The sequence below is a fragment of the Xylanibacter ruminicola Ga6B6 genome, from assembly GCF_000687715.1.
GTDB lineage: Bacteria > Bacteroidota > Bacteroidia > Bacteroidales > Bacteroidaceae > Prevotella > Prevotella ruminicola_B.
This window is the reverse complement of the sequence record NZ_JHXD01000004.1, coordinates 1-115,343: the sequence shown is the minus strand read 5'-3', so window position 1 is coordinate 115,343 and position 115,343 is coordinate 1. Positions and strand designations below refer to the sequence as shown.

The window sequence follows — 115,343 nt, the reverse complement described above, 5'->3', positions numbered from 1 at the left end:
CTGGGAAGGTGGTGATAGAGGACAACGTACTGATTGGCCCCGAAGTTAAGATTGCAACGGTGGATCACGATCTCTATGATCGTCACAACCTGTTTCATTTCGGACAGGTGACCATCAAAGAGAATGCATGGATCTGTATCGGAGCCATCATCTGTCCAGGCGTAACCATCGGTAGGAATGCCGTCATTGCCGCTGGTGCTGTCGTCACAAAGGATGTACCTGACAATGTGGTCGTCGGCGGTAATCCTGCCCGAATCATCAAAAAGATTAATCCCACACAAACTGGACTTTAATAAATCATAAATCCCAAGGCAAAATAACATTGCCTTGGGATTTTTTGTGTACATTTGTAACAAAAAAAAATATATGATTAGAAGAGCTGAAATAAAAGACATATCTGGTATCATCAGTTTGCTGCATCAGGTAAACATGGTGCACCATGTGTTGCGCCCCGACTTGTTTAAGCCTTATACCACCAAGTATAACGAGCAGGAGCTGGAGGCCTTGATGGGTGATGATAGCAAACCTATCTTTGTTTTTGAAGATGGGGGAGTGTTAGGTCATGCTTTTTGCATGATAACCGAAGTAAAGGGCGACAAGTTGCTGCAGGACATCAAAACACTGTATATTGATGACATCTGTGTAGATGAAAATGCACGCGGCCAGCATGTGGGCAAGGCTTTGTACGAATACGTGCGCGATTACGCCGCATCGATTGGTTGTAACAACATCACCCTGAATGTATGGGATGGCAACGATGCCGCATTATCCTTCTACAAAAACATGGGTATGAAAGTACAGAAAACAACCATGGAAATTGTGCTTTGAAAAAGCGTGTAATGATAAAAAATGTTAGAAGATACAATGGATCGTAGTCAAGAAATCATCCGTACCAGTTGGATAGGTATTATAGCCAACGTGCTGTTGGCAGGCTTCAAGGCCGCTGTAGGAATACTGGCCAGTAGTGTAGCTATTGTGATGGATGCCGTGAACAATCTGAGCGATGCACTGTCGAGTGTTATCACCATCGTAGGCACCAAGCTCTCGCAGCGTCCTGCCGACAGAAAGCATCCCTTTGGTTTTGGCCGCATCGAGTATTTCAGCGCCATCATCATTGCCGTTATTGTTCTGTCGGCAGGTATCACCTCGCTCATCGAGTCGGTGAAGAAAATCTTCGACCCTAAGGAGCCAGAATACACTACGACGACACTGGTGGTTATTGTGGTGGCCATTGTGGTAAAGCTTATCCTCGGCCAGTATGTGAAGAAGAAGGGCGAACAACTGAAGAGCGATGCGCTGATTGCCTCTGGCTCTGATGCGCTGTTCGATGCCGTTATCACGCTGGCAACGCTTATCTCGGCTGGTGTTATGCTACTGTGGGGCGTGTCGCTCGATGGTATTCTGGGTGCACTAATATCGGTTGTGATTATCAAGGCTGGTATCGAGATGCTGGCTTCGCCTGTAAACGAACTGCTGGGAACGAGCATCTCGGAAGACTTTGCCAAACAGATACAGAAGGAGGTCGCAGACTTCGAGGGTGTTCATGGTGTATTCGACCTGATACTACACAACTACGGTCCAGACGTAAAGATAGGTTCGCTGCACATCAACGTTTATGATACGATGACAGCCCACGAGATTCACGGACTGACACGACGGATTTCCACACAGATGTATGTGAAGCATGGTATTATCATGACCGTTGGCGTATATGCCATCGCTACGGGCGATAACAAGCGGGCCGAGTTGCAGGCAACGGTGACACAGACCCTTGCAGCCCACAAGAACATCGTACAGGTGCACGGCTTCTACTATTCAGAGAAAAGGAAGTATCTTTCAGTAGATGTTGTGCCTGATATCTCCGTCCACGACGAGGCTGCCTTTATCAGTCAGCTTACCGCTGAACTTCAGCCGTTAGTTCCCGACCAGCAAGTGGTTGTCGTAGTGGATCATAATTATAGCGAATGACAATGAAAAAAAGTCTCATTATATTGACATCGTTGCTGGCCTTGCAGACGCAGGCACAGACACCTCACGACTGGGAGAATCCAGCCGTATTGGGCATCAATAAACTGCCGTATCACGCTACGCTACAGTTGCCGTCGAAATGGAAAGAGTGTAAGGAAATAGTGAGCCTTGACGGGCAATGGCTGTTCCATTGGAGCAGGAATCCGGAGGAACGTCCAGCTGATTTCTATCGCGAAGACTACGATGTGAGCAAGTGGGACAAGATAACTGTGCCTGGCAACTGGCAGTTGCAGGGCTACGGCACACCTATTTATATAAACATCAACTATCCGTTTATGCGTAACCGTCCCAGCGTGACTACCGAGCCACCGAAGGACTGGACGGCCTACGAGAATCGCAATCCAGTAGGTTCGTATGTAACGTTTGTAGATGTAACCAAGGAGATGCTCTCTGAGAACCTCATCCTACACTTCGGCGGTGTCCACTCTGCCATGTATCTGTGGGTTAATGGACAGCGGGTAGGGTATAGTCAGAACTCGATGTCGCCAGCGGAGTTTGACGTGACAAAATACATGCGGGCAGGTAGAAACAAGATTGCCGTAGAGGTGTATCGCTGGTGTGACGGAAGCTACCTTGAAGATCAGGACATGTGGCGCCTCTCTGGTATCTTCCGTGAGGTGCAGCTGTGGGTTCGTCCGTTGGTACATATCGCCGACTACCATGTGACGGCCGTACCAAATGCCGACTACTCACAAGCGACAGTGACTGCAGAGATATCTATATGCAACACAGGCAAGAAGAATACTACGGTTTGTCCGGTAATGATTATCGACAAACAGTCCCCCGATATGGCAGAAATGCAAGTCAATGCAGGCGACACCATTAATTGTACATTCTACTATACGCTCGATAACCCACGTCTATGGTCGGCCGAGAAACCTAATCTCTACCCCTTCAGCGTGGAACTTGAGGACGCTGAGGGTAACACCATCGAGCACTTCGACTATCATTTTGGTGTGAAGAAGGTTGAGGTAATCGGTGAGGTTTTTAAAATCAATGGCAAGAACGTGAAACTGCGTGGTGTGAATCGTCATGATCATCACCCAAAGACAGGTCGCTATGTTGATGATGCCACCTATGAGCAGGACATCCGACTGATGAAACAGGCCAACGTTAATTTCCTGCGTACATCGCATTATCCTGACCGCGAATACCTATATGAACTCTGCGACCGATGGGGTATCTACGTGATGGACGAAGCAAACCACGAAACCCATGGTTACGGTTATGCCAACAGCGAGATGGGCAAAGACCTGGCATGGCAGAAGGCACATGTAGACCGCGCTGAATCGCTGGTTAAGCGCGACTTTAATCACCCCTGCGTCATATTGTGGAGCTTAGGCAACGAAGGTGCTGTTGGGCCTAACATCGAGGCTATGTATAATAAAGTGCTCGAGCTTGACAACACCCGTCCGCCATTCTACGACAGCGACCGCAGATACAGTTGTATATGGGACGACAGCTACCTGTACCCCGACGACCTGAAAAAGAATGCCGAGGAAGTGAAAGACAAGCCATTTATGATGCGTGAATATGCCCACGCCATGGGAAACTCAATGGGAAACCTGAAGGAGTATTGGGATGTGATATATGCCGATAGTAGCATTTGTGGCGCTGCCATCTGGGACTGGGTTGACCAAGGATTGCTGAAAGATGGCAAGTACCTATATGGTGGTGACTTTGGCGACCAGCCTAACGACGGACCATTCTGTATAAACGGTCTGATAGCTCCCGACCGCAAGCCTCACCCACATTATTACGAGGTTCAGTATGTTTATCAACCACTGAAATTTGAATGGCAAAACGAGACCTATAGTGTCATTAATCGTGATTATTTCACTCATCCAGATGAGTATGACATCAGTTGTAGTGATGTTGTGTATGGCACTGAAACATTGAGGAATATTGAGGCACGGCTCCGTGAAGACAAACCCTGGGCTAAGAAAGGATTCGCAGTGGCACGCCAGCAGTTTGTGCTTCAGCAATGGGAATTCCCCACAACGTTAGAGGGCAAACCTGCATTAATAAAGAAAACTCCTCAAGGGCTGAAGGCTTATTTCAAGCGTGGAGTTGTAACCATTGATGGAACCGGTGCATTAAGTAGTTGGATAGTAGATGGGAAGGAGATGCTGAAAGCACCGCTGGAGCCTTACTTCTGGAAACCAGAAAACGACAATCAGCACGCAGCTCACTTTGCAGAGCGAGTAGCCGTCTGGCAAGATGCTGCCCAGATGCGCAAAATGAAGTCGCTACGAACTGAGGCAGGAGGGACATGCGTAAAAGTGATAGCCGAGATGCAGCTACCAGTAGGAGCCGATCTGATACTTACTTACTCTATCAATGACGATGGTAAGATAATGGTAGATATGGATTACAAGCCCAAAGCCAATAACATACCACTGATACCTAAGTTTGGAATGAGGATGCGTGTGCCAGCCGATTTCAATGCTATCACCTATTATGGTCGTGGACCGTGGGAGAACTATCCTGATCGTAAGCAATCTGCTTTTATCGGTTATTACAAGATGCCGCTAAGCGAATTCGAAACAGAGTATATTCATCCACAGGATAATGGCAACCGCTGCGATGTACGCTTCTTTAAGATAGCCAATAATCAGAGAACCATCAACATTCAGGGTTGTCAACCGCTTTGTATCCGCGCATGGGACTATGGTGAGGAAGACTTGGAAGGAGTACGCCATCCTGACGAAATTAACCGTGGACGTTTTGTTAATCTCAACATCGACCTCAACATCCACGGCGTTGGTGGTGCTGACACATGGGGCAAGCGTACGCTACCACCATATACCATTGATGGCAACCGTTCCTACCACTATGCATTTATGATGGATTTTGGTACAAATTAAAAACAAATTGCAAAATATTCGAAAGCGGCATTAAATTAATTGTTGTATCTTTGCCGCCATGAAGAAATTACCTTGCAGGGGTTGCCCACCGCAATAGAATTCGAAGGAATATCTTTCGTCACAACGCTGCCAGCACCGATAGTAACATTATCGCCGATGGTCACACCAGGCAGGATGGTAACGCTACCACCAATCCACACATTATTGCCAATGGTGACTGGTTCTGCCCACTCTCTACGGCTGTTGCGCTCTACGGGGTCAGTACTATGGCAAGCCGTGTAGATGCTGACATTCGGGCCTATAAAGCAGTCATCGCCGATGGTGACTGGGGCTTCGTCGAGCACGGTGAAGTTGAAGTTGGCAAAGAAGCGTTTGCCTACGCTGATCTGCTTGCCGTAGTCGCAGTAGAAGGGCTGGTTAATCAGAATATTGTCATCAGCGATGTGTCCCAAGAGACCTTTCAGGATCTCCCTTGCTTTCTCCTTCTCTGACGGACGAAGCAAATTATAGTCATGGATTATCTCCTTCACTTCCGTCAGCTCTTCTATCAGCTGCGGGTCAACGGCGGAATAAATCTCACCCGCCAGCATCTTTTCTTTTTCTGTCATAGACTATTCTCCTAATTTGGTATGTTTTAGACCTATTTCTATCATTCTTCTTAAAGTATTGTAAACTTGGGTGCAAAGATACGAATAATAAAGCAAAAATGAGTACCTTTGCAAAAAAAATGAAGTAATGGAGAATTTTGAAGAGCAATTGAGAAAAGACCTGCATCAGTTCCTGCTGAGCATGAAGGAGATGGATGAACGGATGCCAGAGTGTCCTGACGTAGAAGAGAAATGGGAAGAGATAGCTAAGGCATATATCCCTGACGGCATCCGCGAGTTTCAGGACTTCCCTTCGGCCTCGCTCGGCTGGATGATGTATATCGGCATGGCCGTGGCGAAGATGTGGGACACGGAATGGGAAATCTACTCTAAGATCGAAGACCTCTACGCCTATATGCGCGACAAGCGGGGCTACGATGCGATGGACGAATACATCCGCGAGGAGGTGCTGATGTTGCAGGGTGTGGACTACACTGTTTTGGAGAAGGTGACTGGTAAATGTGCCTCACGGGTCTATAATGCCCTGATGCACCAACGGCTCGAACCTGGCACGAAGGAGGCTTTCAACGGCTATGTGGCCTGCCTGCATCAGCTCTATTTGATGGGAGCCGCGATGCAGTTGAAGCGTATGGGGTATCACATGACGAAGATGAACTGATTATGCAGTGGACTGTATTATCAGATAACAGGTCGTGCAATCCTGCACTTGAAACAGAGCATGGGCTGTCTATCCTGTTGGCAACGGAGCGGCACAATATCCTGCTTGATACTGGAGCAAGTGATTTGTTTATCCGAAATGCAGAGTTGCTGGGTGTAAATCTTAGTGATGTGGATTATGTTTTCATTTCTCACGGACATAGCGACCATGCTGGCGGCTTACGATACTTTTTAGAGCATAATCTACAGGCCCAAGTTATTGTCTCACCAGATGCCATGAGCGGTCTGTTCTTTTCCAAACGAGGAAATCTGCACAGCATTACTACGGAATGGCCGGAGATAGGTAATGACAGACTCATCTTGATAGACCAAACCAGTGAGATAACAGGAGGCATCCATGTAATAGCCCACATTCCACAGAATCATCCGATGCCTAAGGGGAATCAGAACCTTTTCGTTAAGCCAAATGAACAGAATGAAGTTTGCTTCAATTCTGTCATGGCGAGAAAAGGTCGGATAAAATCCAATCTCTATGTGCAGGATGCTGACGGAAACTATATCCACGACGATTTCCGTCACGAGTTGGCCCTATATGTTGATGGTCTGCTATTCACAGGTTGCGCTCATAGCGGACTGGAGAACATTTTGGCTGCCTGTCCTTGGCCTGTTCATTCTGTTGTAGGCGGTTTCCACTTGCTTGATGGACTGCAATCGGATGAAGAACTGGCAGCTTTGGCTAAACGGTTGAAGGCCAACTTTCCTGAAACGCTGTTCTATACCAGCCATTGCACAGGTGACAACGTGTTTGAGGTTATGAAGGGCGTGATGGGAGAACAACTACAGTCCTTCAGATGTGGAACTACAATAGATAATAGCAGATTCCGTAATTCTGGTAATTCTTTCCAAGATTTGGGTAGTGCCTGTTCCACAGAATCGTCGTACCTTTGCCGACGAAATTCAAAACGTAATGAAAATGAAGAATATTGCATTGATTTTGATGTCGCTTCTGATGGTGTGCTGCACAAAGGACGACGAGGTGAAGGCGCAGACTATGACACAGAAAATGTATATCACTATCGACGGACAGACACAGGCTGTGACGCTCGTCGACAATCAAGCAACAAAGACGCTTGTCGAGAAATTGCAGCAGGCTCCCGTCACCGTGACGCTGAACAGCAGCGGAGGCTTTGAGATTTGGGGAGCGCTGGGTTTCTCGCTGCCCACAAGCAACGAGCAGATTAACGCGCAACCGGGTGACGTCATCCTGTACAACGGTTCAAATATCTGCATCTTCTACGGCACGAACTCGTGGAGCTACACCCGTTTGGGGAAGATCGACGGCCTGTCGGAAAGCGAACTTCGCACGTTCCTCAAGGCTGGCGAGAGCAACATCACCGTTACGCTGTCGCTTAGCAATACAACGGGAATCAGCAATGTCCGCTCCAATGCAGAAAGCGGAGCGTACTATTCGCTGAATGGACAGCGGGTAGATAAGCCAAATAAAGGATTATTCATTAAAAACGGAAAGAAGATAGTATTATGAAAAAGGTATTTGCCGCAATGCTGATGGGCTTGATGCTCACGGCTTGCACGAACAAACAAACTACAAACGAAGATATGAATACGACATTACAGTTAACTCAGGATTGGGACAAGGTGTTCCCTCAGAGCGACAAGGTGGATCACAAAAAGGTCACGTTCAAGAACCGCTACGGCATCGAATTGGCTGCCGACATGTACACGCCGAAAGGCGCAACGGGCAAGTTGGCTGCGCTGGCTGTCACGGGACCATTCGGAGCTGTGAAGGAGCAGACGAGCGGTCTCTATGCCCAACACATGGCCGAGCGAGGTTTCCTGACTATCGCTTTCGATCCCTCGTTCACTGGCGAGAGCGGTGGTGAGCCGCGACGTATGGCCTCGCCTGACATCAACACAGAGGATTTCCTCGCTGCCGTCGATTTCCTGAGCAATCAGGAGAATGTGGATGCTGAACGCATTGGCATTATCGGCATCTGTGGTTTTGGCGGCATGGCCATAAATGCCGCCGCCATCGACCCGCGTATCAAGGCTACCGTCGCATCGACGATGTACGACATGAGCAAGGTGAACGTGGAGGGCTACTTCAAGAGCGAGGACACCCAGGCTCAGCGCATGGAAAAGCGCAAGGCCATCGCCCAGCAGCGCACCGAGGACTTCAAGAGCGGTACTTACAAACGTGCAGGTGGTGTGGTTGATCCGCTACCCGAGGATGCACCGCAGTTCGTGAAGGACTACTACGATTATTACAAGACCCCACGTGGCTACCACGAGCGCAGCGGCAACTCCACTGACGGCTGGAACGTCATCGGCTGTCAGTCGTTCCTCAACCAGCCCCTGTTGGCCTGGGCGCATGAGATTGAGTCGCCCGTGCTGCTCATTCACGGCGAGAAGGCCCACAGCCGCTACTTCTCTGAATATGCCTTTGAAAAGATGACGGGCAAGCATGTTGAGGGTCAGAGCGCAGTCAACGGAAACAAGGAACTGATGATTATCCCCGATGCTGTCCACACCGACCTTTACGACGACAAGAACGGGAAGATTCCTTACGACAAAATAGAGGCGTTTTTCAAGGCAAATCTGAAGTAATATGGCAGAAAGAATCATTCAGATAGACAGCGTTGATGCGTACAACAAACTGTACGGATGGGAGACGCTGCACCCGCTGGTAACGGTGGTGAACCACACCAATCCGATGGCCAGCGACCTGAACCACTCGCGGCTGAACTATGGTCTGTATGCGCTGTTCCTGAAACAGGGCGATGGCTGCTCGATACGCTATGGACGCGAGAAGTACGATTATCAGGAGGGCACCGTGGTGAGTTTCAAGCCCGGACAGGTGCTCGAGGTGGAATGGGACGAGAGCCGACCCATGCCGCCCTCACGCGGACTGCTGTTCCACCCTGACCTGCTCTTCGGCACGCAACTAGCCCGCCGCATCAACGACTATACGTTCTTCGACTACGACCAGCGCGAGGCCCTGCACCTCTCGGAGCGCGAGCAGCGTATGGTGGTGGAATTGTTTGATAGGATAGAGGAGGAGTTGCAGCATCCCATCGACCGCCACTCGCAGACGCTCATCACCGATGCCATCGGCCTGCTGCTGGACTACTGCATGCGCTACTACGATCGCCAGTTCATCACGCGCCACAAAGTGAACAGCGACATCCTCACCGCTTTCCACCAACAACTGCGCGAGTACTTCGTCAGCGGTCATCCCGAGCGAAATGGTCTGCCCTCGGTAGCCTACTTCGCCGACAAGGCCTGCCTGTCACCCAATTACTTTGGCGACTTGATTAGCAAGGAGAGCGGCACTACCGCCCAGCGTCACATTCAGGATGCCGTCATTGAGCGTTCGAAGCAACTGCTCGTAGAAACCCGTCTGCCCGTCAGTGAAATCGCCTATCAGCTCGGCTTCGAATATCCACAGCACTTCTCACGCCTCTTTAAGTCGCGCACAGGTATGACACCAAATGAATACAGATTAACAGCATAAAAACAATCAAAAGAATATAGACATGTTAGGTAACTTTTTTTACTACAATCCCACCAAGTTATATTTTGGTGATGAGTCTTTGAACTTCCTCAAGGACGAACTGAAGAATTACGGTCCAGTGGTGCTGTTGAACTATGGCAGCGGCAGTGTGAAGCGTAATGGTATCTACGATCAGGTGGTGGACATCCTGAAGGAGGCAGGCAAGACCATCGTGGAGAACCCGGGTGTGATGACCAATCCTACGCTGGAGAAACTGAACGAGGGCGTAAAAATTGCCCGTGAGAATGAGGTGGATTTGATTCTGGCTCTGGGTGGTGGCAGCGTATGCGACTACTCGAAGGCGGTAGCGGCATCGGTATATTACGAGGGCAACTACTGGGAGAAATTCTGGTTGAAGCAGGAACAACCTGCTGCTGATCAGAAGCTGTTGCCCGTTGCTTGCATCCTGACGATGGCAGGAACAGGCTCGGAGATGAATGCCGGCACAGTGATTACCGACGCAGAGCACACGTTCAAGGTGGGCCACGTGTTCGACAGTCGCCTGATGCCGAAGTTCTCTATTCTGAATCCAAAGTTCACGATGACTGTGCCCGAGAATCAGATGAAGGCGGGCATCTACGACATCATGAATCATATCATGGAGCAGTACTTCTCTGATTTTGATGACAATACAAGCGATTACCTCTCGGAAGGCTTGATGCGCTCAGTCATCACCAGCAGTCGTATTGCCGTGAAGAATCCACAGGACTACGAGGCTCGTTCGAACATCATGTGGACTGCCACATGGGCGCTAAACACCCTCATCGGGCTGGGCAAGAAGGAGGACTGGATGGTACACATGATTGGTCACAGCGTGGGAGCCTGGACACATGCCCCTCACGGCTATGCATTGGCCTCCGTCTCGATGGCATATTATCGCAGGGCAATGGAAAACGGACTGCCAAAGTTTGCCCGTTTTGCGCACAACGTTTGGGACATCCCCACGGAAGGAAAGACTGAACGCGAACTGGCCGAAGCTGGTCTTGAATCCCTAAAGAACTGGATGCTGGAGATTGGATTGCCACTCACCATCAGCGAGTTGGGAGCTACCAATGAGATGATTTCTGGCATTACCGAAACCACCGTTGTCTATCCTGCAGGCTATCTGAATCTTACAAAAGAAGATATTACGAAGATACTAGAGGAGAGCATGTAATCTATAATGGCGCGTGTTGCACGCCTCAAATTATCATAAATCCCAAGGCATTTCTACCATGCTTTGGGATTTTTTTCGTATCTTTGCAACCAAATTATTAAAAATCTATGATAAGTAAAGATATACGCGAACAGATAATAGCTTTGGTGCATAAAGAGGTGGTGCCTGCTATCGGGTGTACCGAGCCGATGGCGGTGGCCCTGTGTACGGCAAAGGCTAAAGAGCAGTTAGGCTGTAAACCAGAAAAGATTGTGGCCCTGCTGAGTGCCAATATCCTAAAGAATGCCATGGGTGTAGGTATTCCAGGCACAGGTATGATAGGACTTCCCATTGCCATTGCCCTGGGTGCGCTCATAGGCAAGAGCGAATACCAGTTGGAGGTGCTGAAGGACCTTACTCCTGAGGCACTTGAAGAGGGCAAACAATATATCACGGAGGATAGAATTGACATCCGGTTAAAGGATGGCAAGTGCGACAAACTGTACATTGAGATTATTGCTTCAGCAGGCGAACGACAGGAAACAGCTATCATCGCTGGCAGTCATACCCATTTTGTTTCGGGTGATGCCAGTTACGCCAGGACTGCGGCGAGCGATGAAGATGACGAGATAGCACTGAACATGCGACTGGTGTACGACTTTGCAACTACCGCTCCTTTGGACGAGATACGTTTTATTGAGGAAGCACGCACCTACAACATGAATGCTGCCCGCGAGGCGCTGAAGGGCAACCACGGTCATAATCTGGGTAAGACCATCGATCGTCCGCTGGCCAAAGGCATCTTCGGTAACAGCATCTATTCGCACATTATTTCGCGAACGGCTTCGGCTTGTGATGCCCGTATGGGTGGCGCCATGATCCCCGTGATGTCGAACTCAGGATCGGGTAATCAGGGCATCTGTGCCACAAACCCCGTATGTGTGTATGCCAAAGAAAACGAGAACACGGAGGAAGAACTGCTGCGTGCCCTGATGCTCAGTCACTTAACGGCTATCTATATCAAGCAGAGTCTTGGAAAATTGTCGGCACTCTGTGGTTGTGTGGTAGCTTCGATAGGTTCCAGCTGTGGTATTACCTACCTGATGGGAGGTAACTACGAGCGTATCTGCTATGCGGTAAAGAATATGATTGCCAACCTGACGGGTATGATTTGCGACGGAGCCAAACCATCGTGTTCGCTGAAGATTACAAGTGGCGTTAGCACGGCCTTGCTATCTGCACTGCTCGCTATGGAAGGAAAATGCGTGTCGCAGGACGAAGGCATTGTGGATGATGATGTTGACAAAAGCATTCACAATCTTACCAGCATTGGTGCCGAGGCCATGTGTAAAACCGATGATATGGTTTTGAACATCATGACCTCGAAAAAGCATTGATTATCCCATTAAAAGAAGTGTTATTTGATAGTCAGCTTGGCAGTGGGCAGATTACTTTTGATGCTTACTGTTGCCTTGCCTTTATTCTTGCTGCTGCGTACAACGAGCAGGGCGCGACCCTTCCAGGTGGTTACACGGGGTGAAGTCTTAGGCTCGCGGTCTTGCAGATTGGCTGTAGCAAAGGCCATCAGGCAGCCTTGTCCCTGAACGATAGCCTCGCAAGGGATGGCGGCATCAGGACAAACACGGCCTTGGGCATCAACCACCTCGACGGTGATGAAAACAAGATCCTGACCATCAGCCTTGAATGTTGGTTTGTCGGCAGTGAGGCGCAGCTGAGCAGGCTCACCGGCCGTGCTCAGCGTAACGCTCTTACCTCCTGCCTCGGCACGCAGAGTTCCTGCCTCGTAAGGCACACTGAACACGGCCTTGAATTCTGTGCTGAGATCAACTTTCTTTTTACCTATCTGTTTACCGTTTAAATACAATGTTACCTCGGGATTCTTGGTGTAAACCTCTACTTCAACGGGCTTGCCTTCCCAGCCTTGCCAATTCCAACTCTCCCAAGTGGGCCATACACTCCATGATGTCATATTAATCTTGCCACGATAGCCATCGGGCTCGCGTACTGCCATATATAGATTCTTTGTGTTAGTCCAAAGCATCTCGCGATAATGACTGATGGGTTTGCGCCAGCCAGTGATATCCACATCGCCACAATAGGCACCATGCCACTCGGGCACACCACCCTCGCGCCAAGATTCGCCAGGCGTCTCGCCATCGTAATAGTAGCGACCAATACCCGACTCGCCAAGGTAGTCAAGGCCAGTCCACACCATATCACCAATGACGTATGGATAGTCGTGAACAATTTTCCAGTTTCTGAAAGCATCACGCGGATAGCTCTCCGTTTGCCACATCACGCGTTTAGGATTGCGCTGATGATCGCTGGCGTGCTTGAATATCATATAGTTATAACCACCGATATCGAGCACATCAAAGTGCGGATCGTAGATTTCCCAATCTCTGTCCCAAGCGCACAGAGCCTCAGTCACAGGGCGAGTGGTATCGTATTTAAGTATTTCATTCTTCAACATCTTTGCAGTATGCACCACGCGGATGTCCTTGCGCTCGATGACCTCGTTGCCGATACTCCAACTGATGATGCTGGGGTGATTGCGGTCGCGCACTACCATAGCACGGATATCCTCCTGATAGCACGAGTCGATCAGCGTAGAGTAGTCGTAGGGCTTCTTAGCTGTGCGCCATCCGTCGAAAGCCTCGCCGATGACCAGCATACCGATAGAGTCGCAGGCATCGAGGAAGGCGCGTGTGGTGGGATTGTGCGAGGTGCGGATGAGATTGAAACCAGCATCCTTCATCTGGCGCACCTTTCGGATTTCGGCAGCGTCGAATGCCATCGCACCCAGCACGCCATCGTCGTGATGCACACAGGCACCATTGATGAGCAGAGGCTTGCCATTGAGCAAGAAGCCCTTCTCGGCAGAATACTCAATGGTACGGATGCCATATGTAACGGGTAATACATCGCCCTCAGCCTCGATGGTAGTATGGTACAGATAAGGATCATCAGGCGACCACAGGTGAGGATTCTCCACATGCAGCGTCTTCGTAATCGGTTTACGAGAACCATCCTTCATCACTAGCTCGGCTTTGATATTTACGGTGTGGATATCGGGTGTAGTAACGTACAGGCTCTCTTCGTCGATGTACTGATTTCCTTTTGTCAGAAGCCACACATGGCGGTAGATTCCTGATCCGGTATACCATCGACAGTTGGGCAGCTCGGAGTTATCTACCTTTACAAGCACCTCGTTCAGGCGCTTATCTTTATACAGGTATGGTGTAATATCGACTGTGAACGGCGTATAACCATAGGCATGCTGACCGGCTTTCTGTCCGTTGATAAATACCTCGGCCTTCTGATACACGCCCTCAAAGTGCAGTTTTACTATTTCGCCCTTGGGTGTGGCAAACATCTTGCGATATTCGCCCTTGCCACCAGGATACCAACCGCCATCGGTACCATTGGTAGCTTCAGCTGTTGGGTCGGAGGCATACGATATGGCCCAGTCGTGAGGCAGATCTACACTGATGGTCTTACCTGCGTGGGTAAACTTCCATCCATTGTCGAATAACTGCTTGGTTCCAGCTGTGGCGCTTATGAAGGCCGCCAGCATCATGGTGCATAAATAGAAACGTTTCATATGAGAGATTGTAACATTCATAATGATTAATTTTTGGCTGCAAAGTAACTAAAAAATCTGTTTCATTCCAAATTTCTTCTATATTTTCTCTAAATAAAACGTATTAATGCCTATATTTTCTACCATGATATCGTTATAATCCTATTACACCACTGGCTGCCGTTTCGTTATCACCCTGCCAGTGCAGTAAAATACAATTGGCTTAATACCCAGGATTTTGAGTAAGACTTTGGTTTAATGCCCGTACATCGGCTGGGATGGGAAATACCTCGGTGTGGCCATCCGACTCATTGATAGCATCAGGTCCTTCGTAAAGCGACCCATAACGATGGAAGCGGATTAAGTCGGGGCGGCGCCAACCTTCCCAAGCTAATTCCAACAAGCGCTCGTCGAGGATGTTATCCAGAGTGCATTCCCGAGTTGTAGCACCGGCTCGTTTCCTCACAGCATTATAGTCGGCACTGCCATCCTTTCCCAATCGCACATTACATTCGGCACGCATCAGCAGCACATCGGCATAGCGGAAAAGTACGATGTCGTTGTCGACCAGTTTGCCATCCTTGATGGCATTCTTGTCGAACTGGTATTTAAACATACGGGCGCCTGCAGTCTCTACGTATGGTGAACCACTGAGGTCAAGTTGTATCTTGTCGGGTTCGTACGTCAGTGGGTTCCCTGTCCGGTCGGTTACATGTTCTCCTTCTGGGCCATATACATTTGAGTAATGGTAGCAGTCGATGAAACGTGGATCAAGGTCGTCGGGATATCCAAACACCTGTAGTGTTTTAAGCGTGGCGCAAGCACCATTTTCGCCATTGTAACCGTAGGCTGCTGCATGACGGTAGTGCAACGATCGGATGATGTTCTGCTGCTGATTTGAGAAGAGATTCTTGTTCATGGGGATGGTGAAGATGTTCTCCTTTGAATTCTGATTGTAAACCTGGAAGTTAGAGCTATAAACAGGTTCGAGACTGTAACCCAGGAAATCCAGTTCGTTGCAGTAGCTGATGCAATCGTTCCATCGGGGCACACCTGTATATACCTCCGCCTGCAGCATCAGCTTAGCCAGAATGAAGAATGCCACGGGTTGGGTAATACGCCCGTAGTAGTCGCCCTCGTGGGTGCTGTTTTTGTCGGGAAGAAAGTTGAGAACGCTGAGGAGTTCATCTTCGCAGAAGTTGAACACAACGGCGCGCTGCTCGCGCTTCACCTCGTTCATCGAAACGCTGCTGTTGGTAACTAAAGGCACATCGCCAAAGAGATCGATGAGATACCAGTAATACATGGCACGTAACGCTCTCACCTCGGCTGTCCAGGCACGATGATTATCTTCGCCTGCCAGAGTTTTGTAGGTGTCGAGTGTCTCGAGCGATCTGTTGCAAAGGGTGATAACCTTATAGAGATATATCCATGAATTCTTCATCAAATCGTGACCAGCTGTCCACGAGTGCTTATACATGGCTTGCCACAGACCACCATCGTACCAGTCGCCACCACGTTGGGGAATCATGGCCTCGTCGCTGCCAAAGGTCTGCAAATCGTAGATACCTCGACAGGTGCCTTGCAGTCCCTGTCCATCTTCGTATCCGCCTATGTAATTATATAAGGTGGCAACGGTATTGAGATACAAGTTCTCCTTGGATGTGTAGGCCTCACTCTCGGGTAACTCGCTGCTTGGTGTTTCGTTGAGCGAGCACGACGTAAAGGCAAGTGCGATGATGATGCAGAGGGTTATATATTTTTTCATTTTATAAAATCAATTCTCAGAACTGAATGCTAAGTGCGAGTGAATAGGTGCGGTAGGGCGGTATAGTGCGCTTGTCGTCGACACCGAGTGTAGGATCTACTACCGATGAGTTGATGATAGGTGTAAGACCTGAATAAGAGGTGATGGTGGCGAGATTGTTTACAGAACAGGCCACGCGCATTTTGCTGATGTAGCGGGAGCGGTTGGGAACATTCCAACCCAACGTGACATAGTCGATGTTTACATAGTCGCCGGGTTCCAACCAGTAGTCGCTGATGTGCTGGTCCTGAATATTCATCTCGGGTGCTCCCTGCATCACGTTGTAGTTGGGTAGCGAAGCCATATTCATGTAGGCCAGCGCCGTACCGTTGTATATCTTGTGACCAAAGGCGCCGTTTACTTGCATGGTGATGTCGAACTGCTTGTAACGGAAGGCAAAGTTTGAACCCATCAACGCCTTGGGGGTTGCCTGTCCACAGATGTATGACTCTGATGTCAGGTCGTAACGCTTCGAACCGTCATCTGCTATCGTAAAGCCTTTGCAGTGAGGCAGATAGAACACGCCTAACGGCTGACCTACAATCTGGAAGCACACACCACTGGCCCCATGATAGCCGGCTCCATATAGATCGCTGATGCCCTGCACGTCGGGCGCTGTAATGTATTGTCCCTGATAGTATCCGTTGAGGGTTACAAGCTTGTTGCGTTCAAAGGTCCAGTTCATGTTGATGTTCAGCTCGATATCTTGTTTCTGCAACGGTGTGATACCAAAGCCTATCTCCAGACCGTGGTTACGCATTCTGCCGAGGTTGGCTAACAGATGGTCGTAAGTGAAAGGTGGTACGGGTACGGTGTAGTTGTAGAGCATGTCGGTGGTACGCGAGGTATAGAAATCGGCTGTTAGCACAATCCTATGATCCCAGAAGGCCATGTCCACACCTACGTTGAAGGTGCGCTTGATTTCCCACTTCAGGTCGGGATTGGCATTGCGAATGATACCTAAGGTAGTGGTAGGCATACCACCCACGCTCACTACGCCGTTGGGGCGAATGAGCTGTTGCGACAGGAAGGCATCGATACCACCAAGATTACCACTCTTCCCATAGCCTACACGCAGGTTGAGTTTCGGGATAATTCGCTTGAGCGGCGCCATCCAAGGCTCTTTAGAAACGTTCCAGGCGGCACTGACAGAGGGGAAGAAACCCCAACGATTGTTTTCGCCCACTTTTGAGGAGCCATCGATACGCGTGCTGAGGTTAAGTGTGTAGCGATCGTTGTAAGTATATTGTGCCTTAGCCAGATACGATGTTATGCTCGAGCTATAGTTATAAGAGTTGGTACCTTCCCAAGGGCGGATAGATCCAGCAGATAGGTTGTCGTAACCGAAGGCATTTGTGTTGAAGTTCGACGAGGTGGCATAGAATCCTTTAATCCTTTCCCGGCTTCCCTCTACCAGTGCCAGCAGCTCCAACTGGTGGCGCATGGCTATACGTCTGTTCCAACTCAGAGCTATATTACCTAACAGTTCTATGCGTTTTTTGTCGCCTTGATAGGCCTCGCCATGACTCCACACGTAGGTGGGATAATAGTGGGCGTTGCCAAAGTCGGAATAGGAGTAGCTACCGAAAAGGCCCAAGGTGAGACCGTAACCCAAGTTGATGGTTGCCTTGGCGTGTACATTCACGTGGGCATCGTCTTCATCCTCCTTCATGGTGAGCAGGGCATAAGGATTATTAATCCACCAGGCCTCGGTTACGTCGTCGTAACCACCAGAGGCATTGGTTCCAGCTGGGATGGTGGGATTGAAGGTGGCTGCCGAATAGAATAGTTTTTGTTTGGAAGGGATAACATTATTGTTCTGCAACGAACCTAATACGCCGAGATCAACTGTCAGATGGTTGTCGAAAGCCTTCTGATGCAAGTCGAGCTTGGCTATGTAGTTACGCAGATTGTAGTTCTTAACGGTAGTCTTTTGGTCGGTCATACCAATTGAGGCACGATAGTTGGCCGTTTCCGAACCACCACCAAAGGCCAAGTGGTGAGTCTGTACAAGGCCCGTACGGATAGGGGCTTTGGTAAAATCGGTATCAGCGCCTTTATCGAGTATGCTCATACCCAAATTGCTGGCTGCCTGTCGGAACTGACTGGCGTTGAGCATGTGTAGATTCTTGTAGGTGCTCTCTAAACCAACGCTACCGTCGTAGGCTATATGGAACTGTTCAGCTGTACCTTTGCGCGTTACCACCTGTATCACACCGGCAGCACCGCGGCTACCATATTGTGATGTCTCGGATGCGTCCTTCAGAATAGTAAAACTTTCGATGTCGGCAGGATAGATGGTGCTCAGTGTGATGATGTCGGATTGTACACCGTCGATCACCACCAACGGGTCGTTGCCACCTGTGAGTGATGTGGTACCACGTACTCGTACTGCCGACAGCATGGCCTCGTGATTACCCCCAGACTGCACCTGCACACCTGCGGCCTGCCCGCTGAGAGCATCGAGCGAGTTGGTTATCATACCTTTGTTCATGCGTTCCTGCGTTACCGTACTCGTGGCTCCCGTCACTGACGTAGAGTCGCGTAACGTCTGTGCTGTCAGAGGTACTGTCAGTGTCAGTAATAAAGCAGTTTGAATAATCTTTTTCATCGTTCCATTGTACATATCTGTGGCAAATGTACGAAAAAAAAAGTAAAAAAGTTACTTTGTAGCAGTTTTTTTCGTACTTTTGCAGCCGATATATGAAACTAGCGAATAAACGACATATGGCCGCATGGATGCTATTGGCAGTTTTTGTGCCAATACTGCTGCTGTCGTCTATTCACATTCATGAAACTGGCAATACAACAACTACCGAGTGTAACGACTGCGTGCACCATAGTTGTCATGGTCACCTTTCGTCGGTGGCCTCGTGGGATCACGACTGCGTGCTGTGCCAGTTCCTGACGCTGACTATGTTGGCAGCCGCTGTGATGGCTGTTACGTTATATGTTCATGTATGTATTAAGAGTTATGCCCAGCCTTTGTGCGGTTTTCGCACCTACAGCTGTGGCAACATAGTAACTCGAGGTCCTCCAACACTCTAATTACCTCAGATTATTTACATACATATATATAACATATAATTAATTAGATAACAGAATGAAAGCAAGATATATCATTCTGCCATTGTTGTGCGTATGCATGGCAGTGGCAGCTCAGGATAATAGTAAACATCACCATATAGAAGATTCAACAGATGTGTTTTTCCGTCATCTGAACTTAAACGAAGTAACAGTAACAGGCGTAACGGGCGATACGAATCTGAAACACGCCACAGCACCCGTGAGCATTGTTACACCACAGATACTAAAGGCAACGGCCTCTACCAATATCATTGATGCCATCGCCCATCAGCCTGGTGTGAGTCAGCTCACTACCGGTGGTAGCATCTCGAAGCCCATCATCCGCGGACTGGGCTATAACCGCGTGGTGGTGATGAGCGAAGGTGTACGCCAGGAAGGACAGCAGTGGGGCGACGAGCATGGCGTTGAGGTAGATGGCAGCAGCGTGGGCAGTGTTGAGATACTGAAAGGTCCTGCCTCGCTGATGTACGGCTCGGATGCCATGGCAGGTGTGGTTATCCTGCACGCTCAACCAACACTGGCCGAGGGTGAGCTGAAAGGTAATATCAGTACCGAATACCAAACCAACAATGGTCTTTTTAATTACTCGTTGCAAATGGCAGGCAACCAGAAGGGGGTTGTGTGGGATGCCCGCTATAGCGATAAAATGGCACATGCCTATAAGAATAAATACGACGGCTATGTGCCTGGCTCGCAGTTCCGCGAAAGAGCAGGACGACTGATGCTGGGCCTGAACAAAGGGTGGGGACACTCGCGTTTGACGTGGACTGCCTATCACTTAACGCCAGGCATCGTAGAAGGAGAGCGTGATGCTGAAACCGGTGAACTAGACCATGAAGATGGTTGGACCGGACATCAGTACTCGAAAACACTCCCATTCCAGCAGGTAAAGCACTACAAGGTGGTATGGGACAACTCGTTGAACCTCTCATCGGGCTATCTCAAGGCCATCATCGGTTACCAGCAGAACCGTCGACAGGAGTTCGAGGAAGAGATGGATGAATACGAACTGTATTTTAAGTTGCACACGCTGACATACGATTTGCGCTACGTTACCAACGAGTTTAACGGTTGGAAACTGTCGACTGGTATCGGTGGTATGTATCAGAAGTCGGGTAACGAGGGCGAAGAGTATCTGATTCCTGACTACCGACTGTTCGACTTCGGTTTCTATGCCACTGCCACCAAGAGTCTTGGCGACAACTGGACACTGAACGGTGGATTGCGTTACGATCATCGCCGGTTGCACGGTTACGAGCTGATGGAGGATGGTGACGTTCGTTTCGCCAACTTCAGTCGCCATTTCAACGGCGTAACAGGTAGCATCGGTGCCGTATGCAACATCAATGAGCACTTTAACCTGCGCCTGAATCTGGCTCGCGGTTTCCGTATACCTAACATGAGCGAACTGGCTTCAAACGGTGTACACGAGGGTTCTTTGCGCTACGAGATTGGGAACCAGGATCTGAAGGCCGAATACAGTATGCAGGCCGACCTGGGATTGGAGTTTACTTCGCAATATGTATCGGCACAGCTGTCACTTTTTGCCAATCGCATCGACAATTACATTTTTACCCACCGACTGGCCGATGAGATAGAGGAAGGCTACCTGACTTACGCCTACACCCAGGGCGATGCCCGATTGTTAGGCTTCGAGGCGGGCGTGGACTTACATCCTGTACACAGCGTGCATTTCTCGAACACTTTTTCGTTTGTTGATGCACAGCAGATGCATGCCGAACCGGGTACGAAGTATCTGCCCTTTACGCCGGCACCTAAATGGGCCTCGGAACTGAAGTGGGAGCTGTTCCATCACTCGCATACCACGGTAAATCATCACCATACTACCGATGCAGCCCACCGTTCGGTACTGAATAACCTCTATATAGCCGCTGGTCTCGACTGTTATCTGAAGCAGTCGCATATCTTTAGCGCCGACGATACAGAAACAGCGACACCCGGTTATGCGCTACTCAATCTCTCGGCAGGAACCGATATTCAGGTAAAAGGTAAGAAAATAGCAGAGTTCTACATTACCGCCGATAACCTGCTGAACAAGGCCTATCAGAACCACCTGAGCCGTTTGAAGTATGCCGAAGAAAACGTGGTTACCGGCCGTCGAGGCGTATATAACATGGGCCGCAACATCACCTTCAAGTTGGTAGTGCCCATCTCTCTATAAATTATAATAATCTCTAAATCCCAAGGCATTTTGTAATGCTTTGGGATTTTTTTTCGTATATTTGTGACAAATTTACTATCACTAAACAAATACTATTATGAGTAAAGTCCTGATTTTACAAGGCTCTCCAAGAGCTAATGGAAACACCGCATGGATGGCGGAAGAGTACAAGAAGGCTGCCGAGGCAGCAGGTCATGAGGTGACACTGGTGAATGTAGCCAAAATGAAGATTGCAGGCTGCTTGGCTTGCGAGTACTGTCATACGAAGGGCAACGGCACCTGTATCCAGAAGGACGACATGCAGGAACTCTGCCCCATGATGAACGAGGCCGAGGTACTGGTGCTGGCTGCCCCCATCTACTACTTTACAATCTGCGCACAGATTCAGGCTTCCATCCAACGTATGTACTGCGTGAACAAACCCGCCAAGGTGAAGAAGATGGCGCTGCTGATGTCGTCATACTCGCCTGGTGTATATGATGGTGCTACAGCCGAGTTCCGTGATATATGCAACTATTGGAAAGCAGAGAACATGGGCTTTGTATCTGCTAAGATTGATGAGCAGAAGACAGAGGAAACAAAACAGAAGGTTCTGGCTCTTGCTGCGAAAATATAAACAATACCTACTTCTGATTAACCAGCTTTTGTAAGGTTTTGCAGGCGTGCAATACTTAAAACACTCGATTTTAGGTATTGTACACCTTTTATAATTGTCTTACCTTTGCAGCCGAAAAAGATTTTGTTAGTTATTAGTTATAAAATAAGGAGTAAAATATGAAAATTGAAAAGATTCATGCGAGAGAGATTCTCGATTCAAGAGGTAATCCAACAGTAGAGGTAGAAGTAACACTCGAGAATGGAGTCATGGGCCGTGCCGCTGTGCCATCAGGAGCATCGACTGGCGAGAACGAAGCCCTTGAACTGCGCGATGGCGACAAAGAACGCTATCTGGGTAAGGGTGTATTGAAGGCCGTTGACAATGTAAACAAAGTGATTGCACCTGAGCTGAAGGGCGACTGTGTGCTGGAACAGCGTGCCATCGACTATAAGATGCTGGCTCTCGACGGAACTCCTACCAAGTCGAAACTGGGTGCCAATGCCATTCTCGGTGTATCGTTAGCTTGTGCTCAAGCTGCAGCTAAGGCACTGAATATACCTCTTTATAGATATATAGGCGGCTGCAATGCATACACCTTACCTGTGCCTATGATGAATATTGTAAATGGTGGTGCACACTCTGCAGCCCCTATCGCTTACCAGGAGTTTATGATCCGTCCTGTAGGTGCCAGCAATGAGCGCGAGGCCATCCGTATGGGTGCCGAAGTATTCCATAACCTGGCCAAGCTGCTCAAGGCACGTGGTCTTTCTACAGCCGTAGGTGATGAGGGCGGCTATGCGCCTAACTTCGACGGTATCGAGGATGCACTCGACACCATTGTAGAGGCTATCAAGAAAGCTGGTTATGAGCCTGGTAAGGATGTAAAGATTGCAATGGACTGTGCTGCATCTGAGTTTGCTACCTGCGAGAATGGACAGTGGTTCTACGACTACCGTCAGCTTAAGAATGGTGCGAAGAAGGATCCTAACGGCAAGAAGCTCTCAGCCGATGAGCAGATTGCTTATCTGGAGCAGCTCATTACTAAGTATCCTATCGACTCTATCGAAGACGGACTGGACGAGAACGACTGGGATAACTGGGTAAAACTGACCGAGAAGATTGGCGACCGCTGCCAGCTGGTAGGCGACGACCTGTTTGTGACCAATACCAAGTTCCTTGAGAAGGGTATCAAGATGGGCGCTGCTAACTCGATATTGATTAAAGTGAACCAGATTGGTTCGTTGACAGAGACCTTGGAGGCTATTGAAATGGCGCACCGACACGGCTACACCACAGTGACCTCTCACCGCTCGGGTGAAACAGAGGACACCACGATTGCCGACATCGCAGTAGCCACAAACTCTGGACAAATCAAGACTGGTTCACTTTCTCGTACCGACCGTATGGCCAAGTACAATCAGTTGATACGTATCGAGGAAGAGCTTGGCAGCACAGCTGCATACGGCTACCAGCGACTGAAATAAACGCATTAACTTTTTGAGTAAATCATTTATAATAAAACAACTTAAAAATGCAGATAAGCTGTGAAGCTTGTCTGCATTATTCTAAAAAGATTGTATTCTAATAATAATCAAACATAACAATTATGGTAAAATCAAACATCAACTATTTCGGCATCATCGGTTGTGCCATTGTTTATTCAGCAACATGTTTCGCTAGCGCCTTTATCGGATTTGTTAACCCTTGGTGCTGGATTGTAGTTTTCCCTGTTCTTGCAGCAGTTCTTGGTGCACCTTCTTATCTGTGGGCAGTGTCGAGATGGCAGCGGTTCGGAGTAGCCACGCTGTTTTCGTCAGTATTAGCAGCACTCCTGTTGTCGATGGGCGAGATAAATCTTACCCAGACAGCTTTGATGGTTATTATACTTACCCTCGTAGTAGCCTATATGGGAATCTCGACTTTTAGTCGTTTACGTATAGTCCGCGACAGATGGACTTGATTTGATAAGTAAATTATTACCAAAAAACGCTAATATTTTTGGGCCTTTCAGGAATTATGTTTATATTTGCATCGGATAAGATTATTTAAAAATGCTATTTTATGAAACTGTTATCAACTATCATACTTGCATTAAGCAGCCTGAATGGCTTGGCACAGAATAATGCCAACGATAATACGATGCCTTTTGTGTATCGCGGGCATATTTATCTGCAGACTACCATTAACGATAATTTGCGTGTAAATACGCTGTTTGATACAGGCGCAGCTAACATCTTTGGTATCGACAGTGTGGCGCTTGCACAATCAACCTGGCATCCACAGAAAGTAGGTAAGGCAAGAGCTGGTGGTGCCGCAGGATCAACTATGGTAAGAGTGATAGCCGATGGCACCAAGGTACAGATGGGTAATGTTGTGCAGCAATATCAGATAGTGCCGATATTTAAGTTGCGTGACGTTGTAAATCGTCATGTGGATGGTATCTGGGGCATCAAGGATATCTCAAAATATCCGCTCGAAATCAACTTCGAAAAGCAGTATCTTAAACAGTACACTAACACGGCGCCCCATACCGAGGGCTTTATGCAGTTACCCATTAAATACGAGAATAACAGGATTATGCTGCAGGCTGAGGTGCAGTTGGGCGGCAAGAAGATACGTGGCTGGTACTTGATGGATACGGGTAGCGGCAGTTCTGTAACCTTTACATCGAGGGCTATGACCGAATTCACTCTTGATAAGATTGAGGGCAAACGCTACTTGGCGGATATGACTCAGCCGGGTATTGGCGATAAGGCGATGGAGACGTCGGTTGAGATGATGAGCGACCATATATTAATAGGTTGCGACACCATCCGTTATACAGATATCAGCTATGTACAAGATGGGGTAGGGGCTATGGGCGACAGACCTTATCTGGGTATTATCGGTAATGATGTGTGGGATAGGTTTAACATCATTATCGATGCCAAGAAACAGATGCTTTATCTTCGCCGACATAAAGCCGATGAACCCATCGGTAAGAGATATGGTTATGGCTGGCGTAACCGCACAGATATCTGTCGTGGTTGGGTGGTGTTTTATATGAACCGTTCGAGCGAGGCCCACGAGGCTGGTGTGGAGATAGGCGACACGATTACCACCATTAATGGTCGCGATGTGAGGGATTACACCTGGGATGAGGAGGAAGCCCTACGCAAGGCACCCCACCACGAACTTAATCTCGTGACGACACAAGGCCAGAAAAAACATGTGATACTTGAAGCAAAAGAATATTGGTAAAAATATCTTCTAATTTATACGATTATGGTACTTTCAACAACTCCAACAATCGAAGGTCACACTATCCGTGAGTATAAGGGTATAGTGACAGGTGAAACAATCATCGGTGCAAACATGTTTAAGGACCTGTTTGCTGGTATTCGTGATATCGTAGGTGGTCGTGCCGGCAGCTATGAGAAAGTGCTGCGCGAGGCCAAGGACGAGGCTATGCGCGAGATGATGGAACGCGCACAGATGTTAGGTGCTAACGCTATTGTAGGCATCGACCTTGATTACGAGACCATCGGTGCTAACGGCTCAATGCTGATGGTAGCCGCCAGCGGCACTGCAGTTGTGCTATAGCTATAACTACCTTAGTTTAGTTAAACATATCGTGAGCGATATTTGGTTAATTCTTATTAAAGTTTTAACTAAATCGCTTGCGATATAAATTATTATATGTACCTTTGCAGCGCAATTAAATAATAAGATCACAAAAACGAATGAATATGAAGTACGTTAAGATTATTGCACAAGTGCTGTTAGGTATGTTTATGACCTATGCAGGTTTTAGTCATCTGACTATCGCACGTCAGGAGTTTGTTGCACAAGTTCCCACATGGTTACAGTTCTCGCCAGCGTTTACCGATTTTGTAGTACTGGCATCGGGTGTAGTTGAAATTTGTCTGGGCTTGGGCATGCTGCTGATGTGGAAGAAGTATCGACCCGTGGTAGGTGCCTTGCTGGCTCTCTTTTATGTAGCTATCTTCCCTGGTAACATCAATCAGTACGTAAATCATATCGATGCTTTTAACCTGAACACCGATACGGCTCGTTTGATAAGATTGTTCTTCCAGCCAGTGCTGATAGCTTGGGCATTATGGTCGACCGGAGTATGGGCTTATTGCAAGCAACTGTATAGCAAATACAAAAACAAATAAATAAGAAGAATCATTGAGAAAATAAAACAAAGGACTTATGAAGACAACAAAGTTATCAACATTGCTGCTTACAGGTGCGATGTTTATCGTAGCCTGTGGCAACAAGCAGCAGAAGAGTGAGGCTAACGTTAACGAGAACCCCACCGAAGAGAAAATAGATGTAAAGGCTGTAGAGGGTCGTAAGAACTTTACCGACCAGATGGTTATCACACCACAGCCTGCTATTATGATTGCCACATGGGATGAGAAACAGAATCCTGATGTGATGATGGCTGCATGGGGCGGACAGTGTGGTCCAAAGCATATCACTTTCCAGCTTTCGGCTCATAAAACCACAGAGAATATCCGACTGAAGAAAGCTTTCACTATCAGTTTCGCAACCAAAGACGATGTGGTACAGAGTGATTACTTTGGAACTGTATCGGCCAACGATGTGCCTGATAAGGTGGCGAAGGCAGGTTATACTGTAACAGCCAGTCCGAACGTGGATGCTCCCATCATTAATGAATACAAATTAACCTTAGAGTGTAAGGTGGTTGAGTTTGAGGAGAATGGTAATGACGGTGCGCGTGTAGTTGGTGAGATAGTGAACATGAGTGCCGATGAGAACATCCTCGACGAAGATGGTAATATCGACCTTGAGAAGCTTCAGCCAGTAGTATTTGATTCAACCAAGCGCATCTATCGCGTATTAGGTGAGAAGGTTGGAGATGCATGGGGCTCAGGTAAGGCCATTATCGAACGAGAGGTAAAATAACTATAGTTAAGGAATTACACAAACACCGATTTGCGCGCCGAACTTAAGAATATCAAAGACCCAATGTTAGTATTGCTAGAGCCCCAGTTTCGAGGTGTCGACCAGATGGTAAAGAGTCAGTTTGAAGCATGCCCTGATGCCACCATCCGTTATGCTACCAAAGGTTTGCATTTCATTATGTACGATGATTGGGATTGGTTCTCCAAGCAATTCTGAAAAATATACAATGAATGTTATAGGATTTGGGTGTAACAAAATAATACGATACCTTTGCCAGCGAAATTATTCAATCAAATTACAAAAATGAAAAAAATAATTTTAGCTTTGGCTATTGCTTTTACAGCTGTAGTAAAGGTATGCGGGCAAAGTGAACTTGCTGGCAGAGTGTATCACTGCGACAACTTGTTTGCTACAGGTATTAAAGAGTTAAAGGCACAGGCCGACAAAAAAGAAATGAGCAATATCCAGGCCATCACAAGTGCTATTACAGCCAAAAGAACGGTAAAGTTCATAGATGGGAAAACGGCTCATGTAACTACCATCTTAAAATACGACGAGGATAAAGCCAAAGCCAATGGTGCCTCTTGGTTTTATCGTAAGATGGCAAAAATGAAATTTAAAACAGGACAATCGAGTGGTAATACCAGCTATACTATTAATGGCAATAAGTTAACCATCATCAGTGTAAAAAGTAAAAAGCCCATCAACTACGAGTTGAGTCAGGATGGTCAGACGCTTACCGAAATCAGTGGCAGTCCACAGGCTATATTAAAGCGCATCAAATAATAAAAAAGAAGCTTGCCATATTACAACGGCAAGCCTCTCGTTTTTCAATCCATTAATCAATATGAGCTTATTTATTTGTTCATCATCTGTTCTATTTCCTCGCGGTGCTCAAAGAGAGTGCAGCCTCCGGTGTGCTCCCAACCTAATGCGCGGGCAGCTCGAATTTTCTTGAATAAAGGCGATTTAAGTGCCTCGCGTACACCGAGTTCAACCACATTACTATCGCTGAAGGGTGAGAACGGGCAGGGCTCAGCCGATCCATCGGGACCGATATGGAAGAAACCGCGACCTGAGGCCAGACAACCACCTAAAGCCTTCTCATCACCTGGGAACGATAGGAAGATGATATCCTGATAAGCCGTGCGGCGTTCTTCGAGTACCTGCTCCATCTGGGCCACATGTGCATCGCTAAATGCCAAATGCTCAGTGCCTGGTTCTGTGGGCACATACTCGATATAGAACACGATCTTACAACCATAGCCGCGCAGCTGATTAATAAACTCAGCGGATGTTACCAGCTGCATGTTCTCGGTAGTAACGGTGATGCTGGTGCCGAAGAAGAGATTCTCGGATTTCAGCATCTCCATCGACTGCATAGCACGCTTGAACACACCCTGACCACGACGTTCGTCGGTGCCAATGGCCGTTCCCTCAAGACTGATGATGGGCACCATGTTCAGATTCTTACGCAGAAACTCCAAGTACGATGGACCAATCAGTGTGCCATTGGTAAAAATGGGGAATATCATATCCTTAACCTCAGCCAGCTGCTCCAGAATATCCTTGCGCATCATAGGCTCGCCACCAGCCAGCAACGAGAAGTTGATACCCATCTCAGCAGCCTCCTCAAAAATGTGGCGCCACTGTTCAGGAGTAAGTGTGGACTTGCGATCGGCCTCGTTATCCTCGGCTATTCCATTGGAACGGGCATAGCAACCCTTGCAATGCAGATTGCAGGTGGTTGAGATACTGCTAATTAAGAAAGGTGGCACATCCAAACCTTCGCTCTCGGCCATCTTCTTACGGCGTTTCTCCGATTTCTCGAACAGGCGCTGCATTTTAAAGGCAAACTTCGCTTCACGTGGATTACTCAGCACATTCTTATAGGCTGTAGCCATGATATTGCGAATGCTACCATTCATGTATTCTGCCAAATTAATGACACTCTGACTTTCCATACGAGTTTATTTTTTGTACTTGTTAATCAGTTCTGTAAGCGTATCGCCATGGTGACGCTCCTGCTTGGCAAACACATCCATCTCGTCGGCAGCTTCATTCAGTCCTATAGCACGTAATGCCTGTGCAAACTGGTTGACCTGCTGTTCGCCGTGATATTCGCCCTTGGCAAAGTTCTCGGCAATCTTCCAGATATTGCTATCGTACTTAGCCATCAGGGTAGCATAGAATCCTGCATGTACAGCCTCTTGATTAGCCATCTCGATAAACTTAGCCGAAACCTCTTCGGGATAGCCCTGTTCACGAGCCATTCTTGCCAGCGCATAATAAACCATTACTCCTTGCGCCTCGGCCTTAGCAGCACCATCGCACAGCTTTTCAAAATCGGTACCTTTCGTTTTTCCGTAAATCATTGTAATTAATATATATTGTTGTTTTTGTGATGTTATCAACTAAAAAGCGATGCAAAGGTAACAAGAATAATTTATATCGCAAGCGATTTAGATGATACTTTAAGAAGAATTAACCAAATATCGCTTGCGATATGAATAACAACATATATGTATTATCTTCTTTTTTTAGGTGCTACTTTACGTTTGGGAGTAGCTTTTGGAGCAGGTGGGGCAGGGAGGTCCTTTGTAACGGTGGCCTTCAAAATACGGATATCCTCTAAGGGGCGATCGTTCTTATCTACGGCCACACCTTGGATAGCTTCGACTACATCCAAACCCTCGATAATCTCACCAAAAACAGTGTACTGGCCATCGAGATGGGGCGTGCCACCGATGGTTTTATATACCTCGCGCATCTCAGGGGTAATTTTAACCTGTCCGTTAGTTATCGAGTCGATCTTCTGCTGGGTATAATCCAGTCGGCGATCGTCGTACACCTTGCCCCAAACCATGTAGAACTGACTGGCACCAGAACGGCGCTCAGGATTCTTCTCGTCGCCCTCGCGTGCAGCAGCTACTACACCACGACGATGGAATATCTTTGGTAAACGGAACTCGGCTTCGGTGGTATAGTCGTAATCGCCCATTCCTAACAGCTGTCCGGGTTTGGCTTTCTTGCTAAAGATATCGCCCGTCTGAATCATAAAATCCTTAATCACACGATGGAACAGCAGCGAATCGTACGACCCCATTTTTGTAAGCTTCAGAAAGTTATCACGGTGCTGTGGGGTTTCATCATAAAGGGCTATGCGTATGTTACCCTTAGTGGTTTCGAAGAGTACTTCGGTACTTGTTGTTTGTGCTTTTAATGACGCCGATGCCAGGAAAAAGGCGAATGCAAAAGTAAGTATTTGTTTCATATTGACTGTTTTTTGGCTGTAAAAGTAACAAAAAGTAACGAAAAATGCGAAAAATAAGCGTATTTTTTTGCAAAATGCGTATAAATTCTTATCTTTGCACCCGATTTTATTGAAATTTCAAACACAATAGATAAACTTAAAATAACGTGATGAAAACTAGAAAATTCATTTTGGCTGCTGGCCTCCTGATGGCGGGGCTTAGCTCTCATGCAGAAGAAGGACCGCTGTGGATGCGGTACACTGCCATCTCGCCCAATGGCAAAACGATTGCCTTTTCGTATAAAGGTGATGTATATACAGTAGCATCAACTGGCGGACAGGCCCGACAGCTTACCACCAATGCGGCTTACGATGCTTGTCCGGTATGGAGCCCCGATGGCACCAAATTGGCTTTTGCTTCGAGTCGTGAGGGTAGCATAGATGTATATGTGATGGATGCGCAAGGTAGCGAACCTGTGCGCCTGACAACCAACAGCACCAACGAGATGCCTATGGTTTGGCGAGACAACGAACATGTGTTGTTCTCGGCTTCGTGGATGCCTTCGGCCCAGTCGATTCTGTTCCCTGGCGAAAATCAGGTATACGAGGTGAGCATCAAGGGCGGTCGTCCACGTATGTTCTCAACCTTGCCTATGGAGGATATCAGCTTTGCCAAGGATGGTCGTATGCTTTATCACGACTATAAGGGCTACGAGGATCCTTTCCGCAAGCATCATCAGAGTCCTATCTGTCGCGACATCTGGTTAGTACAGGATGGACACTATAGCAGACTGACTGACTTTAAGGGCGAGGACCGCACACCACGTTGGGCCGATGCCAACTCGTATTATTACACCAGCGAGGAAGATGGTACTTTTAATGTGTATCGCCGAAATATAGACGGCACAGGCAAAAAGCAGCTCTCGCATCATCAGATGAATCCCGTTCGCTATCTCTCGGTAAGCAACGAAGGCACACTCTGCTACAGTCAGAATGGCGAGATTTATACCTTGAAGGAAGGCTCTGAGCCACAGAAGGTAAAGGTAACTATTACTGGCGACCGACAGGATAAGGATCTGATTCGTCAGCTCCGTTCGAGCGGTGTAACCGAAATCAGTCTTTCACCTGATGCCAAAGAGGTTGCTTTTATTCTGCGTGGCGATATCTTCGTGACATCGGTCGAGTATAAGACTACCAAACAGATTACCAATACACCACAGCAGGAGCGCAGTGTTGATTTTGCGCCTGATGGTCGCAATTTGGTTTACTGTGCAGAGCGTGGAGGCGTTTGGCAGATATATCAGACAAAACTGAAAAATAAGAACGAGAAACTCTTTACTTACGCTACCGCCCTGCAGGAGGAACGACTGACTAACAGCAACGAGACATCGCTGCAGCCAAAGTATAGTCCTGATGGCAAAGAGGTGGCTTACTTCAAGAACCGTTCGGAGCTTTGTGTGATTAACCTGAAGACTGGACTGGAGCGCACCGTGCTTGATGGTAAGTACAACTTCTCGTACCGTGATGGCGACCTCTGGTTTGAGTGGAGTCCCGACAGCAAGTGGCTGTTGGCCAGCTATATAGGTACTGGCGGTTGGAACAGCAGCGACATTGCTCTGGTAAATGCTAGTGGTAATGGCGAGGTACACAACCTGACTGAGAGTGGCTACAACGAGAGTTCGGCCCGTTGGGTGCTTGGTGGCAAGGCTATGCTGTTTGAGAGTGATCGCGCCGGTTATCGCAGTCACGGTAGCTGGGGTGCCGAGTCAGACTACTACGTGATGTTCTTCGATGTAGATGCCTACGACCGTTTTACCATGAGTAAGGAGGATAAGGAGATACTGGAAGAGGCAGAGAAAGAGGCTAAGAAAAATGAGAAGGCTGACGATAATAAGGATGCCAAGAAGAAAAAAGACAACAAGAAGACTGCCGAGAAGCTAAAGACCGAGAAGTTGCTAGCATTCGACCTGGAAAATTGTCGCGATCGCATTGTGCGCGTAACTGATAACTCAGCTCGCATGGGCGATGCTGTGCTGAAGGGCGACACATTGTATTATCAGGCCTCGTTCGAAGGTGGCAGGGATCTGTGGGTACATTACCTGCGCGAGGATAAAACCGAGCTGCTGATTAAAGGTGTTGGTGGCGGTGCTATGCAGCCCGACAAGAAGTTTAATAACCTGTTCCTGGTTTCGCGTGGTGGCATTAAGAAGTTGGATCTCGGAAAGAAATCTACCAAGAACATTGATTTCGAGACCGTATTCAACTATCGTCCTTACGAGGAGCGTGCTTACTTGTTCGACCACATCTGGCGCCAGGTTAAGGATAAGTTCTATGTAGAGAATCTGCACCAGGTTGACTGGGAAGGCTATCGCGATAACTATCGCCGTTTCCTGCCTTATATTAATAATGAGTATGACTTCAGAGATATGCTGAGCGAGATGCTGGGCGAGTTGAATGCATCGCACACAGGTGCCAGATATTATCCTAATGGCGCATCACTCAGTACTGCCACATTAGGTGTGTTTATCGACCAGAACTATCAGGGCGATGGACTGCGTATCGAGGAGATTATCAAACGCTCGCCATTGGCTCAGAAGAAGTCTGGCGTGATAGCCGGATGTATCATAGAGGCTATCGACGGTGTAGCTATTAAAGCTAACGACGACTACTTCCCACTGCTGGATGGTAAGGCTGGAAAACGCGTACGTTTGACCATTCTGAACCCTTCAACCGGTAAGCGTAATGACGTGACTATCAAGGCCATCAGTCGTAGTAACCAGACCGAGTTGCTGTATAAGCGTTGGGTTGACCGTCAGCGTGAGATGACCGATAGCCTCTCGGATGGCAAGCTGGCCTACGTGCATGTTAAGGCGATGGACAGTCCAAGCTTCCGTACGGTTTACCGTGAACTGCTGAGCGACAAGAACCGCAATCGTGTGGCCGCTGTAGTTGACGAGCGACACAATGGTGGTGGTTGGTTACACGACGATTTGTGCACCCTGTTGAGCGGTAAGAAATATCAGGAGTTTGTTCCTCATGGCAAGTATGTAGGTTCTGATCCTTATAACAAGTGGCTGAAGCCTTCGTGCGTGCTGATTTGCGAGGATGACTACAGTAACGGACACGGTTTCCCATGGGTATATAAAGAACTGAAGATTGGTAAACTGATTGGTGCACCTGTAGCCGGAACAATGACTGCCGTTTGGTGGGAGACCCTGCAGAACGGAATGATTTTCGGTATTCCTCAGGTAGGTTGTCGCGATATGCGTGGCGTGTTCGGCGAGAACACCACACTGAATCCTGATATCGAGGTGTATAATACTCCTGAGGATTATATCAACGGTCGCGACCGTCAGTTGGAGCGTGCTGTAAAGGAGATGCTCCGTTAAAAATACTTGGTGATATTGGCGTTCTCGAAGTTGTTCATCTCGTTCATCATCCGAACAGCTGAATCAACTATCGGGAATGCACAAAGAGCTCCAGTGCCTTCGCCTAATCGCAAACCCAGATGCAGCAAGGCATTTGCACCCATCGCATCGAGCATGCGTTTGTGACCGTTCTCATCACCACAATGTGTAAAAATCATGTAGTCCTTTGCTGCTGGATATAGCTGAATAGCAGCCAACGCACAGGCCGTCATAATAAAGCCGTCGATGAGTATCACCAGATGCTTTTCGGCGGCTTTTAGCATGGCGCCGATGGCAGCTACCATCTCGTAGCCGCCGAAGTAGGCGAGTGGGGTGATAGGTGCTTGGTTTGGGGTGGTAACTTGGTAGTTTAATAATGCCTTTGAGAGCACTTCGTACTTGTGGCGGATGCCTGGGGTATCGAGACCGGCACCTGCACCGATACACTCTTGTAAGGGGACGCCTGTAAACAGGTGCATCCAGATGCTGGAGGGTGAGGTATTGGCAATACCCATCTCGCCGATACTCAGTACACGACAGCCTTCAGCGATACAGTCATCTACCAGGTCGCACCCAATCTGGATGGCTCGATCGAACTCTGCTTCGGTCATCGCTGCTTCATACAGAAAATTCTTGGTGCCTCGGGCTATCTTGCGGTCAAGAATGCCATCGATACCTGTAAAATCGTAATCTACGCCCACATCTACAATACGCAGCTTAAACCCATGCTGCCTGCAGAACATATTTACGCCGCCACCACCATGAGTAAAGTTAATCATCTGCTGCCAGGTGACCTCGCGTGGCGACACGCTCACGCCTTCGCGCTCGATGCCATGATCGCCACCTAATAACAAATGACAAGGGTGAGCGAGTGAGGGTTCTAATGTCTGTTGGATTAAGCTGATCTGCAGGGCCAGATCTTCTAATTTGCCTAACGAGCCTTTGGGCTTGTTCAGATTGTCTATCTTTGCCTGAATCTGTGGCGCAAAGGATTTATCTATGGGATGTATTGCGAATGACTTCATTTTTTTTAGGCACGGATTAACGCGGATTAACACGGATTTATTTGATTTTTACTGGGATGCCGCTGACCATGAGGATAACCTCGTCGGCCTTCTGGGCGATGTTTTGGTTCATCCAACCTTGCAGGTCGGTAAAGCGCCGCTGCAGTTGGTTGGTGCTCACACCACCCAGTCCTATCTCGTTGGTCACGAAGATATAGGTGGCATCGGGAGCGGTGAATTGGTCGAACTCTTGTTTCGCTGCTGTTAGGATTGTGTCGATGTCGGTGGTTTCAGTCGAAATCCAGTTCGTCAGCCACAGCGTCACGCAGTCTATCACCACCACGCGGCCCGTCAGGTCGTGCTTCGAGAGGTATTTCTCCTCCTCGATATTCGTCCACTCCGGACCGCGACGCTCCTGGTGCTTACGTACTCGTTCACGAAACTCTTCGTCCCAGATATGGGCGGTGGCTAAGTAAACGGGATTCGCGCTCATTTGCAGCGCTAGTTCTTCGGCTTTGGTGCTCTTACCCGAGCGCTGACCGCCTGTAATCAATATAATCTTTTTCATTGCGTACAAACAACCAAATAAACACTCAACTCAACCAACAAGCAAACGGCACCACAGCAGTCGCCGGTATAGCCGTGAATCTTGCGCCAGATGAGCAGATAAAGGAAATACATCACGAGGGCAGGAAGGAAGATAATCAGATCCCAGCGCATGCCCGTGTACCAGATGTAAGCCGCCATTGGCAGGAGCCCTTGAATGGCTAACCCTATACCAGCCTTTACACTGATTTTACGATATACGGTACGAGCTTTCGACTCCTCGATATTGCGGGCATATGGCATCATAATGATGAGTTGCGAAGTAACCATTTTGGCATATGGATCGGCAGCTAAAACGGTGAGTGCTGCCAAAGCGGGAGGCATGGCGAACAAAGCTGCAAATAACAACAACTCGTAGCAAATCAGACCGATAACGCCATAAGTGCCGATATGCGAATCTTTCATGATGGCCAAGATGCGTTCTCGGTTGTTACCGCCACCACCAAAACCATCCAGGAAGTCGGCCAGTCCGTCCTCGTGTAGCGCACCAGTTATTAGCAGTCGTACCACGATAGCCAGTATCACAGCCACCATGTAAGGCAGATACCAACTTCCGAAATACAGCGTGGCAGCCATAGCACCACCTGTAATCCAGCCTGCCAAAGGCCAGTGTTCTACTACCATTTTGTAGCATACCTGTGGTGGCTGATGCAGTCGCCAAAAGGGCAGTCGGGTGAAAAATATCAGCGCCGCCCAAACACGGTCGTACCAATGCGTCTGATCAATGTTTATTTGCATAATTTTCGTTTTTGAGGGCAAAGATATGAAAACTTTTTGTACTTTTGCACACACGAAACCAATAAAATGATAAAAAATGAAGAAAATAGCATGGATGATAGTGGCTGCAGCACTCTTTGTGGGGTGCAAGGGTAAGGGTGTGCAACAGGCGCAGGGCGATGGTGAGGCCGACTCTACCGCTGCTATCACCGTGAAATATGCCACAGGGTTCAGCGTGAAGGATTCGGCTGGCGTGCGACTGGTGGATATCGGTGACAAGTATCATTTTGCACTGATGAAATCGGATGCCGACGCGCCTGAGGGCTATACCAGGATTCAGGTGCCCATCACGCGCACCATCTGTATGACGGCCCTGCAACTGTCTAACTTCACCGCGCTGGATGCGCACGATGTGGTGAAGGGCATCACTGGCACCAAGAACCTCTATAACCAGGATATCCTGCAACGCGTGAAGGAAGGCAAGATTGTAAAGATAGGTATGGAGGGTAATTTTGATACCGAAATAGTGCTTGCAGCAAATCCTCAGATAATCCTGATATCTCCCTCTAAACGTGGCGGTTATGATGCCATCAAGGAGACGGGTATCACACTAGTGCCCCATCTGGGCTATAAAGAGCTCGCCCCACTGGGACAGGCTGAATGGATCAAGTTTGTGGGTATGCTGATAGGTAAGGAGCAGCAGGCCAACGAGGTGTTTGCCGGTATAGAGAGTCGGTATAACGCTCTGAAAGAGAAAACACAGAACGTGACAAAACGCCCCACCGTGCTGAGTGGTGAGATGCACTACGGCAACTGGCATGCGGTGGGCGGCAAGAACTATCTGGCTCAGATATTCCGCGATGCAGGAGCCGACTACGTGATCGACGATGAGGAGACCAGTGGCGAAGACTTGGAGTTTGAGAAGATGTATGCCTTGGCAGCCAATGCCGACTACTGGCGCATCTTGAATAGTTATCCCGGTGAGTTCTCGTACGAGGCACTGAAGGCATCTGAACCGCGCAACGAGCTCTTCAAGGCTTATAAGGAGAAAAAGGTGATCTACTGCAACATGAAGCAGACTGCCTATTACGAGATATCGCCCGTGAGGCCCGACGCGCTGCTGAAGGATTTTGTGGCTATCTTCCATCCAGAACTGGTGGAGTCTGATTATAAACCTACATTCTATCGCTTGCTGAAATGAAAGCACCGAAGTTCATAGCACTGTTGCTGGGTATCGCTGTGCTGGCGATTGTAAACCTGCTGCTGGGGTCGGTAGAGATTCCGGTGGGGGATGTGTGCCGCATTCTGGCTGGTGATACCTCCAACGAGATATGGACGAATATTATCTGGCAATCACGACTGCCACAGGTGATGACGGCTGTTGTGGCTGGTGCCGGACTGGCGGTGAGCGGACTGCAGATGCAGACGGTGTTCCGCAATCCGTTGGCAGGACCTTCGGTATTGGGTATCTCCAATGGTTCGGCGCTTGGTGTGGCTTTCGTGGTGCTACTGTCGGGTAGGATAGGTGGCGTGGCACTGAGCCGACTGGGTTATCTGGGCGATGCTGCCATGAGTGTGGCGGCTATCATCGGTGCCCTGGCGGTGATGATGCTCATCGTATGGCTCTCGCAGAAGGTGAAGGGAAATGTGACGCTGCTGATTATCGGTGTGATGATAGGTTATCTGGCCAATGCCATCATCGGTGTACTGAAGTTTCTCTCGCCCGAAGAGGATGTGAAGGCATTCGTGGTGTGGGGCTTAGGCTCGTTCTCGCGCGTGTCGGGCGATGAAATGGTGCTGTTTGTGGTACTGATGTGTGTGCTGCTGCCGCTGGCCTGCCTGCTGGTGAAACCGATGAATCTGCTGCTTCTGGGCGATAGATATGCTGCCAATCTGGGACTGAACATCAAGCGTGCCCGACTGCTGGTGATTCTGAGCTCGGGTGTGCTGGTGGCCATCGTCACAGCTTATTGCGGACCTATCATGTTTATCGGATTGGCGGTGCCCCATCTGGCGCGCGCCTTGTTTGGCAGTAGCGATCACCGCGTGCTGATGCCTGCCACGATGTTTTGTGGGGCGGCCTTGGCGCTGGTATGCAATCTCATAGCCCGTATGCCTGGTTTCGAGGGTGCACTGCCCGTTAACTCCGTGACGGCACTGGTTGGTGCGCCGGTGATAGCGGTAGTATTGTTCCGTCGTCGGCAATCAGAAGAATAGTCAACTCGCCATTGGGCAGTAGCGGTTGACAATAAGCGGCGCAATGGCTGATGATGACGTCGGCAAAATCCTGTTGTTGTTCTGGGGAGAGTCTCTCCCATATCTCGCGTGCCAAGGTGATATCGCTGATGTCGATATCGCAATGGGCCTCGTGCAGCATCTCACTGATAAACGCTTTATCCATGGTGGCGCGTTTGCTATGCGTGTCGAGATGACCAGCCGCCAGTTTGACGGCTTTGCCTATCATCACGCCGAGTGTGATGCTGCGTATATCCAGTTCATGGGCTATCTTGAGCGTCTCGCCAATATAGTTGCCATACTCCACAAACGCCTGTTGGGGCAGCTCGGGGTAGAGGGCCTTCACAAACCGCTCACTCTTTCCGCCGCTATTGATCACCACTCTTGCCGATTGAGACGCCTTAGCCACCGTCATACACTTACGGATACTATCCACAAACGCCTCCTCACTAAACGGCTTTACGATGCCCGAAACACCAATGATGGAGATGCCCCCTTCAATCCCCAATCGCGGATTAAAAGTCCTGCGCGCAATCTCAGCCCCCTGCGGCACACTAATCACAATCTTCAATCTTCCATCTTCCATCTTCAATCTTTCTAAGTTCTGGCGAATCATCTCCCGTGGTGCCTTGTTGATGGCAGCCTCGCCTGGGGGATAATCGAAGCCTGGCAGCGTAAACCTGCCAACACCCTCGCCACCAAGAATCTCAAAGTGACCGGATTCGGTAACCTGGGCCCTGACCTCGATGCCATTGGTAACATCCGGGTCGTCGCCGGCTTCTTTGATACAGGCGGCATAGTCGTCGCCATAGCTCACTGCTACATGGATGGTCTCGCCGTTAGGCAGCATCACAGGCACCTGAGCGTGCGTATCACCTGTAGAAAGACGAATGCAGGCTGCCACTGCTGCTGCCGTGGCACAGGTGCCCGTGGTGAGTCCGCTGTGCAGGGGATAGAACTCTGGGAGCCATTTCTCTACCGCCCTCCGCAGTCCGTAGGGACCGTCAACCACGATGAATGACTCGGGCAGTGCTGGTCGCTTGATGGCTATCACTTCCATGCCGCAGGCCTTAGCCGCTCCTGTCTTTTCTGTAAACCCGCCTGATAAGCCGCTTTCCTTCAATAGGATAGCATCTGCTTTGATGGGGATGTCATTAGGGGCTTCATAGTAGCATAGCTGTTCTGCTGTAGCCCCTTGTTTTAGGGCCAATGCAATCGACGAATCTCTTTTCAGAATGCGGTAGAACACCTTGACGCCGGTGGCTTCGAGCGGTTTCAGTTTGCTGATGCTCTGTACACCGGTGGTGGCGAGAAGGCTATGGATGTCGCGTGGTATCTGGGTGTAGTCATCAATCCAGGTGATGGCCGGGTCGCGTGGCGGGTAGATGCGCTCGAAGCGCACTACGGGCAGCGAGAGTGCGCTGGCAGTCGTGGCGATGGTCCGATGCAACAGGGCTGCAAAGGGATGGGCGGCATCCACAATCATGCGGATGCCGTGCTCCGTGCAAAAGCGCGTCATTGCCGCTTCATCGAGCGCACCGTCTATCCGCACACCATGCTGCAGCGTGATGTCCTGTTCACCGGTCTTGGTGCTGTAGAAGTAGGGCGAGCCTCCTTCTTCCAGTACTTCCACAGCCTTGCGACCCTCTGTTGTTCCGCCAAATACCAGTATCATGCTTCGCCTTTTCGGAATAGATGCGTGAAGTGTTTTGAATAGAGTTCCGACAGCCCTTGACGGTTGTCGATAGCCTCGCCAACAACAAGCATCGTGGTGAGTGTCAAGTTGTTACGGTGCACTATTTCCGCTAAATCTTTAAGTTTGCCGCGATAGATTTTCTGGTCGGGCCAGGTGAGGTGATAGCAGGCTGCCACGGGGGTGTCTGCAGGATATTCCTGCAGCAGTTCGCGCTGCACATCATCTACGATACTGGCTGAGAGGAAGATGCACATCGTGCTCTGACTCTTGGCCAACAGGTGTAACTGCTCTTTCTCGGGCATGGGCGTGCGCCCTTCGCCGCGGGTGAGAATAATCGTCTGGCAGCGCTCGGGAATCGTGAACTGGCTCTGCAGTTCGGCGGCGGCAGCGAGGAACGAGCTGATGCCTGGGGTGATATGATACTCCATCTGGTGGGCATCAAAAAAGGCCATCTGTTCCTGAATAGCACCAAAGATACAGGGATCGCCGGTGTGCAGACGAACGATGAAATGGCCTTTATCGTAATGCTCCTTCATCAGTGCGCACTGCTCTTCGAGTGCCATATCGGCCGAAGAGCGCACCACGGCGCCTGGCTTGTGGCATTCCGTCAAAGCCTTTGGAACAAGTGAGCCTGCATAGAGTATCAAATCAGCCCTTTCGAGCATCTTGCGTCCTCGTACACTTACCAAATCGGGATCGCCAGGGCCTGCGCCTACAATCTCTATGTGTCCTTTCTGCTCGCGCAGGTATTTGCGGTCGATGGCCAAGGCCGCCGTCCAGTTCTTACCTTTTATCTTAGGAAGAATCAGTTTGCCGTGGTCGGAACCGAGAATAGCCGCTGCCTCGCAGACAGAGGGCGTGCCCACATGTTTCTCTACGGTTTCGCTAGGATTGGGTACTTCTACCTTGGCCAACTCCTCGGCGGTGTAATAAACCACCTCGCTATTTGGTTCTTTTCTGAGCTCGGCGCAGAACTCCTCATCCCGCTTCACATCGATGGTGCAGAAGCGCTTGTAGCAAGGCATGATATCGTTGCCAGCGATGGCCTCGTCGATCTCGTCAAGGATATGCTCGTAGTTGGCTGGATGACTAGCCAGACCAAATCCCAGTACGCCTACCTTTGGCACATAGCACACCTCGAGTACGCCTGGCGGGGTGTCGATGATGAAGGGCGTCACCTGGATAAGCAGTCTGAATCTTTGGGGGGTAACCTCATCTATGCTGTTGACGATGGTGACATGGTCGGGCAGGGTGCGCTCCAGAAAGTCGGTACCTGCGTCGCGGATATCCATGAGCAGTGCAGTGGGCTCGCGATTCACGAAAGCGCTGATGCATGCGTTGATATCGTCAAGACTTGCCATATCCCAGTTGAACTGCTTGGCCAGCGTGTCGAGTGGCCACAATCCGGCATTGTCGCTCTGGGTGGTGATCACTTCGCGCGCACCAAGATGAGCGGCAATGCGGCGTGTCAGGTCGTTGGCGCCACCGATATGGCCGGAGAGAACGGAGATGACGTTGAACCCAAAACTGTCGATGCAGACCACGGCCGGGTCGGTATGCTTGTCTTCGATGTAAGGGGCGATGGTGCGCACGCAGATGCCCATGGCACCGATGAAAACGAAGGCATCATAGGCTGCCCATTGGTTACCAACATCGGTTCGTTGGATGAGTTCGGCACCGAGTTCGCACTGCAACTGACTGGCGATTTCGCTGCCAGCATCGCTAATCTGAATGATGGCTATTTCTTGCATGATAATATCTCTATGGGGTTATAATCATTTAATTGTATGCGTTGGGGTGGAAATTGCTGCAAACCGAGTTCGGCACAGGCTTCATCCCAGAGCTGATGACTGTCGGTGGTGACCTTCGATGAGGTGACGCTATTGAACACAATGATGCCGTTATCTGATATGACTGTCAGCAACTTAGCTATGGTTTCTTTAAGTTTTCCTCCATGCCCGCCAATGAATACGGCATCGGGTTTTGGAAGGGTGGTCAAGTCTGTTTCAAGGAAGTCGCCTATATGGATATGGATGCCTGGCGCGCCAAACTTCCGGGTGTTCTCCTGGATGATGGATTCGCACTCAGGACGAATCTCGAAGGCCTCTATTTGCAGGTGTGGGAACTGCAGGCGCGCCTCGATGCTGACGCTACCTGTGCAGAAGCCGATATCCCAGAGCACATGGCGACCGGTCAACTGGAGGGCCTGCAGCGTCAACAAGCGGATGGGCATCTTGGTGATCATTTTTTCGCGCCCGTCGAGGAGTGTGAAGGCAGCATCGGGAATGCCGAATGGTCGTGGTGGCACTGTGCCACGGTGTTCCAGGATGATGCAATTAGGCATGGCAAAATCACGATGGATTGCCTCTTTCGGCGAAAGCGTAGAAAGGTGCTCTTCCGATGGATTGCCTAATTTCTCGCCCACGTGCATGATGAAATCGGTATATCCGTAGTCGGTCATGCGCTGGGCAATCGTGGCTGGTGTATGTTCGCGGTCGGTTAGGATACCTATCTTCGGTGCGCGCTCGATGAGTGCTCTGTCGAATTCAGCCCATGGGCGCCCTGTGAGCGACACGATACGCATGTCGTGATAGGGCATCACCAATCGGTGGGCCAGCAACTGCAGCGAGTTGAAGGTAGGATAGACGATGATTTCAGCATCTGGTATCTTCCTACGAATCGTATTCGCAAACCCAAAGAACAGCGGATCTCCAGAAGCTAAGACGATGATTTCTGTTGAGTGTCTAGTGTTCTCGCTTTGCGAGCGACCAAAGGTCGAGTGGAGTGATGCAAGTTGAGAGTACTTATCAAATACGACATCGAGCGGTACAGTGATGTCTATCCATTCGGCATCTGCAGGCAGCAGCGGGGCTACAATCTCATGGTGGCGCTTGCCGCCAGAAAACACCTTTCCATCGCGTATGATGGCCATCACCTCAGGGGGAAAATAGGGGTTGGGGTTGTCTGTGATACCGATGACGATGAATTTCATAGGATGCTGGGTATTTGATAAAGGTGCGTGTAGCTGGCCAGTACGTTGTGATATCTGAAAATTGGCGTTGGTACAGGCTCACCTTTAGCGTTATAGACTTGGGTGATACTCTCAGGGGTATCGCCGATGAATTGCGTGTAATGGAATTCGTGCCCTCGATAGGTCTTGTCATCGAAGGTGAACTGGCGGTAGCCTAAGGACAGCTTGCGATCAGTTTTGCGGGCAGTGATCGAGTAGGGCAGTACACCGCACATGGGGTAGCTGTCATCGTCGGTAATGATGGCTTGACAGAGGTACATCATACCGCCACATTCAGCAACAATCCTGCCGCCATCTTCCGCAAATTTTTTGATAGTATGCAGACAAGCCTGATTGGCCACTAATGCCTCCAGATGCTTCTCAGGATAACCGCCTGGCAGATAGAGCAGGTCGATGCCATCAAAAGTTGGCACATCTTTCTCAGGATCGAAGAAAATGACGTCGCCAAACTGGTCTAAAGTCTCCTGATAGATGAACGAAAAACTTTCATGATTCCTGGCTATAAGCGTTTTCGTTTCCAGATGCCGAAACTCGCAGTTTCTTGTTTGGGACTTTACCTCGTCATGGAGCGTGGTAGTGAGACTTTTGAGAGATGGGAGGTCGATATTCTCCTCTAAAAGGGCAGTCAGTTGGTCTGACTCGGGTAGTTGTGAGAAATCGAGCCCCAGATAGCGTGAATTTTGCTCCAGGTCGGGCGATTTAGGCAGGTAGCCCAGGCACTTGACATGGAGCTCATTGCACACTTCGCGCAGCATGTTGAAGTGGCGCTGCGAACCAACTTTGTTAAATATTATACCAGCGATACGAACGTCGCCGCGGAAGTGGATAAAGCCCGATAAGAGGGCTGCCATCGAGTAGGCTGCCGACTTGGCATCGACCACCAGAATCACGGGAATATCAAGCACGCGGGCGATGTCGTACGACGAACCCAGTTCGCGATCGTAGCCATCATAAAGGCCCATCATACCTTCGACGATACAGATGTCAGCATCAGTCCCGTAGTGCGCAAATAGCGCGCGTACGTGTGCGGGCGTAGTCATAAAGGTATCGAGATTGACCGACGGGTGCCCACAGACAGCTGTGTGGAATTTAGTGTCGATATAATCGGGCCCGCACTTGAAGGGCTGCACCCGGTAACCGTTCTGGGTGAACCACTGCATCAGGCCTCGGGCAATGGTTGTCTTGCCTGAACCACTGGTGGGTGCTGCTATCATAAACGCTGTCTTGTTCGACATCTTCTGAAGTTGATTTGGGTGCAAATATATAAATTTTCTGCTAAATATGTGTGGTTAACCGAAAAAAGTTGTACCTTTGTCGCCAAAATAAGGTCATCTGGTGGCCGATGCCACTACGATGAAAAGGGAATACGGTGAGAATCCGTAACTGTACCTGCAGCTGTAATCCTCGCAAAAAGGGTTTGCCTGTATAACGCCACTGAGCCACAGGCTCGGGAAGGTAAGGCAGACTGAGGAAAGTCAGAAGACCTGCCGAATGTCAATTGAAGATTGACAATTTAACTTTAGACCGTTCAGGAGTTAGCGGTTGTGATAATTTGATAGTAATGAAACTAGAGAAGCAATTGGCAATAGGCCTGAGTTTGCTTGCTATTGGTGCAAATGCCCAGACCGACATTTGGCGTGCTGATAGTTTGCAGGAGGTGGTGGTGACAGGTACTGGTACGCAGCACCTGCTGAAAGATGCGCCCGTGCAGACCGAAGTGATCAGTCGCCGGCAGTTGCAGCAGTATGCCGGCAAGAGTATCGAGGATATCCTGTCGGGACTGACGGCATCGTTCGATTTCAGCGAGAACGATATGAGTAGCAGACTGCAGATGAATGGTCTGGGCAACGCGTATGTGCTGATACTGATAGACGGTAGGCGCCTGCATGGTGATAATGGTGGCGAGAACGACCTGAGTCTTATCGACCCGCATAATATCGAGAAGATAGAAATCGTGAAAGGGGCCTCGAGTGCCCTCTATGGCAGTGATGCGATAGCTGGTGTGATCAATATCATCACCCGCAAGCATCGCGAACAGGGCGTGATGGTGGAGAACACCACGCGCGTGGGCTCTTATGGCGACATCAGGCAGCATAACGGCGTGGCGCTCAACTATGGTAAACTGTCGAGCTACACCAACTTCCAATTGCAGCACTCCGACGGTTGGCAGAACACCGCCGAGGAAGCTATCCAACAAACGGAATACCACATCACCGACTCGCGCAACAAGACGGTGAACCGGCATACCAACTGGCAGATAGCTGAGCGACTGACTTATCAGCTCACGCCTGCCATCGAACTCTATGCCGACGGTAGCATCTACTGGAAGCGCATCTATCGCCCCTGCGGTCATCATCCCGGTGTGGACGTGAAGACATGGGATCTGCAGTACAACAATGCGTCGGCGTCGGTAGGTGGTAAGTGGAAGCTGAACAAGACCGACGTGATTACGCTGGATGCCGACTGGAAGAAGCATGCCTATAACTACGCCTATACCGACACCACGCTGACGGATGGCTATGTGAACGGCCGTTTTACCAATTATTTCCCTTACTTCCCCGGTGATAAGGAACTGCAGAGCGACCAGCGACTGACTAACATCTCGCTGAAAGGAATCTTTGCGTTGCCCTATGAGCAGCAGTTGAGTGCCGGACTGGAGTATCGCTACGACTGGTTGAAAGCGCCGATGCGTGTGGCTGGCGGAAAAGCGACTGACAATACCGAAGCACTGTATGTGCAGGACGAGTGGGCACTGCTGGATCCACTCTACATCACAGGCGGTTTGCGACTGACCCGCAATGAGGGATTCGGCACCCGACTGACACCAAAACTGTCAGCCATGCTGAAGTTGGGCGACCTGCGACTGCGAGCCACCTGGAGTCAGGGTTACAAGACACCTACGCCTAAGGAGTTGCACTATCAGTATATCAAGAATATGAATGGTGTGTATCTCTACCTGGGCAATGAAGACCTGAAGGCACAGACCTCGAATTATTTCGGTGCCAGCGTGGAATATACCATCGGGCACCTGACGCTGACCTTGGCGCCTTATATTAATAAGGTGGACCGCATGATCACGCTGGTGACCATACCTACCAAGCAGGCTCCGGGCGAACTGATTACGAAATACGACCCCATCCGTGTGCGTCAATATCAGAATATGGAAGATGCCAAGACCTATGGCGTGGATTTCACCGTGCGCTATCAGGGTAAGCACTTCACAGCTGGTGGTAGCTACAGCTATCTGGACACCGAAGCCAACCAGTATGACACTGAGAACGACGTGATGCAGAAGGTGACCATCGACGGTATGGCGCATCACAAGGCTAACGTATATGCCACCTGGAACCATCAGTTCTCAAAGAAATACCAGTTGGGCGTGGGTATCTACGGACGCTTGAGCAGTAAGCGCTACTATCAGATAGACGGCGACGGCAAGGGTTATCAATTGTGGCGACTCTCAACCAATCATCAGATAGGCCGACTGCTGAAAGTGGATGCCGGTATCGACAACATCTTTGATTTCGTGGACCGCACGCCTCACGGACTGCATCTGGGCACCACTTCGCCAGGCAGAACTATCTATGCCTCGCTCACACTGAGATTCAATCAAGGTAAGAAACTATCAAATAAGTTTAAGTCTAATTTTAATTACAACAACAATGAAACAGATTAAGTTTTTGATGCTGGCCATGCTGACAGTAGTGGGCAGCGCACTGTTTACAGCTTGCGACAGCGATGATGACAACAAATCAACACAGTCGAACTATGACAGGTATCAGCAAGCTGTGAACCAGACAGTAAACAACCAGAAGAAAAATGATAAAGTGATTCTGCTGGTGGCCTTTGGCTCTACCTGGGAGCAGGCCTATGACACCTTTGATAAGGTGGTAGAGGATTACAAGGCAAGTTTCTCTGGATGGGATGTGTATCTCTCATTCTCTTCGGCCATCTGTATCAACAATGCCCGTGCGGGTGAGAATGTGGAACCAAAGGACTACTACGACCCAGAGCACTGGCTCACTGCTATCGGACTGGCTGGTTACAAGCAGGTGGTGGTGCAGTCTCTGCAGGTAATCCCTGGTGAGGAGTATCGCCGTGTGCGCGACAGCTATGTGAAGGACTTCATGAACAACCGTAATGGCGACTTCACTGATGCTTACATGAAGAGTCTGGACCGCCAGGTGGTTGTAGGTACCCCACTGATGGCTGAGGAGAGCGACGCCAAGACACTGGCTAGCACACTGAACAACGAGGCTGACGTGAAGGCCGCTGTGGCTCAGGGTATCGTGGCTTTCATGGGTCATGGTAATCCAGAGGGTTACGACTACTATGGTGGTAACGTGCGCTACCTGCAGCTGGAGGAGTATCTGCGCGAAATCAATCCTAACTTCTATGTAGGTACCGTTGATATGGACGAGACTTATGCCGAGGATGTACTTAACCACATTGCTGGTGGCACATTCGACTATCAGATTGGCGATGTAACCAAGACCATATCTTATCCTGAGAATGCAAGCAAGAAGGCTCAGCTGTTTGTGCTGATGAGTATCGCCGGTGATCACGCCCACAACGATATGGCTGATGATGAGGATGATGAGAGCTGGTTCTCTATGTTTAATGCTGCAGGCATTGAGACTGCTGCCTATGAGACCAACTACACTGAGGCTTGCTGGAAGAAGTATAAGAGCGGCGAGGAGTATATCCCCGGACTGGCTGAGCGTAGCGCCGTTCGCAAACTGTGGATGAACCACACCCGTGAGGCTATCGCCAAGCTGGGCACCGACGAGGCTCTCTCGACACCAACAACAGCAGCCGAATAATTAAGATTAGTTTTGTTAAATGAGGATTAAATATTTCTCTTTCCTGGTGGTACTCCTTTCGGGGAGTACCGCCTTTTCACAAATTCATAAGACGGACTCGTCGACTGTCCGTCGTTCTTACAACCTTAATCCAATTGTGGTTACCGGTTCTGGTCATCACCAGCGCCTGAAATCAACAGCCACACCTGTGAGGGTGCTCTCCAGTCAGGAGATGCGTGAACAAGGTATTACGACCTTCGACGGCGCACTCACACGCATGATGCCGCAGGCATCGATGGCGCCCAGTTCGATGGGTAGCTTTCTCAGACTGAACGGACTTGGCAATAAATACATCCTGATTCTGATAAACGGTCAGAAACTATCGGGCGACATCTCAAACAATGTGGATCTGAATCGTATCAACATGTCGCGCGTGAAACGTATCGAGGTGCTGGATGGAGCTGCCTCATCACTCTATGGTAGCGATGCCATCGCAGGCGTTATCAATATCATCACCGATCAGCCCACACAGGAAATGATGAGCGTCAGCAGCGACACGCGTGTGTCAGGGCATGGCGTGCTCACAGAGTCGGTTGGTCTCGACATCTTCAAGAATGGCTTCGGTTCCTACACCTCGTTCATGCATGATAGGGCCGACAGTTATCGTAACAACGACCTGGAACTGGTGAAAGGTTCTGACACAGAAACTCAGGCGTCGATAGCCCCGCTGTTCACCGGCTATCGCTCTGATATCATCGGACAGAAATTTACTTATACCCCCAATAAGCATTTGGCGCTGAATGCGGGTATAGACTATTCATATAAGATAACCGATCGCCCAGAAACACGCAGCGATATCACTGGCGGTACCGACTACGAGATGCGATACAAAGGACTGCGATGGAACGTGGGCGGAATCTATAAGTTTACGGCCAAGAACTCGATTCAGGCCGATTTCGTGGTGGACCGTTTCCGTTATGGCAAGGAGTATGATGTGGCCACGAAGACCAATGCCATTGGCGACTACGTGCAGTCGAAGAAGCAGCGCATGATGGAGGGACAGTTGAAAACTATCTTAGGACTGACGGCTCACTCAACCACCATCTTCGGTGCCGACTGGCGCAAGGAGTATCTTAATGCCACCAGCGGTAATATCGACAGTCATGTGTATTCGCTCGCTGCCTATGCCCAGCACGAGATGACGCTGCTGAAGAACCTGACGGCGACACTGGGATTGCGACTGACGCATCATGAGACGTTTGACCAGCATCTCACACCAAAAGCCACACTGATGTATGCACCGGGAAACTTCAGATTCCGAGCTACTTACTCTGCCGGTTTCCGTGCACCTGGGCTCGATGAACTCTACTACCACTATTTCTCTGTGAATCGTGGTAAGGCACAGATCAGCTTTGGCAATCAGGACCTGAAGCCTGAGAAGAGCAACTACTTCGCACTGAATGCTGAATATCGCACACAGGCTCTGGCTGTGAGTGTGACGGGCTATCTGAACCGTATCAACGATATGGTGGTGAAACAGAATGTGGATGTGGATGATGCCAGTAGGCAGATGCTCATGACAGAATTCCCGGAGATGACACAGGACCAAGCCGACAAGATGGTGAGCTACGCCCTGTATCAGAACAGTGATAAAGGCGACGTGAAGGGTGTGCAGATGAATGTGTCGGCTAATCTCTTCAGTGGTTTCAACCTCTCAGCCAATTATGTCTATACGTATGCCCGCACCCATAGTGGTGAGGTGTGGACGGTGCTGGAGCGCAGTATGCGCCACGCTGCTACGGTGGCAGCCAACTACCATCATGCCTGGGGAAAATATGCACTCACCGTGAACCTGAATGGACGATTGCAGTCGAAGACTTATTATACGGGCAGTTATGAAGATGCGCCTGGTTTCGGTTTGTGGAACCTGCATACCACGCATGCCTTTGATGTGGCCAAGTGGGCTTATCTGGAGCCTAGCATCGGTGTAGATAATATCTTCGATAAGGTTGACCGTCGCTTAGACTCTTCTACGCGCAAGTATGCGCTATACACACCAGGACGCATGCTGGTGGTAGGACTGAAAGTAAAATTCAAAATCTAAGAGGATATGGGAAAGATTATCGTAGCTGGCATTGGTCCTGGTTCGCAGCAGGACATCACACCAGCAGTGCTCGAGGCAGTGCGACAGGCCGACGTGATAGTGGGCTATCAGTATTACTTCCAGTTTATCATGCCTTATGTAAAGGCAGACTGTGAGTGTATCGATACGGGCATGAAGAAGGAACGACAGCGCGCTGAACAGGCTTTTGAACTGGCCGAACAGGATAAGACGGTGGTGGTGATCTCTTCGGGTGATGCCGGCATCTACGGTATGACGCCCTTGATCTATGAGATGCGCCGCGAACGTGGCTCGGATATCGAAATCGTGTCGCTGCCGGGCATATCCGCCTTCCAGAAGGCTGCCTCACTGTTGGGTGCGCCTATCGGGCATGATATGTGTATCATCTCGATGAGCGACCTGATGACGCCTTGGGAGGTGATAGAACGTCGCATAGTGGCGGCTGCGATGGGTGACTTTGTGACGGCGGTCTATAATCCCAAATCGCATGGGCGCTACTGGCAGCTGTATCGCTTGCAAGAGATATTCCTGCAGCATCGTTCGGCTGAAACACCTGTGGGCTATGTGCGCCAGGCGGGTCGCGACGACGAGGTGGTGAAGTTGACGACTCTCGGCGCTTTCGACCCTGAGGATGTGGATATGTTTACCGTCATCATCATCGGTAATTCCCAGTCCTATATAGCTGACGGCCGACTGATTACGCCACGCGGTTACTACCGTGAGGTGGTGGCTGAAGGCGAGAAAGTGGGGCAGAACATCATGATAACCTCATTCCGCACCATCGCAAAGGAACTGAAACGACAGGACTATCCGCTCGACCATAAATGGGCACTGCTGCATGCCATCCATACTACAGCCGACTTTGATATGGAGAATATCCTGTATTCAGACGAAGGGGCTGTAGAAACGCTCTATCAGAAGGTGAAGGATGGCACACTGAAGACGATCATCAGCGATGTGACGATGGTGACCAGTGGTATCCGCAAGGGGGCGGTAGAGCGACTGGGTCTTGAGGTGAAATGTTATCTCTCAGACCCACGTGCCACTGAGATGGCTGAGCGCTTGGGTATCACGCGTACGCAGGCTGGCATCCGTCTGGCTGTGGAGGAGCATCCTGATGCACTGTTTGCTTTTGGCAATGCACCAACAGCGCTTATGGAACTGTGTGAACTGGTGCGCAAAGGCAAAGCGCATCCAGCCGGTATCATCGCGGCACCTGTGGGGTTTGTGCATGTGTGCGAGTCGAAACACATGGTGAAACCTTTCCGCGATATTCCCAAACTGATAGTGGAAGGACGTAAAGGCGGTAGCAATCTGGCTGCGACACTCTGTAATGCGATTCTGACTTTTGATGATGCTGCACAACTAAAACCTGGTCGCGACTTATGAAGAAGTTACACCCTCTGATGTTCGTTGGTACAGGCAGTGATGTGGGTAAGAGCATCCTAGCTGCAGCCTTCTGTCGCATCTTCCGTCAGGATGGATATGCGCCAGCGCCTTTTAAAGCACAGAATATGGCGCTTAACTCTTATGCCACACCCGACGGTTTCGAGATAGGGCGTGCACAGGCTGTTCAGGCCGAGGCGGCTGGCATCCCTTGTGAGACGGATATGAATCCGCTACTTCTTAAACCCAGTTCTGACCATACGTCGCAAGTGGTGCTGCATGGCAAGCCATTGGGCAACAAGCATGCCTACGACTACTGGCGGCGGGGCTGTTCCAATATCGATTACCGACAGGAAGTATGCGGAGCCTTCGATCGCTTGGCGGCTCGCTATAATCCTATCGTGATGGAGGGCGCTGGCAGTATCTCGGAAATAAATTTGCGTGCAACCGACTTGGTGAATCTGCCGATGGCACGCCATGCGCAGGCGGATGTGATACTGGTGGGTGACATTGATAGAGGTGGCGTGTTTGCATCGGTCTATGGCAGTATTGCGCTGCAGACGCCCGAGGACAGAAAACTCATCAAGGGTATTATCATCAATAAGTTCCGTGGTGATATGCGTCTTTTCGACGAAGGGCGACGGATGCTCGAGGATCTGTGTGAGATACCTGTGTTAGGCGTGGTGCCATACTATAAGGATATCTATATCGACGAGGAGGATTCGGTGGCGCTGGAGCAGAAGCGCCGGCAGTTGATAGCTGGTAAGGTGAACGTGGCAGTGGTGCTGTTGCGACATATCTCCAATTATACCGATTTCGACACCCTGGAGCGTCATCCGCGTGTGAACCTGTTTTATACCAATAATATCTCGGATCTGGAGCAGGCTGATATCATCATTCTGCCTGGCACGAAATCAACCCTCGACGACCTGTTGGAGTTGCGTCGGAACGGTTGTGCGCAGACTATCATGCGCGCCCATCGCGATGGTAAGATGGTGATAGGTATCTGTGGTGGTTATCAGATGCTGGGACTTTCGGTGGATGATCCTGATGGTGTGGAAGGTTCGATAGCCAGTCTGCCTGGTCTTGGACTGCTGCCCATCCACACCACCATGAGCGCAGAGAAGACCACCCGTCAGGTGAGTTTCCAGTTTAATGGTCAGACCTGTCAGGGTTACGAGATTCATCAAGGCGTGAGTGATACCGATGAGATGATCATGCAGACGGATCATTGTATTGGTACATATATTCACGGTTTCCTCGACAATCAGTCGGTTATCGACTATCTGTTGGGTACTAAGCAGACTGTCACAGCGCAGGATGCCGATTCTTTTAAGAACGAGCAGTATAATAAGTTGGCAGCCCACGTGCGCCAGCATGTTGATATACAGCGTATTTATGAGATAATGAGTCATGATTAATCCGATAGCATTATTGATAGGTTGGCTACTCGATTTGATATTCGGCGACCCAGTGAGGTTGCCGCATCCAATCGTGTGGTTTGGTCGGATGATTGCCTTTGGCGAACGGCATCTGAATCATGGTAACCATCGCCAACTGAAAGGTGCTGTAATGGCCGTATCCCTGATAGTCGGCGTCTTCACCATCACATGCCTCATCCATTCATACCTCTCAGTTCTCAGTTCTCAGTTCTCACTTATCTTCGATGTCCTCATCATATTCTATTGCTTAGCTGGTACCACGCTGATACGTGAGGTGCGACAGGTGTTTCTGGCCTTAGACAGATCGTTAGACGAGGGTAGGGCGCAGGTGGCCCGTATTGTGGGTCGCGACACCTCGGAGCTGTCGGCCCAAGAGGTACGTACGGCAGCACTCGAAACACTGGCTGAAAATCTAAGCGACGGCGTGATAGCACCCCTGTTCTGGCTGATGTTGTTGGGCACACCTGGTATGCTGGCTTATAAGATGGTGAACACACTCGACTCGATGATTGGCTACCATACCGAACGCTACCTGCAGTTTGGCTGCTGGGCCGCCCGTATCGATGATGTAGCCAACTTCATTCCTGCACGTTTAACAGCGTTACTGATGGTTATTTGGTGTCCAAAACATCTTGGATTTGTTCGTAGATATGGCCGCCAACACGCCTCGCCTAATAGCGGTTATCCTGAGGCGGCATTAGCCAGCATACTGAATTGCAGATTTGGTGGACCACATAAGTATTTTGGTGAAGTATTCGATAAACCTTATATCGGTAATAACGACAGAGAACTGACCACAGCAGATATGAAAACAGCTGTACGAGTAAATCGCACAGCTGAAATCATCATGGTTATTATCGTGTTGGCAAGTAGTCTGATTAGCCTACTTTTATCTCGATAGTCTTACTTAATTTTCTGCTCTTATCAGTTACCTTTAAGATGGCTGTTCCTGGTTGCTTGGCACCACGAACAATCACTACCAACTGCCCCTTAAACAGCTTCATGGTAGGCTGCTTAAATGGCTCCAAACTAGTGGCATCACCATTGCATACAGCTTCGAAGGTTCCTGCACCTGTAACCTCGAAAGTAAGCTGATCATCAGCTTCGGGAATCATGATGCCATTCTTATCCGTAAGCGATACAGTAACGAAGGCTAAATCGTCGCCATCGGCCTTGAGGCATGGGGCATCGTGCTGAGTCCAAACATCACAAGCGATAGCAGAAGGCTTGCCAGCCGTGCGGATGGTCTGCTCGCCAGCCTTGTTACCCAGGGCATCATAAACAACAACTTTCACTTCGCCTGGCTTATAAACCACGTTGTTCCAACGCAGACGATAGCGGTCTAATCGCTCAGCAGGATTCTTGGTAACCTTGCCCTGACTCTTGCCATTTACAAAGAGTTCGCCCGTAGGATAATCGGTGTAGCAATATACTGGTGTAACCTTACCAACGCGCTCCTTACCAAAACTCCAGTGGGGCAGCAGATGGATGGTGTGCTGATCCTTGTTCCATTTTGAACGATACAGGAAATAACGATCCTTTGGCAGACCAGCCAAATCGCAAATACCGAAATAGCTGCTGCGTGCAGGCCAGTACTCGTCGTATGGGGTGGGCTCACCCAAGTAGTCGTAACCTGTCCACACAAACTCACCAATCACCCAAGGCAGATCGTCCTGCATCACCCAGTCGTCATCGGGCAGATTGCTCCATGAGCAGTGTTCTACATCATAAGCCGAACACTGACCATCTTCCTTCAGTACGGCACCAGGAATATAACCAGGCGACCATGAGGCATACTGCGAGTTGTCCTTAATCTCGACAGGGAACTTATATACACCACGACTGCTGACAGTTGAAGCGGTTTCTGAACCTAACAGGAAACCCTGTGGCAGCTTGTCGTAATACAGTTTGTATTTAGGCAGACGATAGTTATAACCTGGTACATCCATCACAGCTGCAAAACCATAGTTCACTGCTTCATCTACTCGGTCCATACCCTGTGTAACGGGACGTGAAGGATCGAGCTGATGACACAGATCCTGCAAGGCATTGGCCATCTTCGGACCTACGGCTTTATTGCCCTGTTCTGGGATTTCGTTACCAATACTCCACATGATGATGCTGGGGTGATTACGGTTGGCCAGTACCAGATTGGTAATGTCCTTTTCCCACCACTCATCAAAGAAGCGGGCATAGCCGTTCTTACACTTAGGATACTTCCACATGTCAAAACTCTCGGCCATCACCATCATACCCAACGAATCGCAAACATCCATCTGCATCTGACTGGGCATATTATGCGATGTACGAATAGCATCGCAACCCATCGCCTTCATCATCTTGATCTGTCGGATAAGCGCACTCTTATTGATGGCAGCGCCCAGCGGACCAAGGTCGTGATGCAAGCAAACACCCTTGATTTTACGTGATACGCCATTGAGTTGGAAACCACCATCCTTTGAGCATTTAATGGTGCGGATACCAAACTTCTGTGTTACTTCATCGAGTAGTTCACCACTCTGTGAGTATTTGATACGAGCGGTATATAAATAAGGTGACTCTGGGCTCCACAACTTGGGCTGATTAACGGTTATAGCCATTTGTACGATGCCCTCGTTATTCAGGTCATCGCTACTGCCGCTTGCCACCACCTTGCCTGTGGCGTCGCAAATTTCTACATCGAATTTTAAACCACCATCCAGCGCACTGCCGATACCCACGTTTACATCGAGCACAGCCAGATTGGCATTCAGCTCACGGGTGCGGATATAAGTCTTCCAAGGGTCAATCCATCCATATTTTGTAAGTACCAGTTTTACAGGACGGTAGATACCAGCGCCAGGATACCAGCGACTGCTTTCTTCTACGTTCTGCAGATCAACTTCCAGCAAGTTGTCGCCTGTTTGTATAAATGGGGTGATATTTACGCGAAAGGTATTGTAGCCGTAAGCCCAATAACCGGCCTGCATGCCGTTGATAGTAACAGTAGGTTCGGCCATAGCACCATCGAATACCAACATGGCATGCTTGTAACCCTCGGGGATGGTGATGGTTCGCTTATAATGTCCCTCACCAATCCAAGGCAGGGCGCCCGAACGTCCACTCTTTTCGGTTGCTTCGGTTTCGCCATTCTGTTCGATAGCCACCTTCTGCAAGTCCCATTTCTTATCAAACGGTCCTGCAATAGCCCAGTCATGAGGCACAATAACGGTTTGCCAATCGGTTTTGTTTTGAGAGAAGAGCCAGTTATCGCTCAGCATGAGTTCCTGTCGCTGCTGGGCAAACACCGATAACGGAGCTGCCAACAGCACTGTTAATAGTTCCTTTTTCATAACAATTTGTTATTAGTAATCATTTTTTTGCTGCAAATTTACTAATAATTTTCTGAAATAGTTGGCTATTTGATAGTTTATTTGTATTTTTGCGGCTAAATTTCGGATTTTAAAAGTAAATAGGTATATGAAACACCAGTTACGCAGCGCAGTCTGCACAGAGGGACGTAGAATGGCTGGAGCCCGCGCTTTGTGGGTGGCCACGGGTATGAAACACGAGCAGTTTAGCAAACCCATTATTGCCATCGTGAACTCGTTTACCCAGTTTGTGCCTGGTCATACACATCTTCACGAGATTGGTCAGGTTGTGCGCGAGGAAATCGAAAAGATGGGCTGCTATGCTGCCGAATTCAATACGATAGCCATCGATGATGGTATTGCAATGGGTCATGATGGTATGTTGTACTCACTGCCCAGTCGTGATATTATTGCCGACAGCGTAGAATATATGGTTAACGCCCATAAGGCCGATGCCATGATTTGCATATCAAACTGTGATAAGGTAACACCAGGTATGCTGATGGCTTCGATGCGACTGAATATTCCTACGGTGTTTTGTAGTGGCGGCCCGATGGAGGCTGGTAAGTGGCGCGGAGAGAATGCCGACCTGATTACCGCTATGATTAAAGGTGCCGATCCTAGTGTGACCGACGACGAAATTAAGGAGATAGAACAGTGTGCTTGTCCTGGTTGTGGTAGCTGCTCGGGTATGTTTACAGCCAATTCGATGAACTCACTCACTGAGGCCATCGGTCTGTCGCTGCCTGGCAACGGAACTATCTTGGCAACTCACACTAATCGTATCGAACTGTTCAAGGCCGCTGCCCGTCAGGTGGTAAAGAATGCTTTTGCCTACTACGAGGATGGTGACGAGAGCGTATTGCCACGTAACATTGCTACCCGCAAAGCCTTTATGAATGCGATGGCATTGGATATCGCTATGGGTGGTAGTACCAATACGGTGCTGCACTTGCTGGCTGTAGCTCAGGAGGCTGGTGCCGACTTTACGATGAAGGATATCGACGCTCTGAGCCGCAAGGTGCCTTGCTTGTGCAAACTGGCTCCTAACACCCAGAAGTACTCTGTACAGGAGTGCGGTCGCGCTGGTGGTATTCTTGGAATTCTGAACGAACTGAATAAGGGTGGTCTGATTGATGGCAGCGCACCACGTGTTGACGGCATGACACTCAACGAGGCCATGCAGAAATATAGTATCGTGGATGGTGCTATAGATGCTGAAGCTAATCGCATTTATCAGACGGCTCCTGGCAATCGTTTCTCAACCAAGATGGGATCGCAGAGCGAAGAGTGGGGCACACTTGATACCGACCGCGAAAACGGTTGTATTCGCGACTTAGCCCATGCTTACACCAAGGATGGCGGACTGGCTGTGCTGTTTGGTAATATTGCACAGGACGGTTGCGTGGTAAAGACCGCTGGTGTTGATGAAAGTCTGTGGCACTTCGAGGGTCCAGCTGTGGTATTCGACTCACAGGAAGATGCTTGCGAGGGCATTCTGGGTGGTAAGGTAAAGAGTGGCGACTGCGTGGTAATTACCCACGAAGGTCCAAAGGGTGGTCCAGGAATGCAGGAGATGCTGTATCCTACCAGCTATATTAAGAGTATGCACCTTGGTAAGGAGTGTGCGCTGATTACCGACGGACGTTTCTCGGGTGGTACATCTGGCTTGAGTATCGGTCATATCTCGCCCGAGGCTGCCAATGGTGGTAACATCGGCAAGGTAAAGGATGGCGATATCATCGTGATTGATATCCCCAGCCGTTCTATCAGCGTTAAACTGAGCGACGACGAACTGGCAGCACGCCCACAGCAACCTCTGAAGCGAAACCGTGTGGTTAGCAAGGCATTGCGTGCTTACGCCCAGAGCGTATCGAGTGCCGATAAAGGCGGTGTGAGAATAATCGACTAAATGGTCAATGATCAATGTTCAATGAATTATGAAAGATAGAATAACAGGTGCAAAGGCGCTGATGAGGGCGTTGAAGGCCGAGGGTGTAAAAACCATTTTTGGTTATCCCGGCGGTTCGATCATGCCCACCTACGATGCGCTCTTTGATTATACACGAGGCGAAAAGAAATATTTCGACCATATATTGGTGCGCCACGAACAAGGTGCAACCCATGCCGCAGAGGGCTATGCCCGCGTTAGTGGCGAGGTAGGCGTAGTTTTGGTAACCAGCGGTCCTGGCGTAACCAATACGTTAACAGGTATTGCTGATGCCATGATGGATTCGACGCCTATTGTGGTGATTGCCGGACAGGTGCCAACAGGCGCTTTGGGTACCGACTTCTTCCAGGAGGTTGACTTGGTTGGCGTATCGCAGCCTATCTCTAAGTGGAGCTACCAGATTCGTCATGCCGAAGATGTGGCTTGGGCTGTAAGTCGTGCATTCTATATTGCCCGTACAGGTCGTCCAGGTCCTGTGGTGCTTGATTTTACCAAGAACGCACAGGTAGAGGAAATCGACTGGGAGCCTATGAAATGCGACTTTATCCGTTCGTATGTGCCTTATCCAAAGTTGGATAACGAGGCAGTACGTAAAGCTGCCGAACTGATTAATAATGCCAAGAAGCCTTTGGCTTTGGTTGGTCAGGGCGTAGAGCTGGGTAATGCTCAGAAAGAGTTGCAGGCATTCCTCGAAAAGGCAGATATCCCTGCCGGTCGAACCATGTTAGGACTTTCGGCACTCCCTTCAAATCATCCACTCAATGTGGGTATGTTGGGTATGCATGGTAACTATGCCGTGAACTTGAAGGAGCAGGAGTGCGATGTGCTGATTGCTATCGGCATGCGCTTCAGCGATCGCGTAACTGGTAATCTGAAAACTTACGCCAAACAGGCTAAGATTATCCATTTGGATATCGACCGCAGCGAGATAGATAAGAACGTAAAGACCGACGTTGCAGTTGTAGCCGATTGTAAAGAATCGCTACCTGCCATCACAGCACTGCTTGAAGCCAACAACCATCAGAAGTGGCGCGACTCATTTAAGGAGTTGGATGCGATGGAGCGCGAAAAAGTGATTGAGCCCGCCATCCATCCTACCGAAGGTCCGCTGAAGATGGGTGAGGTTGTAAATGTTGTAGCCGAGATGTCGCCAGACGACACCGTTCTGGTTACAGATGTTGGTCAGAACCAGTTGTTTGCAACACGTTACTTTAAGTATCATCACAAGCGAAGTTTGTGTACCAGCGGTGGCTTGGGAACCATGGGTTACGGTCTGCCTGCAGCCATCGGCGCAACCTTTGCTGATTCTAATCGTACAGTATGCTGCTTTATGGGCGATGGAGGATTCCAGATGAACATTCAGGAACTGGGTACCATCATGGAACAGCAGAAGCCTGTAAAGATGATTGTCATGAACAATCACTACCTGGGTAACGTACGCCAGTGGCAGGACATGTTCTGGATGCGCCGTAAATCATTCACCAAGATGATGAACCCGAACTACGAGCTCATTGCCAAAGGTTATGGTATTAACTATGCGGCTGTAATTGACCGTAAGGATCTGCCTGGACTTGTAAAGAAGATGCTTACTACCGATGGACCATTCCTGTTGGAGTGCGCCATTATGGAGGAAGATAATGTTCTGCCAATGACACCTCCAGGTATGGACGTTGACAAAATGCAGCTTGAGGTGTGATCAATTGATAATTGACAATTGAAAATTGATAATTATGGAAAATAGGAAGAAATTATATACACTGCTGGTTTACTCGGAGAACGTAGCCGGTATCCTGAATCAGATTACAGCTGTGTTCACCCGTCGTCAGGTAAATATCGAGAGCTTGAATGTATCGGCATCAAGTATTCCTGGCGTACATAAGTACACCATCACTGCTTGGAGCGACGAAGATCAGATAGTAAAGATTACCCGTCAGATTGAGAAGAAGATAGATGTAGTAAAGGCCAACTTCTTTACCGACGAACAGCTGTTTATCCGTGAGTCGGGTCTTTACAAGCTGTCAACCCCGATGGTGCTCGAGAATCCTGAGATATCGCGTACTATCCGCAGGTTCCAGGCCAGCATGATCGAGGTGAATCCCACCTATACCATTGTACAGATGCATGGTGTAACCGAGGATATTATTTCGTTGTTCCGCGCCCTCGACACGTTTGGTTGCGTGCTGCAGTACACCCGCAGCGGACGTATTGCCGTAACCCGTGGTATGCAGGAGCAGGTTAGTGAATTCTTAGAGTCGAGACAGGAGAATGGATAAAGTAGGAAAATATGATTTTTTAGCAGAGCCCTTTCACTGCGACTTTTCGCAGCGATTGTTTATGGGCCATATAGGCAACCACATGCTGAATGCAGCCGATTATCACTCGTCGGCACGTGGTTTTGGCATGAAATATCTCATGACCATCAAGCGTTCGTGGGTACTCTCACGACTGGCCATCGAGATGGACGAGATGCCACAGATGTACACGAAGTTTAATGTAGAGACATGGGTTGAGAGCGCGATGCGCTTCTTTACCAGTCGTAATTTCCGTGTAGTAGGCGAGGATGGTAAGGTGTATGGCTACGGACGTAGTATCTGGGCCATGATTGACACCGAAACACGTCAGCCAACCGATATCTTCGCAATTGATAATGGTGCCATCAATAACTGGATTGTTGCCGACAAGGAATGTCCCATTGATAAAGGCGGACGTGTAAAAATGGACGATAGCGCCCAGTTGGTTGGTACAGTAGAAACCAAATATAACGATGTAGATATCAATGGTCATATCAACTCGGTTAAGTACATCGAACATGTGCTCGACTTGTGGGATTTGGATTGGTATCGCGAGCATCAGATTAAACGTTTCGAAATAGCTTACGTGGCCGAGGCCCATCAGGGCGACACACTCTCGTTCTACCGCATGCAGACAGGCGAGAACGAATATTGCATCCGCATCTGCAAGGATGGCGATACCGAATGTTGCCGAAGTAAAGTGATATTCAAGTAAAAAACAAAAAGGTTAGCAATTCGCTAACCTTTTTTGTTGTGATTCGGTTGGGACTAGAACCTACCTTGATAATCAACTATTTACAAGCCTTTTTGCTACCCAGTGGACAGCGGTAGCAAAAGCGATCTTCACTCCAGCATATCAATTCTCAGGGGGCATCTCTTTGCTCCTTTCCTACTAACTAACTTAGTTAGTTGTTTAGGACACTGCAAATATACACAATATTTTTGTTACTACCAAGGAATGAACCCTTTTTCTTCTTGTTGCTACTAACTTTTAACCTTATCCTCACGATTTGCCACTAATCAAAGTTAGTTAATGCATTTTCGCAGTTAATTTTTGTATAATTGTGTTTATTTTCTTAGTGGATTGAGTTAATAACTTAGTAGCAGAGTATTCTTTTTTTCAAAGTGTTCATTTCGTGGAAAGTTTTTTAGATACATTTGCAGCGGGTTAAAGATAACCTAAAAAGTTACTCACCTAAATGTATAATTAACTAACGAATTAAAAATGAAAATGAAAAAACGAAATCAACAATCAGAGATGCCAATGTGCTCTCTAAAAAAGAAATCTAGCCAGGTTGAACCCTCTAATTATAATAGGTATGTTTAAGAGAGTAAGGAACAGGGCGAAGTGGTTCAGATCAATCAAACCAGGTGATGTATCTGGGGGCCAGTTTAAGAATAGCTTATGTTTTAAGTCAATTTCTGTTCAATTGGCGGACTTCAACAAGACACTGGCAAAGGATAAAGGTGTATTTATTCATGCTAAGTATTATCCTGAAGTTTCCTGTGTCACTCTTGTGGGTGTAACACTGGAAGAAAGGCAGAAAGAATTGGTCGACTGTAATTTTAGTAATCATTGGCGTAAAAAGCTAGAAAAAGAAGGTTATGATTCAAGTTTCGGATATTGATTCAAAGGAAAAAGCTCTAAATGCCGGCGAAGCTGGAGCTTTGTTTGGCATCACTGGCGACGCCATGTATAAAAGAGCCAAGAGAGGAATGGCCCCATTTCACAAACTTGGAAGAAAAGTCTACTTCTTTGAAAGTGAATTAATTGGTCATATAAGACAGATTTAAGATGAACTGGATAATAAGTCCCTCCAGAGTTCTCTGGGAAGATAGCGACGGAGGGCAATTTTCTTAATAAATAGAAAATTGCCCGAGTTGTCAGTATAATATTGCGATGCAGCATTAGAGCAAATTTTGCAAGTAAATCAATAATAATAAGGTAATGAAGATTAGAATTCAAAACACTAATGAAGGTCTCAGAGTAAGAGAGACATGGAATGAGATAGAGTATAAGAAGGAAGTTTCGAAGAATAGTGGTAAGGTCGAAGGTTCTGTTATAATTGCAGCTGAATATTTTCTGACCTGCTTTCCAAGATTCAAAGAAATGATAATTAATACAGATTTTACAGACGATGTATAAGCCAGTATTAAGAAAAGAGTCGAGCGATAGGGGTATAATCACCCTGACGTTCAATGACGGGCAAGTCGATTCACAAATAAGGTTTGTCGACGAAAGTGTTTTTCTAGGGTTTGTATTCGCACTGCGGTGCCTGGTATCTTCAGGAGCAGATTCAATAGGATGTATGATACCTGTAGAATCAAATACCGCAGCGGGAACAATTAAATTTCAAGAATATGAGGAAGAGAAATAAAGAAAAGATAATCAGACATACCACAGAATGTGGATCCATCATCCTTACTTTCTTTGGCAAAGATCATAAAGAGGAGATGACTTTCAAAAGTGATGAGGAATATCAGAGATTCCTTTTACTGATGCAGTTTGGAACTGTAATCATTGGCGACGGACAATGCAGTTTGTTGTAACAGCCATCAATATTCTTACTGGCGAGCGTGAGGCAATATCGTCCCCGCGCTCGCAGTCTTTGGCCACTGCGCTGATGGAAAAACACAAGCGTAGTTGCAGATACAAGCGACATCAGCCGTGGTCAAACTTCCTAGTCGAACCATTCGACAAGTACCAATCACTAAAAAAAAAGAATAATGAAACACGATAATATACAGTCCCTGGTTACGCAGTTCTGGAACTCGCTCGTTGATACCAACGACGAGTTAAATGCGTTTATCAACGGTGGCCTCCCTGTTTCCGCCGAGAAGCGTCACAAGAGTTTCGTTCAGCATTGGGACAAGATGAAAGAAAAGGCTGAAGCCCTGTGCGACGAGATTGAGCAACAGTCTAGCCTCAGTGTTGACCAGATAGATATTAAGCTCCCCTGGACAAGTCAGAAGTTCAAGGATGAATGGCAGATGTGGAAAGATTACCTGATAGAGCAGCACAACAAGCGAATGAAGAGCCGCATGGAGTTTGCTGCCCTGGCGCATCTGAAGAACATCAGCGAGGACAAGGAGTCGGTAGCTATCGAGTACCTTCAGTTTGCAATGGCCGGTGGCTATCCGCGTTTCTTCAAGGTCACAAACAAGAATTACGAATCCCCAACAGTTACAGGAGTTAGAGGCGATGGCGACTATTAGTAAGAATAGGATGGATCAGTTAGTTAACGACGCCATCGAGAAGCGACAACATGCGTACCAGGAGTCCACTAAGGAAATGCATAAGTGGCATTGTTCCGTTCTTTCAAAGGAGAGTTTCTGGAAGTTACTTAGAGCTAACGCCGAGGCTTTTATGGCCGAGCGTGGCTTCTTTCGGTCATTCACCGTCGACGATGACAACCGGGAGATAATCAATCAGATGTTTCTTTATACTGCAGGGGACGATAAATGTAAGTGGGACCTAAATAAAGGTATATATATGGGCGGAAAGGTAGGTTGTGGTAAGACGATTCTCATGCATTCTTTCTGTGAGATTCTTCATTTTATCTCGGGGAACACTGTAGAAATGATTCCTGCTCCAGATATATGTCGTATGATTGCAGAAAAGGGGTACGAACCATTTGCTAGTAGACCGCTATTTATCGACGAGGTTGGGCGTGAACCAATGGAAATGAAAGCCTTTGGCAACACTATCCACCCTATTAAGGAACTGATGGCTATACGTTATAATAAGGGTGCACGTACCTTTTTTACTTCTAACTTCAGGGTTGGTTCGTTGTCGAAGTGGCGCGACGAAAGTGGTACTCTTATAGGTTATGGCCAGGATATAGGCGACCGCATACGAGAGATGATGAACATTGTTGAACTTCCTGGTGAAAGCCGACGTGAAATATCAGCAAAATGAGCAAAGTGCAACGTAAGCAGCTTGCGGCCACGGTTTCTTCCGAACGCCCGCACAACCGACTTGACGAGGTAAAGGATTGGCTCTCACGCAACTATATTGTGCGTGTGAATCTTCTTGACCGTACCAAGGTATCTCTTAGTCCCACACCGGAATGTGAATACGAGTATCTACATCCGATTACCGAGGATGACATTTTCCTTCATGCCTATGCTGACGAGCTACCAGTATCGCAGAAGGTATTGAAGCTTCTGCTGTCCAGTCCTAATCAGATGGAGTCCTTTAATCCGATAATCGACTACCTGAACTCCCTTCACGGTAAGTACCAGGGCCCTTCACAGATCGACCTTCTCAGTAAATCCCTTCACGTTGTTGTCGGCAGTCCCGAAAGGGCTGGGCGTATTCTTCGTAAATGGCTGATAGCCTCTGCAGCATGCGCTTTGGGCATCCGTCAGAATGATGTAGCCCTCGGACTAGTAGGAGAGAAGGCCGGTATCGGTAAGACTACCTTTTTCGAAATGCTCGTTCCGCCATGTCTGCGTGAGTATTATCAGGTAGCCCAGAAGGATGAGCGTCTGTTCCAAATGCCCCTGGCTTTCGTTCAGCGTTTCATTCTGAATTTCGACGAGTTCGCTGCCATCCGTAAGAGCAATGAGGAGGACTTCAAGCAGTTGATGTCCTCCAGCTTTATAGAAGTCAAGCGCCAAGGCTCCCGCTATTCAGAGAAAGCGGCTCGCGTGGCTTCTGTCTGCTTCACCTCAAATAAGAATCACCGTATGGGCGGCTTTATAAGGGTTCCAGATAAAGGTCTGATGCGCCGCCTGGCCATCATCGAGGTCGACGGCTTTGATGATTATCGCGCCTCTCTCGATGTGGATCAGCTATGGGCAGAAGCCATCATGCTTCTCGACGGTGGTTTTAATCCTACCTGGACACAAGAGGAATACAATCAGTTCGTTGATGAGAATCGCCAATATGTCTGCGAATCTAATGCTCTCCGCTTACTGAAGCTTCACTATCGAAAGCCAGAAGTAGGGGAGAAAGGCGAATTCATGACAGCCAAGAATATTGTCGATCAGCTCAAAGAGCGCCGTAAGCTCTCTTCCGTCACCCAGCAGGTCAATGAAGTTACCGTTGGTCTGGCGCTTTCCGTTCTTGACTTTAAGCCTCGATCGGCTCGTGATAAGAGCGGTGCGCCAAGGTATGGCTATGATATTGTACCTTTATTCGATAAGGCATGAGTTAGTATTTTTCTTTATTTTAATCATATATTGTTGTTTCAGAGCTGTGGCACTGGGAAGTGCTGCAGCTTTTTTTGTTTTCACTTTTTTATTTTTCACACACGCATTATTATATATATTAAGGTTTCCCGCTTTCATGAATCTTCAAAAATGAAGATTATACATAAAAAAAGGCGTGAGAATTTGATGATTTTGAACGAAACCAAGGTACTACAGGTACTACAAGGCATTTCTGAAATCAAAAACACCTCTGATTTATAGGTATTTGGCCGTCTGTTTTTGTAGTACCCTCGTTTCTCGAAAAGCAATAAATTACCACATCATTGAAAGGTACTACAAGTTACTACATTGCAAGGGTACTACAGCATTTTTTGAAGTTAATTATCTCAAACACAGATAGTTAGTCTTTTGTAGTATGTAGTACCCATATATCCCATCATTTTTTGTTTTTTTTAATCCCATTGAAAGCGTAGCCTTGGGAGGATTAGTAATAGGTTTATACTATTTAATTACAAATTAAACTTCTACGCGGTTGTATATCTCATAGCCCACTCCCTGTCATATTACTTATTCTCGTCTTCAAGGTTGGATAGTCCAAAATCTGCTCCTCTTGCTTTCATTTCCATTATTCTTCGCACAGCTGCCATCCTATTTTCCATCCTAATTTTTTTATATTGTTCAATATCTACATTAGTTCTGTCTGATTGACTAGAATTAATAGTCGAGGATGATTGAACTGGTTGCGACCTTTCTATATGATGACTATCAACACTAAGCGTTGACTGTGTTTTCGGTTTATTCTTCTCTATATATTCATAAATACGCTTATTGTAGAAATCCATCAGAATTTTGGCAATATAGTTATTTAATTCTTCTGCACTTCTGCCATTAATAAGCAAACAATCTGTTCCTTGAATATAATGAAGCCAGTCCCTCTCGTATCCATATGAATTTGACATATAAAATTCAGCTTCTTCTTTATCAACAAATAGTTCAACCTTGGGTTTATTGCCAGGTACATGTTGTATCCAAACAATAAAATATGTATACCCATCTGTTGATTCTACAAAATCGCCATATCGATCTCGTACATCCATAACAGATGTATATGGATGCATATTATATGGATTATAAGGCTTGTTTGGATAATACTTCCCACTTTTACGTATATACTCTGTTTTTTTCATTATTCTATTATAGCTTTATATCACAATACATATGAAATTGGGGGTAAAGATAAGAAAAAAAAGTATAATACTTACTATTACAATCCAAAGTTTTGAGAAATTTTAGGAAATCCCCCGTCATCAAATCCAAATCAGCCTTGATTATCAGAGTATTATCTTTGTTCATCGTGATTCTTTTAGGATTCAAATACCAGGGCTCATTAAGTGATTCAAACTCTTCATCGAGGATTATTACTACACAGATGGCTATGTGTTCAGGAGATATTAATCCTGAACATATACATACAAACAGCCCTGGCCTGCATCAGCAAGCCAGGGCTTTCCTACATATTAGGAAGCGTCATCCTTATGACACCTCAATGGCCTTCGTCACTTTCTCCTTCGGTTCGGTCTTCGGCATCGTGATGGTCAGGATGCCGTCCTCAACCTTGGCAGAAATCTTGTCGCGTACCACATCATCTGGAAGTATGTAGTTCTGCTCATAGTTAGAATAGCTGAACTCACGGCGCAGATAATGGCGATGACTGTCCTCATGCTTGTGTTCCTGTTTGTTCTCAATAGCGATGGTGAGGTTGCCCTCGTCATTGATGCCTACGCGGCAATATTCTTTCTTAATGCCTGGAGCTGCAAGTTCCATCGTGTAGGCCTTCTCACTCTCCTTGACATTGACTGCAGGTGCTGTACTGTTGGCACGAGGCATAAAATCAGTGTTAAAGAAATCATCAAACATTGTTGGGAACCAACTGTTGTTTTTCATTAATCCGTTCAACATAACTTTTACCTCCTAATTATATTTTTAGTTTAACTTAATTGTTCTTGATCGCTTCGGCTTATTTGCTTCAGCTTTCACTTACTGAAAAGCAAAGTACATGCCTACAGAAAAAAACGCTCGTTACCTTGTCAAGATGGCAAGGATTTTAAACTCGCTTAAACGATACTGACAATCCCTTAAACTCAATTAAACATGACTGACATTTCTTTAAACTCCCTTAAACATTGGCCAGAAAATCTGTCAGTCTTCAAGTCCAAAACTCTTTCTCGCCAGTCTGTTCCATCTCACCGTGGCACTTGGGACAGGTATGTCCGTCCCACACGCGGATTTTGTCGCTGCCGCATTGCAAACAGAGCCTGCCCACCTCGCTTCTGTACGAGGGTGCCACATCGGCGATAATCCCACCCACCACAATGTTTTGGATGGTCTTGCAGTCTGGGCACGACATGGCACGGATCTCCTGACGGAAGAGTCCTCTGCCTTCGTACACCTCGGCTTCGTAGCCACATTCCTTACAGCGATATTTGAGTTTCCAAGCCATAAATATCACCTAGGCAGTTATGTGAGCTTCTTCCAAATCCAAAGTACAGATACAGCACCTATCACACAGAACACGAAGTTGGTAAGATATCCCTTTCCAAATAGTTCGATGTTCAGCAGATGGCTGATGAATGTTCCAGCATAACTACCTATGATACCTATAATAAGGTTCATACAACAACCTTTTCCTTCACCGCTCATAATGCGGTTGGCAACATAGCCAATCAGGATTCCTGTGATTATCGGCCACGCTGTAAAATCTGCAATGTGTTCTAACATATCCTATTATATTTTTATTTTATTACCAGAGCAATTAAAGCAATCTGAGCCAACAATATCAATGGCAACCCGTACTTGAATTTCAAGTGCATCGTTTTATGGTGCCAGACCTGCATACCTAAGAGTGCGCCTATAGTACCACCAGCAACAGCCAACATCAGGAGAGTGGCTTCGGATATGCGCCATTTCCCTTGCTTAGCATTCCACTTATCTACTCCATAGACAACGAAAGTCAATGCATTGATGCTAATGAGTATATATATTATCGTATCTGTCATTCTCATAACAGGGGCAAAGTTAGTAATAATTGAGAAAACAACGATTTTTTTACACGTTTATTCGGCTATTTTATGAAATTTTATTTGTAACTTTGCATCCCAAAAAAAGATATAATAATGGATACATTCTTTCAAGCTATAGCCGCAATCAGCGGTCCATTAGCAGGCATTTTAGCCTACATGCTCATAGAAGGTAAGCGCAAAGCGAAAACGAGAGCAAAAGCCGATAACGAAGCAGAGACAATGCTTGATGACATAAGCTACATTCAAGAGATAAAACACCTGCATGTAAATGCAGGAAATGTGATGTGGCAACAATATGATATTCTGTTAGCTGCACAGCACTATGACTGGGAAACAATAGTAGATTGGGCTGCCTACATGGAGTCGGCAGACATCAACATGATTGAAAGCATTGTAGTTGCAGATTTAGCTGAAGCTAGAGGAACAGAGCTTGCCCATGTGTACAACCAGAACAAAGTGGGGCTGAAAAACTTTGAGAAGTTGAAAGAAGAAAAGGCAAGACTAAGTATATACGGTCATAGTCACACATTAAACAGTTCTGTGCAAATCGTGTGGTTCAATCAAACGAGAGTGTTGAGAGTCATCACGCATATTGATGATGAGATATACATCACAAAGTATGTTGAAACCCTCATTAGAAGAACATTTGGCACCAAAGATGCCATGAAACTGGCTAAACCCATACCCCAAAAATGACACTACGCGACCTCATAAAATCTGTAAACTCCGAGCAGTATAGCGATAATCCGCTATATCAGAAGCTATATAATACCAAACCTGATTACGGTTACCTCCGAAGCATAAAAGTGAAAGAGGAAAACGGACAGCTCATCATCACCAACACGCATATCGGATCGCTTGGCGACATCCTGACATACGTGATTGACGTAGCGCCAGAATTGAACATCTCAAAAATTCAGCTCTTGGACGCTATCCTGCAGGAAATGGCAAAAGGAGGTTTCTCTGAAGAGGAAGAAACATCCTTTTGGAACGACTTCGACAACCTTCAGAAAGCAAAAATCATCAGATAATTATGGCTAGCAACGCAGATTTTGTACAGTATATCGCCGACCAATGCAGTGGTGCTGGCGAGATAGTCACCAAAAAGATGTTTGGCGACTATGGGATTTATTGTGACGGAATCATCTTCGGATTAATATGTGACGACTGCTTTTTTCTGAAACCAACAGATGCCGTTCGCCCCAAACTCCGCGTGTTGGACCTGCGCGCACCATACGACGGAGCGAAAGATTATTTCTATATTGCGGATGTTGACGACCGAGAGTATCTGTCTGAGCTTGTACGTGAAACTTGCAAGGCTCTTCCGAAATCAAAGAAGCGTTAACAGTTCTGCGAAATCATCAATGATATAGTCGGCACCTGCTGCAGCAAGTGTCTCCCGGCTGCCATTCCCATAGGTCACGCCGCAGGTTCGAGCACCTGCTCGTGCGCCCATCAGAATATCTACATCCATATCACCGACAACTAGCGTTTCGCTGGCATCAAAGTGCATCGCCTCCAGCGTTTTCAGCACTGGTTCTGGCTGGGGCTTCGCCTCTTTGACATCATTGGCTCCAAGCAACAAGAAAATATAATCAGCTATACCCATCTGCTGTGTCAACTCTGTAAGCGAATTGCGTGAACGGGAAGAAGCAATCGTAAGCACATATCCTTTCTGATGCAACTTGGCCAGCGTATCAACAACACCAGGAAATGCCTGAGGCTGTATCTTCTGCAGATTCTCATTGAAGATACGCCTGTATGTTTCAGCACATTGACTGATGAGCTCTTCCTGAATATCAGGAAACAGCGTTCTGAAGCATCCAGCAAGTGGCAGGCCAATGACGGACGCACATTCATCCTCATGGCGATAAGGCAACTGATGCTCAGCAATGGTCATCTGCATCGTCATCACAATGTTACATCGGGTATCGCCAAGCGTACCGTCAAAGTCGAATATGATCAGCTTAAATATTGATTGCTCCATGTCCCAATATTTTTTTTGCTGCAAAGGTACAAAATTTCTCCGACTTCATCGAGGTTTTATCCTTTTTTAAATTTTATCGATTTCGTTTGAATTATTTGATTTGTCTTTTGGTTATCTCCCTGATTTTTAGTATCTTTGCAGCACAAACGCAAAGTATTACTACAATGAGTCAGATTTGTATCTATTTGAAAATGCCATCTTATCTCCGCCAATGGTTAATCCATCGTCATGGCGGAAGTGAGCCAATATCACTCGTCCGAGGTTCTGCAGAAAGTGACTTCCTTAAGAAATCCACGACAAAGATTCCTGAGGGTGTCATGCCTCCCCGTCAGCAGGAAGGCGAAATCGCAATCTGCATCCCATATTACAAATGTCACGACCCCCGTACCTATAACTATCTCTCAAAGAATGGAAAGAGTTGCCTGCTGGAAATGTTGAAAAACGATTTTAAGGTAGATCTCTGGGAGTATCTTCACGACATCGACCGATGTGGAAGTGAGCTCAATGGTCTGATCTATCAGTTTATGGAGCTCCGAGGAATCAAGGAGGATGGTACATCATCAGACACAATCAAGAAGATATACCAGCGCAAAAGGAATAGCTATAAAACAGCTTTGAACAGAAAAAAGAAGAAAAATATTCCGACTTGAAGCATGTATTTGTCCTAAGTATGATATTGTTTGATTTGTTTGATTATGAATTGTATATCTCTTCCCGGTGTCACAGCCATTAGCTATATGCCTTGCGGTAGCTTACCTGCGGACTTGATTTATCAAGCCCTGACAGGCTTTCCAGTCACCATATCCTCCAGCGCTACAGAAATCGCCCTGAAGTCAATACCTTCGTGCGAAGTAGAGGAATCACCTGATAACAACACACAGATTGAAAAGGCTAAGCTTTCTTTCACTACGCTCGATACGCTCCCCACGAGTACGCCTTTAGCATTCCTGATTACCACAGCATCGGGTAATCACTATATATTAGGTACACGCGAAAAACTATATCCGACAATAAAGGTTACCAAGAACACATCAAAGCCCGATGCTGAAGCCTCAGTTCACCGCTACGAGGTTTCAATTACCGCCCGCAAGGCTCTCATTCCCTACAATCTTTAAGCTTCGCAAAGAGAAATAGGAATATCCCCATCGATAGATAGGGATTTTCTTATGGTGTTTTCATAGAAATGTCATACCTTTGCATCAGAAATTTAAGATTCAAAATTGTAAAGGTTATGAAACAGATAGCATTTTCACTTAAGTCACTCATGGTGATAGGATTAGTTGGATGGAGTATGTCGAGCTTTGCACAGTCGTATAGAATCGACCGAGGTAGAGTATATTTCGAAAGAGAGTCGATGCCGTATGCCGATGCTCGTACGTTCGTGGATTTAGGTTGTGGTTATGCAAAAGACTGCGACAATGTATATCTCGACGGACGTGTCTTGGAATATGTCGACCCATCTTCTTTCCGTTTAAAACCGCACTCTAAATCGCACTTCCGCGACCACTATGATAGTTATGACCACGGCAGAAGGTACGATGACTATTATAAATCAGATCTCAACGTCTATTACGGAGATAAGAAAATCGACGCGTCTCCTAGTTCGTTCAAGGAGATTGGTGAGGGCTATGCCAAGGATGCATTTAATGTTTTCTATCATGGAAGAAAGATTGATGCTTCTGCCGGTAGTTTTAAGTTGTTGGAAGGAGGTTACGCCAAGGACGCCTTTGATGTGTTCTATTATGGTAAAAAGATAGAGGGCGCCTCTGCGGGTACGTTTAAATACACTGGCGACGGCTATGCCAAAGATGCATTTAATGATTACTATAGAGGAAGACGTCTTGAATAGAGTTCCTTTTATAAAGAATCTATAGAGAAAGCGAAGAGTAAATCTTCGCTTTTTCCGTCTTTTCCCCCTATATAAAAGGTAATTATCTTTGCGCCATAATCATTTGAATTATGGCATCCAACACAAAAACTAACACTTATCAGCTTCACCTGAAAGGTTTCGTCGGAGGATATGACTTCGATGCTGATTACGTTGACTACGTGCTCTCCAAGCATAAGGATACAGAGGTCAACGTTCTGATTGACTCTCTCGGTGGTCAGTCATCTACCGCCTTGAGTATTTTCTCGGCTTTCAAGCTCCATGGCAATGTGAATGTGCATTTCGTTGGAATGAACGCCTCGGCTGCAACAATCGCCAGCCTCGGCGCCAAGCACATCACAATGGATTCATCGGCCATGTACCTGGTTCATAAATGCAGCATAGGCTTCTTCGAGTGGGGCCAGCTCAACTCTGACGGCCTGCAGGCACTCATCGCCAATATCGAGCACCAGAAGGCTGACCTTGACAAGCTGGACGCAAACATCGCCCAGATGTATGCCACACGTTGCAAGAAAGAGCCCGAGGCCCTTCTAGCTTTGATGAAAGAAGGCGGTTGGCTCACAGCAAAGGAGGCACTGGAGTGGGGCTTTGTTGATGAGCTGACGGACTACGCTGATGAATCTGCTCCAGTCCTTACCGACACAATGGCCTGTGCAATGTCTGCTGCAGGAATTCCCATCCCGAATATGCCCACAATGCATCTCACCGCCCAGGAGCAGTCTGCATTCGCCAAGTTCCTTGGTGCATTGGGACAGTTATTCAGCAATCAGAAAATCCAATCCACAAATAATTCAACACAAACACCAATGAAAAAGATCTTCAAATCTATCTGTGCTATCCTGACTTGTGAGCACCTGATGAGCAATGAAGGCAAAATCACGCTTTCGGACGCTCAGATGGAGGACATCGAGTCTGCTATTAGCGCAGACAAACAGACCATCAGCGACCTCAACGCGCAGATTACCACTCTTAAGAGTGAAAAGCAGTCTCTGACTGATGCTAACACACAGCTGCAGGCAGAAGTGGCCACCTTGAAGCAGAAGCCCGGTGACACTACAGCCCACGTAGTTAACGACAAACATACCGATCAGCCCGCTGAGAAATCGGAGGCCGAACAGTATTTCGAGTCTCGTGCTAATGCTCAGTCGCTTTTTGACTCGCTCCCTTAATCTTCAACACAAGCAATCACTAAACTCTAAAAAATCCTATGGCAGGAAAACTTTCATTCACTCTCGAGGAGTATCAGGATGCGGCCCGTAAGTACCGCAAGGATCTCCTCATGCTGCCCATCATCGGTATTCAGGACACCCTGAAGTTTATGACAGGCCGTCCGGGCATCCGTTATAAGGAAAGTGTGGCAGCTCTCAATGGCAACGCACAGTTCGCCCCCTACAAGCCCGCACGTCGTTCAAATTTCAATCTGGAGATGGATTTCCGCACTTTGGAAACATTCTTCGGCTCTGTTGTTGCTCAGTTCGAGCCAAACAGCGCCATCAGCACCCTTCTTGGCGCCATCGGCGACACCAAGGGCGACGGACAGATACAGACACCTACTGCAAAGCACGTGCTGGCTCTCATTGCCAAATCGCTTTCTGAGAATCTGAACAACGCCATCTGGGCGGGTAAGCGCAATGCTTCTGGTGATACTACTCTGGATCTCTTCGATGGCTTCGATACCATCACCGCCCAGGAAATCACTGATGGAAAGATTTCTAAGGAGGAAGGCAATTATTTGAAGTTTACCGACGAAATCACCACTGCAAATGCCGTGGATATCGCCAAGGCCGTTCTCTTCTCTCTGGATCCTCATCTCCGCGCTCAGACCTGTTACATGTACTGTTCGCAGGACTTCGCTGACAAGTATAATGAGGGATATCTCCTGACACACTCTGGTATTAACTATAACAATCAGTACCAGCAGACAGCCGTTGAAGGCTCTAACGGTAAGCTGATTCTCTGTCCGTTGGCGAACAAGGCAGACTCGAAGTTCATTCACGTCTCACCCAAGATCAACATGCTCGTGGGCTACGACCAGATGGGCGACACCGAGACAGTCATGGTCAAGGAGTATGAGCCATTCATTCTCTCATATATTGCCACCATGTTCTTCGGCTGTCAGTTCGAGTCTATCGACAAGCGCCGCCTGAAGGTCATTGAGATTGCAGGTTCTAAGCCATCAAGTACCAATAACAGTGGTAACACTGGTGGCGGTGACTCTAATGGCGACTAAACATCGCTTTTACTTAAATTCGTTTCGAACTTTTTAATTTTCTGTATTCATAATTTTGAGTTTTGGGGAGCCAGTACTTGTGAAGGCTCTGGCTCCCATTTTAAACGCTTAATCCTAATAACTCTATGGCTGATTGCTCTTCAATACAAAAATCGCTTGCGTGGTGTCAAGGACGCCCCGAGCTACCTGGCGTAAAGCGCCGTATCTATTATATCTCTAAGTATGACATCGTAAAGTGGCCCACGCTCCAGCATGATGCCAACGGCCGTCTTACTTCTTCTTCGTATTCAGGCGACTTCACTCTGCGCGCCGATGTGAAGTGGAAATTCATCGATATCATCTCTGATAAGTCACAGCTGACATCTGAGGCTCAGGGCGAATATCCATCGCAGACACAGTTGAACAAACTGGTAGCCGTTCATCCTGGTGTCGAGGCTGATGCCACAGCTGCTGCAGCATACCTCAATAACAATGACAACGTGTTCCTTGTAGAGGATATGCGTGGTGCTGTACGTGTAGTCGGTTCAGATAAATGGCCAACAAAGACAACTGTTGCCCAGGATCTCGGTCAGGGCGCCACAGGTTCTACCTCTACCACCATCAATGTGGAAGCCACCGACGAATGCCCGGCTCCTTTCTATACAGGAAAGATTGTCACTGACGACGGAACATTTACACCTGATACAAACCCTAATTCGGCCACTGGCGGAGGCAGTAGCTCTGGCAGTGGCAGTAACAGTGGAAATAGTGGAAGTGGCTACGATTCTTCTGAGCCAATCTACGACAGTACCGTCGTAATCAACGGTCAGTCACGCACAGTCACCAAAGGCAGTACCATCAGTATAACAGGAAATCTGACTTCACTGAAGTTCACAGGTTCTAATATGTCATACCTCACGTATCAGGCTGGAAATGATATGGAGACGGAGATTGATATCAACGCTGCAGGTACAACTGCCACATGCTATGATACTATCACCGCTCCTAAGACGGTTAAGATTTACCGTGAGGAAGGCACTGGTGACAACAGAACAGACGTGCTCTGGTTCACTATTTCCCTGGCAGCTTCAAGCAGCTCTGACAGTGGAAACACTGGCAGCGGATCATCTTCTGCTCCCAAGCTAACCATCGTTCGCTCAGGCGACGGTGTATCGAACGTAAATGCCAATGGTAATCCCGTTAACTCAGGCTCTCAACTGCAACCTGGCACAGAGGTTAGCATCAGCATAACACCTGCTGCTGGTAAAGTACCTAATGCTTTACTAAACGGATATACGGTGGCACTGACAGCGAATAACGGCGTATATTCCGGCTCGTTCCAGATGCCGAGCACTAACGCTAACCTCGTCATCAACAGCGGTAGCACCAGCGGTGGCTCTGACATGAACTAGCCGTGCTTCATTCATAGCTGAAAACAGTTTGTTTCTATTATGAGTATGCGCACTCCAATAGATATGGGCGACCTGCTATCAGAGATAGAAGTCCCTGATATCGGGAGTGCGCAGCTTGCTTTGAAAGATATTCAGGCCAAGCGCGAGCAGGATATTTTTGCAGAACAGAAGCGCAAAGGATGGGATAAGACGGTGGAAGCGCGTTGCGACTTCACACCGCGCCCACGCCTGACACGCCGTTCTGGACTCTTCTTTCTTTCGTATTGGCAGAAGTCCGTCTATGGCCGTACTCTCACCGAAATCAAAGCCGATGATTCGATGGTTCCGTTCTTTGCCGGCACGATGAAATCATTTATTTCTGATATCATCGGTCCGGACCTCTCACGCGGCTCCTGGTGCATCATTACCACGCCGAAGCGTCGTCACCTGGTGAAGAACTTTGCCACTCGCATCTCCGAGCAGATTGCCCACCTCTTGAACATCCCGTTTTACGAGGATGTTTGTACCTGTAGGACAAAACAGCGAGTAGGGGCCATCTTCGATGTTCAACAAGTTCCAGATGAACAGAATATTATCTGCTTTGATGACTTTGTTACCACAGGACAGACACTTCAAGCAATGCTTCGAGCGTTAGAGTCGTACAACAAGAACTTGCTATTTTTCAGCGGGATAAACAACAAACTCTAAAGTATATTATAGAATTTTAGTTCACATTAATCCGTACAAAACATATTAAATGTATGAATCAAGATAATACTTTTACGAACACCCTGCAGGCCTGGATGAACACACCTGACAGTGAGAAGAATTGGGATGCCGGAGCCCTCATGCTGCTTCAGCTTTCGGGCAACCGTATCATGTACCATAATATTTCGGTTAATCCCAAGGGAAAAGCCGAATTCATCAAGGGTCAGCTGCAGAAATACCTCAATTTCCGCCTGCAGAAGCTCACCCATGACGAGGTGGAAGCTATGCAGGCAAGAGTCGATGAAATCGTCAAATCTGTGATTAAGCCAGATTTGGCTATTCCATCAGTAGTTGCTTCAGAATTAGTAGATAATAATTCTGTATCACCCAACAAATCAGCGGAATACGCAGACTTCAAAGCGGGTAAGCGCGCTGATCATGACTCACTTCCTGAGGAAGTTCAGGCACTCTATGTAGAGAATCTGGATATCGTTCATCGTATGCGTGAGCTGCATTTGAAGTTGCGCACACTGAGCCTAGATAACACTACCTGTCCAGATAGCGAACGATATCCTTTCCTGAAAGAAATTATCAATCTTGATAAGAAGCGCGTTTCGAACTGGGATATCTACGATCATTACATCATTGGTTCTTCTTCATCTGCTTCGGTTAATCCCGAGCCAGATGCGGTTAATCCTACTGATGAATCCGAAAAATCCAAGCCTAAAAAGGCAAAGACCTCAGCAAAGCGTACCACAAAGAAGACCGCTAAGAAAGAATGAAGCGTACCGCATCTATGGCTGACGTTGTGAAGCCGCTCGCCGAGTGTCCTTCACAAGCCTACCTCTCCAATGCCGTTCAGGTGGCTGACCTCCTTGAATGGATACTGGAGCAGGTAGGAAATGCCAAGGTGTGGCAAACTTCATTCTCCATCTCCGAGGAATTCCTACGCCGCCTGTTTTTCATAGAAAAGAGTGGGAGAGTCACCGAGTTTAATTTGGTTCTCGACCACAAAGCCACGAATAAAACACTGAAGCTCTGGTCATTCATGACGCAGGTCATCGAGCGTACTTATCTTACAGACAATCACTCAAAGATCCTGTTGGTACAGGCTGAGTCTGGTCAGACAGTCTCAGTCATTACCTCACAGAATCTGACACGTGGAAATCGTCACGAGTCAGCTTTCATCTCCACAGATCCGGCTATCTTCAATACCTTGCATACTCAGGTAAAAGACTTAATCGACAATCATTCTGTACCACTCCAGGATCTCTTCATCCAGCGCCAGACATAAAATAAAGGAGCCCCTTTTCACAAAGAGTCTCCCTCTGTTCTAAGTATTTGTAAAACAATCTATTATGATTTTGGGTGCAAATATAGAACATAATTCACAATAATCCAACTTTTTATATGAAAAAAATCGATTATACTGAAGAAATTCTTTCCCAAGTCGAGCAGTACGCCTCTATCTATCTGAAAATCTCAGATATAGCCGTACTATTCGATATCCCCGCCGAGCAGCTCCGCGAGGATATTGCCGATCGTTCTACAGAAGTCAGCAAACGCTACCATAAGGGGAAAGCTGCTTCAAAAGTGAAGCTGCTGCATCAGGAAATGCAGCTGGCTTATGTCGGTAGCCCCCTCGCGTTGGAAAACGCTCAGAAAAACCTCATGGATATGGAGGATGACGAGTAAATAACATTGTAATCCGTACCTTCTTTATGCCATTACCTAATATCGTCGATATTGCCCGTACGGACCTCTACACTCAGAAATCTGAGTTAGAGGAAAAGTACGCCATTCCCCAAGTCCTCCATATCCTTCGCCTTCGCGATATGGTCACTTGGTGCATCGCTAACCCAGACGCCAAGGATCGCCAGTTCGTTGATGAGATTATGCAGCGTTACGGCCTGAGCAAAGTCACTGCCTACGCTGACTTGAAAATCGTGAAGTCGCTGCTGCCTAACTTAAGTGAGGCCACACGCGACTTCCACCGTTGGCGCTATAACGAGATGATTCTCGAGACATACCAGATGGCTAAGAAGCGCAAGGATACAAAAACGATGGAGAAAGCGGCCACCTCTTATGCTAAGTACAACCGCATCGATGTCGAAGACGAGTCTGCAGTACCTTATCATATGATAGTAGTGCAGCCCTTCTTTCCTACCACAGATCCGCGTGTCGTTGGTATTAATCCCGTTCCCAATATCGACGAGCGTATCAAGAAGCTTACCAAGGAACTGGGCGCTTCTAATCCTGATACGCTCAATATCGAGTACGAGGAAGCCGACATGAATTTCGAGGAGATTTTCGACGAAAAGCCCCAAGAATAGCAATTTTTCCCTTTTCTACTTGCATTTTTCGAAAGAAAACTCTATATTTGCCAACAAAAGAAAGATGTAATATATGATATACATATTTGGAATAGTATTCTTTATAGGTATAGTGCTTGCAATAATTAGAGCCGAGCCTGAGGAAAAGAAGCCACGAAAGCGCAAGAAAAAGAACTGGTGGTTTCAGAATCACAATTGGCGCGGTCCACTTCCGCCACCAATGATATAGCGTAAGTGTCTTTCTAATACCGATACGTAATACTTACCTTTGCCTCAAAAGCAAAGGTATTATTATGTCCACACAATCCCCCAATACAAACCCTGAACTCCTGAAGCAATGGGACAATGAAGCCCGTAAGCACGAAAAGCGCGTGTACTTCAACAAGCCCCAGCTGATGGCACAGTACATCGGTGCCAAGACAACCGTCATTGTCGCTGGCCGTCGTACTGGAAAAACCGACTCCATAGCTTCGCCATTCGTCTTAAGGAATATGCAAAGAATGCCCGGTTCCACTGGGGGAATTGTGGTTCCAACATTCAAACACGGCCTGACAAACACCATTCCTGGTCTGCTTGCAGCATGGAAGCGCTGGGGATATCTTAACGGTATTCACTACGTCGTTGGTCGCAAGCCCCCGAAGTCCTTTGCCAAGCCTATTACAGAGCCAGCCGATTACGAACATGTCATCACGTTCTACAACGGCTCCATAGCAGTCATTATCTCTCAGGACCGTCCTGGCAGCTCGAACTCCTTGACGTTAAGTTGGCTACTGATTGACGAAGCCAAGTTCATTGATTACAACAGACTGAAGGATGAGACACTTCCCGCTAACGGCGGTATTCGCTCGTACTTCGGCCATCATTCATTCAACCATGCTATGATGGTCCTCTCCGATATGCCACAAACACAGAAAGGCTCCTGGTTCTTGCATTATCGGGAGAAGATGGATCCAGAACTGATTGCCACCATTCAGGGCACCATCTATAAGATTTGGGAGACAAAGGAGCGTATCGCCCGTCTGAAAGAGCAGCACCAGCCCATTCCTCAGTACCTGAAAGGGTATTTGAAATGGTTGGACCAGTCGCTCAACAAGTTCCGCTCAGTGGCGGTGTACTATAAGGAGTACAGCACCATTGAGAATCTTCAGCTCCTGGGCGAAGAGTATCTGCGTCAGATGAAACGTGACTTGACACCCAAGACCTTTCAGACATCCATCCTTTGCCAGCGTATCGGCATCACACACGACGGATTTTACTCCTCGATGCAGGAGCATCACAAGTATGATGCCTCGAACTTTGCTTACCTCGACGAGCTCGGTTACGACAAGATCCTTAAAGAGACGTCACAGCAGAACTACGACATCAAGGCAGCTTCGCAGTTCAGCACCCTCGGCAGCTGTATAGACAGCCGCGCCGATGAAGACGTGAATCCTCTGGCCCCGATTTACATCGGCATGGACTACAATGCCAATATCAACTGGATTGTTGCCGGCCAGCCATCTGGCTCCCGCCTGAATATTCTCAAATCCTTCTACGTCAAGTTCGAGCGTAAGATTCCCGCCTTGGTCGATGATTTCTGCGCGTACTACGCTTATCACCAGAACAAAACGGTTATTTTCTACTACGATGCCACCGCCCTCGGCTCGAACTATGCCGTGAATGACCAGGACTTCCGCTACGTCGTCGTCCATGAATTTGAGCGCCACGGGTGGCAGGTACAGGATGTGTACCTAGGCAACCCTATGCGCCACGATGAGAAATACCTGCTCATTAATCAGGGCTTCGCTGGTAAGCAGCGCCTCATGCCGTTCTTCAATCGTCAGAACAACGACGATCTCATACTGGCAATCCAGTCGGCTGGGGTAGAGCGGGGTAGATTGGGCTTCCGCAAGAACAAGTCTATGGAGAAGCAGCCCGAGTCTGAAGAGGACCTGCTTGAGCATCGAACCGACGGCACCGATGCTTTTGATACCCTGTACATCGGTTGTGAGAAGTTCCCTCAGCACGATGTCTATCCAATCGCTCTAGGTGGCGTTTTATAGCTAAATTTGAGGCAAACTTTCCACCTAATGAAAAGTTATGGAAAAAATGTGCCTGTAGAGTTAGATTTTCACTAAAACTTGCTTATTTATGCATCTTTTTACTTACTTTTGTGTCCCCAATAAAAGTTGGAACTCATTAGAATTTATCAAAAAAAAGATGGCAAACACAAAACATTCTACTGCGCGTGAGATTATTATCGATCGCCTACTACGCAAACGACGCGGTTATTCCGTGTATGAGATTTTGGATATCGTTAATGAATCCCTCAATTTTGAGGGTTTTGGTCCCGTTTCTATCACTACTATTCGTAGGGACCTCGACACAATCAGGTTTCGTTACAAGCAAAAATTGGAGGCAAAAAAGAAAAGCCACAATATTTACTTCCGCTATGAAGACCCTGATAATACAATATTCAACAACGTACTAACTTTCGGCGAAATCCAACAAATTCAGACAGCACTTCTGGCTATTCGCTTCAGCGACGAGCTCCAGGGCACCCTTATGTATAAGGAACTTTCTAAGCGCCTCGCTGACATGTTCGATCTCGACCCTGGTAGCGACCCTGTTGTACTCTACAAGAACATTCCTTCTACTGCAGAATGCAAGCGCTACCGTGATCTTTATGAGTTTATCCGCACCAAGACGCCCATTTCCATCACCTACTATCCTAGCATTGACGAGAAACGGCGTGAGTCCACCATCCACCCTTATTTCATCTTGAAGGATAATTCCAGATATTATCTTCTTGGCCATGACTCTGACAACAATACTTCCGTCAAAATTCCAATCTCTAACATTATCCGAATGTCTGCAGCTGACGGCGTCTCCTTTATCCCCAACAAGGATTTCCCCCTGAAGGATTTCTACACCAAACATATACGCATTGATTAACGAATTAAATATCAAGTCCTGCTATCTTAAGTGTTTATGCTTATTGATAGCAGGACTTTTTAAAATAATATTAGTTTCCTTTGGCGCTTTCAAATATTTGCTTTATCTTTGTTGCCGAAAATAAAGATCATAAACAGGTAGATATGGGAATAAGTTTAAACGGGAAAGGGTTTCCTGATAGCCTTTTAAGCTTTTTGCTTAAGATTAACGCAACATGTGGTCGCCAATTGGTTGCATTAATCTTTGGAGCATTACTGTTCAGTTTTGTCAGCTGCAACAAAGATGAACAGCTCAACCTCATGCCCCAATACTATCAGGAGAGCCAAGGCCTCATAAATACCGACGTTGACAGTATCAATCGCTTCTGTAGTAAGTTCCAGGGGTATTTAAAGAAAAGCCCCGAATCTACATTAGACACGCTATATAATCCCACGGTCAAGAACCTTCACGATGCTTACAAAGAATTCGGAATCGAGCTTCTTTCTTTCGGAATCAACGTCTGCATCACCATCGATTACCGCTGGGAAGGTGACACCATAATATATTTTTAGAAATAAGTATATGTACACAGCAAATATGACTCCTGAAGAAATCGACCACGAATCAAAGGCCGATCTAGAAAATATCCTTGCCAAAAGAGATTATAAAAAAATAGAGTTCCGTAGAAAAGTTCTTAAGGCAAAACAATTTCCTGTCACAATGAGATATGAACAGCGAACAGTTAGAAAGAATCGCTGGTTTATAACAATGTTGGCTCTGTCCAAGAAAAATATTAATCAACCACTTACAAGTATATACTGCATTCACGAATCATCTAATGGAAAATTTGTCTATGAACTTAGTCAAGACGACCGGGACAATGTACAAACAATAGTCTACAAACCTCATTTTTTTAGTCGCTATAAGGAGCGTATGGGCATTGAAGAATGCAGTGAGGCAGTAATTCACAAATTGATGAATAGAGTCGGTCCAATGACAGTTAAGTTCCACTCTTTAGAGAATGGCAACGAAGGTATTGTGGTAGCATTGGAAGAAGGGCTAGGGTTTGGTGAATCATATAGATTCCGAACTGTTCATTTGATTCGCACTTATGTTAGTAAGGAAATGCTTTTTAATGACCAAATCGAACATTTCGACAATGGTGAATCTATTCGAAATTATGATATAAAGCAAATGAAGAAGGATTGGGGCATCAGGGAAAAGTTTGATTTGTCTGAGAAAAAAAATGAGGTTAAAGCTAAGTTTTATGATATGAAACTCAATTTTGCAAAACTTCGTACTTTAGCTCCAGAGATCTATAATGAAGAATTAGAAAGATCCGTTTCTGAATTATATTCTGTATTCGACTTTATAATTGAAGAATTCCAAAAAGAAGGTTCGTCTAAAGAATAATCTTTACGACAATCATACTATTTCCCAGCTTTCACTACTGTCAGCTGGGAAATTTTGAATTTATCGAATCCATGCGCAAGAAGAGTGTCTAAGTTTTCATTAAGTTGGCTACATATTTCTTTTGCAGTATCTTTGTTCATCACAATGGAGTCTTCTTTTGAAAATCCTACTACTACACTTAGTACATTCGATGCATTTTCCAACTTATCCAGTCCTTTGTAATACAGTCGTACATTGGGATCATCAACGAGTCGAGTATATATACAATAACGTTCCTTATTACCTAATCCAATCATCATATTTCAACTTCATTGCTCTACAGATTGCTTCAATGTCATTTTGAGTGGCAGCTACCCGTCTTTCCTCTACTGCAATAAGATGCCTAAGCTCAATACCTGTTTTATAGGCAAAACCTTTCCTGGTATAAAGCCTACTTGTTCTGAGTTTGGTAATTGATAAAGCTATATCCATAATTATAATTATTAAATATACCTTTGGCAAGGCGGCGAGAGTGATCGTACAGGGGCACTCACTGAAGACCTCGCGGATTTACAACAGTCATTATTGCCAAGAATCGTGCAGCTCGCAGCACTTGCCAATTAAACAGACGGAGGAATTAGCTTTTCGTAAGGACAGCCAGTTCTGTGCGCACATTTGGCCGACGAAGTTCGTGCAGAATCCCTTGTTCCGAATGAGTCAGGTTTTCGGCTGCAAAGTTAAGTAGAAAGTTTCATTCTCACAACCGTCTAAAGATAGCATTTTTGAATTTACACCTATAATCTATTTAAAAAAAACTAAATGCTTGCATATTCCAAATAATTCCATTAATTTTGCAGAGATTAAAAGTTATGGATGAAAGAACGAAGAGAAATGCAGCATTATACATGCTGATTAAGTTTGTCGATGAGAACAATGGGAGTATCACCGTAAACACAGACAAAGTTAAACGCGTGTTCAACGATTCCGAAGACATTGTTCGAATTGAGTACGCATCTGGTGAGATAGCACTGCTTGCAGATGCTGACTTCCAAACAATGGACGATGCCATTCACAAATGGCAGTCAAGTAATTAATAATAAAAGAGAAGAGTAAAATGTAAAAAGCAAAAGAGAAACTGAGTCAATAGAACATCCTTGAGAAGACTGAGATACCAGAATTAGGACCTCTGCAAACACATCAGTCAGACGAGGCAACGGATGTTCGCGCTCTATATAAGGGCGTGGACTTAAATGGTTGTTGTCTTGATGTAGGCAGTCCTAAGCCTTGGTATCGCATCACCATTCCACGCCCTTCATTCCTAAAAAATGAGGGGCTTTCTATTTCTCCGTGCATAATAAACTGATTTAAGATGGCAATACCGAAATTTCAAGATTTTCTCTTTCCATTCCTTACGCTGCTTAAGGATTCAGATAAGAGTAACAAAGAGATTAAGGACAATCTTATCAAACACTTCAGTCTAACAGATGAAGATTGTTTGATAAAGACAAAAGGTGGAGTGGCATTCCAGGTTGACGACCGTATTGGATGGTGCCGTCAATGGTTACGCCGAGCTTTGTTTATAGAGATACCCCAAAAAGGTATATATCGAATTACTCAGAGAGGTCTCGATTATTTAAAGTCACACTCTGATCTCCGAGAATCTGACTTAATGGAGTATCCTGAATATGCAGAATATGCAAAGCCTTCGCTATACAAAAGTATAACATCTAAGTCGGATTCTGAAGCTAAGTCTGAAGAATTAACTCCAACAGAACAGCTGGAGTCTGCTATTAAGGTGATAAACGACGATCTCTCTGCAGATATTCTACAAAAAGCACGTGAAATGTCACCTGCGAAATTCGAGCAGTTAGTTCTTGATTTACTCCTAGCGATGGGATATGGCGGAAGTAACAAGGATTTAGCAAAGGTTACCCCAATAAGTCATGATAATGGTGTTGATGGCATCATACCTGAAGATGCTCTTGGATTAGACAAAATCTATATCCAGGCCAAGCGATATAAAGAAGGCATACCTGTTCACAAACCCGAGATTCAGCAATTTATCGGAGCTCTTAATGAACAAAAAGCCTCTAAGGGAGTATTTGTTACCACAAGTACTTTTACACAGGGTGCAAGAGAATCAGTTAATAACGCAACGAGCAAAATCGTCTTAATCGACGGAAAAGCTCTTGCACAGTATATGATTGAATTTAACGTAGGTGTCAGCACTCGAAAGACTTATGAAGTCAAAAGACTTGATACCGACTATTTTGAAGAATAATAAATAATGTTAGGATTATCTTTATTTTCAAGTGCAGGAGTTGGAGAAGCATTTCTTTCAGATATTGGACTAGATATTATTGTTGCCAATGAGCTAATTGAGAAAAGAGCAAACTTGCATAATTCTTTATACCCTAATTGCAAAACAATATGTGGCGACATAAGAGATGATAAAGTTTTCAGTGAAATTATCAGATCAGCTAAAGGGATTGAATTCCTTCTTGCATCTCCTCCTTGTCAAGGCATGAGTATAGCTGGGAAAAATCGTCATCAAGAGTCAATGATACAAGATTCTAGAAATTTTCTAATCGATTATGTTTTTGAATCTATTGAATTATTGAAGCCCAAATATATACTTATAGAAAATGTTAAACAATTGTTGGATATAAAACTTCCTTTTAAAGGGGAGTTGCATAAAGTTGTCGATATACTCAAAATCAAATTTGGAAAAGATTATTGTATAGATGCAAAGACCGTAGATGCGTCAGATTATGGTGTTCCTCAGACAAGAATAAGGGCAATCATAAAGATGTTTCCAAAAGAATCTTTCTGGCCTTGGCCTGAACATGTACAAAATAAAAAAACTGTTAGAGATACAATTGGGCATTTACCATCGTTAGAGGCAGGAGAAGTCTCAGACATTAAATGGCATTACGCAAGGCCCCATTCAGAGAACAATATTCTTTGTATGAAGCATACTCCAACAGGATGCTCTGCTTTTGCTAATCCAATATATTATCCTAAGAAAAAAGATGGATCAAGAGTAAAAGGTTACGAATCCTCATATCGAAGAATTAAATGGGATGAGCCCGCGCCAACTATTACTATTAGAAATGATTGTATAGCATCGCAAAGAAATGTTCATCCTGGTCGTCTTTTACCTGATGGTACATATAGCGATGCCCGAGTGTTGACTCCTTTGGAGCTTATGTTGCTAAATTCTTTACCAGCAAACTGGGCTATACCTGATGATACTCCAGAAATATTAATTAGACAAGTCATAGGTGAATCAATTCCACCTCTCATGTTAAAAGAAATTATTAAAGAAATTCCAAGTCTCAAATGAAAGCGATATCATTATTTTGTAGTGCTGGCATAGGTGAGTTAAGATTACCTAAAGATAAGATAGATTTTGTTCTTGCTAATGAATTATTAGAGAAAAGAGCAAAATGCTACAGCTTTTGGTATCCTAATACTAAAATGCTCAATGGTGATATTACAAATCCAGAAATTAAGAAAGCAATAATATCAACAGCAATTGAGAAAAATGTAAAGTTGTTATTAGCAACACCACCATGTCAAGGTCTTAGTACGTTAGGAAAAAATAAAGTGCAAGATGATTATGTAAACGATAGAAGAAATTTTCTTGTTCTAGAAGTGCTTGATATTATTGACTCGTGCGATTTTGATTACATATTAATTGAGAATGTTCCAAAATTTGCTGAAATGTATTTCCCTTTTGAAGATGGATTCTATAGATTAGAAGAAATTCTAAACAAAAAGTATTCATCAACATACAATGTTGAGGTAAGAGTCCTCAATGCAAAAGATTATGGAATACCACAATCAAGACCAAGAGCGATAACAAAAATATATAAAAAAGGATTAAAATGGGGATGGCCAAATGTACAAAAGGAAATTACTCTACAGCAGGCTATTGGGCATTTACCTTCATTAGAAGCTGGTCAAGATTCTGGTATTAAATGGCATAAGGCAAAGCCTGAAGTTGAGAGGCTGGTGTTAGCAATGAAACATACGCCACAAGGTAAAAGTGCGATACAAAATCCAATTTATTACCCTAAAAAAGCAGATGGTACCAGGATTAAAGGATTTCATAATACATTTAAAAGAATGGTCTGGGATCAACCGTGCCCAGCTAGAACAACATATAGTGGAAGTCTAAGTTCTCACAACAATGTTCACCCTGGACATTTGTTACCTGATGGTACATATAGTGATGCCAGAGTTTTAACTTTATTAGAAACATTTATTGTATCCTCTATTCCAGAGAATATCAATTTTCCATCAGATGCAACAGATAACTTTATCAGAACAATAATAGGCGAGGCTATTCCGCCAAAACTTTTAGAGGAAATCATTAACAAAATTGGAAAGGAGTAATACTTATGGCAATTCAAGTGGATAGAGAAAAGTGGATTCTTTATAAGCATACGAACAGTTATGAAATGATAAAGGCAGTGGCATTGGATGTTAAAAACCAATGTGGGACAAATGTAAGCGAAATTGAAAGGCACAGAATGCAACAAAGGCTCGCTGCTCTGAACTTCTATAAAGCCAGAAATCCAAAAATGAAGTTGGATTCCATTAATCATCGCATTAATACCTTGGAGTTCTTTATGTTCGGTTATGAGAGTAATTTGAATGATTCTAAAAGGTTTATATTTAGTCCACTTGGTAATTTGTTTTTAAACTATATAGAAGACGAGGAAAAGCTAAGAAAGATATTTACTACAATGCTATTTGCTATACAATTTCAACACTATGCAAATGGTACTCCTGCTAATTTCCAGCTTTATCCATTTCGATTGATTTTCAAACTATTATTAGATCCAAGGCTCAATGGCAAATTATATTTCGCAGAATATGCCTATTGCATAGCTGAAATACAAAACATTGATCAATCAAATTATGAAAACCTTGTTAAAGAAATAATTAAGTTCAGATCATTTCCAAAAGAGAAAATTAGAGAGTTAATGAAAGAAGATGAACATTATTATGTAACTTGTGTTTATGAATGGCAATACTATATTACCAATTTATTAGAAGAGGCTCAAATATTTAGCAGAACTGAAGGTAATGAAATTTGTAGATTATATCATCCCCAAAAACCAAATTCAAAGAGCGCTCCTACAGGCAGGAAATTAAATGACGGTTTTGTTTCAATCGCTGATGGCTTAGCGACTTTTATCGCTAAGCTCTTAAATACATATTCTTGTTTTGCAGCTCCATTAGCCTTAGATGACCCTGAAAGAATGACGATGGATATTGTAAAAGAAATATATTCTTTTTATCCAAATATTCTTACGTCAGAAATAGGAGAGGAAGATGAATTGCAGCAACAGTTATTGCGCCTGCCACAAATGATAGAAGAATACGCTAATAACGAAGAAGGAGAGACTGCATATCTATTTGAAGATATACTAAAAGAAGGTTTCGACATGTTTTATGATGTCGAAGCACATAAAATTGGTGGGGCTGGACATACTGATATTGAGTGTTTGTATTTCACACGCAAGAAAACATTTGCTGTAGAAGCAAAGTCAACTAAAAATAAATTAGGAATAATAAATGCTGGTCGTTTAAAAGCGCACAGAGAAGAAATTGGAGCATCATATACGATAGTTATTACTCCTAGATATGTACCCGCTGTAAAAAAAGATATAAAAGGGCAAAACATAGTCATTCTTTTGGCTAATACGTTTAGTGAATATTTGTATAATCATATTTATCATGATATTAGAGAAATTCTTTATGAAGATTTTGATGATATAATTATAAATCACTTAGGTGAAGATATTAGTAAATACATATCAGATAAAACTATCGAGAAATTTTCTGCACATTCATGACTTGATAATATTTCATTGCATTTAAATTATTCGTATTTTCCCAAATCATAGAACTAATAGGAGAAAAAATGTTAGGAGCAATTATCGGAGATATAGTAGGTAGTCGCTGGGAGTTTAGCCCCACGAACAACTACAATTTCGAGTGGCTGTCAGAGGAGAACGGCTTTACGGACGACACCATCTGTACACTCGCTGTAGCCGATGCCTTGCTGATGAATCGTGACTTTGGCGAGAGTATCCATAATTGGTGCCGCCGCTATCCGAATCCCAAAGGAGGTTACGGAGGTCGCTTTGCCCAATGGGTTCATAGCGACGTTCCGCAGCCATACAATAGTTATGGCAACGGCTCTGCTATGCGCGTATCTCCAGTAGCACATTGGTATAAGTACATCGACGAGGTTCTTGATGCCGCTGCCGCCACAGCCCTCCCTTCTCATAATCATGATGAGGGTATTAAAGGGGCTCAGACAGTAGCTCTGGCAATCTTCAGGGCACTGCAGTTTGGCACTCAAGCACCAAATCATATTGGCGAAATCCTTGAAGAATGTGTCCAGTTCTCTGGCTATGACATCAACATCAATAAAACTGATGTTATCAATCGGTTCGATGAAACATGCCAGGGTACTGTCCCTGTTGCTCTTTGGATAATAGGCATCAGCAATAGCTTTGAGGATGCAGTTCGTAAGGCAGTAAGCCTCGGTGCAGATGCCGACACTTTGGGTGCCATCGTTGGCAGTATCGCTGAAGCGATTTGGGGTATACCTCTTGATATCAGGAAAAGCATAAAAAGCTTTCTTCCAGAAGAGATGAATGATATCATGATTGAATTTTACGAAATGATAAATAGATAGGAAATGGATTATACATACAAATACCCACGTCCCGCTGTCACAGCTGACTGTGTAGTAATGACTAACGAACCACTCCCGAAGTTCCTGCTCATCCAGAGAGGAACTGACCCATTCAAAGGTGCATGGGCATTCCCTGGTGGATTCATGAATATGGACGAGACGACAGAACAATGTGCAATCCGCGAGCTGGAAGAAGAGACTGGCTTAAAGGTAGCCACCGTTCATCAGATTGGCGCATATTCAAAGGTTGATCGCGACCCACGAGGACGTACAATCACAGTGGCATACCTTGCCATCATCAACTCTCCAGAGGAAGTTAAAGGGCAAGACGATGCAGCAAAAGCAGCTTGGTTCCCAATTACAGAATTACCGCCTCTCGCATTCGACCACTATGATATCATGCAAGATGCACTTAGGACTTATGCTACGAATATTGATATCAAATGAACTTACAATGAAACTATTCAAGCGAAATAAATTCTTTCACCAAGACCGCATCGCTATGCGGATTGCAGCTCGCTATGGGATGACTTATGAATACAAGTTAGCTCGCAGAAATCGTTTAAATCCAGTTGAAGCATTGGAAGACTGGGATTTGATTACTCCTAAAGACTATGCTTTATTCACTAACAAATAAGAACGTAATCCCTTCGCGGGTCAATTTAAAGCAAACACTATAGAGAACGGCAGGCCGAAAGACCCGCCGTTTATATTTGAGGTCAGTTCTCCTCTTCCTCAAAGAACTTTCCCTTTGGCATCGGTGCCCCTTCAGCCACGCAGCAGTTGTAGCGTTCGCGGCTACGGCGCTCACGGGCGAACATATCCTTGGTACCTTTCTCATCCTGAGTAAACTCCATGTGTTCTTCGATGGCAAACGACTGGGCCATCTCCTCCACATCAAGATTGTCGGTACCAATCAGCGTGAAGGTCCAGTTCTGTATCTTCAGCTTCTCGATAAGGGTACGCACCATCTTCAGAGTCCATTCCTCTGAACAGTTCTCATAGCCGTCTGTGATGATGGTCACAAGGACATGATCGCCATCTTCTACTTGGGCATTGATCTTTGAGATTCCCTTTCCGATAGCATCATAAAGAGGTGTGGCAGCACATGGATGATATGCTTTCCACTTCAAATCCGTTGTTTTGTCTGCAAGCGTATTGTCATAATGCAGTTTGGTGTGGTCGCTGTCAAAGGTTATCAGCGTTACGTACTGAATCTGGTTGGGGTACTTCTTCTGCATCATGCGAACAGTCTGCAGGGTTTCATTCATACCTGTGAAGGCCTGTTTGCGGATACACTCCATTGAACCGCTTTCGTCTACAATAATCAAGTTGTGGACTCTTGTTGGAATTAAATCTGTCATAGTTGTAAATTTTAAAGGGTGAATACTATTTTCGACATGTCTTTATCACTTTAAAGAAGATTTTCGAAAAAAGTTAAGTAGTATCACGATTTTTTTCGTATATTCGCCCCATAAAACAATAATATGACATATAGGCGACTATCAGACAAGGAGATTCTAAGGGGCTTCCGCAAGGGCGACGCCGACATTATCCGTACCTATTTTTACGGATATTGTGAGGTCGGCTATTACATTTTCGACCAGCGTTATCAGCTTCATGAGAAAGAGAACCTGGACTTCCTCTCACTTGCCCATCAGTATGCTATATTCCTGATGGAACATGATTGGAAGCCACTGGAGGACCATTCCCCAAACGTTTCCCTAAAGACCTGGCTTATCAACGGCTTTCGTTTCATAGTCCTCGATGCTCTGAAATGGTACCGCAAGGAATACGGCAGCATCACCTTTGAGGACTATCTCCAGTCATTCGATGTCTCGAGTAATCTCCGTCTGCAGTTTAATCATATGGTTGAAGATGTCTGCGACCATGTTCCTATGAGCCGTCAGGAGCGACTTATCATAGATATGATTCTCCTGCAGGGCTTCAAATCTAAGGATGTTGCCGCCCAGATGGGAATGACTCCTGCAGCCATATCACAGAAATACAAGAAAATCAAGGAAGACATCATCGTACCGTATTTCCGTCAATACTTTGATATGGACTTTGACATGCCTGAAATTATGCCGGACTTCGGCATAGTTGGCGAACCTATACTGGAAGAGGCAGCACCTTGTGCCGCACCTATGGATTTCATGAAAAGAAGAACTATGGAAGAAAAGCGTACTACTCCGGAGCATATTACTTCGCTCCAGCCAAACGAGATTTTCGTCTTCGGCTCAAACCTTCGCGGAATGCATGGCGGAGGTGCAGCATATGTTGCATATCGCCACTTCGGTGCCATCATGGGCCAAGGTGTCGGTCTGCAGGGGCAGAGTTATGCCATCCCCACTATGCAAGGTGGCATAGACACCATCCGTCCCTATGTCGGCGAATTTATCGACTTCGCCAAGCAGCATCAGAACTTGACATTCCTCGTCACCCGCATCGGTTGCGGCATCGCCGGCTTCACCGACGAAGAAATATCTCCTCTCTTCGAAAAAGCTCACAATATAAGTAACATTGTTTTACCATTGGGTTGGTAAATATCATTCAGGTATAAAAATAATTAGTACACATATGGTTATAACTCAGTATTCAGATATTTATAATGAAGATAAAACTCTTCGCCCATACCAAGAAAAGGCTAAAAAAGAAATTTTTGATTCATGGGACGAGTTTGATAACGTAATGTTCCAAATGCCTACTGGTACAGGTAAAACACGCCTATTCACCTCTATAATTAGAGACATCAACAACTATAGTTTAAAACAAAAGGAGCCTGTAAAGATTCTAATAATAGCTCATAGAACAGAGCTAATAGATCAGATTGATGAAAGTCTTAATAGATACCAGGTGCCACATAACGTGATAGCCGGAAGTAAAAAAAGAGATTATAGGTATCCTGTGAGTGTGGCATCTATACAGACAATAACCCATCCAAATAATTTAAAAGAAGCGAAAAAGCTAAAAGTTCAGTTTATCATTATCGATGAAGCTCATCATGCTTTAGCTGCCACGTATAAAAAACTATGGGATTTATTTCCAGAATCGAAAAAACTGGGTGTAACAGCAACACCATGGCGAATGAATCACCAAAGTTTTACAGATCTTTTTGATACTCTTGTGTTGTCAATGCCGATAAAAGAATTTATTAAACAGGGTTATTTGGCTCCATATAAGTATTATTCTCTTAAAAGTGATAGTGATATTCAAAGTGTCATTGACGATATCGAGTTAGACAAATTCGGAGAGTATAAGGAGTCGTCTTTGGAAGAAAAGATGGATATCGGTTCGATACGTGCACAGCTGTTGAATTCATATCTTTCGTTGGCTGAAGGTAAAAAAGGAATCATATATGCCATCAATATCGTACATGCCAAACACATCTGTGACGAATACCAAAAAGCAGGTTATGTAGCAGTAAGTATAGATAGCAAAACTCCTGCTGCAGAGAGAAAAAATCTTGTAAATAAGTTTAAAAAAGGAGATATTGACATCATTATAAATGTTGATATATTCTCAGAGGGTTTCGACTGTCCTGATATAGAATTCATTCAATTAGCGCGACCAACAAGATCACTTGTAAAATATCTACAACAAGTAGGAAGAGGCTTAAGGCCTACCAAAGATAAGGAAAATTGCATAATTCTGGATAATGTCGGTATGTATTCTCGATTTGGATTACCAAATGCCCGTAGACATTGGAAACATCATTTTCTTGGAAAAAAAATAGATGAAGTCCAAAATAGAGCCTTATCAAAGGGGGATGGTAAGCCTAGAATCGTAGATTTTTCTGAAGGGACAGAAGATATGGAGTTGATTCAAGATTTAGATGCTGCTGCAGAAACTAATTCCAAAGAAGAGTTTTCTTATGTAGATGATTTCTTTCCTATATTTGGAGTTATGTTAGGAAAAACTACTTCAGAACAAGCACATGAATTGGGATACCCTGATGAAGTTGATGAAGATACTGGAGAAGTGTTTTGCAATGTAGATAATATCCATTTTATATATTTGGGTAATATACTACATGAAATCAGTTGGACAAGAGTTGATAGAGATTTTCCAAGTTTATGGAAATCTAAAGGGTTTTCATGGGAGATTTCATACGACGAATGGATTGATGTCTTCCTTCGCTTAGGATATAGAATTGAGCAACGTCCAGAAAAACTTCTAAACAATGGTCACATCACTCTAAGGGCATTTCTAGATGCACTTTCACCTGATGGACACCTCGAATTTAACCTATTCTTTTATTCTTGGAAAAATAGATTTCATACGTCATTACAAAATACCCTAAATACAGTATGGATTCATTATTATAATTCACCTATAGAAAAGTGGGGTGAGTCAGATAATGAAGAAGATGATGATAATGAAGGGAATCTTATTCAATCTTTAGAACGTCGCAATTTCGTATGCGATAATTTTATCTTCAAGATAAAACAAAATAAGCAGATTTTCGAGGCATATATACAAGACGACGAATATTTTATAATCAGTCAATTGCTGCTAGATTATAGTAGTAATGACATTCATCGTGTTAGAGTCGGTAAAATACCATGCAGCTCATGGATGTTTTGGCAAATGCTACGAGAGAAAATTGACAACTTAAAGTCAATTGTTCACTATGGGGAAAACTACACTGTGTTCCACTATAAAGTAATGTCTAAAGAAAACGTAGAAAAAGATAAATTCTTTGACTACAAAGGAAAGGAGATTGATAATCCGGAGATAGTTAGAGCCAAGTATGAGCAGGAATTAACAAAAGGGGAAATTACTGACTATCTAGATATCCCCGTATCCAAGGCATCATTTAAAGCTGTTTTAGAGGATGAAAAATATGTCATATATAAGGCTGTTAAAGGGAAAACAAAACTAATCGCCAGGATGTCGATTAACTGCGATTTATCAAAGGAGTATCCTATATCGGTATATCAAGTTAGGATAGGTAGCGAAATTTATATTCCACAAAATACAAAGCATAATAAAGATGTTCACTCCCAAATTGTTTGGACAGAAGATAATTCTATAATCGTTCGTAGTATTAAAAAAGGAAAAGCTTATTTGTTTAAGTATAATATTGATGGTAAACTGTTGAAAAAAGGAACTATCGCATCAGAAGCTTTAGAGGAAGTCATTCCATTCAAAGGGGAAGATATTGAAAAGCTGAAAAATGCATTTGACAAAAAATCTACCAGTTATAAGTATTTCTGGTTTATGTCCCTTATTCAGATTTACGAAGAAACTCAAGTTGAAAATATTTCATTAAGACAAATCTTAGTCAAGATGGTCGCAAATGCCTGGAAATATGTATTCATGTTAAACGGTCAATTCTCTCAATCTGATCAATTACCCAAATACTTAGTTAGTATCAAATCGATAACAAATTTGGATAGTAATTCTTTAGAACAAGAGGTTGAAGACAAACTAAATGAGGTCTTTGACACAAAGAATTTACAAGTTATATTAAATCCACTTTTAAAAAACGTTCCATATCGTTTTCTTTCGCCATGGATAAAATTTACTGATAATGAAAATGTCATGAATATATCCAGAAAGCAAGAATCCAGATGTCCATATGAATTATACAATGATCATGTGATTATTAAAAAATTATGGAGGGAAAACTTAATTGGTCTTTATGAAAGTATACACCTCTTTGTAGAATACAGTTTAGAAACATACCTAAAAATAGACCCAAATATAAAAGAGACTCGAGATTTTTATAATACAAGGTATATTTCATTAAACCAACTTTTGAAAGGAATAAAAAGAAGAAAAAGTTTGGAAGTAGTAAAACTATTCTTAGAAAAATACAAATTCAATTCCACAGGAGTCATTACACCTGTGGAAATAATGGAAATAATGCCAGAGTCTAGTTGTAACATTGATAGTGACGGACGTAAACGTGTCAATGTACCAGGAAATATGTGGTCACTAAAAGTATTAGATAAATTGTTATCAGGAGATAAACTAATTGACAAATATGATAACATTCAACTTTTTGATGAATGCGGCTTAGAGTCATATCTAAAAATGATTGATGCTAATAAAATTCAGGATATTTATAACACAAAATATATATCATTGACTAAACTATTAAAGGCGATAAAGGACAACAAAGATGAAAAAGTGGTTAAGATGTTCTTAGAAAAATTCAAATTCAGTTCTACTGGATCAATAAGGCCTGCGGAAATAATGGAGAAAATTCCAGAGTCAAATTGTATCATTGATAGTGATGGTCGTAAACGTGTCAATGTTCCAGGTAATATGTGGTCACTAAAATTACTGGATAAACTCTTGACCGGAACAAATTAAATAAATCTAACGTACCCCTCATTACCGCGAGGTCGTATCGTTTTGCCGACTATATGAGACTTTGAGTCGTGAGACTCTACTTTTAGCTTAAGGCGTGAGTATCGCTGACTTATTCTTAGGACTCTGTCTTTGAATTTCCTGCGAGGCTTCTTGACGCCGAATAATAAGCAAATGCTAAATTTACCCAAATTTTATTCTGAGGCGGTGGGCCGTGAGGTCCGCCGTTCTTTTGTTTCCTGTCCGCATCTTCAATCAGCTGATACAGAATCATTATCGGTTCTCCCGTACACCTCCCATTCTACATCTCTGTGTGTAGCCACCATCCATTGTTCATCTCACGCTTGAATGCCTTCACATCCACGAAAGAGGTATTTTGCTTTCCACTTCAACATTTTTGTTATCCTTACTTTGATACTTTATCGCCATAGCTCTAAAACTTATCTGTACTTCGATGTAATCTGCCAGTAAAGTAGGGTAGTGGCCACCTTCAGCTATTCCCTGTACCACAAGGTAAATAGGAAAATCAGCACACATACCTCGTACAACACTCACCACACCTTATACACAAAGGAAAGACAATGCAGATATAGCCCTAAATAGGATAGGGTAGCCAATAGCACTTGTTAGTACCTGCCGTTGGTTGGATGTTTGCTGAATCTGTGTCATTGACATTCTCTATACATGTTGGACTTCTCATGATAGCTACCTGTGAGGCCCTTTACTTATTTTTCCTTTGCAAATTTAGCGCAATCCCGTGCTCTGCAAGTACTGGTCACGAGTTCCCGATTCCTGCTCAAAAATCACAGCAGCCTTCCGCATTTTCTTCTTCACGTCAGGGCCTAAAGAAAATGGGGCATTCCGTTATTTTTGCTGGTAATTCCTTGCATTAAAGCACTTGCCGCTTGCTGCTCTTATATGCACGTAAAAATTACAAAAGCTCCTCGGAGCTTATCATTAACAAGAAGTCAAACATTAAAAAATAAAAATTATGACACAGAATGTACAAACATCAGTTTTTACCCACAGCAGATTGTATAACAAGCGTTATTATCTGGGCAATATCTACAATGTAGTTGTAAATTGCGAAGGTGGTGAGTATTACGAGTACGAGGTTGAAGCCGATACATTTGCTAAGGCTACAGAGATAGCAGAGAGCATGGCCAATGATCTGATGGCAGATATCACATATGTCGAAGTATATAAAGTTTAAGAATAAAGTATTTCAAAGATAAGTCTAACAATTTAAAAATATTAAAGTTATGGAAGCAAAAGTTATTATCATTTCAGTAGTGAAGTCTAACAAGAGTGAGAACAATGTTTGGATGGTGGCCATCACAGGTGAAGAACAAGGTAAGGCATACTGCAAGAGCCCCTACAAAGCCATGCGTTTCGCTTTTCTCCTGAAGAAGCAGACAGGATATAGCATCGAGGATGCATCCCTCAAGGCCCTCTCAGAGGAAATTGCAAAGCAGAAAGCTGAAGCTGCTGCTGCCGAGCCAGAGAAGCCTGCAGAGCAGGAGGCACAGCAGCCAGAGGCTGAAGAGAAGCCTAAGAAGCAGCGCAAGCCCCGCGCAAAGAAGGAGCCCAAAGTGGTTCAGATGGCTCCAGAGCCACAGCAAGAATTGATAGCATTCCTTTAAGGAGTGCTATCTTTTTCTGTACTAGAAAAAGTTGCTATATATTATCAAAAAAGGCTCGCTTCCCAGCGAACCTTTCCAGAAAAAAATTACTTAAAAAACTAAATTAATCAACCATAAACCTTAACCACTGCAAAGATATACATTTCTTTCGAAATTGATGTTTATTTTTCGTTATTTTTTGTTCATTCTACATTATTTAGCGCAGATTAAACAATGTTACACTTTTTTTAAACATCTTTTCGTGTCTTTTCCCCGCCCACCGCCCAATTGTACCTTTGCCAAAAAAAAGATATGTCCACCATTATCAACACTTCGTTTTCCTCTTTATGCCTCACAGCTGACTTACCTGAAGAGGTAGAGATTGAATCGCTCACACCGCAAGTCACCGTCACTATCACCATTGACGAGGTGGAAGTATTCTCCTCTCAGTACTATATCTACGGCTTGAAGGCATATGTACGTGACATCCGGTCTATCGTCGAGTCAGCTATGTTGCAAAAGAAGCTGGCCATCGCCTCGGTCGTCCTGACTGTCAAGGACTACGAGAACTTTACCTACACATCGGGTGTCATCAAGGTAGTATACAGTCATTTGAAATCACTTAAAGGCGCAGAACAAGCACTTTTGGGCGCTTTCCTCACTACACGCAAAAGTGCATTGCTATCACAAACATGCCCCTTTACGCTATACAACTATGCCCAGTCATATCAGCAGAGTTCAAACTATTGCGATATCTATTACAACATGCCATCAGTACAGTCGATGCTCAAATCAACAGTCACGTTCGGCAATAAACAGTCCGACACACCCAAAATCATCGCATCTGAGGCCAGTTATGCGCGGTTCCAGAATCTGTTGGCGCTTAGTGGCATTTACAACGCCACAATACATCGGGTCTTTTATAGAATAGGGGAGCGCGAGTTCAATATATATTTCTCACCCACCGCTCCATCTGATACATTCCAGTTCAAAGGTAATTTTAATCTTTGGGAAACGGTTTGCCTTTTCGGCGCTACTACTTCAAAAACGGAGATTGACCGTTCTGAAGCTATCTGTGGTAATAAGGTTGCTTATTACGACACTTCCGTCAAAGTCAAACACGAAGTGGAAACAGCACCACTTACACTATCCGAAGCACAGTTCCTTACTCAGCTTCTCTCTTCCCAGGAAATCACTCGAGAAGTTGCTGACGGAGTCTTCGCTCAAGTCTTAATTTCAGATACCTCATCAGAAGTATCAGATAATAATTCTAACCCCATCCGCTTGAAGTTCACCTGGACTTATGCGGAACAAAACGAGTTTCTCCCATGAATAGTATCCACATTACCACAGCCCGGCTGATTCTCAACCGTCCTGAGCCAGTCGATATCCGTCTATGGACGTCTAAAGGCGAGATCCAGGAGTGGCACCGCTGTATCTGTATCAAATACGACCACTACAAAGGCACACGCAAGTTCAAGCTGCTCGACTCCAATCAGATCCGCCAGACTCGCGAGTGCTGCATCTTCCAGCTCAACGGCATGGAAGTATTTATGTAGATGTTTGCTTAAAATGGAACATCATCAATAGGAGGATCAATAGGTGGCATTATGGGGTCTATAGGAGGATCATCATGAAATGGTGGCAATATGGGTTCTATATAAAACCTGCCGAATTCTTCATTATAAAAAATGAGATCATGGAATTGCGAGGCTTTTCGCTCTATTTCTTGTGAACTCGGATTTTCAAGTACGTTTGTCCTTGAAAAATTGTTTGCTTCTTCTATTTGCAAGCTATCATGCAAAATCGCATTTAAAAGTAAGTTTGTATATACAATCTGGTATTCATATTGTCTGATATCATCTTGTGTTTCAAACTTATCTGGTAAACTCAATTCTGGATCATGTAAAGCCTTTCTCGCTGCATCCAGAATCTCTTCTGTTACTTTCTGAGAATTATCAATATAGCGTAATAGCTCATTCATATAATCATTAGTGGGTAAGTTCTCGCGGTTTTCCAACCAAGCAAAATAGGGAGAAAAAACTATCGGTTCAATATCTGCTTTTTCAATAAGTTCGAGATAATCATACTGTTTATAAGGATTATCAGACACTAATTGTGCTTCACTGGCATCGATATTCCAAGACAGGCAATTAAGTGCTCCGCCATCTTTCACCGCCTCTATTGCGGAAACTCCCACCACTTTTGTATTAGGAAGAGCCTTCTGAATCTGCTCGATGGCCATCTCGTCTTCTGGTGTTCCCAATTGAGGAACTATAACCAAGTTTCCAATTTGCAGATAGTTGACGTAACACCAATTATCTTCATGCTTTTTCTTGACTGGATAGTGAAGCGGTATTACTTCAAACTTCTGTTCAAGTATGGTTTTAAATTGATGATAATAATCAGAATCAAAATCATCGTAGTTTGTGAGCAAAACCTTGTTATCGCCCAAATAATGGATTATACCGTCACTATGACCATATTTCTCACTTTTGTCCCAGGGCAGGAACATGATGTCACACTCAAAAGCATCGCGAAGCATCTCTTCTATATCTTCCCGGCTTAATTTTTTGTTTTCATGAAAAACCTTTTCGGTCATAACAATGGTATCGCCGCATTTGACCACATTTCCTCCATCTAATTTCAGGTTCAAATACTTAATACCGACCTTAGGCATCACTCGAATAAACATAGAAGCCAACTTCTTGGTGTTGGTGATGTATTTCTTTTTTTTCTGCAGATAATCTGGGTTATAGTCGTAAAACACCATTTTATCTGGTGCTATCTGTATAGGCATGAAATCCCTGCACCATATATCGTTAGTACAGGTCAGTAAGGCTGTATCCACATGATTATCACGAAGAACTTTTTGGAGTTCAGTCCAAAGCTTCGGGCACGTCTCGGGTATCCAAGACGAGAAATATACCTTATTGGTTTGAGAGTCAATTACCATATAATTACTACTATCGTTTGTCAGGTCGTGCGCTATAATAATTTCCTTTATAGTTTTTCCAAGAGTCTCTTTTTGTGTAGAAACAAAATTTCCATCCATCTTTATCTGCTTCTATGCCTTGCCTAATTGTTGACAATGGCTCAATATTCAATTCAGTTTCTTTATCGACAAGAATAGGAATGATAGAAGGTTTCTCAATTGAACTACTTTGGACGCAGCTGTTCAGCAATTCATCAGAACAGCACATAGGTCCTGTTATAAGGCTACCATCTTCCTTAACTATACTACGAATTAAAATGCCTCCAAAGTAGCCTTCTTTTTCATTGCTCTCAAAGCATATATCAATACCGCTTAAATGCCAGAATAAACTTCCTGCTGTTTTTGTCCTGGCATATGTGTCTTTATACTGGCCATCTTTAAAAATAGCATTTTGATAGTAAAATTCTATTTCAGCTAAAGAATACCTGTCTTTGCCAGCCAGGATATCTATCTGATTGAATAACGTTATTGCTAATCCTTCAAAGTACTTTTGAAGGTCTTTTTCAGTCTCAATCTTTTTGACTTCTTCAAGTTCATTCAAAAAGATTTTTACTTTATCTTTTCTATATTCAACCATAATAAAAAATATTTATAAAATGTTAATAACTAATATCAGCTAAGGTATAAAAAGAATTCGAGAATTCCAAATTTTTGGCCGTTTTTTTTCATCAATGCCCTAATTTTTGCTCAATTTCCATTTTTTTTCGTATCTTTGCACCCGGAACAAGCGGACTAAAAAAGTCGTCGCTGTTCCTGCTGCTCATGCATCTGTGCTTCTGCAGCATCTTATTGGTAAACGAAGCTGACGCGCTTCTGTCTTGCACACTCGAATCTGGAAAATTCAAACAAAGAACAAGACGGGGTACGACGGTTCACGTATATATTCGTGGGCTTGTCGTCTCATGTTCTTTTCTTTACGGCAATCCAGAGCCTGAGTGTGAAGACGTGGGATACGCAAGTCCACGTTCTTTTTGTACAAATCAAACTAGCCAGAAGCATCAGCAAAAAGATATTTTGTATTTGGGACCATACCACCTGAGAAGGCATGTATGATCCACAGTCTTTTTCTTTTAGAAATTGACTAAGCTATAAGTAAATTTTAATGAGTAAAGTGGCCAGCTTGTGAAAGCCAGCCACTTTTTTATTCTGCTTCAGGAATGTCGCTCCACTTTGTAGTGTAGCTTGGACTACGGAAGTCGTGCTTGATGCTGTCTCGGAAAACACTCGCTTTGCCAATGCCGTCTTTAGCCGTGTATTGTTGCGAGCCAAGCACGACAGTCTCACTACCATTGACTCGATTAATACGATCAATGGCTTCATCAAGCCTTCGCTTCTTCTCATACATCTCCGAATCGTAGTCGATGAAATTGGTCTGTACAGCCGAAGTAGGGCAGATGCCCATCACGATTACACCAGCACGCTTGTACTGATACCCTTGTCGGTATATCCTCTGGGTGCAGCGCAGAGCACATTGCACAATATCCTGTGTAGAATTGCTGGGAGTCAGCAGGCGTTCCTCAGCATAGTTCCAGTACTGTGGCAAGTCCTCTCGGAAGTGGTTTGTATCGATGAAAACACTCACAATCGCCGCTGCTGACTGTTGCTTGCGAAGCTTTTCTGCACAGTGGGCAGCAAAGTTGCTGATACTGGTGCGCAGCATCTCAAAGTCTGGCACCATTCCTGGGAAGCTTCTGCTGGTACAGATGCTTTTCTTCTTAGTCATGTCTTCCAGAAGAATGCAATCCTCGCCGTTGAGTTCACGCCAGGTGCGCTCTACCACAACGTTAAAGGTCGACCGAACCCAGCTTCTGCTGAGCGTTGCAAAATCATAGGCTGTTTTGATGCCCACAGCTTCAAGGCGCTTAGCATACTGTCGGCCAATGCCCCACACTTCGCTAATGGGATACAGTTCTAAGGCCTTGTCGCGTCTTGTCACATTGTTAATATAGCAACAATGATGAAATCCGGGATATTTCTTTGCATAATGACTGGCCATCTTTGCCAAGGTCTTAGAAGAGGCGATGCCGATGCTTACCGGCATACCCGTGCATTGTTTGATGCGCTGATGCATCTCCTCGCCCCATGCTTTCAGGTCGAGATGCTCCATACCTTTCAGCATACAGAAGCCTTCATCTATACTGTAACGATAGAATTCAGGCACCTCCTTTCGGATGAGCGACATCACTCTGTCGGTCATATCGATATACAGTTCGTAGTTCGACGAGAATACCGCTATTTCCTGTCCAGGAAAGAGGTCTTTTAGTTGGAAGTAGGGAGTTCCAGCTTTGATGCCCATTGCTTTTGCTTCGTTTGAGCGTGCAACAACACAGCCATCGTTGTTCGATAGTACAACGACGGGCTTTCCGTTGAGATCGGGCCTGAATACACGCTCGCAGCTCACGAAGCAATTATCACAATCTATAATGGCAAACAATAGCTATTCCTCCAGTCTCTAATGGTAAAAATTACTTTTCCCCAGACAGTAAACTCGTCTGATGAATCGATGATAAACGGTTTGAAATCCTTATTGGCTGGCACCAATCGGATAAAGCCCTGATCCTTAGTCGACGTATCCAGGTACTTCACCGTAAACCCACCGTTAACATACGCAGCCACGATATTGCCATGTACCATCTCTTCTGCTTTGTCTACCAGGCACAAGTCGCCATCGAAGATGCCGGCCTCTTTCATAGAATCGCCTTTCACACGCACATAGAAAGTACTTTCGGGGTGCTTGATAAAGTCGCGATTGAAATCCAGCCTGTCTGCAGGATAGTCACTGGTAATAGGGAATCCGGCTGCTATCGCATCGTACATCGGCAGCTCCAGCTCCGTAGATACATCTGCTTTTTGTATATCTGGTTCTTTCATTTTCTTCATTTTGCTGCAAAATTACAATTTTCTCACTAATTCCAAGAATTATTAGCCAAAATGTTTGTATTTCATTTATTCTTTGTACCTTTGCGTTTGGTTTTTGGCCATGGGCATTTTGCCCATACCTAGATTTTTTCATTCATACCCCTGTGAAGGGCAAGAATGAGTGAGTACAGGTTTTATTCCTGGCTCGGGTTAAATTATTAGTTGTAAATTATGGCTGGCTGTGAAGCTCGCCATTTTTTGTGTCTTTTTTCATCCCTAGTCATATTCATATCTTTGCCAGAAAAATCATCGATATGAATAATTTCGTTTCCTTCAACTCTGTTGAATCCATCCCGGACCTCAAAGCCAGCGCCGCATTCACAGTCAATAGCTCCGAAGTATTCAAAGAGCAGTCTGACATCATCCCACGCACTCTGGCCGAAGGCTACCAGTATATGCCGTGGGGCGCTGATAACGAGATGCCTTACCGCATTCTCGAGCTTATTGAGTCCGACGAGACACTATCCACCTGTCAGATCTTCAATGCTGAAGTCTGCTATGGTTCCGGCCTGGTCTATGACACATCCCAGGCCAGTGCTGCCACCAAGTCACAAGTCCAGGAGTTCCTGATGGATAACTCTCTGGCCTCGTATTTCCTCGGTGTCTGCCAGGATTTCAAGCATTTCGGTTTCTGTGTGTCTATCATCATCCTGAGTTCTGATGGTTCAAAAGTTGTACGTATTCTCCGCAAAGAGGCCTGCTACTGCCGTTTTGCCCCTGCAGACAAGTCTGGCAGCATTCCGTATATCCTGTATGCGAACTGGCGAAAGTCTATCTCCAGTAAGGACGAAGTCGAGAAGATAGAACTTCTGGATTTCCATTCTCCTTGGGCTGACCTGCAGGAACGTATGCAGTCAGCCAAAGGTAAGAAGCCCAAATCCAATACTCGAAAGTTCGCCATCGTCAGCCGTGTACCAACACCTGACAGCACGTATTATCCAATTCCTTACTATGGTTCACTTTTCAAGGGCAACTGGTACAATATCAAGCGTCTCATTGGTATGGCCAAGGAAGCTAAATTGAAAAATTCAGCGCCAATCAAGTATCACATCGAAATTGCCAATCGATTCTGGGACGGAATCTTCAAAGCCGAAGGAATTACCGACCGCAAGAAGCAGATGGATAGGGTAGTGGAGGAGAAGGAAAAAATCATCAACTTCCTGACGGGTATGGAAAACTCAGGTAAGGTTCTTTTCTCTACGTTCTACATCTCCCCCGATGGCCACGAACAACATGACGTAGTTATTAATAAGGTAGAAACGGAAAAAGAAGGTGGCGACTGGTCGACAGATATTATCGAAGCCGTCAACATGATGTGTTTTACGATGCGCGTTCATTCTAACCTCGTCGGCTCAGTACCAGGAAAGAGTCAGACAAACAATTCCGGTTCTGACAAGCGTGAGCTCTATACCATCGCCCAGGCCCTGCAGAAGCCATATCACGACCTTCTTTTCACCGTTCACCATATCATAATAAGGTTCAACGGTTGGGAAGGCGTTCATCCCGATTGTCCATTCATCATGCTTTCTACGCTTGATGAAAATAGAGATGCTAAGCTTGTTACACCGAATAAGACTGAAGAAGAATAATGAAACTGATTACCACCGACGAGCAGCTGCGCTTGCTCATACCAAACGTACTGGCCACCGCTGAGGGCGAGCCTACATTGATTGAAAAGCTTTACCCATATCTCGAATCGGCCGAGCAATGGGTATTAGACACTTTCGTTCCTGAAACAATTTTCGACGAGATTGCAGAAGCAGGCAGCTCAGGTCCTAACGAGCGTTTTCGTTACCCATTGGAAAAGCTCGTTGCCTGTCATGCCTATATGACAGCCATCCCTTCGCTTGATTTAGTCTTGACCCCTAATGGCTTCGGCATCGTCTCTAATCAAACCGTTGTTCCCGCTTCTCGTGAGCGCGTCGCCGCTCTGATCGCCTCTCTCGAGTCTCAGCGCGACGCCGCTATCGAAGCTCTCATCCTTCGTCTATCCAGTAGAACGGACTGGCAGCAAAGCGAACCAGGTAAATACTTCGCCGCCACAATGTTCCCGTTCCTGAGCCTCTGCCGCCGTCTCGCCATCCGCGAACATATCTGGGACTCGTACCAGCAGCTGCACGAACGTCTCATAAAGATTGAGTCCGTTCTTGCCGACACATACTTCTCTCACGAGCAGATGCAAGTCTTCCGCTCCCACGTATTCACCCAGCACCGCAGTGTATCACCCCTCGAAGAGCAGGTGATTAAATCCCTCCAGGCTTACGAGTTGGAGCTTCTAAACAACATCCAAGTTCACCCCCAATGTTATTACGATTTAATCACCATCATCCGTGAACACGAAGACATATTCCCCGCCTGGCACACCTCCGCAGTCGCCGCCCTCTACACTCCAAATGTCTTCAAAAACAAAGAAAAATCAGGTGGGTACTGGTTGTAGTAATGCTATTATATAAATCATCCGTTTGAAAAAAATATTTGTAAGTCATCAGGATATTCTCGAATTTTATAGTTCCATTAATGCCTTACAAATATTTTTCAAACTAAATATGAAATTCTTTATTATTTCTTAATATATTTTCCTTTTGTTACTACTTTATTCTTAAGAGGATTATTATATTTTCGTTTAACAGGTTTCATAGTGGTTTTAGGTAATGTATATGAAGGAGTTTTATCACCATTTACTAAATATTCTACACTTTTGCAAAAACTTTCGATGATTGTACCTGGTTTTGAATAATGCCAATCATCGTCTTTGCAATTCCATGAATCTATAACGTCACCATTATCGTCATAATATACAAATGAGAGAGATTTTAAACGATATATATCTATATCAACCAGTTCCGTTACTATATAATATGCATATCTATAAAAATTTGTATCTTCCATAGAATTGACAAGTCTTTCGCGCTCAGCAATTAAATTCTTAGGGACACATTTTTCGTGAGCTACATAATTACTATTTGTTTTTCTTACTGACGGACTTACATAAAATGTCATATCATCTGTCTCATCTACATATATCCAATCCTGCGCATATATAGTTAGTGATAAAAAAAGAGCTACTATTACAAATAAATATCTTTTCATATGATTAAAATTTAATTAAGACTAAATCCATTAAAAATCTGAGCAGCAACTGTTTCAAACAGATCGGTTTCTTCTTCTAACACAGAAAGAGCCATTACTGATATTATGTAGATATAATTTTTTGCATACAAAGTATATTCAATCTCAATACAGTGAACTGTTTGTCCTAATTCTGGATAGTTTTTTTTCATATCAATTCGTTTCTTTATGGCATGATAACCACATATTTGACTCTTAGCTGATTTAGTCCCCAGATAAGTCATACCATTCTTCTGAGCTTGTTGCCTGTGCATCATTTCTAGTTGTGGATGTTCTTGATCTGATACTAAATCCCATACGTCCCCTTTCAATCCTTCCGCCTTATTTGCGCCCAATTTTACTAAAATATGAGTATCATCATTTCGAACTTTAAACAGTGTTGACTCCGATAAGATAGGTCGTCCTATCCAATCTAATCCTTCAATAAGTTTCCATGTGATTTGATGTGTTTCGTTTGTATAAGTTGCTGTTATATTATTCCAACGCCCAGAGCTGGTCTGAGAATAAACAAATAAAGGCACTAAACCCAAAATAATAAATAGAATGTTTTTTTTCATATTATCTTTGCTTTACAGAATAATGAAATCCTTTAAAAATTCTTGCTATTTCATCCTTACAACCGTCCACATCGTGGAGTTCTAATGGCAGTTTTACTGCGATAGTTAGCATATATCCATTATTTATTACGATATATTCTTCGGCATATACTTCAACTGGATCTTTATATCGGCTATCCTTAAAATACTCTTTAAAAGTTGTTTTAATAGCATGTTGTCCCATTAAAATACACTTTTCAAGTGTTCTTTCATAGTTAATAATTCCACTTTTCTTTTCGTATGCTTTATCGACTTTCTCTACTAATAATTTGAATTTATCAAAAACATTCCAAAGATCATTGACTTTATCTGCCACATTTCCATTTACAAATACAATAAACGGATCTCCTTCAGCTCGAAAAATAGTATGTCTCTCGTTTCCTTCTACTTTTTCCCATTTATAATCTGAAGGCAAATTCCAGCCAAATCCATAAGTATAATTTGAATACTTATTATGAATTGCATCCCATTTTTCTAAATAATTATCATACGAATCAGAAGTGTTCGTTTGAGTCTTTGATAATATATATAATTTATCACCTTTTATGGAAATTTCGCCCAGTTTTTGAATAGCAGATTGTCCCAATAGAAGCGGTGTATTTTGTTTGTTTTGTACAACAGCTTTAACGTTCGAAATAACTATACTACCTATTTTGAGGGTTGAAAGATTAAGTTCTGTATGATCTACTATACGTCCATCTGCTGTTAGAGATTTTGATTTACCTGTAAAATCAGAAGCGGAAATAATCTTATTGTCTAACATCATTTCTGCTAAGGCCTGTGATAGGCTTACCATAGAGGCTCCAGTATCAAAAACCATTTTGACCTTTAGACCATTTATTTCACAAGGTATTTTGTATACACCCTGATCTTCTACCATTTGAATGACAGTCTGAGCGTGAACTGCCACTAATGATATTGAAAAAATTAAATATGCAAATAGTCTTCTCATACGATATTCAATATATATAGAATGAATCTTCTGCTATTTTCTTGTCTTTATACCATATCTCTATTTGATGCTCACCGGGTGTCCATGCCCCAGGTCCTTCTGAACCCCATCCCGACAAATAGTAGGAGTTTTTTCCTAGTTTACTCCTATCAAGATGATCTGTAAATGTAAACCCATTTTTAGATCCGTTTCCTAGTTCTAGTCTTCCGTTAGAGTATAATTTTATTCCGATTTCTACGTTTTCTCTGCGTAAAACATTTACATCAATACGAAATCCAATATAATAGCACTTATTTTTCACCAAAGGTTCATCATATGGAATAATGCAATTTCCATCTTTAAAAGATCCATAATGAAAACTTAAAACTTCAAATGGACACCCTGCATAATCTTTATATTTCTCTCTCCAAGGATTCTTTGAATATAATTCATATGCCATATTATAATATTTTTGAGCAGCTTTTATTTCACCTTGCTTATATAATGCTTCACAATAAACGTAATATACATAAGAATCTTGTGCACCGTAATCTATAGCTCTTTTGGCATATGATTTAACTTCTTTCCAATTTAAATCCTCCGCTTCAAGTATGGCCATGGCAGATAAAGCAACAGTATCTTTTGGATTCATTTCGATTGACTTTTCTGCTTCTTTACGCGCATCGGATGATTCACCATTCAAGGCCAATGCATATGCGAGCATACCTCTAACAGGAGATTTTGTTCCATTATGTTCTAATTCAAAACGATAAAAATCAATTGCTTTCGATAAAACTCCAGCTTTTTCATAAAATTTTCCTATTTCATTTATCAAGTTTATATCCGATAATGGTAACTGAGCAGCTTCATCTATTATTTTTATCTCTTCTTCAAGTTGTTTCTTATAATTGTATTCTTTTGTATTATATACAATTTTAGACATAGAAGCTACATTATCATCATTAGATATTAATTGAGAGCCCAAACAATAATATGGATCTCCAGATTTAGGTTTTACAATATAGTATTCATTTTTAGAAATTCTCTCAAAATTATCTATCTCTGAATCTGCATAATACGCAGTAATTGAAGGGATTTCACGGAAAAGATCATCTCTATTTTTAAAGAATCTAGCAGAGTCACATATTTCTTTGTTGTATCCCGGTGCCTCAAAAAGATATAAAGTATTTTTTCGTGATGAATATGCTTCACAAAATAATCTTCGTCCCAATTCATTATTCGGCAAATTTAAAGTATATTTCCATTTATCATTAAATGATGTTACATAATTTGGATATGAATTGAAATTTACGAAAATAACAAAAAAAGCAATCCCTAATAAAGCAGCAAGCATACAAGAGAAAACAACTTTCTTTTTCTTTGAAAGGTTTTGAAGATTATTACAAAGAGAAATCTTTTTTGATTCTGTATTACATTCAGCTCCAGAATTATCTCCAGGTTCCAAATTTTCGTTTTTATTATTTTTTTTCAAGTCATCAACAAAAGGTGCTTCAATCGTTGCCGATGATTCTGCAACAAGGTTACTAGTTGCTTTTGTAGAAGAAACAATATCTTCTTCAGTATTCTCAACCTCTTTGAATTCTTGTGTTTTGAGAGTATGTTTTGATGATAACATAGAATACCATCCAGAAACGCCATTCTTCTTAAAGCACATTGCGATAGCAAATATACCAAAATCTCTAATAAAAAAAATCAAATTTCTAATAAATTGCTCACTTATAGATACATCTGTACCCCAATTAAAAACAAATAATCTAATTATATATAAAAAAGTGAGAAAGATTAATCCATATGATTTTCTTGCAAATGTGAGGATACCTGATACTAAAATTAGGCAATTGATTATAATCATTACTATAATTAGCCAACAGTTATCCCCACCAAACAATGCGTATGAGGAATAAGCTGTAATGCAACTAGTAATTTCTCTTAATATAATAATCAATGATATCGCAAGAATAATCTTTGCGGCTAAATTAAAATCTCTATTACAACTTTCCATAAGCTCTTTAGTTATATCAACTTCTGTTTGCAAAGATACAAATAAAAATCAATTATATACCCCAAAAACTATTTTTTTCCATTTATATTTTGAAAAATATGCCATATTATTCTTTTCTTCATACAAAACTCAGTTGTCTTTTTTATAAATTAGTGGTTTCGTATCTTTGCATCATGAAATCATTTGATATCACACTCCCCACAAGTTGGGCCGAACTAACAGACGAGCAGCTGCTCATGGTCTATGGACTATTCGCACGCGACTTGTCTGCAGCAGAGGTCAAGTCCCTCTGCCTCATGAAGTGGAATCACTTAAAGGTGCTTGCCACTCTGCCGCGTCATCGTTTCCTAATAAAGCGAGGAAAAGAGCAGGTTGTGCTCAGAGTCAGGCAGATTCAGCAAGCCACCTCAGTTCTTGATTTTCTTGATTCATTCGCCCCAATGCCCATTCGTATCGCACGAATCGGCAAACACCGCGCTTTGCCAGCGGACTTCGAGAAGGTCCCGTTTGAGCAGTATCTGTATGTTGACAACCTGTTCCAGGGCTATCTCAACACACAGCAAGATGAACTATTGCTTCAGATGGCACAAATCCTTTATGGGAGCGACCATGTGAAGCCCTCGAAAGCCCATCTGGTTGGCATCTTCTACTGGATGGCTTCACTCAAACAGTACTTCGCATCGCTCTTCACGAACTTCTATAAGCCAGCCCCTGCTAAGGGCGAGGGCAACCTGCTTGGCAGCAGCCAGCCGGATATCTATAGCCAATTGCGTGAAAGTACGAACGCCATGATCCGAGCCCTCACAGGTGGCGACATCACCAAGGAAGAGCGCATCCTAAAGATGGATACTTGGCGCGCCCTCACCGAGCTTGACGCTAAGGCGAAGGAAGCCGAAGAGCTTCGAAAGGCTTATAAGAAGCCTTAGCAAGATTGTTTCGCCGTTATTAAACAACAGCCTATTTACCAAGCTTTTACATTTATTTCTTATACATTTACTCATGTTGCCATTTCTCCCACATACGCCTGAACAGCCGACACAAACAAAGAACAACGACACCTTCAATTGGGATGCCACATCGTTCTTTGAAGACCTGACCAAGCGCAACAAGTTCGCTCAGTCCAAGCACTTCACCTTCTGTCGAGTTTCTGGGCTTGACGGCTTCGAAGAAGCCCTGGCCAAATTGCAGACAAAAGCGGCTTTCGTCTGCGTGTCCGACATCTCACAGGGATTTACGGACATCAATAACACACCGCACACTCGCCGAGTAAAAACAGTGTTCTTCGCCATGCGCCACACCATTGATAATATGGTAGCTCGTCAGTCCTGTATCGATGCCATGCGCGAGCTGTTCCGACAGTTTATGTCTGTCCTGATCCAGGAACACACTCGTCTGCAGCAGCACTCTATCTATATAGACCCTAGAATCTCCTTCCAGGAAATCGACCGCTATTTCTTCTCAGGATGCGCTTGCGCGTACTTCCAAATCGCCGTTGATACCTACACCGATTTACAATTCAACCAAGAGGAATGGACTTGAATCAGCATCCCGATCCACAAGGCGAGCGTGAGAAATTTGTTCTCGCTTTCAACGACACAATGCTTAAAATCTGGCAAGAGCAGATTACGCTACTGGATGTCATCGACACAGGCAGGCTGCTGCACTCCGTCAGCGCTTTGCCAGTAAGAGCCGATGGCCGTTTTATAGAGATAGGCTTGTCTCAGGCCTTCCTCGAATACGGTCTTTGGCAGGATTTCGGCACAGGAAAGGAAATCCCCAGAGGCAACTCCGGGGATATAGGTCGTGAAAAGCGACGTGTCGCTAAGAAGTGGTTTTCTCGAAAGTATTATTCCTCAGTTCTCAACCTCCGTGACTTCCTGGCTGATAATATCGGTCAAGAATTCACCGCCATCGTCGCTCAGTCTTTAGACGACAACTACCGCCGCTACAACCACTAAAATGATTCAATACTATTAAGATTTTTATTATAGCAGGGTAATCCTACTATATTTCAGTTTCATTATATAACTAAAGTCAAATCTAATGGTGCAAACAATAATCTTCTATAAGGGCCTATCAAGTATTCACTCACTTTTACACAATCTACTAAGTAAAAATCTTTATCCACCATTTTACTATATTGACAACTTAATATTCTTTCGATGTCTGAAGATAATGCTATATTAACTCTAGCGTGAAAAACTCCGTCTGCAGGATTTATTTGTTTAGATATGTAAACACAAGTTTCTTGAATTGTTTTGTATGCTATAAATGCTTCCAAACTAGGGTTATCTGTAACTAGAAGTAATTCTTGAATTTTCTTCTTATATGGTCTACCTATGTGAAACCTATAATAATATCGTTTCCCCTCGTCATAATACCTATCTGTATAGATTTCAAAATATAAGTCATAATAATCATCTTTTGAGACTCCTTCTTCCTCAAATCTTTGAATGTCAAATGCAAAATCTGAAGCAACGTTTTTGTAGTTATGTTTTTCAAAATAACTTCTTATCATTGCTTCTATTTCCTCGTTACTATACCTACAGGTAATTTGTTTAGGCATATTCATTATCTCTTTTAAAACGCTTTCTTTAATATTCATGATACACAATCTATTTTCATTGTTACTATTAATTTTGCAAATATAAGAAATATATATGATACAACAATGAAATTTAAAGAATATCTTTCAAATAAGTTATGAAATTGAATGTCCCTTATACATCAACCGAGGAATATACAAAAAGTGTCTTTTCCGAATTATGCAATAGATATTAACTTAGCGACATCAATAATAAATAAACACAACATGACAAAAGAAACTAGGACTGACATCCAAATCTATTCGGCAATCGCTATGCTTTTAGCTGGTGTAGCACTAGCAACAGCTGGCTTCATCGTAGCTCCAACCGGTGTTATCTCTGACTCCGTACTTCTGTTTTTCGCCCAGTGTCTTATATACGCAGGCTCCATCTTTGGCGTGAGCATTTACATTCATACTAAGTTTGCAGAACTGAAATCTAAGTTTGACTCAATAGAGGAGGGAGGTGGCCAATGAGAGAGATTAGCCGAATTATCTGCCATTGCACGGCTACGCCCGAAGGCCGAGCCCAGACAGTCGAAGATATCCGACGTATGCACGTCAAAGAAAACCATTGGTCCCACATCGGATATCACTATCTGATATACCTCGACGGCACCATCCATCAATGCCTGGATGAGTCCATCCCTGGCATACACTGCTCAGGTTATAATAAGCACTCCATCGCAGTCTGCTATGTCGGCGGTTGCGCTAAAGATGCTAAGCTCACCGAAAAGGATACCCGAACACCAGCCCAGAAGGAAGCGTTCGTGAAGATCCTATCGGAACTTCACAAACGCTACCCACAAGCCACTCTTCATGGCCACCGCGAATTCGCAGCCAAGGCCTGTCCTTCGTTCAATGTTCACGAGTATGACTACATCTTTAAATAGACAACACAAAATATGAAATACTTTTCTCGCTCACTTTACTCTGTTATTTTGTTTTCATTTTGTCTGTCACTTACCGCTTGTAAGACAGTGCGCATGTCCGAAAAGGCGGTAAGTGCAAGTGAGACGGCAGCCGTGACGGCATCCCGTCTCACTTTTTACCGCACAATCGATTCGCTCTCCAGACAGTTTTCCTTGTCTGCAGACAGCATCTCAATGATATTCTTTAATGAGTCTCAGGAGTTTCCAACAGCGTTTCCATCAGGGATAGAAGGCTGGTTGGAAACTCTCTCTGACTCACTCACACCACAAGTCCCCAATAGCCATCAGCGCCCACGAGACACTTCGCGTCCCGTCCTCGCTTCGCCTTTTCCAAAGTCCCTCCACATCTACGGCCTACACCTCGGTGAAAGCACCAAGGAGAAGTCCGTCACGGCCACCGATTTGAAGGACAGCGTAGCAGTAGCCACCCAGTCCCAAAAGCTCAAATCGGCCACCAAGCAAAGCTCTCATCCGAGCTCCGCTCCTACGAATCTTTTGGTTCTTTCTTCCATACTTGCATTAATAATTATAATCTCTTATGTCATGAAAAAGCGTTTTCATTAATCTGTTTTTGAAACTTTAGCAAAATATTGGGACAGCCGTGAGGCCATTCCCAATATTTTTTGTACCTTTGCCTCCGACAAGAAAGATATATATTATATACAGTGAAATATATGAATCAAGAATATGCAAGGGTATCAGTAGAATCACCCGAAATTGAAAATAAAAAATCCCATAGTCATGTGCTGACTTACGAAGTAGAGAACAGCGATATCCAGGATGAATTCACAGTAAAATTCTAAAGATGAATATGAAAAGTGAAACCTTCCAAATAGCCTCCGACATCCAATGGGAAGATGCCGGTGATGGTGTTGTCCGTCAGATAATGGCATATGACGACAACCTGATGATGGTGAAAGTGAAATGCGAGCAGGGAGCCGTCGGCCCCATCCATCAACATCCACATACCCAAAGTACATACGTGGCCAGTGGATGTTTCGAAGTTTCTATCGGCGACGAAAAGAAGACTCTCAAAGCTGGCGATGGTTATTATGTAGCTCCCAACCTGCCACATGGCTGTGTCTGTTTGGAAGCAGGCATTCTTATCGACACCTTCACACCGATGCGAAAGGATTTCTTCAAATAGAAATCCCTTCG

The 115,343-nt window shown here is 45.4% G+C and carries 113 protein-coding genes, 1 pseudogene and 1 riboswitch (1 of these 115 running past the window's edge); of the genes and pseudogenes, 81 read left to right on the top strand and 33 right to left on the bottom strand.

Annotated features, from left to right (window positions below):
* From T500_RS0104455 to T500_RS0104440, 4 genes are all read left to right on the top strand, one after another.
* Window positions 1–293, top strand: partial view of a DapH/DapD/GlmU-related protein gene (locus T500_RS0104455; protein ID WP_036908436.1) — the 3' portion only. Its footprint begins 274 nt before the window's first position; only the last 293 of its 567 coding nucleotides appear in the window; its start codon lies beyond the left edge, outside the window; its stop codon occupies window positions 291–293.
* A gap of 73 nt (window positions 294–366) precedes the next feature.
* A complete protein-coding gene (locus T500_RS0104450; RefSeq protein WP_028907108.1) occupies window positions 367–828 on the top strand; it encodes a GNAT family N-acetyltransferase in 462 nt (153 codons plus the stop codon).
* A gap of 36 nt (window positions 829–864) precedes the next feature.
* Window positions 865–1,968, top strand: coding sequence for a cation diffusion facilitator family transporter (locus T500_RS0104445; RefSeq protein WP_036908479.1), 1,104 nt, complete (start codon window positions 865–867; stop codon window positions 1,966–1,968).
* A 2-nt stretch (window positions 1,969–1,970) separates the two neighbouring features.
* A complete protein-coding gene (locus T500_RS0104440; RefSeq protein WP_028907106.1) occupies window positions 1,971–4,895 on the top strand; it encodes a glycoside hydrolase family 2 TIM barrel-domain containing protein in 2,925 nt (974 codons plus the stop codon).
* Window positions 4,896–4,930: 35 nt separating this feature from the next.
* Here the strand turns inward: T500_RS0104440 and T500_RS0104435 are convergent, their stop codons facing one another.
* Window positions 4,931–5,503, bottom strand: coding sequence for a sugar O-acetyltransferase (locus T500_RS0104435; protein ID WP_028907105.1), 573 nt, complete (start codon window positions 5,501–5,503; stop codon window positions 4,931–4,933).
* A 127-nt stretch (window positions 5,504–5,630) separates the two neighbouring features.
* On the opposite strand from T500_RS0104435, the gene T500_RS0104430 reads away from it, so the two are divergent.
* From T500_RS0104430 to T500_RS0104400, 7 genes and pseudogenes are all read left to right on the top strand, one after another.
* On the top strand, window positions 5,631–6,161 hold the full coding sequence (locus tag T500_RS0104430) for a hypothetical protein (RefSeq protein WP_028907104.1): 531 nt from the start codon (window positions 5,631–5,633) through the stop codon (window positions 6,159–6,161).
* A gap of 2 nt (window positions 6,162–6,163) precedes the next feature.
* Window positions 6,164–6,580, top strand: a pseudogene (locus T500_RS17255) (MBL fold metallo-hydrolase); the annotation flags it as partial.
* Between the two features lie 553 nt (window positions 6,581–7,133).
* Complete coding sequence (locus T500_RS16295) at window positions 7,134–7,703, top strand: cyclophilin-like fold protein (protein WP_230580840.1); 570 nt, start codon at window positions 7,134–7,136, stop codon at window positions 7,701–7,703.
* On the top strand, window positions 7,700–8,785 hold the full coding sequence (locus T500_RS0104415; RefSeq protein ID WP_410543872.1) for an alpha/beta hydrolase: 1,086 nt from the start codon (window positions 7,700–7,702) through the stop codon (window positions 8,783–8,785). The genes T500_RS16295 and T500_RS0104415 overlap by 4 nt, the downstream gene beginning before the upstream one ends.
* 1 nt (window position 8,786) lies before the next feature.
* A complete protein-coding gene (locus tag T500_RS0104410; protein ID WP_028907101.1) occupies window positions 8,787–9,692 on the top strand; it encodes a helix-turn-helix domain-containing protein in 906 nt (301 codons plus the stop codon).
* 22 nt (window positions 9,693–9,714) lie between these two features.
* The gene (locus T500_RS0104405) at window positions 9,715–10,887 is read left to right on the top strand and encodes an iron-containing alcohol dehydrogenase (protein ID WP_028907100.1); all 1,173 of its coding nucleotides are present in this window, start codon (window positions 9,715–9,717) and stop codon (window positions 10,885–10,887) included.
* 107 nt (window positions 10,888–10,994) lie between these two features.
* Complete coding sequence (locus T500_RS0104400; protein WP_028907099.1) at window positions 10,995–12,263, top strand: serine dehydratase subunit alpha family protein; 1,269 nt, start codon at window positions 10,995–10,997, stop codon at window positions 12,261–12,263.
* A 20-nt stretch (window positions 12,264–12,283) separates the two neighbouring features.
* Here the strand turns inward: T500_RS0104400 and T500_RS0104395 are convergent, their stop codons facing one another.
* The 3 genes from T500_RS0104395 to T500_RS15140 form a co-directional block, all read right to left on the bottom strand.
* Window positions 12,284–14,491 (bottom strand): glycoside hydrolase family 2 TIM barrel-domain containing protein, encoded by a 2,208-nt coding sequence (locus T500_RS0104395; RefSeq protein WP_036908475.1) that lies wholly within the window; start codon window positions 14,489–14,491, stop codon window positions 12,284–12,286.
* Between the two features lie 202 nt (window positions 14,492–14,693).
* Window positions 14,694–16,238: a RagB/SusD family nutrient uptake outer membrane protein gene (locus tag T500_RS0104390; RefSeq protein WP_028907097.1), complete on the bottom strand. Its 1,545-nt coding sequence runs from the start codon at window positions 16,236–16,238 to the stop codon at window positions 14,694–14,696.
* A gap of 16 nt (window positions 16,239–16,254) precedes the next feature.
* Window positions 16,255–18,888 carry a SusC/RagA family TonB-linked outer membrane protein gene (locus T500_RS15140; protein WP_080694796.1) on the bottom strand — a complete coding sequence of 878 codons (2,634 nt, stop codon included), beginning with the start codon at window positions 18,886–18,888 and terminating at the stop codon, window positions 16,255–16,257.
* 92 nt (window positions 18,889–18,980) lie between these two features.
* On the opposite strand from T500_RS15140, the gene T500_RS0104380 reads away from it, so the two are divergent.
* The 11 genes from T500_RS0104380 to T500_RS0104335 all read left to right on the top strand — a co-directional run bounded on the left by T500_RS0104380 (window position 18,981) and on the right by T500_RS0104335 (window position 27,847).
* Complete coding sequence (locus T500_RS0104380) at window positions 18,981–19,325, top strand: hypothetical protein (protein ID WP_139208829.1); 345 nt, start codon at window positions 18,981–18,983, stop codon at window positions 19,323–19,325.
* Between the two features lie 55 nt (window positions 19,326–19,380).
* Window positions 19,381–21,546, top strand: a complete 2,166-nt coding sequence (locus T500_RS0104375; RefSeq protein ID WP_230580839.1) for a TonB-dependent receptor — start codon at window positions 19,381–19,383, stop codon at window positions 21,544–21,546.
* 97 nt (window positions 21,547–21,643) lie between these two features.
* Window positions 21,644–22,162 carry a flavodoxin family protein gene (locus T500_RS0104370; protein WP_036908434.1) on the top strand — a complete coding sequence of 173 codons (519 nt, stop codon included), beginning with the start codon at window positions 21,644–21,646 and terminating at the stop codon, window positions 22,160–22,162.
* Window positions 22,163–22,320: 158 nt separating this feature from the next.
* Entirely contained in the window at window positions 22,321–23,628 is a 1,308-nt protein-coding gene (eno, locus tag T500_RS0104365) for a phosphopyruvate hydratase (protein ID WP_028907093.1), read from the top strand.
* Between the two features lie 122 nt (window positions 23,629–23,750).
* Complete coding sequence (locus T500_RS15135; RefSeq protein ID WP_036908432.1) at window positions 23,751–24,104, top strand: MptD family putative ECF transporter S component; 354 nt, start codon at window positions 23,751–23,753, stop codon at window positions 24,102–24,104.
* A gap of 101 nt (window positions 24,105–24,205) precedes the next feature.
* A complete protein-coding gene (locus T500_RS0104360) occupies window positions 24,206–25,384 on the top strand; it encodes a PDZ domain-containing protein (RefSeq protein WP_028907092.1) in 1,179 nt (392 codons plus the stop codon).
* A 24-nt stretch (window positions 25,385–25,408) separates the two neighbouring features.
* Window positions 25,409–25,726, top strand: a complete 318-nt coding sequence (locus T500_RS0104355) for a heavy metal-binding domain-containing protein (RefSeq protein WP_028907091.1) — start codon at window positions 25,409–25,411, stop codon at window positions 25,724–25,726.
* A gap of 146 nt (window positions 25,727–25,872) precedes the next feature.
* Complete coding sequence (locus T500_RS0104350) at window positions 25,873–26,304, top strand: membrane protein (protein ID WP_028907090.1); 432 nt, start codon at window positions 25,873–25,875, stop codon at window positions 26,302–26,304.
* 37 nt (window positions 26,305–26,341) lie between these two features.
* A complete protein-coding gene (locus tag T500_RS0104345; protein ID WP_230580838.1) occupies window positions 26,342–27,061 on the top strand; it encodes a flavin reductase family protein in 720 nt (239 codons plus the stop codon).
* Between the two features lie 63 nt (window positions 27,062–27,124).
* On the top strand, window positions 27,125–27,277 hold the full coding sequence (locus tag T500_RS16840; protein ID WP_155267429.1) for a hypothetical protein: 153 nt from the start codon (window positions 27,125–27,127) through the stop codon (window positions 27,275–27,277).
* A gap of 87 nt (window positions 27,278–27,364) precedes the next feature.
* A complete protein-coding gene (locus tag T500_RS0104335) occupies window positions 27,365–27,847 on the top strand; it encodes a hypothetical protein (protein ID WP_028907088.1) in 483 nt (160 codons plus the stop codon).
* A 71-nt stretch (window positions 27,848–27,918) separates the two neighbouring features.
* On the opposite strand, the gene T500_RS0104330 is transcribed toward T500_RS0104335, so the two are convergent.
* The 3 genes from T500_RS0104330 to T500_RS15130 form a co-directional block, all read right to left on the bottom strand.
* Window positions 27,919–29,025 (bottom strand): radical SAM protein, encoded by a 1,107-nt coding sequence (locus tag T500_RS0104330; RefSeq protein ID WP_028907087.1) that lies wholly within the window; start codon window positions 29,023–29,025, stop codon window positions 27,919–27,921.
* A gap of 6 nt (window positions 29,026–29,031) precedes the next feature.
* Window positions 29,032–29,436: a ferritin family protein gene (locus tag T500_RS0104325; protein WP_028907086.1), complete on the bottom strand. Its 405-nt coding sequence runs from the start codon at window positions 29,434–29,436 to the stop codon at window positions 29,032–29,034.
* Between the two features lie 152 nt (window positions 29,437–29,588).
* Window positions 29,589–30,335, bottom strand: coding sequence for a peptidylprolyl isomerase (locus T500_RS15130; RefSeq protein ID WP_036908429.1), 747 nt, complete (start codon window positions 30,333–30,335; stop codon window positions 29,589–29,591).
* A 149-nt stretch (window positions 30,336–30,484) separates the two neighbouring features.
* Between T500_RS15130 and T500_RS0104315 the strand changes: the two genes are divergently transcribed.
* A complete protein-coding gene (locus T500_RS0104315; protein ID WP_028907085.1) occupies window positions 30,485–33,703 on the top strand; it encodes a S41 family peptidase in 3,219 nt (1,072 codons plus the stop codon).
* Here T500_RS0104315 and cobT read toward each other — a convergent pair.
* The 3 genes from cobT to T500_RS0104300 are packed head-to-tail and all read right to left on the bottom strand — an operon-like array spanning window position 33,700 to window position 36,069.
* The gene (cobT, locus tag T500_RS0104310) at window positions 33,700–34,746 is read right to left on the bottom strand and encodes a nicotinate-nucleotide--dimethylbenzimidazole phosphoribosyltransferase (RefSeq protein ID WP_028907084.1); all 1,047 of its coding nucleotides are present in this window, start codon (window positions 34,744–34,746) and stop codon (window positions 33,700–33,702) included. The genes T500_RS0104315 and cobT overlap by 4 nt on opposite strands.
* Before the next feature lie 37 nt (window positions 34,747–34,783).
* Window positions 34,784–35,293 (bottom strand): bifunctional adenosylcobinamide kinase/adenosylcobinamide-phosphate guanylyltransferase, encoded by a 510-nt coding sequence (gene cobU, locus T500_RS0104305; protein WP_028907083.1) that lies wholly within the window; start codon window positions 35,291–35,293, stop codon window positions 34,784–34,786.
* A complete protein-coding gene (locus tag T500_RS0104300; RefSeq protein ID WP_028907082.1) occupies window positions 35,290–36,069 on the bottom strand; it encodes an adenosylcobinamide-GDP ribazoletransferase in 780 nt (259 codons plus the stop codon). Before T500_RS0104300 ends, cobU begins: the two co-directional genes overlap by 4 nt.
* 76 nt (window positions 36,070–36,145) lie before the next feature.
* On the opposite strand from T500_RS0104300, the gene T500_RS0104295 reads away from it, so the two are divergent.
* Both T500_RS0104295 and T500_RS0104290 read left to right on the top strand, forming a co-directional pair.
* Window positions 36,146–37,249, top strand: a complete 1,104-nt coding sequence (locus tag T500_RS0104295) for an ABC transporter substrate-binding protein (protein WP_028907081.1) — start codon at window positions 36,146–36,148, stop codon at window positions 37,247–37,249.
* Window positions 37,246–38,265, top strand: coding sequence for an iron ABC transporter permease (locus T500_RS0104290; protein ID WP_013064059.1), 1,020 nt, complete (start codon window positions 37,246–37,248; stop codon window positions 38,263–38,265). The genes T500_RS0104295 and T500_RS0104290 overlap by 4 nt, the downstream gene beginning before the upstream one ends.
* Here the strand turns inward: T500_RS0104290 and cbiD are convergent.
* The 4 genes from cbiD to T500_RS0104270 are packed head-to-tail and all read right to left on the bottom strand — an operon-like array spanning window position 38,189 to window position 44,245.
* Window positions 38,189–39,958 carry a cobalt-precorrin-5B (C(1))-methyltransferase CbiD gene (gene cbiD, locus T500_RS15125; protein ID WP_036908426.1) on the bottom strand — a complete coding sequence of 590 codons (1,770 nt, stop codon included), beginning with the start codon at window positions 39,956–39,958 and terminating at the stop codon, window positions 38,189–38,191. The genes T500_RS0104290 and cbiD overlap by 77 nt on opposite strands.
* Complete coding sequence (gene cobM / locus T500_RS0104280) at window positions 39,955–41,730, bottom strand: precorrin-4 C(11)-methyltransferase (protein WP_028907080.1); 1,776 nt, start codon at window positions 41,728–41,730, stop codon at window positions 39,955–39,957. The genes cbiD and cobM overlap by 4 nt, the downstream gene beginning before the upstream one ends.
* Window positions 41,718–42,971 (bottom strand): bifunctional cobalt-precorrin-7 (C(5))-methyltransferase/cobalt-precorrin-6B (C(15))-methyltransferase, encoded by a 1,254-nt coding sequence (locus T500_RS0104275; RefSeq protein ID WP_028907079.1) that lies wholly within the window; start codon window positions 42,969–42,971, stop codon window positions 41,718–41,720. The genes cobM and T500_RS0104275 overlap by 13 nt, the downstream gene beginning before the upstream one ends.
* Window positions 42,968–44,245, bottom strand: a complete 1,278-nt coding sequence (locus tag T500_RS0104270; protein WP_028907078.1) for a cobyrinate a,c-diamide synthase — start codon at window positions 44,243–44,245, stop codon at window positions 42,968–42,970. Before T500_RS0104270 ends, T500_RS0104275 begins: the two co-directional genes overlap by 4 nt.
* An 81-nt stretch (window positions 44,246–44,326) precedes the next feature.
* A riboswitch (cobalamin riboswitch) is annotated at window positions 44,327–44,517 on the top strand.
* A 54-nt stretch (window positions 44,518–44,571) separates the two neighbouring features.
* Between T500_RS0104270 and T500_RS0104265 the strand changes: the two genes are divergently transcribed.
* From T500_RS0104265 to cbiB, 6 genes are read left to right on the top strand one after another with little or no spacing between them, the layout of a single operon-like run.
* On the top strand, window positions 44,572–46,686 hold the full coding sequence (locus tag T500_RS0104265) for a TonB-dependent receptor plug domain-containing protein (protein WP_028907077.1): 2,115 nt from the start codon (window positions 44,572–44,574) through the stop codon (window positions 46,684–46,686).
* Window positions 46,673–47,833, top strand: coding sequence for a sirohydrochlorin cobaltochelatase (locus tag T500_RS15120; RefSeq protein ID WP_051611867.1), 1,161 nt, complete (start codon window positions 46,673–46,675; stop codon window positions 47,831–47,833). The genes T500_RS0104265 and T500_RS15120 overlap by 14 nt, the downstream gene beginning before the upstream one ends.
* A gap of 19 nt (window positions 47,834–47,852) precedes the next feature.
* Window positions 47,853–49,916: a TonB-dependent receptor plug domain-containing protein gene (locus T500_RS0104255; protein ID WP_028907076.1), complete on the top strand. Its 2,064-nt coding sequence runs from the start codon at window positions 47,853–47,855 to the stop codon at window positions 49,914–49,916.
* 6 nt (window positions 49,917–49,922) lie between these two features.
* On the top strand, window positions 49,923–51,323 hold the full coding sequence (gene cobJ / locus T500_RS0104250; protein ID WP_028907075.1) for a precorrin-3B C(17)-methyltransferase: 1,401 nt from the start codon (window positions 49,923–49,925) through the stop codon (window positions 51,321–51,323).
* Window positions 51,320–52,741: a cobyric acid synthase gene (locus tag T500_RS0104245; RefSeq protein WP_028907074.1), complete on the top strand. Its 1,422-nt coding sequence runs from the start codon at window positions 51,320–51,322 to the stop codon at window positions 52,739–52,741. The genes cobJ and T500_RS0104245 overlap by 4 nt, the downstream gene beginning before the upstream one ends.
* Window positions 52,734–53,663 carry an adenosylcobinamide-phosphate synthase CbiB gene (gene cbiB, locus T500_RS0104240; RefSeq protein ID WP_028907073.1) on the top strand — a complete coding sequence of 310 codons (930 nt, stop codon included), beginning with the start codon at window positions 52,734–52,736 and terminating at the stop codon, window positions 53,661–53,663. Before T500_RS0104245 ends, cbiB begins: the two co-directional genes overlap by 8 nt.
* On the opposite strand, the gene T500_RS0104235 is transcribed toward cbiB, so the two are convergent.
* The gene (locus T500_RS0104235) at window positions 53,641–56,094 is read right to left on the bottom strand and encodes a glycoside hydrolase family 2 TIM barrel-domain containing protein (protein WP_028907072.1); all 2,454 of its coding nucleotides are present in this window, start codon (window positions 56,092–56,094) and stop codon (window positions 53,641–53,643) included. The two genes, cbiB and T500_RS0104235, sit on opposite strands and share 23 nt — an antisense overlap.
* A gap of 127 nt (window positions 56,095–56,221) precedes the next feature.
* On the opposite strand from T500_RS0104235, the gene ilvD reads away from it, so the two are divergent.
* The 10 genes from ilvD (at window position 56,222) to T500_RS16835 (ending at window position 65,511) form a co-directional block, all read left to right on the top strand.
* Window positions 56,222–58,024 carry a dihydroxy-acid dehydratase gene (ilvD, locus tag T500_RS0104230; protein ID WP_028907071.1) on the top strand — a complete coding sequence of 601 codons (1,803 nt, stop codon included), beginning with the start codon at window positions 56,222–56,224 and terminating at the stop codon, window positions 58,022–58,024.
* 25 nt (window positions 58,025–58,049) lie between these two features.
* Window positions 58,050–59,759: a biosynthetic-type acetolactate synthase large subunit gene (gene ilvB / locus T500_RS0104225; protein ID WP_028907070.1), complete on the top strand. Its 1,710-nt coding sequence runs from the start codon at window positions 58,050–58,052 to the stop codon at window positions 59,757–59,759.
* A gap of 34 nt (window positions 59,760–59,793) precedes the next feature.
* Window positions 59,794–60,336 (top strand): acetolactate synthase small subunit, encoded by a 543-nt coding sequence (ilvN, locus tag T500_RS0104220; RefSeq protein WP_028903746.1) that lies wholly within the window; start codon window positions 59,794–59,796, stop codon window positions 60,334–60,336.
* Window positions 60,329–61,069, top strand: coding sequence for an acyl-[acyl-carrier-protein] thioesterase (locus T500_RS0104215; protein ID WP_028907069.1), 741 nt, complete (start codon window positions 60,329–60,331; stop codon window positions 61,067–61,069). Before ilvN ends, T500_RS0104215 begins: the two co-directional genes overlap by 8 nt.
* A gap of 604 nt (window positions 61,070–61,673) precedes the next feature.
* The gene (locus tag T500_RS0104210) at window positions 61,674–61,982 is read left to right on the top strand and encodes a hypothetical protein (RefSeq protein ID WP_028907068.1); all 309 of its coding nucleotides are present in this window, start codon (window positions 61,674–61,676) and stop codon (window positions 61,980–61,982) included.
* Window positions 61,960–62,148 carry a hypothetical protein gene (locus tag T500_RS0104205; protein WP_028907067.1) on the top strand — a complete coding sequence of 63 codons (189 nt, stop codon included), beginning with the start codon at window positions 61,960–61,962 and terminating at the stop codon, window positions 62,146–62,148. The genes T500_RS0104210 and T500_RS0104205 overlap by 23 nt, the downstream gene beginning before the upstream one ends.
* Window positions 62,149–62,302: 154 nt before the next feature.
* Window positions 62,303–62,500 (top strand): hypothetical protein, encoded by a 198-nt coding sequence (locus T500_RS0104200; RefSeq protein ID WP_028907066.1) that lies wholly within the window; start codon window positions 62,303–62,305, stop codon window positions 62,498–62,500.
* Window positions 62,501–63,081: 581 nt separating this feature from the next.
* A complete protein-coding gene (locus T500_RS0104185; protein ID WP_028907063.1) occupies window positions 63,082–63,570 on the top strand; it encodes a hypothetical protein in 489 nt (162 codons plus the stop codon).
* Between the two features lie 10 nt (window positions 63,571–63,580).
* Complete coding sequence (locus T500_RS0104180; protein ID WP_155267428.1) at window positions 63,581–64,273, top strand: hypothetical protein; 693 nt, start codon at window positions 63,581–63,583, stop codon at window positions 64,271–64,273.
* Complete coding sequence (locus tag T500_RS16835; RefSeq protein WP_028907061.1) at window positions 64,270–65,511, top strand: VapE domain-containing protein; 1,242 nt, start codon at window positions 64,270–64,272, stop codon at window positions 65,509–65,511. The genes T500_RS0104180 and T500_RS16835 overlap by 4 nt, the downstream gene beginning before the upstream one ends.
* Before the next feature lie 563 nt (window positions 65,512–66,074).
* Here T500_RS16835 and T500_RS0104165 read toward each other — a convergent pair.
* From T500_RS0104165 to T500_RS0104140, 5 genes are all read right to left on the bottom strand, one after another.
* Entirely contained in the window at window positions 66,075–66,698 is a 624-nt protein-coding gene (locus tag T500_RS0104165) for a hypothetical protein (protein ID WP_028907060.1), read from the bottom strand.
* A gap of 346 nt (window positions 66,699–67,044) precedes the next feature.
* On the bottom strand, window positions 67,045–67,470 hold the full coding sequence (locus T500_RS0104155; RefSeq protein WP_013064574.1) for an Hsp20/alpha crystallin family protein: 426 nt from the start codon (window positions 67,468–67,470) through the stop codon (window positions 67,045–67,047).
* A 247-nt stretch (window positions 67,471–67,717) separates the two neighbouring features.
* Window positions 67,718–68,011 carry a hypothetical protein gene (locus T500_RS0104150; RefSeq protein ID WP_028907059.1) on the bottom strand — a complete coding sequence of 98 codons (294 nt, stop codon included), beginning with the start codon at window positions 68,009–68,011 and terminating at the stop codon, window positions 67,718–67,720.
* A 17-nt stretch (window positions 68,012–68,028) separates the two neighbouring features.
* The gene (locus T500_RS0104145) at window positions 68,029–68,289 is read right to left on the bottom strand and encodes a GlsB/YeaQ/YmgE family stress response membrane protein (protein ID WP_028907058.1); all 261 of its coding nucleotides are present in this window, start codon (window positions 68,287–68,289) and stop codon (window positions 68,029–68,031) included.
* Between the two features lie 14 nt (window positions 68,290–68,303).
* On the bottom strand, window positions 68,304–68,573 hold the full coding sequence (locus T500_RS0104140) for a DUF1294 domain-containing protein (protein WP_155267426.1): 270 nt from the start codon (window positions 68,571–68,573) through the stop codon (window positions 68,304–68,306).
* 111 nt (window positions 68,574–68,684) lie between these two features.
* On the opposite strand from T500_RS0104140, the gene T500_RS0104135 reads away from it, so the two are divergent.
* The 3 genes from T500_RS0104135 to T500_RS0104125 are packed head-to-tail and all read left to right on the top strand — an operon-like array spanning window position 68,685 to window position 69,936.
* Complete coding sequence (locus tag T500_RS0104135) at window positions 68,685–69,287, top strand: hypothetical protein (protein ID WP_051611865.1); 603 nt, start codon at window positions 68,685–68,687, stop codon at window positions 69,285–69,287.
* On the top strand, window positions 69,284–69,622 hold the full coding sequence (locus T500_RS0104130; protein WP_028907055.1) for a hypothetical protein: 339 nt from the start codon (window positions 69,284–69,286) through the stop codon (window positions 69,620–69,622). Before T500_RS0104135 ends, T500_RS0104130 begins: the two co-directional genes overlap by 4 nt.
* Before the next feature lie 2 nt (window positions 69,623–69,624).
* Window positions 69,625–69,936: a TfoX/Sxy family protein gene (locus T500_RS0104125; RefSeq protein WP_028907054.1), complete on the top strand. Its 312-nt coding sequence runs from the start codon at window positions 69,625–69,627 to the stop codon at window positions 69,934–69,936.
* Here the strand turns inward: T500_RS0104125 and T500_RS0104120 are convergent.
* Window positions 69,922–70,578 (bottom strand): HAD family hydrolase, encoded by a 657-nt coding sequence (locus T500_RS0104120; protein WP_028907053.1) that lies wholly within the window; start codon window positions 70,576–70,578, stop codon window positions 69,922–69,924. The genes T500_RS0104125 and T500_RS0104120 overlap by 15 nt on opposite strands.
* A 191-nt stretch (window positions 70,579–70,769) precedes the next feature.
* Here T500_RS0104120 and T500_RS0104115 point away from each other — a divergent pair, with 191 nt between their 5' ends.
* The 15 genes from T500_RS0104115 to T500_RS0104040 all read left to right on the top strand — a co-directional run bounded on the left by T500_RS0104115 (window position 70,770) and on the right by T500_RS0104040 (window position 83,433).
* Window positions 70,770–71,228, top strand: coding sequence for a hypothetical protein (locus T500_RS0104115; RefSeq protein WP_155267425.1), 459 nt, complete (start codon window positions 70,770–70,772; stop codon window positions 71,226–71,228).
* Window positions 71,229–71,273: 45 nt separating this feature from the next.
* On the top strand, window positions 71,274–71,693 hold the full coding sequence (locus T500_RS0104110; RefSeq protein WP_028907051.1) for a hypothetical protein: 420 nt from the start codon (window positions 71,274–71,276) through the stop codon (window positions 71,691–71,693).
* Between the two features lie 149 nt (window positions 71,694–71,842).
* Window positions 71,843–72,427 carry a DKNYY domain-containing protein gene (locus tag T500_RS0104105; protein WP_230580837.1) on the top strand — a complete coding sequence of 195 codons (585 nt, stop codon included), beginning with the start codon at window positions 71,843–71,845 and terminating at the stop codon, window positions 72,425–72,427.
* A gap of 110 nt (window positions 72,428–72,537) precedes the next feature.
* On the top strand, window positions 72,538–73,635 hold the full coding sequence (locus tag T500_RS0104100; RefSeq protein WP_028907049.1) for a Clp protease ClpP: 1,098 nt from the start codon (window positions 72,538–72,540) through the stop codon (window positions 73,633–73,635).
* A 38-nt stretch (window positions 73,636–73,673) separates the two neighbouring features.
* On the top strand, window positions 73,674–74,696 hold the full coding sequence (locus T500_RS15115) for a hypothetical protein (protein WP_230580836.1): 1,023 nt from the start codon (window positions 73,674–73,676) through the stop codon (window positions 74,694–74,696).
* A gap of 125 nt (window positions 74,697–74,821) precedes the next feature.
* A complete protein-coding gene (locus tag T500_RS17130) occupies window positions 74,822–76,087 on the top strand; it encodes a hypothetical protein (RefSeq protein WP_196243468.1) in 1,266 nt (421 codons plus the stop codon).
* A gap of 63 nt (window positions 76,088–76,150) precedes the next feature.
* Complete coding sequence (locus T500_RS0104085) at window positions 76,151–76,774, top strand: hypothetical protein (RefSeq protein WP_230580835.1); 624 nt, start codon at window positions 76,151–76,153, stop codon at window positions 76,772–76,774.
* 53 nt (window positions 76,775–76,827) lie between these two features.
* Window positions 76,828–77,556 (top strand): hypothetical protein, encoded by a 729-nt coding sequence (locus T500_RS0104080; protein ID WP_028907047.1) that lies wholly within the window; start codon window positions 76,828–76,830, stop codon window positions 77,554–77,556.
* Between the two features lie 80 nt (window positions 77,557–77,636).
* The gene (locus T500_RS15105) at window positions 77,637–78,068 is read left to right on the top strand and encodes a C4-dicarboxylate ABC transporter (RefSeq protein ID WP_155267424.1); all 432 of its coding nucleotides are present in this window, start codon (window positions 77,637–77,639) and stop codon (window positions 78,066–78,068) included.
* 116 nt (window positions 78,069–78,184) lie between these two features.
* Window positions 78,185–78,469, top strand: a complete 285-nt coding sequence (locus T500_RS0104070; RefSeq protein WP_028907046.1) for a hypothetical protein — start codon at window positions 78,185–78,187, stop codon at window positions 78,467–78,469.
* A gap of 26 nt (window positions 78,470–78,495) precedes the next feature.
* Window positions 78,496–79,107 (top strand): hypothetical protein, encoded by a 612-nt coding sequence (locus T500_RS0104065; protein ID WP_028907045.1) that lies wholly within the window; start codon window positions 78,496–78,498, stop codon window positions 79,105–79,107.
* A 293-nt stretch (window positions 79,108–79,400) separates the two neighbouring features.
* Window positions 79,401–81,149 carry a hypothetical protein gene (locus tag T500_RS0104055; protein ID WP_028907044.1) on the top strand — a complete coding sequence of 583 codons (1,749 nt, stop codon included), beginning with the start codon at window positions 79,401–79,403 and terminating at the stop codon, window positions 81,147–81,149.
* A 157-nt stretch (window positions 81,150–81,306) separates the two neighbouring features.
* The gene (locus tag T500_RS0104050) at window positions 81,307–82,041 is read left to right on the top strand and encodes a helix-turn-helix transcriptional regulator (RefSeq protein WP_196243467.1); all 735 of its coding nucleotides are present in this window, start codon (window positions 81,307–81,309) and stop codon (window positions 82,039–82,041) included.
* A gap of 143 nt (window positions 82,042–82,184) precedes the next feature.
* Window positions 82,185–82,592 carry a hypothetical protein gene (locus T500_RS0104045; RefSeq protein WP_028907042.1) on the top strand — a complete coding sequence of 136 codons (408 nt, stop codon included), beginning with the start codon at window positions 82,185–82,187 and terminating at the stop codon, window positions 82,590–82,592.
* A 25-nt stretch (window positions 82,593–82,617) separates the two neighbouring features.
* Window positions 82,618–83,433, top strand: a complete 816-nt coding sequence (locus tag T500_RS0104040) for a hypothetical protein (protein WP_013065505.1) — start codon at window positions 82,618–82,620, stop codon at window positions 83,431–83,433.
* A gap of 17 nt (window positions 83,434–83,450) precedes the next feature.
* On the opposite strand, the gene T500_RS0104035 is transcribed toward T500_RS0104040, so the two are convergent.
* Both T500_RS0104035 and T500_RS0104030 read right to left on the bottom strand, forming a co-directional pair.
* Window positions 83,451–83,732 (bottom strand): hypothetical protein, encoded by a 282-nt coding sequence (locus T500_RS0104035; protein WP_028907041.1) that lies wholly within the window; start codon window positions 83,730–83,732, stop codon window positions 83,451–83,453.
* Entirely contained in the window at window positions 83,713–83,904 is a 192-nt protein-coding gene (locus T500_RS0104030) for a hypothetical protein (protein WP_028907040.1), read from the bottom strand. The genes T500_RS0104035 and T500_RS0104030 overlap by 20 nt, the downstream gene beginning before the upstream one ends.
* Before the next feature lie 377 nt (window positions 83,905–84,281).
* Between T500_RS0104030 and T500_RS0104025 the strand changes: the two genes are divergently transcribed.
* The 8 genes from T500_RS0104025 to T500_RS16830 all read left to right on the top strand — a co-directional run bounded on the left by T500_RS0104025 (window position 84,282) and on the right by T500_RS16830 (window position 90,770).
* A complete protein-coding gene (locus T500_RS0104025; protein ID WP_028907039.1) occupies window positions 84,282–84,506 on the top strand; it encodes a hypothetical protein in 225 nt (74 codons plus the stop codon).
* A gap of 275 nt (window positions 84,507–84,781) precedes the next feature.
* Window positions 84,782–85,693, top strand: a complete 912-nt coding sequence (locus tag T500_RS0104020; protein WP_028907038.1) for a restriction endonuclease — start codon at window positions 84,782–84,784, stop codon at window positions 85,691–85,693.
* 6 nt (window positions 85,694–85,699) lie between these two features.
* Complete coding sequence (locus T500_RS0104015; protein ID WP_036908413.1) at window positions 85,700–86,758, top strand: DNA cytosine methyltransferase; 1,059 nt, start codon at window positions 85,700–85,702, stop codon at window positions 86,756–86,758.
* Window positions 86,755–87,813 carry a DNA cytosine methyltransferase gene (locus T500_RS0104010; RefSeq protein ID WP_028907036.1) on the top strand — a complete coding sequence of 353 codons (1,059 nt, stop codon included), beginning with the start codon at window positions 86,755–86,757 and terminating at the stop codon, window positions 87,811–87,813. Before T500_RS0104015 ends, T500_RS0104010 begins: the two co-directional genes overlap by 4 nt.
* Window positions 87,814–87,818: 5 nt before the next feature.
* Window positions 87,819–89,282, top strand: a complete 1,464-nt coding sequence (locus T500_RS0104005) for a hypothetical protein (protein ID WP_028907035.1) — start codon at window positions 87,819–87,821, stop codon at window positions 89,280–89,282.
* 68 nt (window positions 89,283–89,350) lie between these two features.
* Window positions 89,351–90,133 (top strand): ADP-ribosylglycohydrolase family protein, encoded by a 783-nt coding sequence (locus T500_RS0104000; protein ID WP_028907034.1) that lies wholly within the window; start codon window positions 89,351–89,353, stop codon window positions 90,131–90,133.
* Window positions 90,134–90,136: 3 nt separating this feature from the next.
* Window positions 90,137–90,580, top strand: coding sequence for an NUDIX domain-containing protein (locus T500_RS0103995; protein WP_028907033.1), 444 nt, complete (start codon window positions 90,137–90,139; stop codon window positions 90,578–90,580).
* Window positions 90,581–90,587: 7 nt separating this feature from the next.
* Window positions 90,588–90,770 carry a hypothetical protein gene (locus T500_RS16830; protein WP_028907032.1) on the top strand — a complete coding sequence of 61 codons (183 nt, stop codon included), beginning with the start codon at window positions 90,588–90,590 and terminating at the stop codon, window positions 90,768–90,770.
* 82 nt (window positions 90,771–90,852) lie between these two features.
* Here the strand turns inward: T500_RS16830 and T500_RS0103985 are convergent, their stop codons facing one another.
* Window positions 90,853–91,497, bottom strand: a complete 645-nt coding sequence (locus T500_RS0103985) for a vWA domain-containing protein (RefSeq protein ID WP_080694789.1) — start codon at window positions 91,495–91,497, stop codon at window positions 90,853–90,855.
* 807 nt (window positions 91,498–92,304) lie between these two features.
* Here T500_RS0103985 and T500_RS0103980 point away from each other — a divergent pair.
* The 6 genes from T500_RS0103980 (at window position 92,305) to T500_RS0103950 (ending at window position 99,635) form a co-directional block, all read left to right on the top strand.
* Window positions 92,305–92,679, top strand: coding sequence for a hypothetical protein (locus tag T500_RS0103980; protein WP_028907030.1), 375 nt, complete (start codon window positions 92,305–92,307; stop codon window positions 92,677–92,679).
* Window positions 92,680–92,713: 34 nt separating this feature from the next.
* Window positions 92,714–96,457 carry a DEAD/DEAH box helicase gene (locus T500_RS16290; RefSeq protein ID WP_051611863.1) on the top strand — a complete coding sequence of 1,248 codons (3,744 nt, stop codon included), beginning with the start codon at window positions 92,714–92,716 and terminating at the stop codon, window positions 96,455–96,457.
* Between the two features lie 988 nt (window positions 96,458–97,445).
* Window positions 97,446–97,667: a hypothetical protein gene (locus T500_RS0103965; RefSeq protein WP_013065252.1), complete on the top strand. Its 222-nt coding sequence runs from the start codon at window positions 97,446–97,448 to the stop codon at window positions 97,665–97,667.
* Window positions 97,668–97,716: 49 nt separating this feature from the next.
* Window positions 97,717–98,097, top strand: coding sequence for a hypothetical protein (locus tag T500_RS0103960; protein ID WP_013064634.1), 381 nt, complete (start codon window positions 97,717–97,719; stop codon window positions 98,095–98,097).
* A 291-nt stretch (window positions 98,098–98,388) separates the two neighbouring features.
* Window positions 98,389–99,408, top strand: a complete 1,020-nt coding sequence (locus tag T500_RS0103955; protein WP_028907027.1) for a hypothetical protein — start codon at window positions 98,389–98,391, stop codon at window positions 99,406–99,408.
* Window positions 99,405–99,635 (top strand): hypothetical protein, encoded by a 231-nt coding sequence (locus T500_RS0103950; RefSeq protein WP_028907026.1) that lies wholly within the window; start codon window positions 99,405–99,407, stop codon window positions 99,633–99,635. The genes T500_RS0103955 and T500_RS0103950 overlap by 4 nt, the downstream gene beginning before the upstream one ends.
* 8 nt (window positions 99,636–99,643) lie before the next feature.
* On the opposite strand, the gene T500_RS16285 is transcribed toward T500_RS0103950, so the two are convergent.
* The 4 genes from T500_RS16285 to T500_RS0103930 form a co-directional block, all read right to left on the bottom strand.
* On the bottom strand, window positions 99,644–100,927 hold the full coding sequence (locus T500_RS16285) for an agmatine deiminase family protein (protein ID WP_196243466.1): 1,284 nt from the start codon (window positions 100,925–100,927) through the stop codon (window positions 99,644–99,646).
* A gap of 115 nt (window positions 100,928–101,042) precedes the next feature.
* Entirely contained in the window at window positions 101,043–101,648 is a 606-nt protein-coding gene (locus T500_RS0103940; RefSeq protein WP_028907025.1) for a hypothetical protein, read from the bottom strand.
* 564 nt (window positions 101,649–102,212) lie between these two features.
* Complete coding sequence (locus T500_RS0103935; RefSeq protein ID WP_028907024.1) at window positions 102,213–103,505, bottom strand: Y-family DNA polymerase; 1,293 nt, start codon at window positions 103,503–103,505, stop codon at window positions 102,213–102,215.
* Window positions 103,490–103,942 carry a LexA family protein gene (locus tag T500_RS0103930; protein WP_036908457.1) on the bottom strand — a complete coding sequence of 151 codons (453 nt, stop codon included), beginning with the start codon at window positions 103,940–103,942 and terminating at the stop codon, window positions 103,490–103,492. The genes T500_RS0103935 and T500_RS0103930 overlap by 16 nt, the downstream gene beginning before the upstream one ends.
* Window positions 103,943–104,559: 617 nt before the next feature.
* On the opposite strand from T500_RS0103930, the gene T500_RS0103925 reads away from it, so the two are divergent.
* Both T500_RS0103925 and T500_RS0103920 read left to right on the top strand, forming a co-directional pair.
* Window positions 104,560–105,579: a hypothetical protein gene (locus T500_RS0103925; protein ID WP_230580834.1), complete on the top strand. Its 1,020-nt coding sequence runs from the start codon at window positions 104,560–104,562 to the stop codon at window positions 105,577–105,579.
* The gene (locus tag T500_RS0103920; protein WP_028907022.1) at window positions 105,579–106,427 is read left to right on the top strand and encodes a DUF6712 family protein; all 849 of its coding nucleotides are present in this window, start codon (window positions 105,579–105,581) and stop codon (window positions 106,425–106,427) included. Before T500_RS0103925 ends, T500_RS0103920 begins: the two co-directional genes overlap by 1 nt.
* Before the next feature lie 122 nt (window positions 106,428–106,549).
* On the opposite strand, the gene T500_RS0103915 is transcribed toward T500_RS0103920, so the two are convergent.
* From T500_RS0103915 to T500_RS0103900, 4 genes are read right to left on the bottom strand one after another with little or no spacing between them, the layout of a single operon-like run.
* Window positions 106,550–107,080: a hypothetical protein gene (locus T500_RS0103915; RefSeq protein WP_028907021.1), complete on the bottom strand. Its 531-nt coding sequence runs from the start codon at window positions 107,078–107,080 to the stop codon at window positions 106,550–106,552.
* Window positions 107,081–107,091: 11 nt separating this feature from the next.
* Window positions 107,092–107,676 (bottom strand): hypothetical protein, encoded by a 585-nt coding sequence (locus tag T500_RS0103910; RefSeq protein ID WP_028907020.1) that lies wholly within the window; start codon window positions 107,674–107,676, stop codon window positions 107,092–107,094.
* Between the two features lies 1 nt (window position 107,677).
* Window positions 107,678–108,667, bottom strand: coding sequence for a TIGR02281 family clan AA aspartic protease (locus T500_RS16280; RefSeq protein WP_080694787.1), 990 nt, complete (start codon window positions 108,665–108,667; stop codon window positions 107,678–107,680).
* A gap of 7 nt (window positions 108,668–108,674) precedes the next feature.
* Window positions 108,675–110,669: a tetratricopeptide repeat protein gene (locus tag T500_RS0103900; protein ID WP_028907019.1), complete on the bottom strand. Its 1,995-nt coding sequence runs from the start codon at window positions 110,667–110,669 to the stop codon at window positions 108,675–108,677.
* Window positions 110,670–111,043: 374 nt separating this feature from the next.
* Between T500_RS0103900 and T500_RS0103895 the strand changes: the two genes are divergently transcribed.
* The 3 genes from T500_RS0103895 (at window position 111,044) to T500_RS0103885 (ending at window position 112,627) form a co-directional block, all read left to right on the top strand.
* Window positions 111,044–111,595, top strand: coding sequence for a hypothetical protein (locus T500_RS0103895; RefSeq protein ID WP_155267423.1), 552 nt, complete (start codon window positions 111,044–111,046; stop codon window positions 111,593–111,595).
* A 73-nt stretch (window positions 111,596–111,668) separates the two neighbouring features.
* Window positions 111,669–112,208 carry a hypothetical protein gene (locus tag T500_RS0103890; RefSeq protein ID WP_028907017.1) on the top strand — a complete coding sequence of 180 codons (540 nt, stop codon included), beginning with the start codon at window positions 111,669–111,671 and terminating at the stop codon, window positions 112,206–112,208.
* A complete protein-coding gene (locus T500_RS0103885) occupies window positions 112,199–112,627 on the top strand; it encodes a hypothetical protein (protein WP_028907016.1) in 429 nt (142 codons plus the stop codon). The genes T500_RS0103890 and T500_RS0103885 overlap by 10 nt, the downstream gene beginning before the upstream one ends.
* A gap of 62 nt (window positions 112,628–112,689) precedes the next feature.
* Here the strand turns inward: T500_RS0103885 and T500_RS0103880 are convergent, their stop codons facing one another.
* Complete coding sequence (locus T500_RS0103880; RefSeq protein WP_155267422.1) at window positions 112,690–113,274, bottom strand: hypothetical protein; 585 nt, start codon at window positions 113,272–113,274, stop codon at window positions 112,690–112,692.
* 452 nt (window positions 113,275–113,726) lie between these two features.
* Between T500_RS0103880 and T500_RS0103870 the strand changes: the two genes are divergently transcribed.
* From T500_RS0103870 to T500_RS15080, 3 genes are all read left to right on the top strand, one after another.
* On the top strand, window positions 113,727–114,146 hold the full coding sequence (locus tag T500_RS0103870) for an N-acetylmuramoyl-L-alanine amidase (protein WP_028907014.1): 420 nt from the start codon (window positions 113,727–113,729) through the stop codon (window positions 114,144–114,146).
* A 12-nt stretch (window positions 114,147–114,158) separates the two neighbouring features.
* Entirely contained in the window at window positions 114,159–114,749 is a 591-nt protein-coding gene (locus T500_RS0103865) for a hypothetical protein (RefSeq protein ID WP_155267421.1), read from the top strand.
* A 241-nt stretch (window positions 114,750–114,990) separates the two neighbouring features.
* Window positions 114,991–115,332 carry a cupin domain-containing protein gene (locus T500_RS15080; RefSeq protein WP_028908269.1) on the top strand — a complete coding sequence of 114 codons (342 nt, stop codon included), beginning with the start codon at window positions 114,991–114,993 and terminating at the stop codon, window positions 115,330–115,332.
* Window positions 115,333–115,343 lie beyond the last annotated feature (11 nt).

Coding starts and splice junctions, on each gene's coding strand:
- T500_RS0103980 (WP_028907030.1), top strand. CDS start 92,305: ATGGAAGAAAAGCGTACTACTCCGGAGCATATTACTTCGCTCCAGCCA.
- T500_RS0104395 (WP_036908475.1), bottom strand. CDS start 14,491: ATGAAACGTTTCTATTTATGCACCATGATGCTGGCGGCCTTCATAAGC.
- T500_RS0104270 (WP_028907078.1), bottom strand. CDS start 44,245: ATGTCGAACAAGACAGCGTTTATGATAGCAGCACCCACCAGTGGTTCA.
- T500_RS15135 (WP_036908432.1), top strand. CDS start 23,751: ATGGTAAAATCAAACATCAACTATTTCGGCATCATCGGTTGTGCCATT.
- ilvD (WP_028907071.1), top strand. CDS start 56,222: ATGAAACACCAGTTACGCAGCGCAGTCTGCACAGAGGGACGTAGAATG.
- T500_RS0104210 (WP_028907068.1), top strand. CDS start 61,674: ATGTTTAAGAGAGTAAGGAACAGGGCGAAGTGGTTCAGATCAATCAAA.
- T500_RS16830 (WP_028907032.1), top strand. CDS start 90,588: ATGAAACTATTCAAGCGAAATAAATTCTTTCACCAAGACCGCATCGCT.
- T500_RS0104045 (WP_028907042.1), top strand. CDS start 82,185: ATGGGAATAAGTTTAAACGGGAAAGGGTTTCCTGATAGCCTTTTAAGC.
- T500_RS0104375 (WP_230580839.1), top strand. CDS start 19,381: ATGAAAGCAAGATATATCATTCTGCCATTGTTGTGCGTATGCATGGCA.
- cobJ (WP_028907075.1), top strand. CDS start 49,923: ATGGGAAAGATTATCGTAGCTGGCATTGGTCCTGGTTCGCAGCAGGAC.
- T500_RS0103885 (WP_028907016.1), top strand. CDS start 112,199: ATGGACTTGAATCAGCATCCCGATCCACAAGGCGAGCGTGAGAAATTT.
- T500_RS0104105 (WP_230580837.1), top strand. CDS start 71,843: ATGGTGATAGGATTAGTTGGATGGAGTATGTCGAGCTTTGCACAGTCG.
- T500_RS17130 (WP_196243468.1), top strand. CDS start 74,822: ATGGCTGATTGCTCTTCAATACAAAAATCGCTTGCGTGGTGTCAAGGA.
- T500_RS0104435 (WP_028907105.1), bottom strand. CDS start 5,503: ATGACAGAAAAAGAAAAGATGCTGGCGGGTGAGATTTATTCCGCCGTT.
- T500_RS0104135 (WP_051611865.1), top strand. CDS start 68,685: ATGGATACATTCTTTCAAGCTATAGCCGCAATCAGCGGTCCATTAGCA.
- T500_RS0104040 (WP_013065505.1), top strand. CDS start 82,618: ATGACTCCTGAAGAAATCGACCACGAATCAAAGGCCGATCTAGAAAAT.
- T500_RS0104295 (WP_028907081.1), top strand. CDS start 36,146: ATGAAGAAAATAGCATGGATGATAGTGGCTGCAGCACTCTTTGTGGGG.
- T500_RS0104440 (WP_028907106.1), top strand. CDS start 1,971: ATGAAAAAAAGTCTCATTATATTGACATCGTTGCTGGCCTTGCAGACG.
- T500_RS0104080 (WP_028907047.1), top strand. CDS start 76,828: ATGAATCAAGATAATACTTTTACGAACACCCTGCAGGCCTGGATGAAC.
- T500_RS0104000 (WP_028907034.1), top strand. CDS start 89,351: ATGTTAGGAGCAATTATCGGAGATATAGTAGGTAGTCGCTGGGAGTTT.
- T500_RS0103965 (WP_013065252.1), top strand. CDS start 97,446: ATGACACAGAATGTACAAACATCAGTTTTTACCCACAGCAGATTGTAT.
- T500_RS0104055 (WP_028907044.1), top strand. CDS start 79,401: ATGTCCACACAATCCCCCAATACAAACCCTGAACTCCTGAAGCAATGG.
- T500_RS0104010 (WP_028907036.1), top strand. CDS start 86,755: ATGAAAGCGATATCATTATTTTGTAGTGCTGGCATAGGTGAGTTAAGA.
- T500_RS16290 (WP_051611863.1), top strand. CDS start 92,714: ATGGTTATAACTCAGTATTCAGATATTTATAATGAAGATAAAACTCTT.
- cobT (WP_028907084.1), bottom strand. CDS start 34,746: ATGAAGTCATTCGCAATACATCCCATAGATAAATCCTTTGCGCCACAG.
- T500_RS0104345 (WP_230580838.1), top strand. CDS start 26,342: ATGAAGACAACAAAGTTATCAACATTGCTGCTTACAGGTGCGATGTTT.
- T500_RS15115 (WP_230580836.1), top strand. CDS start 73,674: ATGGCAGGAAAACTTTCATTCACTCTCGAGGAGTATCAGGATGCGGCC.
- T500_RS0104390 (WP_028907097.1), bottom strand. CDS start 16,238: ATGAAAAAATATATAACCCTCTGCATCATCATCGCACTTGCCTTTACG.
- T500_RS0104330 (WP_028907087.1), bottom strand. CDS start 29,025: ATGGAAAGTCAGAGTGTCATTAATTTGGCAGAATACATGAATGGTAGC.
- T500_RS0104020 (WP_028907038.1), top strand. CDS start 84,782: ATGGCAATACCGAAATTTCAAGATTTTCTCTTTCCATTCCTTACGCTG.
- T500_RS0104235 (WP_028907072.1), bottom strand. CDS start 56,094: ATGAAAAAGGAACTATTAACAGTGCTGTTGGCAGCTCCGTTATCGGTG.
- T500_RS0104180 (WP_155267428.1), top strand. CDS start 63,581: ATGGATCAGTTAGTTAACGACGCCATCGAGAAGCGACAACATGCGTAC.
- T500_RS0104155 (WP_013064574.1), bottom strand. CDS start 67,470: ATGTTGAACGGATTAATGAAAAACAACAGTTGGTTCCCAACAATGTTT.
- T500_RS0104015 (WP_036908413.1), top strand. CDS start 85,700: ATGTTAGGATTATCTTTATTTTCAAGTGCAGGAGTTGGAGAAGCATTT.
- T500_RS0104430 (WP_028907104.1), top strand. CDS start 5,631: ATGGAGAATTTTGAAGAGCAATTGAGAAAAGACCTGCATCAGTTCCTG.
- T500_RS0104335 (WP_028907088.1), top strand. CDS start 27,365: ATGAAAAAAATAATTTTAGCTTTGGCTATTGCTTTTACAGCTGTAGTA.
- T500_RS0103985 (WP_080694789.1), bottom strand. CDS start 91,497: ATGACAGATTTAATTCCAACAAGAGTCCACAACTTGATTATTGTAGAC.
- T500_RS0104445 (WP_036908479.1), top strand. CDS start 865: ATGGATCGTAGTCAAGAAATCATCCGTACCAGTTGGATAGGTATTATA.
- T500_RS0104410 (WP_028907101.1), top strand. CDS start 8,787: ATGGCAGAAAGAATCATTCAGATAGACAGCGTTGATGCGTACAACAAA.
- T500_RS0104140 (WP_155267426.1), bottom strand. CDS start 68,573: ATGAGAATGACAGATACGATAATATATATACTCATTAGCATCAATGCA.
- T500_RS0104185 (WP_028907063.1), top strand. CDS start 63,082: ATGAAACACGATAATATACAGTCCCTGGTTACGCAGTTCTGGAACTCG.
- T500_RS0103995 (WP_028907033.1), top strand. CDS start 90,137: ATGGATTATACATACAAATACCCACGTCCCGCTGTCACAGCTGACTGT.
- T500_RS0104035 (WP_028907041.1), bottom strand. CDS start 83,732: ATGATGATTGGATTAGGTAATAAGGAACGTTATTGTATATATACTCGA.
- T500_RS0104355 (WP_028907091.1), top strand. CDS start 25,409: ATGGTACTTTCAACAACTCCAACAATCGAAGGTCACACTATCCGTGAG.
- T500_RS16295 (WP_230580840.1), top strand. CDS start 7,134: ATGAAGAATATTGCATTGATTTTGATGTCGCTTCTGATGGTGTGCTGC.
- eno (WP_028907093.1), top strand. CDS start 22,321: ATGAAAATTGAAAAGATTCATGCGAGAGAGATTCTCGATTCAAGAGGT.
- cobU (WP_028907083.1), bottom strand. CDS start 35,293: ATGAAAAAGATTATATTGATTACAGGCGGTCAGCGCTCGGGTAAGAGC.
- T500_RS0104255 (WP_028907076.1), top strand. CDS start 47,853: ATGAGGATTAAATATTTCTCTTTCCTGGTGGTACTCCTTTCGGGGAGT.
- T500_RS0103925 (WP_230580834.1), top strand. CDS start 104,560: ATGGATAACTCTCTGGCCTCGTATTTCCTCGGTGTCTGCCAGGATTTC.
- T500_RS0103950 (WP_028907026.1), top strand. CDS start 99,405: ATGAATAGTATCCACATTACCACAGCCCGGCTGATTCTCAACCGTCCT.
- T500_RS0104265 (WP_028907077.1), top strand. CDS start 44,572: ATGAAACTAGAGAAGCAATTGGCAATAGGCCTGAGTTTGCTTGCTATT.
- T500_RS0104400 (WP_028907099.1), top strand. CDS start 10,995: ATGATAAGTAAAGATATACGCGAACAGATAATAGCTTTGGTGCATAAA.
- T500_RS0103940 (WP_028907025.1), bottom strand. CDS start 101,648: ATGGTTGAATATAGAAAAGATAAAGTAAAAATCTTTTTGAATGAACTT.
- T500_RS0104215 (WP_028907069.1), top strand. CDS start 60,329: ATGGATAAAGTAGGAAAATATGATTTTTTAGCAGAGCCCTTTCACTGC.
- ilvN (WP_028903746.1), top strand. CDS start 59,794: ATGGAAAATAGGAAGAAATTATATACACTGCTGGTTTACTCGGAGAAC.
- T500_RS16835 (WP_028907061.1), top strand. CDS start 64,270: ATGAGCAAAGTGCAACGTAAGCAGCTTGCGGCCACGGTTTCTTCCGAA.
- T500_RS0104120 (WP_028907053.1), bottom strand. CDS start 70,578: ATGGAGCAATCAATATTTAAGCTGATCATATTCGACTTTGACGGTACG.
- T500_RS16840 (WP_155267429.1), top strand. CDS start 27,125: ATGTTAGTATTGCTAGAGCCCCAGTTTCGAGGTGTCGACCAGATGGTA.
- T500_RS0104150 (WP_028907059.1), bottom strand. CDS start 68,011: ATGGCTTGGAAACTCAAATATCGCTGTAAGGAATGTGGCTACGAAGCC.
- T500_RS0104405 (WP_028907100.1), top strand. CDS start 9,715: ATGTTAGGTAACTTTTTTTACTACAATCCCACCAAGTTATATTTTGGT.
- T500_RS0104100 (WP_028907049.1), top strand. CDS start 72,538: ATGGCATCCAACACAAAAACTAACACTTATCAGCTTCACCTGAAAGGT.
- T500_RS0104130 (WP_028907055.1), top strand. CDS start 69,284: ATGACACTACGCGACCTCATAAAATCTGTAAACTCCGAGCAGTATAGC.
- cobM (WP_028907080.1), bottom strand. CDS start 41,730: ATGCAAGAAATAGCCATCATTCAGATTAGCGATGCTGGCAGCGAAATC.
- T500_RS0104370 (WP_036908434.1), top strand. CDS start 21,644: ATGAGTAAAGTCCTGATTTTACAAGGCTCTCCAAGAGCTAATGGAAAC.
- T500_RS0103960 (WP_013064634.1), top strand. CDS start 97,717: ATGGAAGCAAAAGTTATTATCATTTCAGTAGTGAAGTCTAACAAGAGT.
- T500_RS0103890 (WP_028907017.1), top strand. CDS start 111,669: ATGTTGCCATTTCTCCCACATACGCCTGAACAGCCGACACAAACAAAG.
- T500_RS0104125 (WP_028907054.1), top strand. CDS start 69,625: ATGGCTAGCAACGCAGATTTTGTACAGTATATCGCCGACCAATGCAGT.
- T500_RS0104380 (WP_139208829.1), top strand. CDS start 18,981: ATGAAACTAGCGAATAAACGACATATGGCCGCATGGATGCTATTGGCA.
- T500_RS0103880 (WP_155267422.1), bottom strand. CDS start 113,274: ATGAATATTAAAGAAAGCGTTTTAAAAGAGATAATGAATATGCCTAAA.
- T500_RS15120 (WP_051611867.1), top strand. CDS start 46,673: ATGAAACAGATTAAGTTTTTGATGCTGGCCATGCTGACAGTAGTGGGC.
- T500_RS0103900 (WP_028907019.1), bottom strand. CDS start 110,669: ATGGAAAGTTGTAATAGAGATTTTAATTTAGCCGCAAAGATTATTCTT.
- T500_RS0104415 (WP_410543872.1), top strand. CDS start 7,700: ATGAAAAAGGTATTTGCCGCAATGCTGATGGGCTTGATGCTCACGGCT.
- T500_RS0104245 (WP_028907074.1), top strand. CDS start 51,320: ATGAAGAAGTTACACCCTCTGATGTTCGTTGGTACAGGCAGTGATGTG.
- T500_RS0104145 (WP_028907058.1), bottom strand. CDS start 68,289: ATGTTAGAACACATTGCAGATTTTACAGCGTGGCCGATAATCACAGGA.
- T500_RS16280 (WP_080694787.1), bottom strand. CDS start 108,667: ATGAGAAGACTATTTGCATATTTAATTTTTTCAATATCATTAGTGGCA.
- T500_RS0104085 (WP_230580835.1), top strand. CDS start 76,151: ATGGGCGACCTGCTATCAGAGATAGAAGTCCCTGATATCGGGAGTGCG.
- T500_RS0104325 (WP_028907086.1), bottom strand. CDS start 29,436: ATGATTTACGGAAAAACGAAAGGTACCGATTTTGAAAAGCTGTGCGAT.
- T500_RS0103920 (WP_028907022.1), top strand. CDS start 105,579: ATGAAACTGATTACCACCGACGAGCAGCTGCGCTTGCTCATACCAAAC.
- T500_RS0104050 (WP_196243467.1), top strand. CDS start 81,307: ATGGCAAACACAAAACATTCTACTGCGCGTGAGATTATTATCGATCGC.
- T500_RS0104110 (WP_028907051.1), top strand. CDS start 71,274: ATGAATTGTATATCTCTTCCCGGTGTCACAGCCATTAGCTATATGCCT.
- T500_RS0104070 (WP_028907046.1), top strand. CDS start 78,185: ATGAAAAAAATCGATTATACTGAAGAAATTCTTTCCCAAGTCGAGCAG.
- T500_RS0104290 (WP_013064059.1), top strand. CDS start 37,246: ATGAAAGCACCGAAGTTCATAGCACTGTTGCTGGGTATCGCTGTGCTG.
- T500_RS0103915 (WP_028907021.1), bottom strand. CDS start 107,080: ATGAAAAGATATTTATTTGTAATAGTAGCTCTTTTTTTATCACTAACT.
- T500_RS15130 (WP_036908429.1), bottom strand. CDS start 30,335: ATGAAACAAATACTTACTTTTGCATTCGCCTTTTTCCTGGCATCGGCG.
- cbiB (WP_028907073.1), top strand. CDS start 52,734: ATGATTAATCCGATAGCATTATTGATAGGTTGGCTACTCGATTTGATA.
- T500_RS0104275 (WP_028907079.1), bottom strand. CDS start 42,971: ATGAAATTCATCGTCATCGGTATCACAGACAACCCCAACCCCTATTTT.
- T500_RS0104450 (WP_028907108.1), top strand. CDS start 367: ATGATTAGAAGAGCTGAAATAAAAGACATATCTGGTATCATCAGTTTG.
- T500_RS0103870 (WP_028907014.1), top strand. CDS start 113,727: ATGAGAGAGATTAGCCGAATTATCTGCCATTGCACGGCTACGCCCGAA.
- T500_RS0104115 (WP_155267425.1), top strand. CDS start 70,770: ATGCCATCTTATCTCCGCCAATGGTTAATCCATCGTCATGGCGGAAGT.
- T500_RS0104315 (WP_028907085.1), top strand. CDS start 30,485: ATGAAAACTAGAAAATTCATTTTGGCTGCTGGCCTCCTGATGGCGGGG.
- T500_RS0103930 (WP_036908457.1), bottom strand. CDS start 103,942: ATGAAAGAACCAGATATACAAAAAGCAGATGTATCTACGGAGCTGGAG.
- T500_RS0104005 (WP_028907035.1), top strand. CDS start 87,819: ATGGCAATTCAAGTGGATAGAGAAAAGTGGATTCTTTATAAGCATACG.
- T500_RS0104200 (WP_028907066.1), top strand. CDS start 62,303: ATGAAGATTAGAATTCAAAACACTAATGAAGGTCTCAGAGTAAGAGAG.
- T500_RS0103955 (WP_028907027.1), top strand. CDS start 98,389: ATGTCCACCATTATCAACACTTCGTTTTCCTCTTTATGCCTCACAGCT.
- T500_RS0104350 (WP_028907090.1), top strand. CDS start 25,873: ATGAAGTACGTTAAGATTATTGCACAAGTGCTGTTAGGTATGTTTATG.
- T500_RS0104300 (WP_028907082.1), bottom strand. CDS start 36,069: ATGCAAATAAACATTGATCAGACGCATTGGTACGACCGTGTTTGGGCG.
- T500_RS15140 (WP_080694796.1), bottom strand. CDS start 18,888: ATGAAAAAGATTATTCAAACTGCTTTATTACTGACACTGACAGTACCT.
- T500_RS0104205 (WP_028907067.1), top strand. CDS start 61,960: ATGATTCAAGTTTCGGATATTGATTCAAAGGAAAAAGCTCTAAATGCC.
- T500_RS0104030 (WP_028907040.1), bottom strand. CDS start 83,904: ATGGATATAGCTTTATCAATTACCAAACTCAGAACAAGTAGGCTTTAT.
- T500_RS0103910 (WP_028907020.1), bottom strand. CDS start 107,676: ATGAAAAAAAACATTCTATTTATTATTTTGGGTTTAGTGCCTTTATTT.
- cbiD (WP_036908426.1), bottom strand. CDS start 39,958: ATGATACTGGTATTTGGCGGAACAACAGAGGGTCGCAAGGCTGTGGAA.
- T500_RS0104025 (WP_028907039.1), top strand. CDS start 84,282: ATGGATGAAAGAACGAAGAGAAATGCAGCATTATACATGCTGATTAAG.
- T500_RS0103865 (WP_155267421.1), top strand. CDS start 114,159: ATGAAATACTTTTCTCGCTCACTTTACTCTGTTATTTTGTTTTCATTT.
- T500_RS0104360 (WP_028907092.1), top strand. CDS start 24,206: ATGAAACTGTTATCAACTATCATACTTGCATTAAGCAGCCTGAATGGC.
- T500_RS15080 (WP_028908269.1), top strand. CDS start 114,991: ATGAATATGAAAAGTGAAACCTTCCAAATAGCCTCCGACATCCAATGG.
- T500_RS0104165 (WP_028907060.1), bottom strand. CDS start 66,698: ATGAAAAAAACAGAGTATATACGTAAAAGTGGGAAGTATTATCCAAAC.
- T500_RS0104065 (WP_028907045.1), top strand. CDS start 78,496: ATGCCATTACCTAATATCGTCGATATTGCCCGTACGGACCTCTACACT.